This window comes from Candidatus Pantoea soli (genome assembly GCF_007833795.1).
GTDB classification, from domain to species: Bacteria; Pseudomonadota; Gammaproteobacteria; order Enterobacterales; family Enterobacteriaceae; genus Pantoea; species Pantoea soli.
Genome location: NZ_CP032702.1, coordinates 2,356,966 through 2,472,308, shown reverse-complemented (window position 1 = coordinate 2,472,308; position 115,343 = coordinate 2,356,966). Strand labels below are relative to the sequence as shown.

Annotated in this window: 96 protein-coding genes, 2 tRNA genes and 1 riboswitch (2 of these 99 only partly in view); of the genes, 54 read left to right on the top strand and 44 right to left on the bottom strand. The window is 56.9% G+C overall.

Annotated features, from left to right (window positions below):
* The 5 genes in view from D8B20_RS11500 to D8B20_RS11485 are tightly spaced (at most 39 nt apart) and all read left to right on the top strand, a layout consistent with a single transcriptional unit that may run on beyond the window.
* Positions 1 to 411, top strand: partial view of a hypothetical protein gene (locus D8B20_RS11500; protein WP_145889005.1) — the 3' portion only. Its footprint begins 48 nt before the window's first position; only the last 411 of its 459 coding nucleotides appear in the window; the start codon falls outside the window, past its left edge; it ends in the stop codon at positions 409 to 411.
* An 18-nt stretch (positions 412 to 429) separates the two neighbouring features.
* Complete coding sequence (locus tag D8B20_RS11495; protein ID WP_145889004.1) at positions 430 to 636, top strand: recombinase family protein; 207 nt, start codon at positions 430 to 432, stop codon at positions 634 to 636.
* 39 nt (positions 637 to 675) lie between these two features.
* Entirely contained in the window at positions 676 to 849 is a 174-nt protein-coding gene (locus tag D8B20_RS21630; RefSeq protein ID WP_186454367.1) for a hypothetical protein, read from the top strand.
* A gap of 11 nt (positions 850 to 860) precedes the next feature.
* Complete coding sequence (locus D8B20_RS11490; protein ID WP_145889003.1) at positions 861 to 1,292, top strand: hypothetical protein; 432 nt, start codon at positions 861 to 863, stop codon at positions 1,290 to 1,292.
* 16 nt (positions 1,293 to 1,308) lie between these two features.
* Complete coding sequence (locus tag D8B20_RS11485) at positions 1,309 to 1,830, top strand: hypothetical protein (protein ID WP_145889002.1); 522 nt, start codon at positions 1,309 to 1,311, stop codon at positions 1,828 to 1,830.
* A 637-nt stretch (positions 1,831 to 2,467) separates the two neighbouring features.
* On the opposite strand, the gene D8B20_RS11480 is transcribed toward D8B20_RS11485, so the two are convergent.
* From D8B20_RS11480 to D8B20_RS11470, 3 genes are all read right to left on the bottom strand, one after another.
* Positions 2,468 to 2,544: transfer RNA gene (locus tag D8B20_RS11480), tRNA-Pro, on the bottom strand.
* A gap of 72 nt (positions 2,545 to 2,616) precedes the next feature.
* Positions 2,617 to 4,368, bottom strand: a complete 1,752-nt coding sequence (gene yejM, locus D8B20_RS11475; RefSeq protein ID WP_145889001.1) for an LPS biosynthesis-modulating metalloenzyme YejM — start codon at positions 4,366 to 4,368, stop codon at positions 2,617 to 2,619.
* Positions 4,369 to 4,391: 23 nt separating this feature from the next.
* On the bottom strand, positions 4,392 to 4,619 hold the full coding sequence (locus D8B20_RS11470) for a YejL family protein (RefSeq protein WP_145889000.1): 228 nt from the start codon (positions 4,617 to 4,619) through the stop codon (positions 4,392 to 4,394).
* Positions 4,620 to 4,777: 158 nt separating this feature from the next.
* Between D8B20_RS11470 and yejK the strand changes: the two genes are divergently transcribed.
* Positions 4,778 to 5,782, top strand: a complete 1,005-nt coding sequence (yejK, locus tag D8B20_RS11465) for a nucleoid-associated protein YejK (RefSeq protein WP_145888999.1) — start codon at positions 4,778 to 4,780, stop codon at positions 5,780 to 5,782.
* Between the two features lie 62 nt (positions 5,783 to 5,844).
* Here the strand turns inward: yejK and rplY are convergent, their stop codons facing one another.
* Together rplY and radD are read right to left on the bottom strand one after the other, a co-directional pair.
* Entirely contained in the window at positions 5,845 to 6,129 is a 285-nt protein-coding gene (gene rplY / locus D8B20_RS11460) for a 50S ribosomal protein L25 (protein WP_128601631.1), read from the bottom strand.
* A gap of 130 nt (positions 6,130 to 6,259) precedes the next feature.
* A complete protein-coding gene (gene radD, locus D8B20_RS11455) occupies positions 6,260 to 8,014 on the bottom strand; it encodes a DNA repair helicase RadD (RefSeq protein WP_145888998.1) in 1,755 nt (584 codons plus the stop codon).
* A 166-nt stretch (positions 8,015 to 8,180) separates the two neighbouring features.
* Here radD and rsuA point away from each other — a divergent pair, with 166 nt between their 5' ends.
* From rsuA to D8B20_RS11440, 3 genes are all read left to right on the top strand, one after another.
* On the top strand, positions 8,181 to 8,903 hold the full coding sequence (rsuA, locus tag D8B20_RS11450) for a 16S rRNA pseudouridine(516) synthase RsuA (protein WP_145888997.1): 723 nt from the start codon (positions 8,181 to 8,183) through the stop codon (positions 8,901 to 8,903).
* Between the two features lie 12 nt (positions 8,904 to 8,915).
* Positions 8,916 to 10,106: a Bcr/CflA family multidrug efflux MFS transporter gene (locus D8B20_RS11445; RefSeq protein WP_145888996.1), complete on the top strand. Its 1,191-nt coding sequence runs from the start codon at positions 8,916 to 8,918 to the stop codon at positions 10,104 to 10,106.
* A 365-nt stretch (positions 10,107 to 10,471) separates the two neighbouring features.
* Complete coding sequence (locus tag D8B20_RS11440; RefSeq protein ID WP_145888995.1) at positions 10,472 to 10,798, top strand: YejG family protein; 327 nt, start codon at positions 10,472 to 10,474, stop codon at positions 10,796 to 10,798.
* On the opposite strand, the gene yejF is transcribed toward D8B20_RS11440, so the two are convergent.
* The 9 genes from yejF to yeiP form a co-directional block, all read right to left on the bottom strand.
* Positions 10,799 to 12,379: a microcin C ABC transporter ATP-binding protein YejF gene (gene yejF, locus D8B20_RS11435; RefSeq protein WP_145888994.1), complete on the bottom strand. Its 1,581-nt coding sequence runs from the start codon at positions 12,377 to 12,379 to the stop codon at positions 10,799 to 10,801. It lies immediately after the preceding gene.
* Positions 12,380 to 13,402, bottom strand: coding sequence for an ABC transporter permease (locus D8B20_RS11430; RefSeq protein WP_145888993.1), 1,023 nt, complete (start codon positions 13,400 to 13,402; stop codon positions 12,380 to 12,382). It abuts the gene before it with no gap.
* Positions 13,402 to 14,493 carry a microcin C ABC transporter permease YejB gene (locus D8B20_RS11425; RefSeq protein WP_145888992.1) on the bottom strand — a complete coding sequence of 364 codons (1,092 nt, stop codon included), beginning with the start codon at positions 14,491 to 14,493 and terminating at the stop codon, positions 13,402 to 13,404. Before D8B20_RS11425 ends, D8B20_RS11430 begins: the two co-directional genes overlap by 1 nt.
* Before the next feature lie 10 nt (positions 14,494 to 14,503).
* Positions 14,504 to 16,312, bottom strand: a complete 1,809-nt coding sequence (locus D8B20_RS11420; protein ID WP_145888991.1) for an extracellular solute-binding protein — start codon at positions 16,310 to 16,312, stop codon at positions 14,504 to 14,506.
* 63 nt (positions 16,313 to 16,375) lie between these two features.
* The gene (pdeN, locus tag D8B20_RS11415; RefSeq protein WP_145888990.1) at positions 16,376 to 17,941 is read right to left on the bottom strand and encodes a cyclic di-3',5'-guanosine monophosphate phosphodiesterase PdeN; all 1,566 of its coding nucleotides are present in this window, start codon (positions 17,939 to 17,941) and stop codon (positions 16,376 to 16,378) included.
* A gap of 225 nt (positions 17,942 to 18,166) precedes the next feature.
* Entirely contained in the window at positions 18,167 to 18,745 is a 579-nt protein-coding gene (gene mepS, locus D8B20_RS11410; protein ID WP_145888989.1) for a bifunctional murein DD-endopeptidase/murein LD-carboxypeptidase, read from the bottom strand.
* Between the two features lie 514 nt (positions 18,746 to 19,259).
* On the bottom strand, positions 19,260 to 19,967 hold the full coding sequence (locus tag D8B20_RS11405; protein WP_145888988.1) for a phosphatase PAP2 family protein: 708 nt from the start codon (positions 19,965 to 19,967) through the stop codon (positions 19,260 to 19,262).
* 46 nt (positions 19,968 to 20,013) lie between these two features.
* On the bottom strand, positions 20,014 to 20,988 hold the full coding sequence (locus tag D8B20_RS11400) for a CobW family GTP-binding protein (protein WP_145888987.1): 975 nt from the start codon (positions 20,986 to 20,988) through the stop codon (positions 20,014 to 20,016).
* Between the two features lie 96 nt (positions 20,989 to 21,084).
* Complete coding sequence (yeiP, locus tag D8B20_RS11395; RefSeq protein WP_145888986.1) at positions 21,085 to 21,657, bottom strand: elongation factor P-like protein YeiP; 573 nt, start codon at positions 21,655 to 21,657, stop codon at positions 21,085 to 21,087.
* A 150-nt stretch (positions 21,658 to 21,807) separates the two neighbouring features.
* On the opposite strand from yeiP, the gene D8B20_RS11390 reads away from it, so the two are divergent.
* From D8B20_RS11390 to fruA, 4 genes are all read left to right on the top strand, one after another.
* On the top strand, positions 21,808 to 22,062 hold the full coding sequence (locus D8B20_RS11390) for a YkgJ family cysteine cluster protein (RefSeq protein ID WP_145888985.1): 255 nt from the start codon (positions 21,808 to 21,810) through the stop codon (positions 22,060 to 22,062).
* Between the two features lie 277 nt (positions 22,063 to 22,339).
* Complete coding sequence (gene fruB, locus D8B20_RS11385; RefSeq protein WP_145888984.1) at positions 22,340 to 23,470, top strand: fused PTS fructose transporter subunit IIA/HPr protein; 1,131 nt, start codon at positions 22,340 to 22,342, stop codon at positions 23,468 to 23,470.
* Entirely contained in the window at positions 23,467 to 24,405 is a 939-nt protein-coding gene (gene fruK / locus D8B20_RS11380) for a 1-phosphofructokinase (protein WP_145888983.1), read from the top strand. Before fruB ends, fruK begins: the two co-directional genes overlap by 4 nt.
* A gap of 16 nt (positions 24,406 to 24,421) precedes the next feature.
* Complete coding sequence (fruA, locus tag D8B20_RS11375) at positions 24,422 to 26,119, top strand: PTS fructose transporter subunit IIBC (RefSeq protein ID WP_145888982.1); 1,698 nt, start codon at positions 24,422 to 24,424, stop codon at positions 26,117 to 26,119.
* Between the two features lie 82 nt (positions 26,120 to 26,201).
* Here fruA and nfo read toward each other — a convergent pair whose 3' ends face one another.
* Positions 26,202 to 27,047, bottom strand: a complete 846-nt coding sequence (nfo, locus tag D8B20_RS11370; protein ID WP_145888981.1) for a deoxyribonuclease IV — start codon at positions 27,045 to 27,047, stop codon at positions 26,202 to 26,204.
* Between the two features lie 164 nt (positions 27,048 to 27,211).
* Here nfo and D8B20_RS11365 point away from each other — a divergent pair, with 164 nt between their 5' ends.
* From D8B20_RS11365 to D8B20_RS11345, 5 genes are all read left to right on the top strand, one after another.
* Positions 27,212 to 27,589 carry a YkvA family protein gene (locus D8B20_RS11365; RefSeq protein WP_145888980.1) on the top strand — a complete coding sequence of 126 codons (378 nt, stop codon included), beginning with the start codon at positions 27,212 to 27,214 and terminating at the stop codon, positions 27,587 to 27,589.
* A 9-nt stretch (positions 27,590 to 27,598) separates the two neighbouring features.
* Positions 27,599 to 28,465 (top strand): DNA-binding transcriptional regulator YeiE, encoded by an 867-nt coding sequence (gene yieE / locus D8B20_RS11360; protein WP_145888979.1) that lies wholly within the window; start codon positions 27,599 to 27,601, stop codon positions 28,463 to 28,465.
* 136 nt (positions 28,466 to 28,601) lie between these two features.
* Positions 28,602 to 30,068 (top strand): amino acid permease, encoded by a 1,467-nt coding sequence (locus D8B20_RS11355; RefSeq protein ID WP_145888978.1) that lies wholly within the window; start codon positions 28,602 to 28,604, stop codon positions 30,066 to 30,068.
* Between the two features lie 247 nt (positions 30,069 to 30,315).
* Entirely contained in the window at positions 30,316 to 31,395 is a 1,080-nt protein-coding gene (locus tag D8B20_RS11350) for a FecCD family ABC transporter permease (protein WP_145888977.1), read from the top strand.
* Positions 31,395 to 32,183 carry an ABC transporter ATP-binding protein gene (locus D8B20_RS11345; protein ID WP_145888976.1) on the top strand — a complete coding sequence of 263 codons (789 nt, stop codon included), beginning with the start codon at positions 31,395 to 31,397 and terminating at the stop codon, positions 32,181 to 32,183. Before D8B20_RS11350 ends, D8B20_RS11345 begins: the two co-directional genes overlap by 1 nt.
* A 37-nt stretch (positions 32,184 to 32,220) precedes the next feature.
* On the opposite strand, the gene fghA is transcribed toward D8B20_RS11345, so the two are convergent.
* From fghA to ptrR, 3 genes are read right to left on the bottom strand one after another with little or no spacing between them, the layout of a single operon-like run.
* Positions 32,221 to 33,063, bottom strand: a complete 843-nt coding sequence (fghA, locus tag D8B20_RS11340; RefSeq protein ID WP_145888975.1) for an S-formylglutathione hydrolase — start codon at positions 33,061 to 33,063, stop codon at positions 32,221 to 32,223.
* 13 nt (positions 33,064 to 33,076) lie between these two features.
* A complete protein-coding gene (locus tag D8B20_RS11335; protein WP_145888974.1) occupies positions 33,077 to 34,201 on the bottom strand; it encodes an S-(hydroxymethyl)glutathione dehydrogenase/class III alcohol dehydrogenase in 1,125 nt (374 codons plus the stop codon).
* A 43-nt stretch (positions 34,202 to 34,244) separates the two neighbouring features.
* On the bottom strand, positions 34,245 to 35,156 hold the full coding sequence (gene ptrR, locus D8B20_RS11330) for a putrescine utilization regulator PtrR (RefSeq protein ID WP_145888973.1): 912 nt from the start codon (positions 35,154 to 35,156) through the stop codon (positions 34,245 to 34,247).
* A 103-nt stretch (positions 35,157 to 35,259) separates the two neighbouring features.
* Between ptrR and D8B20_RS11325 the strand changes: the two genes are divergently transcribed.
* The 7 genes from D8B20_RS11325 to mglC all read left to right on the top strand — a co-directional run bounded on the left by D8B20_RS11325 (position 35,260) and on the right by mglC (position 43,501).
* A complete protein-coding gene (locus tag D8B20_RS11325) occupies positions 35,260 to 36,390 on the top strand; it encodes a YbfB/YjiJ family MFS transporter (RefSeq protein WP_145888972.1) in 1,131 nt (376 codons plus the stop codon).
* 125 nt (positions 36,391 to 36,515) lie between these two features.
* Positions 36,516 to 37,181, top strand: a complete 666-nt coding sequence (gene folE / locus D8B20_RS11320) for a GTP cyclohydrolase I FolE (protein ID WP_145888971.1) — start codon at positions 36,516 to 36,518, stop codon at positions 37,179 to 37,181.
* A gap of 54 nt (positions 37,182 to 37,235) precedes the next feature.
* Complete coding sequence (gene yeiB, locus D8B20_RS11315) at positions 37,236 to 38,396, top strand: DUF418 domain-containing protein YeiB (protein WP_145888970.1); 1,161 nt, start codon at positions 37,236 to 37,238, stop codon at positions 38,394 to 38,396.
* A 142-nt stretch (positions 38,397 to 38,538) separates the two neighbouring features.
* A complete protein-coding gene (gene galS / locus D8B20_RS11310) occupies positions 38,539 to 39,579 on the top strand; it encodes an HTH-type transcriptional regulator GalS (protein ID WP_145888969.1) in 1,041 nt (346 codons plus the stop codon).
* A 305-nt stretch (positions 39,580 to 39,884) separates the two neighbouring features.
* Entirely contained in the window at positions 39,885 to 40,880 is a 996-nt protein-coding gene (mglB, locus tag D8B20_RS11305) for a galactose/glucose ABC transporter substrate-binding protein MglB (RefSeq protein ID WP_145888968.1), read from the top strand.
* Between the two features lie 71 nt (positions 40,881 to 40,951).
* A complete protein-coding gene (gene mglA / locus D8B20_RS11300) occupies positions 40,952 to 42,472 on the top strand; it encodes a galactose/methyl galactoside ABC transporter ATP-binding protein MglA (RefSeq protein WP_145888967.1) in 1,521 nt (506 codons plus the stop codon).
* A gap of 18 nt (positions 42,473 to 42,490) precedes the next feature.
* A complete protein-coding gene (gene mglC, locus D8B20_RS11295) occupies positions 42,491 to 43,501 on the top strand; it encodes a galactose/methyl galactoside ABC transporter permease MglC (protein WP_145888966.1) in 1,011 nt (336 codons plus the stop codon).
* A gap of 67 nt (positions 43,502 to 43,568) precedes the next feature.
* Here the strand turns inward: mglC and sanA are convergent, their stop codons facing one another.
* The 6 genes from sanA to metG form a co-directional block, all read right to left on the bottom strand.
* The gene (gene sanA, locus D8B20_RS11290; RefSeq protein WP_145888965.1) at positions 43,569 to 44,288 is read right to left on the bottom strand and encodes an outer membrane permeability protein SanA; all 720 of its coding nucleotides are present in this window, start codon (positions 44,286 to 44,288) and stop codon (positions 43,569 to 43,571) included.
* A 180-nt stretch (positions 44,289 to 44,468) separates the two neighbouring features.
* A complete protein-coding gene (locus tag D8B20_RS11285; RefSeq protein ID WP_145888964.1) occupies positions 44,469 to 46,166 on the bottom strand; it encodes an NAD-dependent malic enzyme in 1,698 nt (565 codons plus the stop codon).
* 157 nt (positions 46,167 to 46,323) lie between these two features.
* The gene (gene cdd / locus D8B20_RS11280; protein WP_145888963.1) at positions 46,324 to 47,220 is read right to left on the bottom strand and encodes a cytidine deaminase; all 897 of its coding nucleotides are present in this window, start codon (positions 47,218 to 47,220) and stop codon (positions 46,324 to 46,326) included.
* 124 nt (positions 47,221 to 47,344) lie between these two features.
* Complete coding sequence (locus D8B20_RS11275; RefSeq protein ID WP_145888962.1) at positions 47,345 to 48,037, bottom strand: CidB/LrgB family autolysis modulator; 693 nt, start codon at positions 48,035 to 48,037, stop codon at positions 47,345 to 47,347.
* Positions 48,030 to 48,413, bottom strand: a complete 384-nt coding sequence (locus tag D8B20_RS11270) for a CidA/LrgA family protein (RefSeq protein ID WP_145888961.1) — start codon at positions 48,411 to 48,413, stop codon at positions 48,030 to 48,032. Before D8B20_RS11270 ends, D8B20_RS11275 begins: the two co-directional genes overlap by 8 nt.
* Before the next feature lie 352 nt (positions 48,414 to 48,765).
* Positions 48,766 to 50,799, bottom strand: a complete 2,034-nt coding sequence (gene metG, locus D8B20_RS11265; protein WP_145888960.1) for a methionine--tRNA ligase — start codon at positions 50,797 to 50,799, stop codon at positions 48,766 to 48,768.
* Between the two features lie 162 nt (positions 50,800 to 50,961).
* On the opposite strand from metG, the gene apbC reads away from it, so the two are divergent.
* Positions 50,962 to 52,074 carry an iron-sulfur cluster carrier protein ApbC gene (gene apbC, locus D8B20_RS11260; RefSeq protein ID WP_145888959.1) on the top strand — a complete coding sequence of 371 codons (1,113 nt, stop codon included), beginning with the start codon at positions 50,962 to 50,964 and terminating at the stop codon, positions 52,072 to 52,074.
* A gap of 4 nt (positions 52,075 to 52,078) precedes the next feature.
* On the opposite strand, the gene D8B20_RS11255 is transcribed toward apbC, so the two are convergent.
* A complete protein-coding gene (locus D8B20_RS11255; protein ID WP_145888958.1) occupies positions 52,079 to 52,522 on the bottom strand; it encodes a GNAT family N-acetyltransferase in 444 nt (147 codons plus the stop codon).
* Positions 52,523 to 52,856: 334 nt separating this feature from the next.
* On the opposite strand from D8B20_RS11255, the gene ahpC reads away from it, so the two are divergent.
* The gene (gene ahpC / locus D8B20_RS11250; RefSeq protein WP_120453217.1) at positions 52,857 to 53,420 is read left to right on the top strand and encodes an alkyl hydroperoxide reductase subunit C; all 564 of its coding nucleotides are present in this window, start codon (positions 52,857 to 52,859) and stop codon (positions 53,418 to 53,420) included.
* A gap of 71 nt (positions 53,421 to 53,491) precedes the next feature.
* Positions 53,492 to 55,060, top strand: a complete 1,569-nt coding sequence (gene ahpF, locus D8B20_RS11245) for an alkyl hydroperoxide reductase subunit F (RefSeq protein WP_145888957.1) — start codon at positions 53,492 to 53,494, stop codon at positions 55,058 to 55,060.
* 53 nt (positions 55,061 to 55,113) lie between these two features.
* On the opposite strand, the gene D8B20_RS11240 is transcribed toward ahpF, so the two are convergent.
* Positions 55,114 to 55,317, bottom strand: a complete 204-nt coding sequence (locus D8B20_RS11240; RefSeq protein ID WP_145888956.1) for a hypothetical protein — start codon at positions 55,315 to 55,317, stop codon at positions 55,114 to 55,116.
* 306 nt (positions 55,318 to 55,623) lie between these two features.
* A riboswitch (TPP riboswitch) is annotated at positions 55,624 to 55,720 on the top strand.
* A 33-nt stretch (positions 55,721 to 55,753) separates the two neighbouring features.
* On the opposite strand from D8B20_RS11240, the gene thiM reads away from it, so the two are divergent.
* Together thiM and thiD are read left to right on the top strand one after the other, a co-directional pair.
* A complete protein-coding gene (gene thiM / locus D8B20_RS11235; RefSeq protein ID WP_145888955.1) occupies positions 55,754 to 56,539 on the top strand; it encodes a hydroxyethylthiazole kinase in 786 nt (261 codons plus the stop codon).
* A complete protein-coding gene (gene thiD, locus D8B20_RS11230) occupies positions 56,536 to 57,336 on the top strand; it encodes a bifunctional hydroxymethylpyrimidine kinase/phosphomethylpyrimidine kinase (protein ID WP_145888954.1) in 801 nt (266 codons plus the stop codon). The genes thiM and thiD overlap by 4 nt, the downstream gene beginning before the upstream one ends.
* 120 nt (positions 57,337 to 57,456) lie before the next feature.
* Here thiD and D8B20_RS11225 read toward each other — a convergent pair whose 3' ends face one another.
* The 6 genes from D8B20_RS11225 to D8B20_RS11200 form a co-directional block, all read right to left on the bottom strand.
* Positions 57,457 to 58,143, bottom strand: a complete 687-nt coding sequence (locus D8B20_RS11225; protein ID WP_145888953.1) for a GntR family transcriptional regulator — start codon at positions 58,141 to 58,143, stop codon at positions 57,457 to 57,459.
* A gap of 78 nt (positions 58,144 to 58,221) precedes the next feature.
* The gene (locus D8B20_RS11220) at positions 58,222 to 59,703 is read right to left on the bottom strand and encodes a mannitol dehydrogenase family protein (protein ID WP_145888952.1); all 1,482 of its coding nucleotides are present in this window, start codon (positions 59,701 to 59,703) and stop codon (positions 58,222 to 58,224) included.
* Between the two features lie 50 nt (positions 59,704 to 59,753).
* Positions 59,754 to 61,037: an MFS transporter gene (locus D8B20_RS11215; protein WP_145888951.1), complete on the bottom strand. Its 1,284-nt coding sequence runs from the start codon at positions 61,035 to 61,037 to the stop codon at positions 59,754 to 59,756.
* Between the two features lie 100 nt (positions 61,038 to 61,137).
* Positions 61,138 to 62,148 carry a Zn-dependent oxidoreductase gene (locus D8B20_RS11210; protein ID WP_145890540.1) on the bottom strand — a complete coding sequence of 337 codons (1,011 nt, stop codon included), beginning with the start codon at positions 62,146 to 62,148 and terminating at the stop codon, positions 61,138 to 61,140.
* Positions 62,149 to 62,365: 217 nt separating this feature from the next.
* Positions 62,366 to 62,914, bottom strand: coding sequence for a chorismate mutase (locus D8B20_RS11205; RefSeq protein WP_145888950.1), 549 nt, complete (start codon positions 62,912 to 62,914; stop codon positions 62,366 to 62,368).
* Between the two features lie 235 nt (positions 62,915 to 63,149).
* Positions 63,150 to 63,225: transfer RNA gene (locus D8B20_RS11200), tRNA-Asn, on the bottom strand.
* Positions 63,226 to 63,522: 297 nt separating this feature from the next.
* On the opposite strand from D8B20_RS11200, the gene D8B20_RS11195 reads away from it, so the two are divergent.
* On the top strand, positions 63,523 to 64,644 hold the full coding sequence (locus D8B20_RS11195; protein ID WP_145888949.1) for a Gfo/Idh/MocA family protein: 1,122 nt from the start codon (positions 63,523 to 63,525) through the stop codon (positions 64,642 to 64,644).
* 54 nt (positions 64,645 to 64,698) lie between these two features.
* On the opposite strand, the gene yegS is transcribed toward D8B20_RS11195, so the two are convergent.
* The 8 genes from yegS to D8B20_RS11155 form a co-directional block, all read right to left on the bottom strand.
* Entirely contained in the window at positions 64,699 to 65,598 is a 900-nt protein-coding gene (gene yegS / locus D8B20_RS11190) for a lipid kinase YegS (protein WP_145888948.1), read from the bottom strand.
* A gap of 228 nt (positions 65,599 to 65,826) precedes the next feature.
* Positions 65,827 to 67,197: a prephenate-dependent tRNA uridine(34) hydroxylase TrhP gene (trhP, locus tag D8B20_RS11185; RefSeq protein ID WP_145888947.1), complete on the bottom strand. Its 1,371-nt coding sequence runs from the start codon at positions 67,195 to 67,197 to the stop codon at positions 65,827 to 65,829.
* 136 nt (positions 67,198 to 67,333) lie between these two features.
* The gene (baeR, locus tag D8B20_RS11180) at positions 67,334 to 68,041 is read right to left on the bottom strand and encodes an envelope stress response regulator BaeR (protein ID WP_145888946.1); all 708 of its coding nucleotides are present in this window, start codon (positions 68,039 to 68,041) and stop codon (positions 67,334 to 67,336) included.
* The gene (gene baeS / locus D8B20_RS11175; RefSeq protein WP_145888945.1) at positions 68,038 to 69,435 is read right to left on the bottom strand and encodes an envelope stress sensor histidine kinase BaeS; all 1,398 of its coding nucleotides are present in this window, start codon (positions 69,433 to 69,435) and stop codon (positions 68,038 to 68,040) included. The genes baeR and baeS overlap by 4 nt, the downstream gene beginning before the upstream one ends.
* Positions 69,432 to 70,835, bottom strand: a complete 1,404-nt coding sequence (gene mdtD, locus D8B20_RS11170; RefSeq protein ID WP_145888944.1) for a multidrug transporter subunit MdtD — start codon at positions 70,833 to 70,835, stop codon at positions 69,432 to 69,434. The genes baeS and mdtD overlap by 4 nt, the downstream gene beginning before the upstream one ends.
* Before the next feature lie 84 nt (positions 70,836 to 70,919).
* Positions 70,920 to 73,994 carry a multidrug efflux RND transporter permease subunit MdtC gene (gene mdtC, locus D8B20_RS11165; RefSeq protein WP_145888943.1) on the bottom strand — a complete coding sequence of 1,025 codons (3,075 nt, stop codon included), beginning with the start codon at positions 73,992 to 73,994 and terminating at the stop codon, positions 70,920 to 70,922.
* Positions 73,991 to 77,113, bottom strand: a complete 3,123-nt coding sequence (locus D8B20_RS11160) for an MdtB/MuxB family multidrug efflux RND transporter permease subunit (protein ID WP_145888942.1) — start codon at positions 77,111 to 77,113, stop codon at positions 73,991 to 73,993. The genes mdtC and D8B20_RS11160 overlap by 4 nt, the downstream gene beginning before the upstream one ends.
* The gene (locus D8B20_RS11155; protein WP_145888941.1) at positions 77,113 to 78,333 is read right to left on the bottom strand and encodes an MdtA/MuxA family multidrug efflux RND transporter periplasmic adaptor subunit; all 1,221 of its coding nucleotides are present in this window, start codon (positions 78,331 to 78,333) and stop codon (positions 77,113 to 77,115) included. Before D8B20_RS11155 ends, D8B20_RS11160 begins: the two co-directional genes overlap by 1 nt.
* A gap of 241 nt (positions 78,334 to 78,574) precedes the next feature.
* On the opposite strand from D8B20_RS11155, the gene D8B20_RS11150 reads away from it, so the two are divergent.
* Both D8B20_RS11150 and D8B20_RS11145 read left to right on the top strand, forming a co-directional pair.
* On the top strand, positions 78,575 to 79,537 hold the full coding sequence (locus D8B20_RS11150) for an aldo/keto reductase (protein WP_145888940.1): 963 nt from the start codon (positions 78,575 to 78,577) through the stop codon (positions 79,535 to 79,537).
* 220 nt (positions 79,538 to 79,757) lie between these two features.
* Entirely contained in the window at positions 79,758 to 81,092 is a 1,335-nt protein-coding gene (locus tag D8B20_RS11145; RefSeq protein WP_186454366.1) for a carbohydrate porin, read from the top strand.
* Between the two features lie 66 nt (positions 81,093 to 81,158).
* Here the strand turns inward: D8B20_RS11145 and yegD are convergent, their stop codons facing one another.
* From yegD to D8B20_RS11130, 3 genes are all read right to left on the bottom strand, one after another.
* A complete protein-coding gene (gene yegD / locus D8B20_RS11140) occupies positions 81,159 to 82,511 on the bottom strand; it encodes a molecular chaperone (protein WP_145888939.1) in 1,353 nt (450 codons plus the stop codon).
* 76 nt (positions 82,512 to 82,587) lie between these two features.
* A complete protein-coding gene (locus tag D8B20_RS11135) occupies positions 82,588 to 85,152 on the bottom strand; it encodes a diguanylate cyclase (RefSeq protein WP_145888938.1) in 2,565 nt (854 codons plus the stop codon).
* A 136-nt stretch (positions 85,153 to 85,288) separates the two neighbouring features.
* A complete protein-coding gene (locus tag D8B20_RS11130) occupies positions 85,289 to 85,900 on the bottom strand; it encodes a phosphatase PAP2 family protein (RefSeq protein ID WP_145888937.1) in 612 nt (203 codons plus the stop codon).
* Positions 85,901 to 86,132: 232 nt separating this feature from the next.
* Here D8B20_RS11130 and udk point away from each other — a divergent pair, with 232 nt between their 5' ends.
* The 3 genes from udk (at position 86,133) to asmA (ending at position 89,367) form a co-directional block, all read left to right on the top strand.
* Positions 86,133 to 86,771 (top strand): uridine kinase, encoded by a 639-nt coding sequence (gene udk, locus D8B20_RS11125; protein WP_145888936.1) that lies wholly within the window; start codon positions 86,133 to 86,135, stop codon positions 86,769 to 86,771.
* An 87-nt stretch (positions 86,772 to 86,858) separates the two neighbouring features.
* Positions 86,859 to 87,440, top strand: coding sequence for a dCTP deaminase (dcd, locus tag D8B20_RS11120; RefSeq protein WP_145888935.1), 582 nt, complete (start codon positions 86,859 to 86,861; stop codon positions 87,438 to 87,440).
* A gap of 124 nt (positions 87,441 to 87,564) precedes the next feature.
* Positions 87,565 to 89,367, top strand: a complete 1,803-nt coding sequence (asmA, locus tag D8B20_RS11115) for an outer membrane assembly protein AsmA (RefSeq protein ID WP_145890536.1) — start codon at positions 87,565 to 87,567, stop codon at positions 89,365 to 89,367.
* 15 nt (positions 89,368 to 89,382) lie between these two features.
* Here the strand turns inward: asmA and D8B20_RS11110 are convergent, their stop codons facing one another.
* Positions 89,383 to 90,951: a TerC family protein gene (locus tag D8B20_RS11110; protein ID WP_145888934.1), complete on the bottom strand. Its 1,569-nt coding sequence runs from the start codon at positions 90,949 to 90,951 to the stop codon at positions 89,383 to 89,385.
* Positions 90,952 to 91,736: 785 nt separating this feature from the next.
* Between D8B20_RS11110 and wbaP the strand changes: the two genes are divergently transcribed.
* The 18 genes from wbaP to D8B20_RS11020 form a co-directional block, all read left to right on the top strand.
* A complete protein-coding gene (gene wbaP, locus D8B20_RS11105; protein WP_145888933.1) occupies positions 91,737 to 93,170 on the top strand; it encodes an undecaprenyl-phosphate galactose phosphotransferase WbaP in 1,434 nt (477 codons plus the stop codon).
* Between the two features lie 302 nt (positions 93,171 to 93,472).
* Entirely contained in the window at positions 93,473 to 94,597 is a 1,125-nt protein-coding gene (locus D8B20_RS11100) for a polysaccharide export protein (protein WP_145888932.1), read from the top strand.
* A gap of 15 nt (positions 94,598 to 94,612) precedes the next feature.
* Positions 94,613 to 95,047 (top strand): arsenate reductase/protein-tyrosine-phosphatase family protein, encoded by a 435-nt coding sequence (locus D8B20_RS11095; RefSeq protein ID WP_145888931.1) that lies wholly within the window; start codon positions 94,613 to 94,615, stop codon positions 95,045 to 95,047.
* Positions 95,048 to 95,059: 12 nt separating this feature from the next.
* Complete coding sequence (wzc, locus tag D8B20_RS11090) at positions 95,060 to 97,237, top strand: tyrosine-protein kinase Wzc (RefSeq protein ID WP_145888930.1); 2,178 nt, start codon at positions 95,060 to 95,062, stop codon at positions 97,235 to 97,237.
* Positions 97,238 to 97,583: 346 nt separating this feature from the next.
* Entirely contained in the window at positions 97,584 to 98,501 is a 918-nt protein-coding gene (locus D8B20_RS11085) for a glycosyltransferase family 2 protein (RefSeq protein ID WP_145888929.1), read from the top strand.
* 69 nt (positions 98,502 to 98,570) lie between these two features.
* On the top strand, positions 98,571 to 99,323 hold the full coding sequence (locus D8B20_RS11080; protein WP_145888928.1) for a glycosyltransferase family 2 protein: 753 nt from the start codon (positions 98,571 to 98,573) through the stop codon (positions 99,321 to 99,323).
* 150 nt (positions 99,324 to 99,473) lie between these two features.
* Positions 99,474 to 100,508, top strand: a complete 1,035-nt coding sequence (locus D8B20_RS11075; RefSeq protein ID WP_145888927.1) for a glycosyltransferase — start codon at positions 99,474 to 99,476, stop codon at positions 100,506 to 100,508.
* Positions 100,509 to 100,678: 170 nt separating this feature from the next.
* Positions 100,679 to 102,889 (top strand): phage tailspike protein, encoded by a 2,211-nt coding sequence (locus D8B20_RS11070; RefSeq protein WP_145888926.1) that lies wholly within the window; start codon positions 100,679 to 100,681, stop codon positions 102,887 to 102,889.
* Between the two features lie 238 nt (positions 102,890 to 103,127).
* Positions 103,128 to 104,390, top strand: coding sequence for a colanic acid biosynthesis pyruvyl transferase WcaK (gene wcaK / locus D8B20_RS11065; RefSeq protein ID WP_145888925.1), 1,263 nt, complete (start codon positions 103,128 to 103,130; stop codon positions 104,388 to 104,390).
* A 3-nt stretch (positions 104,391 to 104,393) separates the two neighbouring features.
* Positions 104,394 to 105,617: a glycosyltransferase gene (locus D8B20_RS11060; protein ID WP_145888924.1), complete on the top strand. Its 1,224-nt coding sequence runs from the start codon at positions 104,394 to 104,396 to the stop codon at positions 105,615 to 105,617.
* Positions 105,614 to 106,954 carry an MOP flippase family protein gene (locus D8B20_RS11055; RefSeq protein WP_145888923.1) on the top strand — a complete coding sequence of 447 codons (1,341 nt, stop codon included), beginning with the start codon at positions 105,614 to 105,616 and terminating at the stop codon, positions 106,952 to 106,954. The genes D8B20_RS11060 and D8B20_RS11055 overlap by 4 nt, the downstream gene beginning before the upstream one ends.
* Before the next feature lie 343 nt (positions 106,955 to 107,297).
* A complete protein-coding gene (gene galF / locus D8B20_RS11050; protein ID WP_145888922.1) occupies positions 107,298 to 108,194 on the top strand; it encodes a UTP--glucose-1-phosphate uridylyltransferase GalF in 897 nt (298 codons plus the stop codon).
* A 44-nt stretch (positions 108,195 to 108,238) separates the two neighbouring features.
* Positions 108,239 to 109,252 (top strand): UDP-glucose 4-epimerase GalE, encoded by a 1,014-nt coding sequence (gene galE / locus D8B20_RS11045; protein ID WP_145888921.1) that lies wholly within the window; start codon positions 108,239 to 108,241, stop codon positions 109,250 to 109,252.
* Between the two features lie 274 nt (positions 109,253 to 109,526).
* Positions 109,527 to 110,660 carry a glycosyltransferase family 4 protein gene (locus tag D8B20_RS11040; RefSeq protein WP_145888920.1) on the top strand — a complete coding sequence of 378 codons (1,134 nt, stop codon included), beginning with the start codon at positions 109,527 to 109,529 and terminating at the stop codon, positions 110,658 to 110,660.
* Between the two features lie 12 nt (positions 110,661 to 110,672).
* Positions 110,673 to 111,485 carry an ABC transporter permease gene (locus D8B20_RS11035; protein ID WP_145888919.1) on the top strand — a complete coding sequence of 271 codons (813 nt, stop codon included), beginning with the start codon at positions 110,673 to 110,675 and terminating at the stop codon, positions 111,483 to 111,485.
* Positions 111,475 to 112,872 carry an ABC transporter ATP-binding protein gene (locus D8B20_RS11030; RefSeq protein WP_145888918.1) on the top strand — a complete coding sequence of 466 codons (1,398 nt, stop codon included), beginning with the start codon at positions 111,475 to 111,477 and terminating at the stop codon, positions 112,870 to 112,872. Before D8B20_RS11035 ends, D8B20_RS11030 begins: the two co-directional genes overlap by 11 nt.
* A gap of 4 nt (positions 112,873 to 112,876) precedes the next feature.
* On the top strand, positions 112,877 to 114,775 hold the full coding sequence (locus tag D8B20_RS11025) for a hypothetical protein (protein WP_145888917.1): 1,899 nt from the start codon (positions 112,877 to 112,879) through the stop codon (positions 114,773 to 114,775).
* A 32-nt stretch (positions 114,776 to 114,807) separates the two neighbouring features.
* Positions 114,808 to 115,343 carry the beginning of a rhamnosyltransferase WsaF family glycosyltransferase gene (locus tag D8B20_RS11020; RefSeq protein ID WP_145888916.1) on the top strand. 658 nt of this gene lie beyond the right edge of the window, so the window shows 536 of its 1,194 coding nt (coding positions 1-536); its start codon is at positions 114,808 to 114,810; its stop codon lies beyond the right edge, outside the window.

The window sequence follows — 115,343 nt, the reverse complement described above, 5'->3', positions numbered from 1 at the left end:
ACGGGCAAGAACCACAGGGCATGGGCTGATGCAGCCGCAGCATATTACCGTTTGATTGGTGGGACGAATAAGAAATCAGCATTTGAGGCTATGGCTGCCTATTACGCTAAGGTTAATTCCGGGGCTATCCCGGCTCCTGTAATGCTCAATTCAAGTCAGGCGGTAGTAACAAGCTCTGGCACCTCTCCTGTTCAAAACTCAGCTGGGGCGGCTGTAGGCACAGGCACTTACACTGTGGCGTCTAACGCAGTGAGTAACATCCGTCTCCCGGCAACTGTGGGGGCTGTATCCAACTCAGGTACAGTTACCTGCACCGTCACTACTACCACAGCTCGTACAGCTGGGCAGAGTGACTCTAAAACAGTGACCTTCACCGTGGCTAACGGTGTTATCACTTCTATTTCTATTTAAATATAAAGGAAGGGTCTTATGTACGAAGAAATCCGCAAGAACAAAACAGCCATTTTCGATGAGAAAGTGAAGCCAGTGATTGAAGAGCTAATTGAATATGGTTATGGCTATACAGCACTTGCTAACGCGTTAAACACCCGTGGTGTGCTTAGTCGCTGGGGAACACCGTGGACAATTGATTCAGTAAAGAAAACCCTCAAGCGTTTAGAAATGAAAACGCTGTAAGCATTACGCCAATAACAATAAAAACAAAGAGGCAATAATATGGCTAAATATTCTAAAGCAGCTCGCGAAGCGTTTAACGAACATAAAGCAAGACAGGCTGCCTATTGGCTAGAACACTTAGAAGATAGTTTCCGCTCTCCGTTCAGCTGGACTAACAACATTAAAGGGAGCAAATACCGCCGCTCTCCCAAGCCTGCCAACGTACAACAATAAGGAAAATAAATATGACCCAGCTCTTCGAAAATGAACCATCAGCTCTGTTCCCTTCCACTTCTCCTGTTCCTCCTGAAACTTCTTCCAGTTACAACATCGAGCAGATGATTGAGCAGCTTGTAGCAGAAGGTTATAGCCCGGAAGAATCAGCGGCGGCTGTAGTGCGTTACATTGAGGGACAGAAGGCTGCTCAACATAGTGCTAACGGCTCTGCCATGAAGCTTCGCACTGACAAAGAGAAGGGGGAATATATGCGCCAGATTCGCTCTCAGGTAGCTCCTAACGTGTGGATTCCTCCACAGATGCAAGAACAGCACGCATCAGAACAGCGTGTTATTGACGCTCAGGAAGAGTTTAAACAGCGTATGAAAGAGCGGGCTACATCAGGGGGTATGATGCGCAGCACTCAGGCTGCTATTGATTTCTTCAAGCAGAAGCCTTGAGAGGTAGGGGGAGCATGTGAATAAGAATTTCAATCTGGCTTCACGCCAAAGAAAGCACAACGCTTCTCATTTTGACAGCAAGCAGAAGCGTGCAGATAGCCTACAGCCTTCCCCTTATTTCTCTACGCTAAACGGATTCTGTAAGTTCTCATACAGAGGCGTAGTTATTGAGCGGGGACAAGGAACCTACCAGATAGGGCGCAGGATAGTTATCTCCGGCTTTCCTGTAGACTCAGTTAGCGGGATATGGACTGACGCAAGGATGCTAAAGCTGGCTATTGATTTAGCGATTGAACAGGCTTGCCCTGAGAGGCACAAGGCAGTGATGGAGCAATACCGTAACTGGAAATGTCCCGCATGTGGCTCTGTTGCTCTAGTGGATTCAAAGGATATTCATACTAAGTGGAAGTACGTAACGGATAGCTGGGGGAATGAAGAAAGGATTGATACTGGCGTTAAGCTGCTTACATGCAACTATTGTTCAGAAGAGGTGGATTCTTCTGACATCTCCTATGTTTCCTCTGATGTGTTCCTCTGATACAGCTATTTTTCTGAGATAAATTTTAGGTGCATTATCCCCTCTAGCCCCTTTCCCCGACATTCCCTCACATAGCCCCCATACATCCCCGTATGCCTTCTATTACGCATACACTGGTGCGTTATCTACTGGATGCCCTGTTGCTGGGGCATCTGTTCATCCCCTCGTATACCCCTTTATCCATCCCCTCAGAACATCATAATTTTTGCTAGAAATTTTCGAGGTGCAGTTCGTATAGCAGCAAACCCCCGGTAGCCCCCCTTATAGCCCCCAAGCCTTTCCTCTCCAGAAAAGCAGCCAGCTTCCCTTTGCTCCCGTCTCACCAACAATTATTCCCTGTCCCTTGTCTTAGATAGACAGGGGGATAACTATCCCAATCAATCAGTTAGTTCTCAGCGTACACACTGCGTAATGTGTAGGGCGTCATAGCGTGCAGCTTGCTGCGTCAATAGAAGGCACGTAGCGCACCTGGGAGCAGCGTAGTAATGGAGCACAGCGACATTACGTCCTGTCATGGAAAGGAAAAGGCAGAAAGAGGATAGGGAGTGTGTGCAGTGGGGGATTGCACATGTGCAGAAAAGTACATAAAGTAAAAGGGCTAACCTTTCGATTAACCCTTTGACCTATTGGAGTAATTTGGTCGGCACGAGAGGATTTGAACCTCCGACCCCTGACACCCCATGACAGTGCGCTACCAGGCTGCGCTACGTGCCGAACGTGGAGGCTTATACTACTGGTTCCGTCGCCGATTGCAAGATGTGTCAGCGTTAACTGACTCATAATTAATCAGTTTGCCGTAAAGCGCTTCTCTTCGGTCAGTACCTGCAGCAGCAGCGCCAGCTGCGGTTTATGATCTTTCAGCGGATGGCCCTGCGCGTCCCAGGCGTTATAGCTGCCGTTGGTATTCAGCACCAGCGTCACGGTTGGCGTTGTGACCACCAGTTTGCCCTCTTCGCTGCTGGCAACCCAGTTATGGCTGCGCCGGGCAGCAAACAGATCTTCCCCCTGCGAATAGCTGGCCGGACTGGTCCGCACGTGCAGCAGACGCTGCATCAGCGTGGTCATCACATCCTGCTGATCGGTCAGCCGGTCAATGGTTTGCGCCGGTGTGTCCGGCCAGTGCAGCACCAGCGGCACCTGCAGCGTTGCGCGGTTGCCCGGATTATCACTGGCGTCAAAGGTCACCGCACGCTGCGCGGTGATCACCACCACGGTATTTTTCAGCAAATCGCGCTGCTGCAGCGTCTGCAATACTGCTGCAATCTGCTCATCCACGCTGCCCGCCTGACGCAGATAGTTGCGCTGGCGCGTTTTAACCGTGTCGCCGTTCGCCGCAACGCCGTTCAGCGCAATCCATGAGAACCACGGTGCACCGTCGCTTTTCTGGCCGTTCAGCCAGTTCTGCCATTGGCTCACGGTAGTGCTGTTGGGCTGCGGATCGGCATCCGGCAGGCTGTAGTCGGCCAGCAATGCCTGACGATAGAGCGGCTGACTGAAGCCATCCGAGGAGAACAGCCCGAACTGATAACCCTGTGCGTTCAGCGCGCTGAGCAGCGCCGAAGGCATGCGCGCCGCCAGCACGCCATCCATATAGCTGGAGGAGATGCCATAGAACAGGCCAAATAAGCCTTTTTCCGGCTGCAGTCCGGCACTGTAATGCTGCGTGAAGCGCACGTTATCGCGCGCAAACTGATCGAGTGACGGCAGCGCTTTGCTCACCGTGGCGTTGTTCAGGCCATCGACTGTCAACACCAGCAGATTGTGACGCGAACCGCCGTCGCGGAACGTGATATCGCTGAGCGGATACTGCACTGACAGCGCTTCCGGATCGCCCTGCTGCACCAGGCGGCGCTGATACTCCTGCGCATCCAGCAGGCCGTGACGCTCCAGAAAGCGGCGCGCCGTCATCGGATAGGAGAGCGGCAGATTGGCGCGCTGCATGGTAATCGGGCGATAGAAGTTAGCATCGGCCCAGATATACAGCAGATGGCTGGCAAAGAAGGCGCTGATAAACAGCGCGGCCAGCGGCTTGCCGAATGAACGGCGGTTGAGGCTGCGCAGCTTCTGCCAGCTCCAGGTGGCGAACAGCATCTCCACCAGGAAGATCACCGGCACGCTGATAAACATCAGCTGCCAGTCGCGCGCCATCTCGCTCTGATCCGGGTTGATTACCAGCTCCCACACCACCGGGTTGAGGTGCAGATGGAAGCGGTTGAACACCGCGCTGTCAACCATGATCAGCGTCAGCCCGGCGGTGGCCACAATGGCGGACAGCACGCGGAGCAGGCGTTGTGACATAGCGACAAACGTCAGCGGGAAGATGATCAGCAGATAAGCGGCGAAGACAATAAAGCTGAAATGGCCAATCCAGCTGGTGTACGCATAAATGCGGCCCGCAAGTGAGGCGGGCCAGTCGGCGACCAACAGGTAGCGGCTGCCTAAAATCAGCGCAAACAGAATATTAAACAGGGCAAACCAGTGCCCCCAGCTAATCATCTGGGAGACTTTTTCACGGTAGCGCTGCCGGTTGGTTACCATATTTATGACGTCAGATCTGCAAATTAATGGGCATTGTCATCGCGCACGGAAGACTGCAGGGCTTCCGCAAAGGAGCGGGCCAGGCTGCGGCGCTGGGCCGGCGCGACGTCCGTATTAATCAAATTGGTCACCATGTTCCCCAGTACCATCAGGGAAAGATCGGTGGGCGCTTTGTCTTTTTCGAGAACCTGCGCCAGCTGCGCAAGAAGCTGTTCAACGCGGGCGTCGCTGTAACGGGATGATTGTGGCATATCGTCGACTAATCAAGTGTGAAAAGGCGGTATAGTACCGTAACAAAGCACGTTTTTCCGCACTTTTATCGCAAGCAGAACGATCAGTTTGTGCGCGCAGTTGAAAGCGGCTGCGGGCGGTGTTTGAATACGCGCCTGAGCCAAAAGGAGAGTCTATCATGAGTCTGGATATCAACCAGATTGCCCTGCATCAGTTAGTCAAACGTGATGAAAACCAGCTGGAGCTGGTGCTGCGCGATACCCTGCTGCCCGCCACCCAGGCGGTGGAAGCGATGGCGGAAGAGCTGCACCGGGTTTACAGCGCAAAAAACAAAGCCTATGGCCTGTTTAATGCCGACAGCGAACTGGCAGACGCGCTGCGCAACTGCCGTAAAGGACAGGATGACTTTCTGGCGTTCAGCCGGGCGGCGACCGGTCGCCTGCGCGATGAACTGAGTAAATACCCGTTTGCCGAAGGCGGCGTGGTGCTGTTCCTGCACTATCGCTATCTGGCGGTGGAGTATCTGCTGGTGGCCGTTCTGAACAGTCAGGCGAGCATGCGCGTGAACGAGCAGCTGGATATCAGCAGCACGCAGTATCTGGACATCAATCACGCCGATATCGTGGCGCGTATCGATCTGACCGAATGGGAAACCAATCCGGAATCCACCCGCTATCTGACCTTTCTGCGCGGACGCGTAGGGCGCAAGGTGGCTGATTTCTTCATGGATTTCCTCGGTGCCAGCGTCGGTCTGGATACCAAAGCGCAAAACCGCGGCCTGCTGCAGGCGGTGGATGACTACTGCGCGGAGTCAGGGCTGGATAAACAGGAGCGGCAGACTTACCGTCAGCAGGTTTACACCTACTGTAACGATCAGCTGCAGGCGGGAGAGGAGATTGCGCTGGACGATCTCTCCAGTGAACTGCCGCCGCTGGGTGAAAAGACCTTTCAGGCGTTTACCCAGGAGCAGGGATACGAACTGGAAGACCACTTCCCGGCCGATCGCAGTACGCTGCGCCAGCTGACCAAATTTGCCGGCAGCGGTGGCGGACTGACGCTGAATTTTGATGCGATGCTGCTCGGGGAACGGATTTTCTGGGATCCGGCTACCGATACGCTGACGATTAAAGGCACGCCGCCGAATCTGCGCGACCAGCTGCAGCGCCGCACCGGCGGCAACTGAGCCGGCAGCGCGCCATAAAAAAACGCCGCATAAGCGGCGTTTTTTCCTCAACTCGTCAGCACTTATGCGCGAACGAAGTCGATGTGGTGCAGTTTTGGCTTGAACGGGTGACGCTGAACAGCCTGAACTTTTACTTTGGTTTCTTTACCGTCAACAACCAGAGTCAGCACTTCGCTGTAGAACTCAGGCTTAACCTGCATGTTCATCACAGAGTCGTGGTCCAGTTCGATAGCAACCGGTGCTTCGTTACCGCCATAGATGATGGCCGGGAATTTGTTTGCTGCACGCAGGCGGCGGCTCGCACCCTTACCCTGCTCTTTACGTACTTCGGTGTTAATAGTAAACATTTGGTATCTCTTCGATAGTTCCTGCTACAGGCGACCCAGCAGCAGGACGGTTATTCAACAGGCTTTTACGGATGCAAAAGCGGGCAGCATTATAGCCGGATTGGGGCAGCGGGGCAAATCATTCCGCCGCTTAGCGCAACTCGTTCGCACGGCGATAACGTCCCTGATAATCGAACATTTTTTCCCGCACCTGCCAGAAGTGGCCTTTGGCACGCGCCACGACAAAATCGGGGTGGCGCAGCAGGGGGTGCAGGGCGACCACATCGGCGGCGGTTTGCCAGCCCAGCTCCACGCCTGGTGCCCGCTGGTGCGGACGCATAAACAGCTGTTCAAACGCTTTACGCTGCGCCGGCGTTTGCAGCCGGAAGCGCTCGCTGACGCTGGTGCCATCTTCGTCGAAATAGCTGGCTTTCAGCCATTCCCCCTTATCATCGCGGCCGTGCGCCAGCGTCATACCGCTGCAGCGCAGCACGCGCGCATCTTTTAGCTTCAGCGCCGCTTTCAGCATGTCATCCGGATCCACCAGCACGCGGTCACACTGGTGGCAGCGGCGGGCGGCGATATCGTTCTCTGCCCCGCAGTCCGGGCAGCTTTTAAAGCGGAAGCGATAATCGCACTGCGCGCGCTGGCCTTCATCATCTTCCAGGACGCCCTGACAGCGACGACCAAAATGCTCAATCACCTGACCCTCTTCAGTGGCTTTGCCCCAGAAGGTGTTGGCAAAGCCGCAGGCGGGGCAAAACACCTGCACCGGCTGGTTATCGCTGGCCCCTTTGGGCGCGCCCACTTCCGGCGTGAAGAGATCGTGAGGATTGCCGGCGTAATCGAGGATCAGGCAGTCGGTTTTACCCGGTGCCAGACGCAGGCCGCGTCCGACAATCTGCTGGTACAGGCTGACCGATTCGGTCGGGCGCAGAATGGCAATCAAATCCACATGCGGAGCATCAAAACCGGTGGTCAGCACCGCTACGTTCACCAGAAACTTAAGCTGCTGCGCTTTAAACTGCTGAATCAGACGATCGCGCTCCTTTACCGGCGTTTCCGCGGACACCAGCGCGCTGGTGTCCGGCAGCAGGCTGAGGATCTCCCGCGCGTGCTCCACCGTGGCGGCAAACACCATTACGCCGCGGCGATCCTGCGCGAACTCCACAATCTGCCGGATAATATGCGGGGTAACGCGGTTTTGCTGTTTCAGCTCGCGGTTCAGATCGGCCTCGCTGAACAGCCCGTTGTTTTGCGGCACCAGGCGACTGAAATCATACTGCACCACCGGCATATCGAGCCGTTCAGGCGGCACCAGAAAGCCGTGTTTAATCATGTAGCGCAGCGGCAGCTCATAGATACAGTCGCGGAACAGCGCCCGATCATCGCCGCGCACCATGCCGTGATAGTGATACTGATAAATCCAGCCTTTACCCAGCCGGAAGGGCGTGGCGGTTAATCCCAGCAGGCGTAACTGCGGATTGTGCTGGCGCAGATGGGCGAACAGCTGCTGATACTGGCTTTCATCGTTATCACTGATGCGGTGGCACTCATCCACAATCACCAGCGAAAAGGCGCTGTCAAAGCGATCCAGATTACGCGCTACCGACTGCACGCTGCCAAACACCACCTTGCCGGTGCTCTGTTTGCGCTGCAGACCGGCCGCAAAGATATCGGCCTCCAGACCATACGCCTGATATTTGCTGTGGTTCTGCTCCACCAGCTCTTTGACATGCGCCAGCACCAGGACGCGGCCGCGTGCCAGGCGCGCCAGTTCAGCAATCACCAGGCTTTTGCCGGCACCGGTAGGCAGCACGATCACCGCAGGCGTGGCGTGGCGACGAAAATGGGCAACGGTGGCATCCACCGCCTCCTGTTGATACGGGCGCAGAGTAAAAGACATGACACACATTTTTTTCCGGAACGGACGCGCATTATGCCATGAAAGTGGCGGAAACGCAGGATCGCCACTATTAGCAGGCGAAGGATCAGGCTATACTGCCCGCACTTTTTCAGCGGTTAAACAGCCGTTTTCAGTTCCCCCCGCAGTAACAGGCAAAAGCGAATTCATGCGACTCGACAAATTCATATCTCAGCAACTGGAAGTTAGCCGTGCAATTGCCGGCCGCGAAATCCGCGCCAGAAAAATCACCATTAATGGCGAAGTGGTACGTGACACCGCCTGCAAAGTGTTGCCGGAAGACCAGGTCGAATACGACGGTCATCCGCTGGCAGTACAGCAGGGCCCGCGCTACTTTATGCTGAACAAACCGCAGGGCTATGTCTGCTCCACGGACGATCCGGATCACCCGACCGTGCTCTACTTTATTGATGAACCGGCAGCGTTCAAACTGCACGCCGCAGGCCGCCTGGATATTGATACCACCGGTCTGGTGCTGCTGACCGATGACGGCCAGTGGTCGCACCGCATTACCTCTCCGCGTCATCATCTGGAAAAAACCTATCTGGTTGAGGTGGAATCGCCGCTCGACCCGGCACTGGTGGAGAAGTTTGCCGCCGGTATTCAGCTGCACAATGAAAAAGATCTGACCAAACCGGCGCTGCTGGAGATCCTGGATGAAAAAGCCGCACGCCTCACCATCAGCGAAGGGCGTTACCATCAGGTCAAACGCATGTTTGCCGCACTGGGGAACCACGTCAGCGCGCTGCATCGTGAAAGTATCGGCAGCATTGTGCTGGACGAAGACCTGGAAGAGGGGCAATACCGTCCGCTGACTGACGCCGAAATCGACAGTATCGGTTTGCCAGACGAACTCAAACAGCGCAGGTAGCGGGAGACGGCGGTGCGAAAGGAGAAAAATTCACCGGCCGGGCTGGTGGTCATCCTGGGATTGCTGGCTATGCTGATGCCGCTCTCTATCGACATGTACCTGCCGGCAATGCCGCAAATCGCCCATGAATTCGCGGTGTCGGCCGGCAGCGTGCAGATGACCCTCAATCTCTACATTCTGGGCTTTGCGCTGGGGCAGCTGGTGTATGGTCCGCTGGCGGACAGCTATGGCCGCAAGCCGGTGATCGTGCTGGGCACGCTGATTTTTGCCTGCGCGGCCGCCGCCTGTGCAATGTCGCAGTCGATCGACCAGCTGATTTTGATGCGCTTCCTGCACGGGCTGTCCGCCGCCGCGGCCAGCGTGGTGATCAATGCCCTGATGCGCGATAGCTACTCGAAAGAGGATTTTTCCCGCATGATGTCATTTGTCATGCTGATTACCACCATCGCACCGCTGCTGGCACCGGTGATCGGCGGCTGGTTGCTGCTGCTGTGGAACTGGCACGCCATCTTCTGGACGCTGGCCATAGCGTCGCTGATCACCACCGTGCTGGTGGTGACGCAGGTGCGGGAAACCCTGCAACCGGCGCAGCGGCAGCGCTTTCATCTGCGCACCACGCTCAGTAACTTTGTCGCGCTGGTGCGCCACAAACGCGCCTTCAGCTATATGCTGGCCAGCGGCTTCTCCTTTGCCGGACTCTTCACCTTCCTCAATGCCGGGCCGTTTGTATACATTGAAGTTAATCACGTCTCGCCGCAGAATTTTGGCTACTACTTTGGCCTCAACGTGGTGTTTCTGTTTGTCATGACGCTGATTAACAGCCGCGCGGTGCGCCGTTTCGGACCGCTGGCGATGTTTCGCTTCGGCCTGCTGATTCAGTTTTTCATGGGGGTGTGGTTACTGGCGGTAAGCGCGCTGAACCTCGGCTTTCTGCCGCTGGTGCTGGGCGTGGCGATGTTTATCGGCTGCGTATCCACCGTTTCGTCAAACGCGATGGCCGTGATCCTGGATGAATTTCCGCACATGGCTGGCACCGCCTCCTCGCTGGCCGGCACGCTGCGTTTTGGCGTTGGGGCGCTGGTTGGTGCGCTGCTGTCGCGGGTCAGCATCAGCAGCGCCTGGCCGATGGTGACCACCATTGCGCTGTGTGCGACCCTTTCCATTCTGCTTTTTCGCTACGCTTCCCGCCCGCGCCGCGCCTGATGTGACGGCGCGCCTGGCCTGCCGCGCGCGCCGTCATTCTCTGTCCGTCAGCGCTTTATGCTGAAATTCCCCGCGCAGACTCGCCATTCTCCGGACAGTCGCTATGATTAATGTTTCCATAATGTGAAAATTAAGCGATAAAAAAGTAACGGTAATGCGTCTGAAATGATTGTTAACGCGCGTGTAACGCGGTACACATAGGCGTAAATGCGAGCCCGCTCGCAAAGCGAATCTTTACTGATGCTTTGTACTGAAAACGAGAAGGCCATCCTTGACGTCCGTCTTCTGCGTTTGCCAGGTGGGGATTCACTGCGCTGAGGCTGTCCGTTGTGAATGAAGTTAACGTCTCCGGGGATCAAAACACTATGCTGCAACTTTCGGTGGTGCATCGTTTGCCACAACACTACCGCTGGTCTGTTGATCACGTGGGAGAAATTGAACGTCAGGAAACGGTGAACGGGGGACACGATGAAGACCTCGTCGCCTTGCGCCTGCTTAGCCATGACGGGCATCTGGCGCTGGAGATTCTGCTGCAGCTGCAGGAGACGCTGACGCAGATTCAGGTCGACAGCAAAATTGCCCAGTGTGAAGGGCAACCTTGTCTGCTGATCCCGCGCGTCGATGAAAGCGCCGCCAGCTGCTGCCTGAAAAATCAGGGCGTGGCCATTGCCGAGACGTTTGAGGGCAAATAGCTACAGCGCACCCTGTGCGGACGCCAGCAGCTGCCGCGTATAATCTGACTTCGGCGCGTTAAACAGCGTTTCCGCCGCACCCTGTTCAACCACTTCTCCCTGCCGCAGCACAATCAGCTGATGGCACAGCGCCCGCACCACCTGCAAATCGTGGCTGATAAACAGATACGCCAGCTGATGCTGCTGCTGCAGACGGCGCAGCAGCGTGAGGATCTGTTTCTGCACTGAGCGATCCAGCGAAGAGGTCGGTTCGTCGAGGATGATCAGCTGTGGCTGCAGGATCAGCGCGCGCGCAATCGCAATGCGCTGACGCTGACCGCCGGAAAATTCGGCCGGATAGCGCGTCCGTGACGCGGCGTCCAGCCCCACCTCCTGCATAACCGCAATCACTCTCTCTTCCTGTTCGCGCGCGCTCAGCTGCGGAAAATGCACCTTCAGCCCTTCAGCAATCACCTGCTGCACCGTCATGCGCGGATTCAGCGAGGAGTTCGGATCCTGAAAAACCACCTGAATGCGCTGGCGCAGCGGCAGCAGCTGCTGGCGCGTCAGCTGATGCAGTGGCTGATCCCCGAACCAAATCTCACCGCGTGCGGCGATCAGCCGCAGCAGCGCCAGCCCGGTGGTGCTTTTCCCGGAACCGGATTCGCCTACCAGACCCAGGCTCTCTCCGCGGTGCAGGGTAAAACTGAGGTCATGCAGCGCCGTTTTCTCCCCTACCACGCGCTTCAGCAGCCCGCGACGCAGGGGAAAGCCCACCTGCAGGTGCTGCACCCGCAGCAGCGGTGCGGCATCAGTGAGCGGCACCGGGACACCGTCCGGTTCGGCAGCCAGCAACTCGCGCGTATAAGGCTGCTGCGGCTGGCTGAACAGCAGGCTGCAGCGCTGGCTCTCTACGGCGCGTCCCTGACGCATCACCGTGACGCGATGCGCCAGCTGCTGCACGATATTCAGGTTATGCGTAATAAACAGCATGCCCATGTTCAGCTCCTGCTGCAGTTCGCGCAGCAGCCGCAGAATCTGCGCCTGTACCGTGACATCCAGCGCGGTGGTGGGCTCATCAGCAATCAGCAGCCGCGGTCGGGTCAGCAGCGCCATGGCGATCATCACGCGCTGGCGTTCGCCGCCGGAGAGCTGATGCGGATAATCCTGCAAGCGCGTGGCTGCCTGACGAATGCCCACGCGATCGAGACAGCTGAGGATTTCGCCGCGTGCCGCTTCCTGCCGCATACCGCGATGCAGCGACAGCACCTCATACAGCTGTTTTTCCACCGTATGCAGCGGGTTCAGCGATACCATGGGCTCCTGAAATATCATGGCCATCTGATTGCCGCGCAGGCCGCGCAGCGTGCGTTCGCTGGCCTGCAGGATGTTGTGTCCGTCAAACAGAATCTCACCCTGCGGATACTGCACCAGCGGCTGCGGCAGCAGGCGCATAACAGAAAGCGCGGTAACGCTTTTGCCGGAACCGGATTCGCCCACCAGCGCCAGCGTTTCACCGGCGTCGACCTGCAGCGAAATGTCTTCCACCACGCGACGTTGCTGAAACGCCACCGCCAGATTGTTTACCGTTAACAGACTCATTCAGACTCCCCGGGCGGGATCAAAGGCATCACGTACCGCTTCGCCAATAAAAATCAGCAGCGACAGCAGCAGGGCGAGGGCGAAAAAGCCGGACAGTCCCAGCCATGGCGCCTGCAGATTGTTTTTCCCCTGCAGCAGCAGCTCTCCCAGCGAGGGTGACCCCACCGGCAGACCAAAACCCAGAAAATCCAGTGACGTCAGCGTGGTAATCGAACCACACAAAATAAACGGCAGAAACGTCAGCGTGGCGACCATGGCGTTGGGCAGCATGTGGCGCAGCATAATGTGACGGTCGCTGACGCCCAGCGCGCGGGCGGCGCGAATGTAATCAAAGTTGCGCGCGCGCAGGAATTCCGCCCGCACGATGCCCACCAGACTCATCCAGCCAAACAGCACCGTCAGCAGCAGCAGCCACCAGAAGTTGGGCTGAATCACGCTGGAGAGCAAAATCAGCATGAACAGCGTCGGCAGACCAGACCACACTTCAATCAGGCGCTGCCCCACCAGGTCGAGACGGCCGCCGAAATAGCCCTGCAGCGCGCCCATGACAATGCCAATGACGCTGGAAAACAGCGTCAGCAGCAGACCAAACAGCAGGGAGATACGCGTGCCGTACAGCAGGCGTGCCAGCACGTCACCGCCGTTGGCGTCAGTGCCCAGCCAGTTCTGGCGCGAAGGTGGCGACGGAAACGGCACCGCGGTGGCAAAGTTGATGGTGCTGTCGCTGAAGCGAATCGGGGCCCACAGCGCCCAGCCCTGCTGCGCGATGCGCTGCTTCAGCCACGGATCCTGATAGTCTGCCGGGGTCGGGAACGCACCGCCAAAATCACTTTCGCTGTAATCTACCAGCAGCGGCACGTACCAGCGCTGCTGATAGTGCACCAGCAGCGGCTTCTCATTGGCCAGCAGCTCCGCACCCAGTGAAAGCACAAAAATGACCAGAAAAATCCACAGCGACCAGTAGCCGCGGCGGTTGTGACGAAAGCGCTGCCAGCGCTGCTGATTAACCGGAGACAGACGCATCAGCGGCCCTCAAAATCAATGCGCGGATCGACCAGCGTATAGGTCAAATCGCTGAGGATATTCATCAGCAGGCCAATCAGCGTGAAAATATACAGGGTGCCAAACATCACCGGATAGTCGCGCTGAACGGTGGCATCATAGCCCAGCAGGCCAAGACCGTTTAGCGAGAACATCACCTCAATCAGCACGGAACCGGTAAAGAACATGCTGATAAAGGTGGCCGGAAAGCTGGCAATCACCAGCAGCATGGCGTTACGGAAGACGTGGCCATACAGAATGCGTTTCTCATCCACGCCTTTGGCGCGGGCGGTCACGACATACTGTTTGCGGATCTCATCAAGGAACGCGTTCTTGGTCAGCATGGTCAGCGTGGCAAAGCCGCCAATGACTGTCGCCAGCACCGGCAGGGCGATATGCCAGAAGTAATCGCCAATTTTGCCGTACCACGGCAGCGCGGCAAACTGCGGTGAGGTCAGGCCGCGCAGCGGGAACCAGTCGAGATAGCTGCCACCGGCAAACAGCACAATCAGCATGATGGCGAACAGAAAGGCCGGAATGGAGTAGCCGATGATAATAAAGATGCTGCTCCAGACATCAAACACGCTGCCGTTGCGCACCGCCTTTTTGATACCCAGCGGAATGGACACCAGATAGATAATCAGCGTGCTCCAGAGCCCGAGGCTCACTGACACCGGCAAACTCTCTTTAATCAGCTGCAGCACAGAGGCGTTACGAAACAGGCTGTCGCCAAAATCAAAGCGCAGATAGTTCCACAGCATTTCGCCATAACGCTGCAGCAGCGGCTTATCAAAGCCGTAGCGATGTTTGATTTCAGCAATCACTTCCGGATCCAATCCGCGCGCACCGCGGTACTGGCTGTCTCCCGGATTGTCGCGCACCAGCGCACCGCGCGCGCCCTCGTCGCTGGCCGCGCTGCCGGGCAGACCGGTGCTGCGGCCAAACTGAATGTTGGCCAGTGCCTGATCCACCGGCCCGCCCGGCGCGATCTGCACAATAAAGAAATTCAGGGTGATGATGGCCCACAGCGTGGGAATAATCAGCAGCAGCCTGCGCAGGAAATAAGCACTCAAACCGCTCTCCTCAGCGTCGGTCGGCCGGCAGGCGGCCGGCTTTATTGACATCGTACCACCAGTTCTCCAGCCCGGTGGCATAGGCGGGTTTTATGGCCGGATGGGAGAATTTATCCCAGAAGGCCAGCCGCTGCTCGCCGTTGTACCACATCGGGATCATATACGCATTCCACAGCAGAATGCGGTCCAGCGCCTGACCCAGCGGTTGCAGCGCGTTCTCATCACCCTGATGCGCAACAATCTCTTTGACGAAATGATCAACCAGCGGATCTTTCACCCGCGCAGAGTTCCACGAGGAATCGATGTAGTCGGACTGCCAGACAAACTGCAGATCGGCGGAGGGCCACGGCATCGCCAGATAGAGCGTTGGGATCATGTCATAGTCACCCGCGCGTAACCGGCGCAGGAACTGGGAGCTGTCCACCTGACGCAGCGTCATCTGAATGCCCAGCCGTGCCAGACTGTGCTGAAACGGCAGCGCCCAGTCGTTCTGCGAGCCGCTGCGCATCAGCAGCTCAAAGCGGAATGGCTGACCAGTGTTGACATTAACCAGCTGCTGATGGCGGATCTCCCAGCCCGCCTCCTTCAGTAATGCCATTGCTTTCAGCAGGTTGTCACGATCAAATCCGCTGCCGTCAGATTCAGGCGGCGCGTACGCCTGGTTAAACACTTCCGGCGGCAGCTGGGCTTTCCACGGCGCCAGCAGCACCAGCTGATCGGCCAGCGGATAGCCGGTTGCCGCATAGGCGGTATTCTGGAAATAGCTGCGGGTGCGCTTGAAGGCATGGTAGAACAGCGCCTTGTTCATCCAGCGGAAGTCAAACGCCAGCGTCAGCGCCTGACGGACCCGGCGGTCAGTAAACAGGGCTTTTTCATTATTGAAGGCCAGCCAGCGCGTGTCGGTTGCCGCGGTCGTGGGCGTGGTGAATTTGACGATCGCCTGATTGTCAAAATTGCGTCCGCGATACTGCGTTGCCCACTTTTTCGCGGAGCTTTCCTCGCGCAAATCGTAAGCGCCGGCTTTAAAGGCTTCAAACGCCACGTTGTCGTCCAGATAGTAGTCGTAGCGCAGGGTATCGAAATTGAAACGCCCGCGGTTTACCGGCAGGTTCGCCGCCCAGTAATCTTTTACCCGGCTGTACTGAATGAACTGGCCGGATTTATAGGCAGTAATGCGGTAGGGGCCGCTGGCGAGCGGCGGATAGCCAAGCGGTTCGCTGAATTTTTTGTTCTGCCAGAATTTTTCTGGCAGCACCGGCAGCGTCAGCCAGCTCAGCAGGCGATCTTTGTCCGGGCGGGGCAGGTCAATGCGCACCGTCAGACGGTTCAGTGCCTTCACCGTCACGCCGCGATAGGCGACACGAAACTGCGGCACGCCCTCGGTCATAAACTTCTGAAAGGTAAACGCCACATCTCCAGCGGTGACGGGCGTACCATCCTGAAAACGCGCGTGCGGATTCAGGGCGACTTCCATCCAGTGAAAGTCATCGGGATAACGCGCGGATTCAGCAATCAGCGGGTAGTAACTGCCAGGTTCGTCGTCAGAGGTGGTGAACAGCCCGTCATACAGCGTATCCGTGCCGACACCGGGATTGCCGCGTGAGGCATAGCGGTTGAAGTTATCAAACGTGCCGACCACCGCCAGCGTGATTTTACCGCCTTTGGGCGCGGCAGGATTGGCGTAGTCATAGTGGGTAAAATTTACCGCGTATTTCGGCATGCCCAGTTTGGCAAACGCATAGCTTTCGTTGATGGTGGCGGCGTGTAGCGGTGCAAGCAGGCTGCAGGCCAGCAGCGCGATACTAAGACGAAGCAGCATAAATGGGCCCTCCCTGACAAATCTGCACGGTGGGTTAACCGCTAATCCGGCACCCGCATGACGTTAACCTAAACGCGCCTGGTTTTGATAGTAGCTCAGCAGCTTTTCCGGCCGCAACGGGCGGCTGAACAGGTAACCCTGCAGATGCGTCACGCCGCGTTTGACCAGCCACGCGGCCTGATCGCGGGTCTCGACGCCTTCGGCCACGGTCTTCAGGTTCAGCTTTTTCGCCAGCAGCAGCACGGCGTCCAGCACCGGTGAGGTAAGGGTCTCGGTGCCAATACTCTGCACAAAGCCGCGATCGATTTTCAGGTAATCAAAGGGATACTTTTCGAGGTAGATAAGCGCACTGTGGCCGGTGCCAAAGTCATCAATGGCAATTTTGACGTTATTTTCGTGCAGCCAGGCGAAGATCTCACCGGCATTTTTTTCGCGTACCATGCTGCGTTCAGTGATTTCAAACACGTAACTGAAATGGTCGGCGGGCATGTCGGCAATCCACGCCTGGACGTGCTGGCGGAATTCGCTGCAGGCCAGATGCAGCGGCGACAGATTCAGGCTCAGGCGCGTGCCGCGGGGCAGTTGCTGGCACAGGGCCTGCGCATCGCGTGCCACCAGGGTAAACAGGTGGCGCGTCAGCGGGATAATCAGGTTTTGCGCTTCGGCGTAGCTGATAAAGGCGTCCGGAGGAATCATGCCCTCAACCGGATGCGTCCAGCGCAGCAGCGCTTCAATGCCGTAAGGCCTGCCCTCGGGCGCGGTCACCAGCGGCTGATATTCAACGTGAAACTCGCCGCGCCGGATGCCCTGCAGAATTTCACGCCCGGGGTGCCGCCGCAGCTGGAGTATCAGCCAGCTGGCGGCGCTAATCAGCAGCGAAAACAGCAAGCCGGTAAGCAGGGCCAGATGGTAGTCGCGCGGGGCCAGCGTGCTGCCATAGAGCCGGAACTGCAGCGTGTGGCCGGGCAGCTGCAGCGCGGCCAGTGCCGGGGGCAGATCGCGCACGTGAACCACCTGCTGCGTGCCGCTCAGCAGCGCATTGTCACCGATCACCAGCGCCATACCGGTGATTTCAGGATGATAGGACGCCAGCAGCTGATAGGGCGTCAGGCTGATATTTATTGTCGCCAGGATGCCGCTTTCCTGCGCGCCCGGATTTTTCAGCCATAGCGCCACCGCGGGTCGGGTGGGCAGCAGCGGCGTGCCCGGCAGCAGCTGAATATCGCGATCGCGACCCAGTTCCGAAGCCGGGGTGATGTTACGTGCCGGCAGCAGAAAAGCGCCGGTGGCGGATGAGCAATAGGCGTTGCCATCCCGCACCAGCAGGATGGCGCGGATATTGTCGGCAAAGGCGGCGCGTGAGGTGAGTTCCCGGCTGACGCTGCTGCAGCTTAGCTGGGTGTATTGCTGCAGCGGAAAGAGCGTCTCCTCCAGCGTGGCGATCACCTGTTGTAAATCCTCGCTGCTGCGTAACAGCAGCTGCTCATGTTGCCGGACGCGTTTCTGCCAGGTGAGCATAAGCAGCACAAGGACAAATAAGACAAAAAACACGACCCCAATTATCGCGCTACTCCAGGCGATGCGTCGCGAGTAGCTGGCATGACGTTTTAACGTCCCCGACAGTGGCATGGAGTTTGTTCCCCTGATCTCGCCATTTTTATTATTAAAACTGCATACAACTGTACTGGTGCAAGGCAACGAGAATATAACGAGGCCAGGCGAAAAGTCTCGTTATATTTCTGATTCGCAATTGCATTTTGACGCGCGCCGCCGGCGGGACAAAACGCAGGCAAAAAAAAACGCTGCGAGTGCAGCGTTTTCTGATTCTCTGGCTGAGAGGATCATCGGAGCAGGTTACGCGCCCGGGTGTTTTGCTAATACCCGACGCGCTTCACGGTAGCGTGATTTCCAGTAGCTGTCGTTCAGACTGGAGATCATGACGCCACTGCTGGTGGACGCATGAACAAAGTTGTCGTTACCAAGATAAATGCCGACGTGACGCCCGGTGGAACCGGCGCGGAACAGCACTAAATCTCCCGGACGCAGTTTACTGCGTGAAATTTCTCTGCCGGTATCCTGCTGCTCAGAAGTGGAGCGGGGCAGTTCTAAACCAAACTGTTCACGAAAGGTGCGCTGAACAAAAGCAGAACAATCAATGCCGCGTTTGGTGTCACCGCCTAAGCGATAACGGACACCTTTCCAGTCACTGTACTGTTCCATGATGCGGGACTTAACGTCCACGTTCTGCACCATTTGTTCAAATTCATCCTGAGACGCCTGAAGTAAAAAACCATTCTGGTTGTTAACTTCATGATTCTCGTTATTCGCGTTTTGTCCGTTATGGGTACTGCTGCATGCTGATAAAAGCGTTGCTAATGCTACTGCGGGAATTATCCGCCTGAGGTATCTCAGAATTGGTTGAGACTTGACCATTATACGTGTGTTCCTTCGATGTCCTTACGACAGAATGTCGCCAGCCAGATGACAAAACGGGTTGAGATTAATAAGTACGACGGACTAAGACAATTCCTTAATTACTAAAATGTGTTAATGCACACAATTTTGCTGCTTAAGGCACCGCATATTATGCTGCACTTTGTTAACCGGAGTTGAGGTTAACCGATTACAGACCGCGTGGCGAGTGCTTTTCTCTAAATTTTTATAGGTTTTTTTGATATGAAATCAATCTTTAACAGAGTGGTTACTTTATCAACAACTGGCAGTGATTTAAACGTCAAATAGCGGGGCGATCAGGGGCTAATTCTGGCGCTAAGGCAGATTTTAAGAGGGTTCTGGCTGGACAGCCCTGAAAACAGGCCCGTGTTAATGCTTTTTTGTCATTATGTTTTCTTTTTACAGAAAACGATTAGGCGGCTAATAATTAATTTAAGGATTAAATAAGCGCGGGCAAGTCAATTCAGGTTTTATAATCACCCGCGCTAAATAATTACGCCTGCGGCTTATATTTGCCAGGCAGCGAGCGGTATAGCCAGTTAACCAGCGCATCGCTGGCCGGCGTTAATAACCACCAGCTGAGTCCCACCAGCACCACGGAAAGGGAGCCGACAGCGATATCGGTAAACCAGTGGGCACCCGCCATCACGCGCGGTAAAGCAAACAGCACCACGATCACCAGCCCTGCCAGAAACGGACGCAAGCCAAAATAGCGCCACATGAAGCAGGCAAAGATGATCAGCATCATGCCGTGGTCACCCGGGAAGCTATCTTTGGACGCATCTTTGGCCGGAATACCGGTCAGTTCGCTGACGCGGTGTACGTTGTCAAAGAACAGCGTCGGGCTGGCGTGCTTAACGGGCAGCAGGTGGCCCAGCTGGTTGAGGACCACCGCCGTCAGCAGCATGGTAATGCCAATCGCCAGCATGCGGCGGCGGCCCGGCGGCGTTTCGCGGCGCCAGAACCACAGATACAGCAGCCCCATCGCCAGCAGGGAAACGGCGTCAAAGCCGCGAAAGTTGGTCACAGCCACCAGCAGAGCGAAAGCGTGGTGGTCCACCATCTGGTCGTTAAAACCAAAGAAAATGCTTTTATCAATGGCAAACCAGAACCCGTGATCGGGTGGCAGATACCATGACAAAAACAGCATCACACCCAGCGCGTTAAGCAGCAGGATGGTGATCAGTCGGAAAGCGTGCATAAGAAAAAGACTCAAAAAGAAAAAATAACGGGCAAACTTAACGCAGCTATTTTAAACGAACCTTCAACAACGCCGTCTGCAAAAGGTTCCAGTCAGCCGCCTGATGATGGATTAATTCAATGCGGCTGTCCGGCGGTGTGACAGGCCGCGTTTCAATAAACAGGTCTTCACCCTGACGGTTAATGCTGACCAATCCATCCGGCGTACGCAGCACCCCCTTCACCCGATCAACCGGCGCAAGCCGCGCCCACTCTAAGGCGGGGATGGTATCGAATACGGTATCGCCATCGAAAATCCAGCCACAGGAAGCATAGCCCTGACCTTCATTCAACGCACGCCGCCAGCGCACGGCGCCTTCCAGTTTCAGCGCCGCCAGCCCCTGCGGACGGGAAGGGTGATGATGATGGGCAGCCTGCGGCACCGCACGATCGGCTAATGCCGGCTGGCTGAGCAGCGCCGGATCGATATTGCCCCAGGCGGCTTCAATCAGCTGACGATCGCCAAGGTGCTGCTGTTGCCATTCCAGCAGGCGCTGGCGATCCTGCGCATGCCAGGTATCGCTTTTGCTGGCAATGATGATGTCGGCTGCCGTGAGCTGGTCGCGGAAATTTTCATTTTGCATGATGCGCGTATCGGCCAGCTGGCGTGGATCGAGCAGCGTCAGCGTGGCATCCAGCTGGATCCATGGCTGATACACCGCCGCGCGCAGCATATTGAGCAACTGGGCGGGATGGCCAAGGCCGGTGGGTTCAATGATCAGACGATCGGGTCTGGCCTGCTTTAGCAGCATATTCAGCCCGACCTGCAACGGCAGGCCGTTGACGCAGCACATGCAGCCGCCAGGGATCTCTTTCAGCGTGGCACCGCGATCGGCAAGCAGGGCACCGTCGATACCCACTTCACCAAACTCATTCACCAGAATGGCCCAGTTCTCACCGGCGGGTTTGTGGGCTAACAGATGCAGCAGGGTGGTGGTTTTGCCGCTGCCGAGAAAGCCGGTGATGATATTTACGCGCGTCATTGTCTGCTCCTTGAAATAAGCGCGCCGGACAACAACAGCCGGCGCACGCCGTTGTTATACTATAACAATCAGCGGCGGCCGGATAAAATCGTGCGATCAGTCAGCGCGTCCCATATAGCGACGTTCAGCGATATGAATGCGGATGCGATCGCCGTTGCTGAGATATTCAGGCACCTGAATCGACAGGCCGGTGCTCATGCCGGCGGGTTTGGTGCGCGCGCTGGCGGACGCGCCTTTGATGCCGGGCGAAGTATCAACAATCTCCATATCCACCGTCTGCGGCAGCTCCAGCGCCAGCACCTGACCTTCCATCGTCAACACCTGAATACCCGGAATGCCGCCTTCAGGAATAAACAGCAGCTCGTCTTCAATCTGATCTTTTCTGAAGGTATACGGCGTGTAATCCTCGTCATCCATAAAGACATACTCGTCACCGTCTATATAGGAAAAGGTCACCGGGCGGCGGCTTAGCTGGATGGCATCAATAATGTCATCTCCCTTGAAGCGCTCTTCCACCTTCATGCCGGTGCGCACATCGGTAAAGCGCATTTTATAAAGCGTGGCGGCACCGCGCGCGCTCGGGCTTTGCACGTCAATATCTTTCACCAGCAGCAGCTTGCCGTTCCAGGTGACGGCCATCCCTTTTTTGATTTCGTTTGCCTTTGGCATCTGTGTGTCTCGCTCAGAGAGGATTGATGCGCGCCACGTTACCCGCGCGCTGAAAAACAGGCAAGTGAGGCAGTGTAAAATTGTCGGCCGGGCATGGCATTCGCGTCAGCCTGCTGCTATTGTCGCGCGATAATTCTGCAGGAGCGCATAATGTTATGTCGTGAACAGTGCGGTGCCTGTTGCACAGCCCCCTCTATTTCTTCCCCGATTCCCGGTATGCCGCATGGTAAACCGGCCAATACCCGCTGCGTGCAGCTGGATGATCAGCAGCGCTGCCGCCTCTTTGGTTCGCCGCTGCGCCCGGCGGTGTGCGCAGGCCTGCAGCCGGACGCTGAAATGTGCGGACGCAGCCGGGAAGAGGCAATGATCTTTCTGCTGCAGCTGGAAGCGGACACCGCGCCCTGAGCGACGCTGACGCAAAGCTGAACCTGGCGGCTCTGTTCAGCGTTGCATACAGCAACGATGTCAGCGCCGCGCCAGCGAAAAATCCGAAATCCAGCCTGAAGTGTGCGGGACATCAAAAATCTGCTACATCGTTCGCGCATTTACTTGCCTGCGCAGGCTGGCTGTACCATATTCCCTGAAACGTTTCAGCGTTGTACTTGCGGCTAAGTCCGTGACGCGCAGCGTATTTTTTCGCCATTAAGCTGAAACGATTCACTTTCAGCAAGCGAGGAGAGATATGTTCCAGCTCGAAGTTCAGGCCATTCATACAGGTGCCCACGCACAAAATAAAGAAGAGGCCATCCGACAGGTTGCCGCTGCGCTGACCGCAGCCGGAAACGTCGCAGAAGGCTACGTCAACGGTATGCTGGCGCGCGAGCAGCAAACCACCACCTTCCTTGGCAACGGCATTGCCATTCCGCACGGCACCACCGATACCCGCGACCTGGTTCAGAAAACCGGCGTGCAGGTGTTCCAGTTCCCGCAGGGCGTGGACTGGGGCGACGGTCAGATTGCCTGGGTGGCCATCGGCATTGCGGCGAAATCGGATGAACATCTCGCGCTGCTGCGCCAGCTGACGCATGTGTTAAGCGACGACAGCGTGGAACAACAGCTGAAAAGCGCTTCTGCAGAAGAGCTGCGTGCGCTGCTGATGGGTGAAAAACAGGCAGCAGAATTCAAATTTGATACCTCGCTGATTGCCACAGACGTGGCGGCCAGCGATCTGATGACGCTGCAGGCGCTGAATGCCGGCCGGCTGCAGGCTGCCGGTGCCGCAGACGCCAGCTTTGTGGCGAACGTTGTCTCTGCGCCGCCGCTCAGCCTCGGGCAGGGCATCTGGCTGAACGACAGCGCCAGCGGCAACCTCGGCAGCGCCATCGCCGTCAGCCGGAGCGCCACGCCGTTTATCCATCAGGGCGAGCAGGTTGCGCTGCTGATTACCGTAGCGGCGGTTGATGATCGCCCGCTTGAAGCGCTTGGCTACCTGAGCAACCTGCTGCTGGCAAACAAAGCTGACCGCCTGCTGAAAGCCGATGCGGCGGGCGTGCTGGCGCTGCTGACCAGCGAAGTGGATGAAGCCGCTGAGGTGCTGACCGCCGAATTCACCATCCGTAACGAACACGGCCTGCACGCGCGTCCGGGCACGGCGCTGGTCAGCGTCATCAAACAGTTCAACAGCGATATCACCGTAACCAATCTCGACGGCAGCGGAAAACCGGCCAATGGCCGCAGCCTGATGAAGGTTGTGGCGCTGGGCGTGAAGAAGGGCCATCGCCTGCGCTTTACTGCCAGCGGCGAAGATGCACAGCAGGCGCTGAACGCCATTGAAGAAGCCATCAACAGCGGTCTGGGCGAGGGGGTAGCATGAGCCGTCGCGTTGCCACCATTACGCTGAATCCCGCCTACGATCTGGTGGGATACACGCCGGAAATTGAGCGCGGTGAAGTCAACCTGGTGAAAACCACCGGGCTGCACGCGGCCGGTAAAGGCATCAATGTGGCCAAAGTGCTGAAAGATCTGGGGATTGATGTCACCGTGGGTGGCTTCCTCGGCAAAGAGAATCAGGATGGTTTTCAGCAGCTGTTCAGCGAGCTGGGCATAGCTAACCGCTTTCAGGTGGTGCAGGGCCGGACCCGCATCAACGTCAAACTGACGGAAAAAGATGGCGATGTGACCGATCTGAATTTCTCCGGCTTCGAGGTGACACCGCAGGACTGGGAGCGCTTTACGGCGGATTCACTGACCTGGCTGGGACAGTTTGACATGGTTTGCGTCAGCGGCAGCCTGCCGTCGGGTGTTGCGCCCGAAGCGTTCACCAAATGGATGAGCGACCTGCGCACGCTCTGCCCGTGCATCATCTTCGACAGCAGCCGCGAAGCCCTGGTTGCCGGACTGAAAGCCGCGCCGTGGCTGGTCAAACCCAACCGCCGTGAGCTGGAAATCTGGGCTGGTCGCCGGCTGCCGGAACTGGAGGATGTGATTAATGCAGCGCATGAACTGCGTGAGCAGGGCATTGCGCACGTGGTGATCTCTCTTGGCGCAGAAGGCGCGCTGTGGGTGAACGCCTCTGGCGAATGGATCGCCAAACCACCCGCCTGTGAGGTGGTCAGCACCGTAGGTGCTGGCGATTCCATGGTAGGTGGCCTGATTTACGGCCTGCTGATGCGTGAATCCAGTGAACATACGCTGCGTCTGGCAACGGCAGTGGCGGCCATGGCCGTCAGCCAGAGCAACGTTGGCGTAACCGATCGTACCCAGTTGGCCGCGATGATGGCGCGCGTCGACTTACACCCCGTTAACTAACAGCAGGAGAGCGATAATGAAAACGCTGCTGATACAAGACTCTTCACTCGGCCTGGCTTCCGGGCATTTAGCCATGGAACGTCTGCGCGCTGCGGCGGCGCAGTCCGGGCTGGAACTGGTCAGCTCCGCCGCCGAAGCGGAACTGGTGCTGGTGGTAGGACACACGGTACCGGAGCAGGCCGCTCTGGCCGGAAAATCGGTCGCGCAGGTGGATGTGCAGCAGGCGCTGCGCGATCCGCAGGCAACGATCGCCCTGGCGAAAGACGCCGCCCGCACCTGGCAGCCTGCCAGCGCGCCGGTGGCTGCACCGGCTGCCGCAACCGGCGGCGGGCAGAAGCGCATTGTCGCGGTGACCGCCTGTCCAACCGGCGTGGCGCACACCTTTATGGCGGCAGAAGCGATTGAAGCCGAAGCCACCAAACGTGGCTGGTGGGTGAAAGTGGAAACCCGTGGCTCTGTGGGGGCCGGCAATCCGATTACGCCTGAAGAAGTGGCCGCGGCCGATCTGGTGATTGTCGCTGCGGATATTGACGTGGACCTGGCGAAATTTGCCGGTAAGCCGATGTACCGCACCTCCACCAGCCTGGCGCTGAAAAAAACCGCGCAGGAGCTGGATAAAGCGCAGGCAGAAGCCAAAACCTATCAGCCGGCCGGTAACGGATCGGTGGCCAGCCAGAGCGACAGCAAAGAGAAAGCCGGTGCCTATCGTCATCTGCTGACCGGCGTGTCTTATATGCTGCCAATGGTGGTCGCGGGCGGTCTGAGCATCGCGCTCTCCTTTGCTTTTGGCATCACCGCGTTTAAAGAGCCGGGCACCTTAGCCGCGGCGCTGATGCAGATCGGGGGCGGCAGCGCCTTTGCACTGATGGTACCGGTGCTGGCAGGCTTTATTGCTTTCTCCATTGCCGACCGTCCAGGCTTAACGCCGGGTCTGATTGGCGGCATGATCGCCACCAGCATTAACGCAGGTTTCCTCGGCGGCATCATTGCCGGTTTTATCGCCGGTTATGCAGCCAAACTGCTGAGCAGCAAAGTGAAGCTGCCGCAAAGTATGGAAGCGCTGAAGCCGATCCTGATCATTCCGCTGGTCGCCAGCCTGATCACCGGCCTGCTGATGATTTATGTCGTGGGTAAACCGGTGGCTGGCATCATGAGCGGCCTGACCAGCTGGCTGTCGAATATGGGTACCGCCAACGCAGTTCTGCTGGGTGCGATCCTCGGCGGCATGATGTGTACCGATATGGGCGGTCCGGTGAACAAAGTGGCGTACGCGTTTGGTGTTGGCCTGCTGAGTTCACAAACCTATGCGCCGATGGCGGCTATCATGGCGGCCGGTATGGTGCCTCCGCTGGCGATGGGTGTGGCGACTCTGGTGGCGCGCCGTAAATTCAATAAAGGTCAGCAGGAAGGCGGCAAAGCGGCGCTGGTGCTGGGTCTGTGCTTTATCTCTGAAGGCGCAATTCCGTTTGCCGCACGCGATCCGATGCGTGTTCTGCCTTGCTGTATCGTCGGCGGTGCCATCACCGGTGCCATCTCGATGTCGATTGGCGCGAAGCTGATGGCGCCGCACGGTGGCCTGTTCGTGCTGCTGATTCCGGGAGCCATCACGCCTGTGCTGGGTTATCTGCTGGCGATTGTCATCGGTACGGCGGTGGCCGGCCTCGGTTATGCCATTCTGAAACGTCCGGAAGAAGAGCTGGCCAAAGCGGCATAAGTACGCGCAGCCAGAAAAAAAGAAAGGGAGCCGCGGCTCCCTTTTTTACGTTACGTTCCGGGCGTAACGCCGTGCAGCGCCGTTACGCCTGCTGTTCCGACTTGAGCCACGCAATTTCATCGCGCCAGATATCCGGATTGATGGTCTCCAGAATCATCGGGATGCCATCAAAACGCGCATCCTTCATCAGCCAGCTGAACGCGGTTTTACCGATATTGCCTTCGCCAAGACTGTGGTGCCGGTCAACCCGGCTGCCGAGCGTGCTTTTGGCATCGTTCAGATGCATACCACGCAGGTAACGGAAACCGACGATGCGCTCAAATTCAGCAAACGTCGCCGCGCAGGCTTCCTCAGTGCGTAAATCATATCCACCGGCAAAAGCATGGCAGGTATCAATACACACGCCAACGCGTGATTTATCTTCCACGTGCGCAATGATGGTCGCCAGGTGCTCAAAGCGGAAGCCGAGGTTGCTGCCCTGACCAGCGGTATTTTCAATGACGGCCACCACATTGCGGGTTTTATCCAGCGCGATATTGATGGATTCCGCGATGCGCTTCAGGCAGGCTTCTTCATCAATCTGCTGCAGATGACTGCCGGGGTGAAAATTCAGCAGCGTCAGACCAAGCTGATCGGCGCGCTGCATTTCATCAATAAACGCCTCACGCGATTTCTCCAGTGCGTCCATCACCGGATGGCCCAGGTTTATCAGATAGCTGTCGTGCGGCAGAATCTGTGCCGGTGTGAAGCGATACTGTTCACAGGCGGTTTTAAACGCATCAATCACCTGACCTGACAGCGGCGCGGCTTTCCACTGACGCTGATTTTTAGTGAACAGCGCAAAGGCTGTGGCTTCCAGTTCATGGGCCCGGATAACTGCCTGGTCTACGCCGCCAGAGGCACTGACGTGTGCGCCGATATATTTCATGCCGCTCTCCTGAATGGGCGGGGGTAATAGCGAAGCGCACATAATAGCGGATGCGCCCGCAGCAGGAAATGTTGTGGCCGGACAATCGCGGCGTCAGCTTGGTTAAAACTCAGATTGCTAATATATTAGTTATCAACCGGAATAAGTAATAAAAGAGGGAAACCATGTTCATGCGCCTGCGCCGCTGGGCACGGCTTATCAAACGCGATGTGCTGACGCTGTGGTTCGCCTGTCGCGACCCGCGCACGCCCGGGTGGTTTAAAGTGCTGGCGTTCGGCATTGTCGCCTATGCGCTCAGTCCGATCGATCTGATTCCGGATTTTATCCCCATTCTCGGCCTGCTGGATGATGCCATTATTGTGCCGCTGGGCGTGATTATCCTGCTGCGGCTGCTGCCGCGTGAAATCCGTATCAGCAGCGCAGAGCGCGCCGAGGTACAACGCGCGCGCGGCAGGAAGATCGTCAGCTGGACCGGCTTTGGCCTGACACTGCTGATCTGGCTGGCGGTGGTGATCTATCTCGTGCACCGTTACGCACTGTAAGGAGGGCGCATGCATATCACTCTGCGTCAGATTGAAGTCTTTACCGAAGTGCTGAAAAGCGGCTCAACCACCCAGGCGTCACAGGTGCTGGCGCTGTCGCAGTCAGCGGTCAGCGCCGCGCTGGCGGATCTGGAGAGCCAGCTTGGCGTGCAGCTGTTTGATCGCGTCGGTAAGCGGCTGGTGCTGAATGAACACGGTCGCCTGCTGTATCCGCGCGCCGTCGGCCTGCTGGAGCAGGCGGGAGAAATTGAGCAGCTGTTTAAAGAAGAGAACGGTGCCATCCGCCTGTTCGCCAGCAGCACCATCGGCAACTATATGCTGCCGGGCATGATCGCGGCGTATCGCCGGGACTTTCCCGCGCTGCCGCTGGAGCTGAGCGTGGGTAACAGCCAGGACGCCATTCATGCCGTCGCCGATTTCCGGGTGGATATCGGGCTGATCGAAGGGCCGTGCCATGAACCGGAGATTGTCAGCGAGCCGTGGCTGGAAGATGAGCTGGTGGTGTTTGCCGCCCCGGATGCCGCGCTGCTGCAACAGCCCGTCACGCTAAGCAGCCTGGCCGCCGCGCCGTGGATTTTGCGCGAGCGCGGTTCCGGCACGCGTGAAATTGTCGATTATCTGCTGCTGTCGCATCTGCCGCAGTTTCAGCTGGGCATGGAGCTGGGCAACTCTGAGGCGATCAAACACGCGGTGCGCCACGGCATGGGCATCAGCTGCCTGTCACGCCGGGTCATTAGCGATCTGCTGGATGCCGGTACGCTGGTGGAAGTGGCGGTCCCGCTGCCGCGTCTGACGCGAACGCTGTATCGCATCCATCATCGGCAGAAGCACATTTCCCGGGCGCTGAGCCGCTTTCTGACTTACTGCCGCGAATGATCGTCGCCGTGCGTGCGCTGTGGCTAATAATCGCTGGCCGATTATGAAGGTAACTTATAACCCGTGGTGAATGCTATACAGCGCAGGCTTTGCTGCTACAATCGCGCCTTATTTTTATCCGGCATAGCGTTTACACATGCATAATGACTCAAAAACAACACAACAACCTGGGCTGCGCCGTGAATTAAAAGCGCGCCATCTCACCATGATCGCCATTGGCGGTTCCATCGGCACCGGCCTGTTTGTCGCCTCCGGTGCCACCATCTCTCAGGCCGGCCCCGGCGGAGCATTACTCTCCTACGCGCTGATTGGCCTGATGGTCTATTTCCTGATGACCAGCCTCGGCGAGCTGGCGGCTTTCATGCCGGTTTCCGGTTCCTTTGCCACCTACGGCGCAAAATATGTGGAAGAGGGCTTTGGCTTCGCGCTGGGCTGGAACTACTGGTACAACTGGGCGGTAACCATCGCCGTTGACCTTGTCGCCTCACAGCTGGTCATGAATTACTGGTTTCCGGATACGCCGGGCTGGATCTGGAGCGCGCTGTTCCTTGGCCTGATGTTCCTGCTGAATGTCATTTCGGTAAAAGGCTTTGGTGAAGCCGAGTACTGGTTCTCGCTGATTAAAGTCGCCACAGTGATCATCTTTATCGTGGTGGGCGTCCTGATGATCGTCGGCATTATGCGCGGTGCAGAGCACGCCGGCTGGCATAACTGGACCGTTGGCGACGCGCCGTTTGCCGGGGGCTTTGCCGCCATGATAGGCGTGGCGATGATCGTGGGCTTCTCGTTCCAGGGCACTGAGCTGATCGGCATTGCCGCCGGCGAGTCGGAAGACCCGGCTAAAAATATTCCACGCGCCGTGCGTCAGGTGTTCTGGCGTATCCTGCTGTTTTACGTCTTTGCCATCCTGATTATCAGCCTGATTCTGCCGTATACCGATCCGCAGCTGCTGCACAACGATGTCACGGATATCAGCGTCAGCCCGTTCACGCTGGTGTTCCAGAATGCCGGACTGCTGTCAGCGGCGGCAGTGATGAATGCGGTTATCCTGACCTCCGTGCTCTCTGCCGGCAACTCCGGGATGTATGCCTCCACGCGCATGCTGTTTAACCTGGCACAGGAAGGCAAAGCGCCGCGCATTTTTGCCCGGCTGTCGAAAGGCGGCGTGCCGCGCAACGCGCTGCTGGCGACGACCGTGGTTGCCGGGCTCTGTTTCCTGACCTCAAAGTTTGGCAATCAGGAAGTGTATCTGTGGCTGCTGAACACCTCAGGCATGACCGGCTTCATCGCCTGGCTGGGCATTGCCATCAGCCATTACCGCTTCCGTCGCGGCTATGTGGCGCAGGGGCGTAACCTGGCCGATCTGCCCTACCGGTCAGGCTTCTTCCCGCTGGGACCGATTTTTGCGTTTGTGCTGTGCCTGGTGATTACGCTGGGGCAGAACTATCAGGCCTTCCTCGCCGACCGCATTGACTGGTACGGTGTGGCCGCAACCTATATTGGTCTTCCGCTGTTCCTGATTATCTGGTTCGGTTATCGCCTGGTGCGCGGCAGCCGCGTGGTGAAATACAGCGAGATGGAGTTCCCGACGTTCCGCCAGTAAGCCTTACCGGACACGATACCCCGCGCCGCTATCATGGTGTACTGACCGATAGCGGCGCCCTTTATTGCGCCTTGCGCATGACACCCATCCCGCCGTACAGCTCCTTAGTCACCGCCGCGCCATGCCCGTCCCGCCTGATGCCGGGAGATTTCATTCGGGCTTTGTTACAGAGATAAAATTGATAATTATTATCACCTGCTCTATTGTGGCAACCGTTATGGTTGCAATTAGAAAAACAGGTTGAAACATGCGTATCACGGACTCCGCGCTGGTGGCGGAAAACGGCACCGAAGCCGATACCCTGACGCGTTATCGTCAGGTACTACGCCAGCGCCTCATGCTGATTGCGGGACTGGTGCTGGCGATCGTCGCATCAGTCATACTCGATTTTACGCTCGGTCCGGCCGGGCTCTCGCTGGAAACCCTGTGGCAGACCCTGACCCATCCGGCGTTAATGGATGCGGGCACACGCGTCATTGTCTGGGACATTCGCTTACCCTATGCGCTGATGGCGGTGGTGGTCGGGTGTTCCCTCGGTCTGGCCGGCGCCGAAATGCAGACCATCCTCAATAACCCGCTGGCCAGCCCGTTTACGCTCGGCGTCTCGTCCGCGGCGGCGTTTGGTGCCGCGCTGGCGATCATTGTCGGCATCGGCATCCCCGGTATACCCGACCAGTGGTTCATCTCCGCTAACGCCTTTATTTTTGCGCTGCTTGCCGCGCTGATGCTGGATGGCATTACCCGCTGGTCAAATGTCTCTACCTCCGGCGTGGTGCTGTTTGGTATTGCGCTGGTATTCACCTTTAACGCGCTGGTCTCGATGATGCAGTTTATTGCCAGCGAAGACACGCTGCAGGGGCTGGTCTTCTGGACCATGGGCAGCCTGGCGCGCGCCTCGTGGGAAAAGCTCGGCGTGCTCACCGCCGCTTTCGCGCTGCTGATTCCGTTTTCCATGCTCAGCAGCTGGAAGCTGACCGCGCTGCGCCTCGGTGAAGATCGTGCCGTCAGCTTCGGCATTGACGTGCGCCGCCTGCGGCTGGCCACGCTGCTGCGCATCAGTATTCTTTCCGCGCTGGCGGTGGCTTTTGTCGGGCCGATTGGCTTTATCGGTCTGGTGGCGCCCCATATCGCGCGCATGATGTTTGGTGAAGATCACCGCTATTACCTGCCGGCCAGTGCGCTGACCGGCGCGCTGGTGCTGTCACTGGCCTCGGTCGCCTCCAAGAACCTGATTCCCGGCGTCATTATTCCGGTAGGCATTGTGACCTCGCTGGTCGGCGTGCCTTTCTTCCTCAGCATTATTCTGCGTCATCGGGGGACGGTGTAATGGAACAGGGATTACAACTTAAGCATTTTTCGGCCGGCTATCCAAAGCGACAGGTGATCAGCGACCTCAACGTACCTCAGCTGCCGCGCGGCAAAATTACCGTGCTGCTTGGGCCCAACGGCTGTGGCAAATCCACGCTGCTGCGTGCGCTGGCCGGTCTGAATAAAGGGCAGGGTGAGCTGTGGCTGAACGGCGACGAGCTGATGACCCAGCCGTTTGCACGTCGCGCACAGCGCGTGGTCTATCTGCCGCAGACGTTACCGGCAGGGGTTCATCTGCACGTGCTGGAGTCGATTATCGTCGCCCAGCGCGCCTCTGGCGGGCTGCACAGCGCTGCCGGCGAGGCGGAGATCATGCATCTGCTGCAACAGCTGGGTATCGGTCATCTGGCGATGCGTTATCTGGACCAGCTTTCCGGCGGGCAGAAGCAGCTGGTCGGGCTGGCGCAGTCGCTGATTCGCCGTCCGGAACTGCTGCTGCTGGACGAGCCGCTCAGCGCGCTGGATTTGAACTACCAGTTCCACGTGATGGATCTGGTACGGCGTGAGACGCGCCTGCGCAACATGGTGACGGTGGTGGTGGTACACGATATCAACATTGCGCTGCGTCACGCCGACCATGCGCTGATGTTGAAAGAGGGCAGGCTGCTGGCCGATGGCGCACCGTCCAGCGTAATCACCCCGGCAACGCTGGCGCAGGTTTATGGCGTGCGTGGCCGCATAGAGCACTGCTCGCAGGGCATGCCGCAGGTGATGATTGACGGGCTGGTCGCGGAGTCGCTGACCTGAAGGAGAGCCCGGTGCACGGTGGTGCACCGGGAAAGGATTACACCAGCAGATGTTTTGCGTGGAAGCGCAGATGATCTTCCACAAAGCTGGCGATAAAGAAGTAGCTGTGGTCGTAACCTGGCTGAATTCGCAGCTCGAGCGGGAAGCCCTGCGCCTGCGCCACGGCTTCCAGCTGCTCAGGACGCAGCTGGTCGGCGAGGAACTGATCGCTATCGCCCTGATCGATTAGCACCGGCAGACGCTGTTCAGCCTCAGCCATCAGCAGGCAGCTGTCCCACTCGCGCCATGCCTGACGATCGTCACCCAGATAGGCCGTAAACGCCTTCTGCCCCCACGGCACCTGTGTTGGATTCACAATCGGCGCAAAAGCGGAGACCGAAGCAAAGCGGCCGCCAGGCCGCAGTGCCAGCAGCAGCGCGCCATGACCACCCATCGAATGCCCCATGATTGACTGCCGATCGCTCAGCTTGAAATTGTCGGCCAGCAGCGCCGGCAGCTCCTGGCTGAGATAATCAAACATGCGATAGTGCGCCGCCCACGGCTGCTGCGTGGCATTGAGGTAAAACCCGGCACCCTGGCCAAGATCGTAGCTGCTGTCATCCGCCACTGCTTCACCGCGCGGGCTGGTGTCCGGCATAATCAGCACCAGCCCCAGCTGGGCGGCTATCCGCTGCGCGCCGGCCTTGGTGGTGAAGTTCTCATCGGTACAGGTTAGTCCGGCCAGAAACCACACCGCCGGCGGCGGGGTATCATCCTGCGGCGGCGGCAGGAAAATGCTGAACGTCATCGGACAGTTCAGCACCGATGAAAAATGACGCCAGCGCTGCTGCCAGCCGCCAAAGATGCGGTGCTCTTCCAGCAACTCCAGAGTGGATGCCATAACGCCTCCTTGCTTATCGGGTAAAGTGCACCACAGAACGGATCGATTTACCGTCGTGCATCAGGTCAAACGCCTCGTTGATCTGCTCCAGCGGCATGGTGTGCGTGATGAAATCATTCAGCGCAAATTTGCCGTCGAGATAATCCTGCACAATGCCTGGCAGCTGGCTGCGGCCTTTCACGCCGCCGAACGCAGAGCCGCGCCAGACGCGCCCGGTCACCAGCTGGAACGGACGGGTCGCGATCTCTTCACCGGCACCGGCAACCCCGATAATCACCGACTCGCCCCAGCCTTTATGGCAGCACTCCAGCGCAGAACGCATGACATTGACGTTGCCGATGCACTCAAAGGAGAAATCGACGCCGCCATCGGTCAGTTCCACAATCACATCCTGAATAGGCTTGTCGTAATCTTTGGGATTGATCAGATCGGTGGCACCGAGCTTACGCGCCAGATCAAATTTGCTGGTGTTGATATCAATACCGATAATGCGGCCCGCTTTCGCCATTTTGGCACCAATGATGGCCGACAGGCCGATGCCGCCAAGACCGAAGATGGCCACGGTATCGCCTTCTTTCACTTTGGCCGTATTCATCACCGCACCCATGCCGGTGGTCACGCCGCAGCCCAGCAGGCACACTTCTTCCAGCGGCGCTTCTTTGCTGATTTTTGCCAGTGAAATTTCTGGTACCACGGTGTATTCGGAGAAGGTCGAAGTGCCCATGTAATGGAAAATGGGTTTACCGTCTTTGAAGAAACGGGTGGTGCCGTCCGGCATCAGCCCTTTGCCCTGGGTGGCGCGAATCGCCTGACACAGATTGGTTTTGCCGGACAGGCAGAATTTACACTTGCCGCATTCCGGGGTGTAAAGCGGAATCACGTGATCGCCGACTGCGACGCTGGTCACGCCTTCACCCACGGCTTCGACCACGCCACCGCCTTCATGGCCCAGAATCGCCGGGAAGACGCCTTCCGGATCTTTGCCGGAGAGGGTATAGGCATCGGTATGGCACACGCCCGTGGCGACAATGCGTACCAGCACTTCGCCTTTCTGCGGTGGCATCAAATCCACTTCTTCAATCTTCAGTGGTTCGCCAGCGGCCCAGGCAACAGCGGCGCGGGTTTTAATCATGTTCATGTCGTTCCTCTTCCTTCGGGTGTGGTGATGTAAATAAAGACCATTATTCGGCGGCCTGCAGCGGATGCAGCAGCTCGTCGTTAAGCGGACGGTCGTCAAACATGTCAATAATCAGGTATTTCAGCGCTTCGACGTTGGGGGTAAAGGCATCCCGTCGCCACATCAGCCAGGTAGCGGTATTGCGCCAGGCCGGGGGAAGCGTGTGTTCCTGTACGCGCGCGCGTGCCGGCATCTGCGCCAGCACCGAAGCCGGAATCATCGCCACGCCGGCACCGCCAGCCACGCAGGCCACCATGGCGTGGTATGACTGAATCTCCATCACGTTATGCGGTGCGCACTGGCTTTCGCGATACCAGGATTCCAGCCGGGTGCGATACGAGCAGCTGTGACCAAAGGCAAACAGTGTGTCGCCCTGGGTATCACGCGCGCTGTGGATCGGCGCGTGTTCAAGGCTGGTGATCAGCACCATCTCTTCACGAAAAGCGATGCAGCCGTTGAGATCATCATGGCTGGCCGGGCCGTCGACCAGCGCCGCCGCCAGTGTACCGGCGCGCACTTTTTCGATAATGTCGCCGGAGGTACCGGTAATCAGCGACAGGGCGACCGTCGGATAGCGCTGGTGATAAGCCGCCAGCAGGCCGGGCAGGCGGGTGGCGGCGGTGCTCTCCATCGAACCAAAGGCAAAATTGCCGCCCGGCTCGCCCGCGCGGGCCATGTTCAGCGCTTCGTCGCTGAGGGCCAGAATGCGCTGCGCATAATTGAGGAAATTGTGGCCCATTGGCGACAGGCGAATGCGCTGCTTCTCACGAATAAACAGATCAACGCCAATTTCTTCTTCCAGCTGGCGCAACCGCGTGGTGAGATTTGACGGCACGCGATGCAGCACTTCGGCAGCACGTGCCAGCGAGCCGGTTTCGGCCACGGAACAGAACATGCGGAGCTGTACTAAATCCATATTCTCTTCTCGTAAACAACTTGGTTAATAATATTCACTTTTCGTGAGTGTAAACCTCATGCATGCTGCTGACAAGTGATAATCGGTGAGCTCTGGAGTCAGGATGGCATTACGTGTCGCGCTGAGCGCATTTTTAAGTTTAGTGGTTGCGATGGGAATTGGCCGGTTTGCGTTTACCCCGCAGGTGCCGCTGATGATTCAGGATCATCAGCTGTCGCTGACCAGCGCCAGCCTGGTGGCAGCGCTCAACTATCTGGGGTATTTGTGCGGATCGTTTGACGCGATGCGCGCGCACCGCCGCGTGGAGTGGCGCCTGCAGTCCGGCGTCTGGGGCGCGGTGGCGCTGACGCTGCTGTCAGCCTGCATCAGCGGCCCGTGGCTGCATGGTCTGGTGCGCTTTCTGATTGGTGCGGCCAGCGGCTGGGCCATGGTGCTGGTGGCGGCCTGGAGCAATGAGCAGCTGCTGCACCATGGCCGTCCCGGCTTATCTGCCGCGGTGTTTGCCGGCCCCGGTACCGGTATCTTTATCAGCGGCATGCTGGCCGTCGCGCTGCATGCCAGCGGGGCCAGCGCGGCGGCGGCCTGGGCCGTATACGGCAGCGTGGCGCTGATCTTTATCGCGGCGATTGCGCGTTTTCTGCCGCGCAGCGGCCAGCTGCACCGGCCGGACCAGGCACCGCCGGCGCTGGTGCTGAACGGCACGCTGAAGCGGCTGGTGCTGAGCTACAGCCTCGCCGGATTTGGCTACATATTACCGGCGACCTTCCTGTCACAGATGGCGGCGGCCCGCTTTCCCCACAGCGCCTTTGCGCAGTTTGTCTGGCCGGTGTTTGGCGGGGCGGCGGTCGCCGGGATTGCATTGGGCATTGTGACACGGCACTGGGGCAGCACGCCGCTGCGCCTGGCGCTGGTGCTGTGGGCGCAGGCGCTGGGCGTTATCGCGGCGCTGATTTTACCTGGCCTCAGCGGTCTGCTGCTGGCCGCGCTGCTGATTGGCGGTGGCTTTCTGTGCGTGGTGCAGCTCTCGCTGCAGTACAGCCGCGAACTGGCACCGCAGCACGCACGCTATCTGGCCGGCCTGCTGACCACCGGGTACGCCATCGGTCAGCTTGGCGGCCCGCTGCTGTCGTGGCTCGCCAGCCTGATCTGGCAGCGGCTGGATCCGGCGCTGTGGGTCGCAGGCGTAGGGTTAGTGCTGGCGGGCGCGCTGGTGCTGCGTCGCCCGGCGGCATGAAACGCTTTCATCTTCTATCGGATTGATTGCTGGATTAAGCGCGCGTTGTGTTTCACAATACGCGCTCAGAATTTCCCCCGCAGGCGCAGATCTGCGGGCGCACCACCTGCCGGAGAATGAGTACGATGAGCACCCTAAGTCAGGAAGCCGCCCTGGTTCACGAAGCGCTGCTGGCGCGTGGCCTGGAAACGCCATTACGCGCCCCGGTGCGCGATATGGACGACGAAACGCGTAAGCGCGAGATCGCCGGTCACATGACGCAAATCATGCAGTTGCTGAATCTGGATCTGGAAGATGACAGCCTGATGGAAACGCCACACCGCATCGCCAAAATGTATGTGGATGAGATTTTCTCTGGCCTCGATTACGCCAACTTCCCGAAAATCACCGTCATTGAAAACAAGATGAAAGTAGATGAGATGGTGACGGTACGCGATATCACCCTGACCAGCACCTGCGAACACCATTTTGTGATCATCGATGGCAAGGCCACGGTGGCCTATATTCCAAAAGACAAGGTGATAGGCCTGTCGAAAATCAACCGCATTGTACAGTTCTTTGCGCAGCGTCCGCAGGTGCAGGAGCGCCTGACCCAGCAGGTGCTGGTGGCGCTGCAGACACTGCTGGGCACCAATAACGTGGCGGTTTCCATTGACGCAGTGCACTACTGCGTTAAAGCGCGCGGAGTGAAGGATGCCACCAGCGCCACCACCACCACCTCGCTGGGCGGCTTGTTTAAATCCAGCCAGAACACGCGTCAGGAGTTCCTGCGCGCGGTGCGTCACAGCTAATCCCGCAGGCGGCTTCCCGGCCGCCTGTGCTTTTTCCCGCTTAAGGCCTGCTCAATGCAACGCTATCCTGCGCTGGATTTCATTCGTGGTTGCGCCATTCTCGGCATCCTGCTGCTGAACATTACCGGCTTCGCATTACCCTCTGCAGCCTATCTTAACCCGGCGTGGCAGGGCTCAATCGCGCCTGCGGACGCCTGGACGTGGGCGATTCTGGATGCCTTCGCCCAGCTGAAGTTTCTGACCCTTTTCGCGCTGCTGTTTGGTGCCGGACTGTACCTGCAGGCGCCGCGTGGCAGCCGCTGGATCGCTTCCCGCCTGACGCTGCTGGTGTTCATGGGGTTTATTCACGGCGTGTTTTTCTGGGAAGGCGATATCCTGCTGGATTACGGGCTGATTGGGCTGATTGTCTGGCGCATGCTGCGCGACGCGCCCGCAGAACGGGCGCTGTTGCACACCGGCATCCTGCTCTATCTGGTGGGCTGTGCCGTACTGCTGATATTTGGTTTGCTCGCCGGAACGCAGACGACGCGCTCATGGCTGCCGGGCGCGGCCGATCTGGAATACGAACGTTACTGGAAACTTACCGGCGGCTGGGAAGCGATTCAGAATCGCCTTGACCATCTCTCATCCGGCCTGATGGCGCTGGCGTCGCAGTATGGCTGGCAACTGGCCGGGCTGATGCTGATCGGCGGTGCGCTGATGCGCAACGGCTGGCTGCGCGGCCAGTTCAGCCTGCCGCACTACCGCCGTGCGGCACTGCTGCTGCTGGGCACCGGCTGGTTGCTCGCCATTCCGGGTATCGTCGCCCAGTGGCAGCTGGGATGGGATTTCCGCTGGACCGCCTTTTACCTGCAGATACCGCGCGATCTCGCCAGTCCGTTTATCAGCCTGGGGTACGCCGCGCTCTGTCTGGGCTTCTGGCCTGCCATTGCCGCCACGCGTATCAGTCATGCCCTTCAGTGCGTCGGTCGCATGGCGCTGAGTAACTATCTGCTGCAGACGCTGATCTGCACCACGCTGTTTTACCACATGGGCTTGTTTATGAGTTTCAGCCGCCTGCAGCTGCTGGCATGGGTACCTGCTATCTGGCTGGTCAATATCCTGTTCTCGGTACTCTGGCTGCAGCGCTTTCCCCAGGGGCCGCTGGAGTGGCTGTGGCGCAGGCTGACCCGGCTGGCGGCAGGTAAACCCGGTAATTCCTCCGTCATCAGATAATGATGTTCATCACAAAGGCGACAGAAAGCGATGTAACCGTTTTCATCCCTGTGACGTAATTCACGCAGCGCAGGGCAGCGCCCTGCCAGAATAGCGCCGTTACGCGCCAGGCGCGCCTATTCTTCCTCTGTGGAACAGCTGCATGATAACGATCCGTGATGTCGCCCGTCAGGCCGGTGTGTCCGTTGCCACCGTCTCACGTGTGCTCAATAACAGCAGTGCAGTGACCTCTGAAACCCGCGACGCTGTGCTGCAGGCGGTTGAATCGCTGGGCTATCGTCCTAACGCCAACGCCCAGGCGCTTGCCACTCAGGTCAGCGATACGATTGGCGTGGTAGTCATGGATGTCTCCGATCCCTTCTTCGGCGCGCTGGTCAAAGCGGTGGATACCGTGGCGCAGCGCGTGCAGAAGCATGTGCTAATCAGCAACTCCTGGCATCAGGAGGAGAAGGAACGTCATGCGATTGAAGTACTGATCCGCCAGCGCTGCAACGCGCTGGTGGTGCACGCGAAAACGCTTTCAGACGCTGAGCTCACGCAATTTATGGATCAGGTGCCCGGTATGATCCTGATAAACCGGGTAATTGCCGGTTACGCGCACCGCTGCGTCTGTCTGGATAACGTCACCGGCGCACAGGTGGCCACCCGCATGCTGTTACAGCAGGGCCATCAGCGCATCGGCTATCTCAGCTCCTGCCATCCGATAGAGGATGTCACGCAGCGCCGCGACGGCTGGCTGCAGGCGCTGGCAGAGCAGGGTATTCGTCCGCCAGAAGCCTGGATCGCCCATGCTGAACCGGATATGCAGGGCGGGGAAGCCGCAATGGTGGAACTGCTGGGGCGCAATCTGCATCTTACGGCAGTCTTCTCCTATAACGACGGCATGGCGGCCGGGGCGCTGACAGCGCTGAAAGACAACGGCATTCAGGTACCGCAGCATTTCTCCGTCATCGGCTTTGATGACATTCCTATTTCGCGTTACACCGATCCGCAGCTGACTACGGTGCGCTATCCCATTGTTTCAATGGCAAAACTGGCCACTGAGCTGGCGCTGCGCGGCGCGGCGGGAGAGCTGGATCCGCACGCTTCACACTGCTTCATGCCCACCCTGGTGCGGCGTCATTCCGTGGCGCAGCGGCAAATTGTGGAGTCGGTCACTAATTCAGGCGATGGCGCCATGTAACCGTTTCCAATCTGTGATTGTATTCACAGTTAATTAACAGGGCGCTCACTATGATGGCAGCGTCTTACCGGACTGAAACATTATGTAACGCCGGCATCTCCTCTTCCGGTCAGGTTTCAGTAGCCGATTGAAATGGTTCATAACACTCTTCAGGAAGCGTTTACGTACAGGGAAGTCAGGATAGCCATGGTGGTCCGGCTTTGCGTTAGCGCCAGCCCCATACAATAGCGTTTCAACCGACTGCGCTGTCTGCCCGCAGGCAAGATGGTGCGATGAAATACCCTGCATAAAAAACCGGAGATACCATGAATAAGAAGGTTTTCACGCTCACAGCACTGGTTGCCAGCATGATGTTTGGTGCAACCGCGCACGCCGCTGATACCCGCATTGGCGTGACCATTTACAAATATGACGACAACTTTATGTCGATGGTGCGCAAGGACATTGAGAAAGAAGCGAAAGCCATCGGCGGCATTCAGCTGCTGATGAATGACTCGCAGAACGACCAGTCCAAACAAAACGACCAGATTGACGTGCTGATGGCTAAGGGCGTGAAAGCGCTGGCCATCAACCTGGTAGACCCGGCCGCCGCTGCGGTCGTGATCGACAAAGCCAAAGCCAACGACGTACCGGTTGTGTTCTTCAACAAAGAGCCTAACGCACGCGTCCTGGCCAGCTATCCGAAAGCCTACTATGTCGGTACTGACTCGAAAGAGTCCGGCATCAAACAGGGCGAGCTGATTGAGAAGCACTGGAAAGCCACCCCGGCTTGGGATCTGAACAAAGATGGTCAGATTCAGTTCGTGCTGCTGAAAGGGGAGCCGGGCCATCCGGACGCTGAAGCCCGTACCAAATACGTGATTGATACCCTGAACAAAGACGGCATCAAAACCCAGCAGCTGGCTATGGATACCGCCATGTGGGATACCGCACAGGCAAAAGATAAAGTTGATGCCTGGCTCTCTGGCCCGAACGCCAACAAAATTGAAGTGATCATCGCGAACAACGACGCCATGGCGATGGGTGCGGTTGAAGCCCTGAAAGCCCACAACAAAACCAGCATTCCGGTGTTCGGTGTCGATGCCCTGCCAGAAGCGCTGGTGCTGGTGAAATCCGGTGCGATGGCCGGTACCGTGCTGAACGATGCGGAAAACCAGGCGAAAGCCACGCTGGATATTGCTAACAACCTGGCAAACGGCAAAGAACCTACCGCTGGCACCAACTTCAAGATGGAAGATAAAGTCGTACGCGTACCTTACGTACCGGTTGATAAAGATAATCTGTCTCAGTTTGTGAAGTAATTCGCAGCAGGCGCGGCCTTTTTGCCGCGCCTTATTGCATCTGACCAACGCAATTTTTAGCCAGGTAAATTATGGCCAGTGAGAATCCGACCACACAGCGTGAATATCTGCTGGAGATGACGAATGTCTCGAAATCATTTCCAGGGGTGAAAGCCTTAGATAATGTGAATTTAAAAGTGCGGCCGCACTCCGTCCATGCCTTAATGGGTGAAAACGGCGCCGGGAAATCCACGTTATTAAAATGCCTGTTTGGAATTTATAAGAAGGATGCGGGGAGCATTCTTTTTCAGGGTAAAGAAATCGATTTTACCAGTTCGAAAGAAGCGCTGGAAAATGGCGTATCGATGGTGCATCAGGAATTAAACCTGGTGCTGCAGCGCAGCGTCATGGATAACATGTGGCTTGGCCGTTATCCACGCAAAGGCGTATTTGTCGATCAGGATAAAATGTATCGCGATACCAAAGCGATTTTTGAAGAATTAGATATTGATATCGATCCGCGCGATAAAGTGGCCAATCTGTCTGTTTCTCAGATGCAGATGATTGAGATTGCCAAAGCATTCTCCTATGACGCAAAAATCGTCATTATGGATGAGCCCACTTCCTCGCTGACCGAAAAAGAAGTTAATCATCTGTTCACCATTATCCGTAAGCTGAAAGATCGCGGCTGCGGCATCGTGTATATCTCACACAAGATGGAAGAGATTTTCCAGCTGTGCGACGAAATCACCATTTTACGTGACGGACAGTGGATCGCCACCCAGCCGCTGGACGGGCTGGACATGGATAAGATCATCGCCATGATGGTCGGCCGTTCGCTGAACCAGCGTTTCCCGGACAAGTCCAACGTGCCGGGCGAAGTGATTCTGGAAGTGCGCAACCTGACGTCGCTGCGGCAGCCGTCAATCCGCGATGTTTCGTTTGACCTGCACAAAGGGGAGATTCTCGGCATTGCCGGGCTGGTAGGGGCAAAACGTACCGATATCGTGGAAACGCTGTTTGGCATTCGTGAAAAATCGGGCGGCACCATTAAGCTGCACGGTAAAGCGATCAATAACCACAGCGCCAACGAAGCCATTAACCACGGTTTCGCGCTGGTGACGGAAGAGCGTCGTTCGACCGGCATTTATGCCTATCTGGATATTGGTTTCAACTCGCTGATCTCCAATATCAAGAAATATCGATCCAGTATCGGCCTGCTGGATAATAAACGCATGAAAAGTGATACCCAGTGGGTCATTGATTCGATGCGCGTGAAAACGCCGGGACATCACACCCAGATTGGATCGCTTTCTGGCGGAAACCAGCAGAAAGTGATTATCGGACGCTGGTTATTAACGCAGCCGGAAATATTAATGCTGGATGAACCGACGCGCGGAATTGATGTGGGTGCGAAATTCGAAATTTACCAGCTGATTGCTGAGCTGGCAAAAAAAGAAAAGGGCATCATCATTATCTCTTCTGAAATGCCAGAACTGCTGGGCATTACCGATCGTATTCTGGTAATGAGTAACGGCCAGGTAGCGGGCATTGTTGATACTAAAACGACCTCGCAGAATGAAATCCTGCGTTTAGCGTCATTACACCTTTAATGAAGCAAGGGCTTTAACATGAAAGCGACTACTAAAAAGAATGCGCTAACCTGGTTAAAAGAGGGCGGTATTTACGTCGTCCTGTTTGTACTGCTGGCAATTATTATTTTCCAGGATCCAACCTTCCTCAGCCTGATGAACCTGAGTAACATCCTGACGCAGTCTTCCGTGCGTATTATCATTGCGCTCGGCGTGGCCGGTCTGATTGTTACGCAAGGTACTGACCTGTCAGCAGGGCGTCAGGTGGGGCTGGCGGCGGTGGTGGCGGCCACGCTGTTACAGTCAATGGATAATGCCAACAAGGTGTTCCCGCACCTGGAAACCGTACCGATTCCGCTGGTTATTCTGACCGTGTGCATCATTGGTGGCGTGATTGGTCTGGTTAACGGGGTGATTATCGCTTATCTCAAAGTGACGCCGTTTATCACCACGCTTGGCACCATGATCATCGTGTATGGTATCAACTCACTCTACTACGATTTCGTGGGTGCTTCGCCGATTGCCGGTTTTGATGCAGGCTTCTCTACCTTTACCCAGGGCTTCCTGCGCTTCGGTGATTTCAAGCTGTCGTTCATCACCTTCTACGCCATCATCGCGATTCTGTTTGTCTGGATTCTGTGGAACAAAACCCGCTTCGGCAAAAACATTTTTGCCATTGGCGGCAACCCGGAAGCGGCGAAAGTCTCTGGCGTAAACGTGCCGCTGAACCTGATTCTGGTCTATGCGCTGTCCGGCGTGTTCTATGCCTTCGGCGGTATGCTGGAAGCCGGACGTATCGGCAGTGCCACCAACAACCTCGGCTTTATGTATGAGCTGGATGCGATCGCCGCCTGCGTGGTGGGCGGTGTCTCCTTCGCCGGGGGCGTGGGTACCGTGGCAGGTGTGGTCACCGGTGTTATCATCTTTACCGTTATCAACTACGGTCTGACTTACATCGGGGTTAACCCCTACTGGCAGTACATTATCAAAGGCGGCATCATCATCTTCGCCGTGGCGCTGGACTCGCTGAAGTACGCGCGCAAGAAGTAACGCAGTCTGCATCTGCTCCAGCAAAGCCGCGGCAACGCGGCTTTGCTGTTTCTGTGCCTCTCCGTGCTTATTTCTGCAGCTTCTCTTCCAGTTCCAGCAGCTGTTCCGGCGTCACCGCCGGGTAACTCTGCGCATCCTCCGGTACTTCATGCACCGCCGGAATCGGCACCAGCGGGCCGAGAAAGCGGGGTTCGCGCTTCATCAGATAGAGATCCGCCAGCGCCCCGAGCCGCGCACCTACCTCGCGGAAGCGCACGGACAGCATGTTTTTTGGTGACGGCACTGCATAACACTGCGCCTGAATGCCCAGATGCTGAGCAATATACAGCGCACGCTCACAGTGGAAGCGCTGGGTAATGATGATGAAATCATTGGTATCAAACACTTTGCGCGTGCGCACAATTGAGTCAAGCGTGCGGAAGCCGGCATAGTCCAGCACGATGTCAGCCGGATCAACGCCCGCTTTAATCAAATCACGGCGCATGGTCATGGGCTCGTTGTAGCTTTGCTGCGCATTGTCGCCGCTCAGCAGCAGGTAATTGACTTTGCCGCTGTTATAGGCGTTCAGCGCGCCCTGAATACGGTAAAGGTAATACTGGTTATACACACCGGTGCGGTAGTACTTGGCGGTGCCCAGCACCACGCCAACCTGACGATGCGGCAGCGAGGCCACATCATCATAAATAAACGGAGCGGTTTTCCAGCTGATCCAGCGATCCAGGCCGAGCGCCGTCGCCATCATCAGTAAAATGATGATAAACAGAGCAAAGAAGACGCGTTTAATCATGCGCGCAGGCACTCGGTTGGCGAAAAAAAGAATGGATCAAGGCTACTTGAGGCGGGGCGGCTAAGCAAGTTTACCCCGGCTGGCTGGTGCATATTTAACCACCGGCAAATCGCTCATCCGTGGCGCTGCCAGCCAGCGCAAAAATCGCGTGGCTGACAGCGTCGCGCAGCGGGCTGACAATCAGATCGATGTGCGGCGATAGTGACGGTACTGCGGCAGCCAGAAGTTATTATTGACTGACTTCGACAGCACATCTTCCGAGGTCACAACGGCCACGCCGGCCAGCTGGGCCGCTTTACCTACTTCCATAGCGATCACTTTGGAAACGCCCTGAATATCTTTGATCTCCGGCAGTACCGGGCCTTCACCGTCATTGACCAGCGGCGAGCAGTCGGCCAGCGCACGGCTTGCTGTCATCAGCATCGAATCCGTCACGCGGGTGGCACCGGCGGCAATTACCCCCAGACCAATGCCCGGGAAGATATAGGAGTTGTTGCACTGGGCGATCGGATAGGTTTTGCCTTTCCAGGTAACAGGCGCAAACGGGCTGCCGGTGGCCACCAGCGCGGCACCGTCTGTCCAGGCGATGATATCGGCCGGCGTTGCTTCTACGCGTGAGGTTGGGTTAGACAGCGGCATCACAATCGGACGCGCGCAGTGCTTGTGCATCTCACGGATGATCTCTTCGGTGAACAGGCCAGGCTGGCCAGAGACCCCGATCAGAATATCCGGCTTCGCGTTGCGCACCACATCCAGCAGCGAAATGGAATCGCTGGTGGTATCCCAGCTTTTCAGGTTTTCACTTTTCTGCACCAGCTTGCTCTGGAAATCGAGCAGGTTTGGCAGTTTGTCGGTCAGCAGGCCAAAGCGATCCACCATCATCACGCGGGCGCGCGCTTCATCGTCGCTCAGCCCCTCGGATTTCATCTGGGCAATGATCTGTTCGGCAATGCCGCAACCGGCAGAGCCGGCACCAAGGAACACCACTTTCTGTTCACACAGGCGGCTGCCGGCGGCGCGGCTGGCGGCAATCAGCGTGCCGACGGTGACGGCGGCGGTGCCCTGAATGTCATCGTTAAAGCAGCAGATTTCATCACGATAGCGTTCCAGCAGCGGCATGGCATTTTTCTGCGCAAAGTCTTCAAACTGCAGCAGGACGTTCGGCCAGCGGCGCTTGACGGCCTGAATAAAATCATTAACGAAGGATTCGTACTCTTCACCGGTAATACGCGGATGACGCCAGCCCATGTAGAGCGGATCGTTCAGCAGCTGCTGGTTATTGGTGCCGACATCCAGCACCACGGGCAGGGTATACGCCGGGCTGATGCCGCCGCAGGCGGTGTAGAGTGACAGTTTACCAATCGGGATGCCCATGCCGCCGATACCCAGATCGCCCAGGCCGAGAATACGCTCACCGTCAGTGACCACAATCACCTTCACGTTTTGCTTGGTGGCGTTCTGCAGCATGTCTTCAATGCGGTCGCGGTTGTTATATGAGATAAACACGCCGCGGGCGCGACGGTAAATTTCGGAGAAGTGTTCGCAGGCGGCGCCGACCGTCGGGGTATAGATGATGGGCATCATCTCTTCCAGATGGTTGTCCAGCAGGCGGTAAAACAGGGTTTCGTTGGTGTCCTGGATATTGCGCAGATAGACATGCTTGTCGTTGTTGTTTTTGAAATCCAGGAACTGGCGCCAGGCGCGTTCGGCCTGCTCTTCGATAGTCTCAACGGCATCAGGCAGCAGGCCGTTGAGGTTAAATTCGTTGCGTTCTTCCAGGGTAAAGGCGCTGCCTTTGTTCAACAGCGGAAATTCCAGCAGGATCGGACCCGCGTAAGGAATATACAGCGGACGTTTACTTTCGTACTCGAGTTCCATGCAGTGTTTGCTCCGGTTGCAGTGATTTCTGGCGCAGCGCCGGCAAGCGGGGACGCCAGAGCCGATTATCGTGAGGTTCTGGCGACCGATCCTATGAAAATTCCTGCGGATGTACAGCTTTTGTTAATAGAAGGTCACAAAAGCGGTAAAAGGATCACTAAACTGTTGGTTTCGAAACTAAAGTAACTGAAAAGTCTGTGCAGCCCAGCGCCGCCAGCGTGGCGCGCGTGGCGTCAGCCTGGCTGAGCATGGCCTGCTCAGTTTCTGCCAGCACGCCGCGCTGAATATCCTCCGGCGCAAGATTGTGCATATTCAGTAAAATCAGCGCCGCCTGCAGCGGGGGCAGGCCTGGGTTAAAGGCGGCGTTTTCTGCGTAGCGTCCACTGACGATCTGGCCGCTGCGGCTCTGCAGCGCTACGCCGCTGTAGCTCTGGCTGTAAGGCGCATGGCTGCAGTTTGCCGCCGCGATGGCCGCCTGCTGCAGCGCATCTCCCTCAAGCGTGAAGCCGTGATCCACCGGCGTCATCAGGCGCTCGGCGATGTTGAGATCGGCCGGGCCAAACGCATCCGGCAGATAATCCCCTAATGTCTGCACCGCACGGCCGGGCAGGCTGATACGGATCGCCGTGCCGCTGTTCAGTTCATTCATAAATTGCCGGCAGTGGCCGCACGGCGTGTAGTTAACGGTGATGGCAGCCAGCTGCGTTTCTCCGCGCAGCCACGCGTGGGTGATGGCGCTCTGCTCGGCGTGCACGGTCTGCTGCATCGGTACCCGTAAGAACTCCATATTGGCACCAAAATACCAGTGGCCGCTGACGCCGCGCGCAATTGCCCCGACGTTAAAACGTGAAACGGGTGCGACGGCGCAGCAGGCGGCAACCGGCAGCAGCGCGAGCGCCAGCGCATCATCATCCAGCCCGCTGGCCTGCTTCAGTTGCGCCACATCCTGCGGGCGCAAGACGCCATGAAAATCGCTGGTATCCAGTAAAGGCTGTAATGCGGTTTGCAGCGTGGCAGGCAGGGCAGAAAACGCGGATGTGAATCGTGCATGCATGATGTGATGGCCTCATAAACTCGTGAGCGGCGAAGCGCCGCCTCAGGGTTTATATGTGATCCATGTCGCTATGACAATGCAAGCTGATTGCCTTGTTTCAACTTTGCGAGATCTCTCGCAAGTTTCAGCCCAGCCAGTGCAGCAGCACAGGAAAAATAAACGGCGCCAGCAGGGAGGTAATGATGCCGCAGATCACCAGCGCCAGCGAGCTGAAGGCGCCTTCCTGGTAATCGATCTCCGCCGCACGTGCGGTGCCGAGCGCGTGCGAAGCATTCCCAATCGCCAGGCCGCGCGCGGCTTTACTGCGTACGTGAAACAGGTTAAGCAACAGGTGGCCAAACACCGCGCCGAGCACGCCGGCAATCAGCACGCAGATGGCGCTGATGGCCGGGATACCCTGCAGCGAGCCGGAAACCGCCATCGCAATGGGTGTTGTCACCGATTTGGGCAGAATGGTGGCGGCGATTTGCGGCGTCGCTCCCATCCACAGGGCAATCGCCGTGCCGGAGATCATCGCCGTCAGGCTGCCGATAAAGCAGACGCTGATGATGGTTTTCCAGCGTGCCCGTATCTGATGCATCTGCTCATACAGCGGCAGCGCCAGCGCCACCACTGCCGGTTGCAGCAGCTGGTTCAGCAGCGCGCTGCCGGCGAAATAGCGGCTGTAGGGCAGGTGTGTCAGCAGCAGAATGGGAATGATGATCGCCATCGCTACCAGCAGCGGATTGATAATCGACAGTTTTACGCGCGCGGCGAATGCGCGCGCCAGCAGATAGGCCAGCACGGTAAGCGGCAGAGACCACCAGATATCACTCATCGTGCGGCTCCTCCGGGCGCTGCAGGTGCTCGGCGCTGAGCCCGACAATCAGCAAAACCAGAAAAGTACTGACCACACAGGAGATCACGATTGGGCCAAACTGCGCGGTAAGCACATCGGTATAGCTCATCACGCCAACGCTTATCGGCACAAACAGCAGCGCCATGTAGCGAATCAGCAGATGACAGCCCGGTTTCACCCAGGCCACCGGCAGGATTTGCAGCGCCAGCAGCGTAAACAGCAGCAGCATGCCGATGATGCTGCCCGGTAGGGTAAACGGCAGCAGCGCAGCAAGGCCGATACCGGCATAGAGCGCGGCGTAAATAATCGCAAAGGCGCGCAGATAGCGCCCGCAGGCAGATAACACGGTGGGCATGTCAGGCTCCTGTTTTCACCGGGCTTTATCATACGCATTCAGCGCAAAGCGTGCCAGCGATCACATTCAGACGCAGCGCGTCGCGCAGGGTCGCGCGGAGAATAAAGCGATGTGCGCGACCGCCGGTGGCAGGAACGGCGCGGGCGCATCAGGCCAGGCAGTGAACAGGACGAAAAAAAACCCGCGATGTGCGGGTTAAATCAATCAGGGGAAACCATTTTTAGACTCCGCACACAACGCATTTCGTTGCGTGTGGCGGCATAATGCCTGTTGCGGCTTAGGTTAACCTTAACAAGCCGGTTTCACAGTGACATCCGGCCTGCGGCAGAAGCGCACCGCAGGCGCGGCAGCATTATTTCACCGGCATCCCGGGCTGGGCGCCGCTGTCTGCCGAAAGCACAAACAGATCTTTGCCACCCGGGCCGGCAGACAGCACCATCCCTTCGGAGAGGCCAAAGCGCATCTTACGCGGCGCCAGGTTGGCCACGATGATGGTCATTCTGCCGACCAGCACCGACGGATCCGGATAGGCCGCGCGAATACCGGAGAAGATCTGACGCTTCTCGCCGCCCAGATCCAGCTGCAGACGCAGCAGCTTGTCGGAGCCTTCCACCAGTTCCGCCTGCTCAATCAGCGCCACACGCATGTCGACTTTGGCAAAATCATCAATGGTAATGGTGTCACCAATCGGCGCATCGGCCAGCGGACCGCTTACCGCTGGCGCACTAGCCGCGGCGGCATCCTCTTTCGACGCCGCAATCAGCGCTTCAACTTTGCTCATCTCAATACGGCCATACAGCGCTTTGAACGGTGCCACGCTGTGATCAAGCAGCGGCCGGGCGATGCCATCCCAGCTCAGTTCACACTGCAGGAAGGCTTCAGCGCGCTCGCTCAGCGAAGGCAGTACCGGCTTCAGCCAGGTCATCAGCACGCGGAACAGGTTAATCCCCATCGAGCAGATGGCCTGCAGATCGGCATCGCGGCCTTCCTGCTTCGCCACCACCCACGGAGCCTGCTCATCCACATAGCGGTTGGCAAGGTCGGCCAGCGCCATGATTTCCCGGATCGCGCGGTTATATTCGCGGCTTGCCCAGGCTTCACCGATCTTCTCCGAGGCATCAACAAAGGTCTGGTACAGCGCCGGATCGGCCAGCTCGCTGGCCAGTCTGCCGTTGAAGCGTTTGGTAATAAAACCGGCGTTGCGGGAAGCCAGGTTGACCACTTTGTTCACGATATCTGCGTTCACACGCTGCACAAAATCTTCCAGATTCAGGTCGATATCGTCGATACGCGATGAGAGCTTGGCCGCATAGTAATAGCGCAGGCTGTCGGCATCGAGGTGCTGCAGCCAGGTGCTGGCTTTGATAAAGGTGCCGCGCGATTTCGACATCTTCGCGCCATTCACCGTCACATAGCCGTGCACGAACAGATTGGTCGGCTTACGGAAGCCGCTGCCTTCCAGCATGGCCGGCCAGAACAGGCTGTGGAAGTAGACGATATCTTTACCGATAAAGTGATACAGCTCGGTGGTGGACGCCTGGTGCCAGAATTCGTCGAAATCAATGTCGCCGCGCTTGTCGCACAGGTTTTTGAACGAGCCCATATAGCCGATAGGCGCATCCAGCCAGACATAAAAATATTTGCCAGGCGCACCGGGGATCTCAAAGCCGAAGTACGGCGCATCGCGGGAGATATCCCACTGCTGCAGGCCAGCTTCGAACCACTCCTGCATCTTATTGGCCACCTGCTCCTGCAGCGCACCGGAGCGGGTCCACGCCTGCAGCATCTCGCTGAACGAAGGCAGATCAAAGAAGAAGTGTTCGGAATCACGCATCTCCGGCGTCGCACCGGACACCACGGATTTAGGCTCAATCAACTCGGTCGGGCTGTACGTTGCGCCGCACACTTCACAGTTATCACCGTACTGATCCGGAGATTTGCATTTCGGGCAGGTGCCTTTAACAAAGCGATCCGGCAGGAACATGCCTTTTTCCGGATCGTAGAGCTGCGAAATGGTACGGTTTTTAATGAAGCCGTTCTCTTTCAGACGGGTATAGATCACCCCGGCCAGTTCGCGGTTTTCATCACCGTGCGTCGAATGGTAGTTGTCGTAGCTGATGTTGAAACCGGCAAAATCCGTTTCATGCTCCTGCTTCATCTCTGCAATCATCTGCTCCGGCGCGATGCCCAGCTGCTGGGCTTTCAGCATAATCGGCGTGCCGTGAGCATCATCCGCGCAGATAAAGTAAACCTGGTTGCCACGCATTCGCTGGTAACGCACCCACACGTCAGCCTGAATGTGTTCAAGCATGTGACCGAGATGGATAGAGCCGTTTGCGTACGGCAGGGCGCAGGTTACCAGTAATTTTTTAGCGACTTGAGTCATAATTTGCGTAGCTTTCCGTAAATGAAAAATCGGGCTTAGATGTTAACCGAAGGACCTCCTGGCGTAAACACAGCAGGACAGTCGCGTCACTTTTCACGCCGGTCTGATATGATTGACAGCACACCGCCGTAATCCGGCGTCATGACAAAATAAGGAGTAGGGATGACCGCACAATCCCGCGAACAGCATTCACCTGAAGCGTTGCGCGCCGTGGTTATCGGCGTGCTGAGTGGCTTTGAACATCCGACACTGCATCACAATCTGACCACCCTGAAAGCGCTGCGCCACGTCGCGCTGCTGGATGAGACGCTGCATATTGAACTGGAGATGCCTTTTGCCTGGGCCAGCGCCTTTGAAGCGCTGAAAGCGCAGACCAGCGCCGAACTGCTGCGCCTGACCGGCGCGCGGGCTATCGACTGGCGGCTGCGCCACGACATCGCCACGCTGAAGCGCGTGAAAAACCACCCCGGCGCCAGCGGCGTGAAAAACATCATTGCGGTTAGTTCCGGCAAAGGCGGCGTGGGCAAGTCCAGCACGGCGGTCAATATGGCGCTGGCGCTGGTGGCTGAGGGTGCCCGCGTTGGCATTCTGGATGCCGACATATACGGGCCGTCGATCCCTAACATGCTGGGCACGGAAAAACAGCGCCCGACCTCACCGGACGGCACGCACATGGCGCCGATCATGGCGCATGGCCTGGCGACTAACTCGATCGGCTATCTGGTCACCGATGACAATGCGATGGTGTGGCGCGGCCCGATGGCCAGCAAGGCGCTGATGCAGCTGCTGAATGAAACCCTGTGGCCGGAACTGGACTACCTGATTCTGGATATGCCGCCGGGCACCGGCGACATTCAGCTGACGCTGGCGCAGAACGTGCCGGTCACCGGTGCGCTGGTCGTGACCACGCCGCAGGACATTGCGCTGATTGATGCGCGTAAAGGCATCGTGATGTTTGAAAAAGTCGAGGTGCCGGTGCTGGGCGTGGTGGAGAATATGAGCGTGCACATCTGCAGCGAATGCGGCCATCATGAGCCGATTTTCGGCACCGGCGGCGCGCAGCAGCTGGCGCAGGATTACCATACGCGGCTGCTGGCTCAGCTGCCGCTGCATATCCATTTGCGTGAAGATCTGGATGACGGCGAGCCAACGGTTATCCGCCGTCCGGATAGCGAATTTACCGCACTGTATCGCCAGCTGGCTGGCCGCGTGGCCGCGCAGCTTTACTGGCAGGGCGAAGTGATCCCGGGCGACATCGCTTTCCGCGCGCTGTAAGCCGCTATTTCCCGCTGGCGCGCGCCGTCAGCGGGAAGTGCATCAGCACATATTTTCCCTGTTCGCTTTCACCCAGCGCTTCCCGCTGCCAGCCCTGGTTTTCATAAAAGGCCAGGGCGGCTTCATTGTTCAGCAGGCATTTCAGCGCACCGGTAGAGGTAAAACGCTGCTGTACCGCTGCCAGCAGCGCACGACCGACGCCCTGACCCTGAAACGCCGGGTCGACATACAGGCTGTGCAGAAAATTATCGTTTTCCAGCAGGCCGGCAAAGCCCGCACGATGGCCGTTCAGCTCGGCCACCAGCACCGTCTCGCCGAGAATGACCGCATCCAGATCCTCCAGCTGCCACGCATCGCCATCCAGCCATGTCCAGCTGTGGCGGCGCGCAGCCAGGAACAGCGTGCGCAGAAAAGGGCGATCGGCTTCCTCAAAGGGACGAATTTTCACGACCAGACTCCATTGTAAAAAGCGGGACGATGACGCAGCGCGGTGATATCACGCCGCGCCTGACAGGCCGGGCACGAGAAAGGCGTGCGCCAGGCTGTTGTCTCACCCTTCGTCCGGCAAAGGTGAATGAATGTTTATAAAAGTAGCAGCGGCGCGGCGAAAAGATAAAGCCTGTCACAGGCATGGGTTTTATGTGTAGAATGCCGCGGCAAGCCGCATGATATCTGGCCTCAGGCTTTTGATAGCTTTTGATTATCTGATTGATAACGTCTGCATATTAGAAGTTGGCCCGGAAATTATGTAGCCTTCATCACATCTTTTAACGGAGGTCACCATGTCTATCATTAATACCAAAATCAAACCGTTTAAAAACGCAGCATTCAAAAACGGCGAATTTATCGACGTAACCGAGAAAGACGTTGAAGGTAAATGGAGTGTTTTCTTCTTCTACCCGGCTGACTTCACCTTCGTTTGCCCGACTGAACTGGGTGACGTAGCAGACCACTACGAAGAGTTCCAGAAACTGGGCGTAGACATCTACTCCGTTTCCACTGACACGCACTTTACCCACAAAGCCTGGCACGGTTCTTCTGAAACCATCGCGAAAATCAAATACGCGATGATCGGCGACCCGACTGGCGCACTGACCCGTAACTTCGAAATCATGCGTGAAGCAGAAGGTCTGGCTGACCGCGGTACTTTCATCGTTGACCCGGAAGGTATCATCCAGGCCATCGAGATCACCGCAGAAGGCATTGGCCGTGACGCATCCGATCTGCTGCGCAAAGTGAAAGCGGCTCAGTACGTGGCGTCTCACCCAGGTGAAGTCTGCCCGGCTAAATGGAAAGAAGGCGACGCAACGCTGGCACCTTCTCTGGACCTGGTTGGCAAAATCTAAGTCTGTTCAGGCCCTTCGATCTTTCTTCTATCGGGTGCTGCGGCACCCGATTTTCTTCACAGGAACTCACTATGCTCGACACTAACTTAAAAACCCAGCTCAGGGCTTACCTTGAGAAATTAACAAAACCGGTTGAGTTGATTGCCACGCTGGATGATGGTGCGAAATCCGCAGAGATCCGTTCGCTGCTGACGGATATCGCCAGCCTGTCTGATAAAGTCAGCTTCCGTGAAGAGAACGATCGCCCGGTCCGTAAACCCTCTTTCCTGATCACCAACCCAGGCAGCCACAGCGGCCCGCGTTTTGCAGGTTCGCCGATGGGCCACGAATTTACCTCACTGGTACTGGCACTGCTGCAGACCGGTGGGCATCCGTCGAAAGAAGCGCAGAGCCTGCTGGATCAGGTGGCGGCGCTGGATACCGACCTGCATTTTGAAACCTATTATTCGCTCTCCTGCCACAACTGCCCGGACGTGGTGCAGGCGCTGAACCTGATGGCGATTCTGAACCCGCGCATCAGCCACACGGCAATTGACGGCGGTATGTTCCAGAATGAAATCACCGAGCGCAATGTTATGGGCGTGCCGGCGGTGTACCTGAATGGCAACGAGTTTGGTCAGGGCCGCATGAGCCTGGCAGAAATTGTCGGCAAGGTTGACACCAATGCGGATAAGCGCGCCGCGGAAGAGCTGAACAAGCGTGCCGCTTACGACGTGCTGATTGTCGGCAGCGGCCCGGCAGGTGCAGCGGCAGCCATTTATTCTGCGCGTAAAGGCATCCGTACCGGCCTGATGGGCGAACGCTTCGGCGGCCAGGTGCTGGATACCGTAGACATTGAAAACTACATTTCGGTGCCGAAAACCGAAGGGGCGAAACTGGCAGGTTCACTGCGCGCACACGTCGACGACTACGATGTGGACGTGATTGATACCCAGAGCGCCATCAAGCTGATTCCTGCGGCGAAAGAGGGCGGCCTGCACGCCATTGAAACCGCCTCTGGCGCGGTGCTGAAATCACGCAGCATCATCATTGCCACCGGAGCACGCTGGCGCAACATGGGCGTACCGGGTGAGGAGCAGTATCGCACCAAAGGCGTAACCTACTGCCCGCACTGCGATGGCCCGCTGTTTAAAGGCAAGCGCACCGCTGTCATCGGCGGCGGTAACTCCGGCGTTGAAGCTGCTATCGACCTGGCCGGGATTGTCGAGCACGTTACGCTGCTGGAGTTCGCAGGTGAAATGCGCGCCGACAAAGTGCTGCAGGATAAGCTGCGCAGCCTGAAAAACGTAGATGTGATTCTGAATGCGCAGACCACGGAAGTAAAAGGCGACGGCAGCAAAGTCACCGGCCTGAGCTATATTGATCGCACCACGCAGACCAGCCACGACCTTGCCCTCAGCGGCATTTTCGTGCAGATTGGTCTGCTGCCGAATACCGGCTTCCTTGAAGGGGCAGTGGAGCGCAACCGCATGGGTGAGATCATCATCGATGCAAAATGCGAAACCAGCCTGAAAGGGGTGTTCGCGGCCGGTGACTGCACCACCGTGCCGTACAAGCAGATCATCATTGCCAGCGGTGAAGGAGCGAAAGCGTCACTCAGCGCCTTTGATTACCTGATCCGCACGCAACCGGCTGAATAAGATTTTGCGATAGCCACGCAACCGCCCCGCAACCTGTGTTGCGGGGCTTTTTTTTATCCCAGCCAGCGCCGCGCCTGCGCATCACTGATATCGCGATAATAGATTTTCTCTATCCGCGCCCCGCAACGCTGGCAGCGTGCGGTGATGTGCGTGGCAAGGCCGGCGCGGCTGCCGGGACGCAGGGCGCCTTTGCGGGAAATCCTGATGCGATGCCAGCGGTGGCCATGGGGAATCAGACTAAACAGTTTTGACAACATGCAGATATCCGGAGCAGTGAGGCCAGTGAAGAATGTCCGGAGAGGGATTAGGCCGTTTTCTGCCGCGCCGCAGTTTGACGCGCATCAAACCGAGAGCAGGTGAGGAAAAAATAGCCGGTTTTGCCCCTGTTCAATCACAATAGCGCTGCGGAGACCCCTCTGCGCAGACAGGCTTTTTTGATCGGCACCGCGGTTTACGCATTTCCGGCGCACGCTTCAACCTGATCTGCGCCCGCTTTCTGGCCAGCACCCACATGATTTACAAGCCGATTCGCTGCGATTATGCTGGTGACGCGCGCGCATTGCGTGCATGACTCGGGGTGCCCTTCTTTGTGAAGGCTGAGAAAAACCCGTATTACCTGATCTGGATAATGCCAGCGTAGGGAAGTCAGATGCCTGACCGCATTCGCCTTCTTGATCGCCGGTTAGGAGCGTTATGACACAGCCTGACCTTCTCTCCTCCGCGCAGCTTGCGCACTCACTGCTGCTGCTGCGTCAGCAGGCACCGCTGGTGCACTGCATGACCAACGATGTGGTACAAACCTTTACCGCGAATGTGCTGCTGGCGCTGCGCGCCTCACCCGCAATGGTGATTGATGCGCAGGAAGCGGCGCAATTTGCCGGCTTTGCCGATGCGCTGGTGATCAATGTCGGCACCCTGACGCGGGAGCGCAGCGCAGCGATGCTGACCGCCGTAAAGGCGGCGCAGCAGGCCGGCAAGCCGTGGACACTGGACCCGGTCGCCGTGGGCGCGCTGACATTGCGCACGGAATTCTGCCAGCAGCTGCTGCCGCTGCAGCCCGCCGCCATTCGCGGTAACGCCTCAGAGATTCTGGCGCTGGCACAGCAGTCGGCTGGCGGGCGCGGGGTGGACAGCGTGCACCAGGCGGATGCCGCACTCGATGCCGCCGCGGCGCTGGCGCAGCGTTACCGCACCCTTGTCGCGGTAACCGGTGAAGTGGATTACGTCACCGACGGCAGCCGGATGCTGGCTATTCCAGGCGGCAGTCCGCTGATGACGCGCGTGGTGGGCACCGGCTGTGCGCTATCGGCTGTGGTCGCCGCCTTTGCCAGCCTGCCGGGCGACAGGCTGCAGCATATCGCCGCCGCCTGTGGCGTGATGGCGCTGGCCGGCGAACAGGCGGCTCGCAGCGTGGCCGGGCCGGGCAGCTTTGTTGCGGCCTTTATCGACGCGCTGTGGACGCTGGAGGTAGCAGTATGAAACGGATCAACGCGCTGACCATTGCCGGCACCGATCCCAGCGGCGGTGCCGGGATCCAGGCCGATCTCAAAGCCTTCTCCGCGCTGGGTGCGTACGGCACCAGCGTCATCACCGCGCTGGTGGCGCAAAACACCTGCGGCGTGCAGTCGGTGTATCGCATTGCGCCGGAATTTGTCGGGGCTCAGCTGGATTCCGTGCTGGACGACGTGCGCATTGATGCGGCGAAAATTGGCATGCTGGCGGAAACGGCGGTGGTGGAGGTGGTGGCGGAGAAGCTGAATCGCGCCCGTTTGCCGTTTGTGGTGCTGGATACGGTCATGATTGCTAAAAGCGGCGATGCGCTGCTGGCACCGGAGGCGGTTGCCGCTATCCGCGAACGGCTGCTGCCGCAGGTGTCGCTGATCACGCCGAATCTGCCGGAAGCCGCCGCGCTGCTGGGGTGTGCCGTGGCGCAGGATGAAAAGAGCATGCTGCAGCAGGGCGCTGCATTGCTGGATCTGGGCTGCGAGGCGGTGCTGATGAAAGGCGGCCATCTGCAGCACAGTGAGAGCCCGGACTGGCTGATCACCCGCGCCGGCCGCCAGCGCTTCACCGCGCCGCGCGTCAATACCCGGCACACGCACGGCACCGGCTGCTCGCTGTCGGCGGCGCTGGCTGCGCTGCGACCGCGCCACAGCGACTGGGCCGCCACGGTGGAAGAGGCCAAAGCCTGGCTGCAGGGCGCGCTGCTGCAGGCGGATTCGCTGGAGGTCGGGAAAGGTATCGGACCGGTGCACCACTTTCACCGCTGGTGGTAGCGCTGCTGCCGCAAGGCGGACAGGGCTGTGGCGCGGGCGGAGGTCAAAACGCGTAACGCGCCCGCTGCGCTGCAGGCCGGGCAGCGTTCGCAGCTGTCCGGCAGAGCAGGGCGCGGCGCGTTACAGCCCCTCAAACCAGGCGCTGTTGCGCTCAGCAATCGGCGTGATGGTCAGGATCATCTCCTGCAGATGTCGCCGCATCGCCGCTTCCGCACCGTCGGCATCCTGCGCTTTCAGCGCCTGATAAATCTCTTCATGCTGCTGGATCAGGTTTTCCGGGGGTGACACTTCGCTCAGCGTCAGAAAGCGCACGCGATCCAGTGTCGCTTTGATGTTTTCTACCGTCTCCCACGCCAGCAGGCAGTCGATGCCTTCGGCGATCAGGCGGTGAAACTCATCATCCAGCGCCAGAAAGGCCTGGCTGTCATGGCGTTCGGCGGCCAGACGCTGCAACTGCAGATTGTGCTCCAGCGCCATTAAACCCGCGGGCCCGATCTCCAGCGCGGCGCGGCGCACTACGGCAATCTCCACCGCTTCGCGGATAAAGCGTCCGTCAGCCACGCGCTGCGCTGAGATTTTGCGCACAAACGTGCCCCGCTGTGGCAATACCTGCACCAGACCGGCTTCCGCCAGCTTAATAAACGCCTCGCGTACCGGCTGACGCGAAACGTTGAAGCGCGCAGACACTTCTTTCTCTGAAAGCAGTGAGCCCGGATGGATGACGCAGGTCACGATGTCCTTGCGCAGGTAGCGGTAAATCTGCTGATTCACCGGTTCGCTGGTGGTGATGGTATAGGCAATCGACATGCAGCAATATCCGTATTACGGCTGGCGCTGACCAGCCCGATGAGAAAGGCTCAGTCTAATCAGCACGCTGCGTCCGCGCTACACATTTGTGCAACCGCCTGACCCTTCTGTGACAAGGGCCTGGACCGTGGCGCGCGCGCCGGCGGTGCGCAGTTGCTGATAGAGTTCGGTCAGCCGCGAGACAAAGGCGGTGTGATAGCGCAGGTCGTCGCCGAACACCGTCTGCAGTCGCAGCAGTGCGGCAACGCGCTGTGCGCCATCCTCGCTGTTCGCGACAATGCCTGCCAGCTGCGCGCTCAGCGGATCGCGCACGGTAATCGGCGCGCCCTGTTCATCCACACCGCTGATAAAGCGCATCCAGCCTGCCACACCCAGCAGCAGAAAATCGCACGGCGTGCCGTTGCGCAGATGCCAGCGCACGCTGTCCAGCAGACGCTGCGGCAGCTTTTGCGTGCCGTCCATGGCGATTTGAGCGATGCGGTGTTGAATGGCGCGGTTCTGATAACGTGCCAGCAGCGCATCGGCATAAGCTACCCGATCGACACCCTGGATACGCAGGGTGGGCGCCTGATCCTGCAGCATCAGCCGGCGGGCGGCGGCCCGAAAATGGGCGTCAGCCATGCAGTCGCTGATATGTGTATAACCGGCCAGATAGCCCAGATACGCCAGAAACGAGTGACTGCCGTTCAGCATGCGCAGTTTCATCTCTTCAAACGGCAGCACGTCGCTGACCAGCTCCGCGCCCGCGTTTTCCCAGGCCGGGCGACCCTTCACAAAGTTGTCTTCAATCACCCACTGGAAAAACGGCTCCGCTTCAACCGCAACCGGATCGTGGCTGCCGAGGCGCGCCGCCAGGCGGGTAAACGCCTCGTCGGTCATGGCCGGCACAATGCGATCCACCATGGTTGAAGGGAAGGTCAGGTGCGTCTGAATGTACTCCGCCAGCGCCGGGTTGCTGCGCTGTGCCAGCTGCGTCACTACGTTGCGCGTGACCTGGCCATTCTCCGGCATGTTATCGCATGACATCACGCTGAACGGCGGCAGCTGGCGCTCGCGACGACGCGCAATCGCGGCCAGAATCAGGCCGGGCAGCGAGCGTGGCGTCTGCGGATGCGCCAGGTCGTGCACGATATCCGGATGGTCCCAATCCAGCTGCCCGCTCGACGGCAGCGCGCAGTAGCCTTTTTCCGTTACCGTCAGCGAAACAATGGCTACGTCTGGCTGACACATGGCCTCTGTCACTGCCGCGCTGCCGTCGCTGCGCGCATGCAGCGCCTGAGTAATCACGCCAATCACGCGCGTTTGCAGGTGGTCGTCGGCCATTTCCGTCAGGGTATAGAGATGGTCCTGCTGGCGCAGCGCGCTGATCAGCGCGCCGCTGTTAAGGTTGACCTCACAGTAGCCCCAGTCGCTGCCCTGTGCGGCCAGGCGATCGGCCGCCAGCGCCTGATGGGCGCGATGAAAAGCACCAAAGCCGATATGCACCATGCGGGTAGTCAGGCTGCGGCGGTCATAAGCGGGCTGCTGCACGTCGGCCGGCAGGCGATCGGGTTCTAACATGGCTATTCCTTTCAGCAGACCGGGCGGCGTACGCCCGGTCGGTCAGTGGATTAAACAGAAACCGGGGTATCGCCCGACTTCGGACTGCGAATCACAAACAGCACCAGCAGCGCGCCCAGTGCGGCGACGCCACCCGCCAGCACGAACGCGCTGTCAAATTTGCCGGTGTGCTGCACGATAAAGCCAGTGACAATCGGGCCGATGATGCCCGACAGGCTACCCGTCAGGTGGATGAATCCGCTGATACTGCCGACGCGGCTCGGATGCACCACATCCTGAATAATTGCCCAGTAAATTGCGCCGGTGATATAGAGGAAGAAGATAGAGATCGACATCATGATGACCGCCGAATTGACCTCTTTAATGGTGCCCGCCAGCGCCACGCACACCGCCGCCGCCAGCAGCGAAACCACCAGCACAATCTTGCGCGACAGCAGCAGTCTGCCGGTAACCTGAAAAATTTTGTCTGAAATCCAGCCGCCCAGCGCCAGGCCGATAAAGCCGACGATCCACGGGATCATGGTGGTGATGCTCATGGCTTTGATATCCAGGCCGTGCGCCTGCACCAGATAAGCCGGGAACCAGCTCAGGAAAAAGAACAGAATATAGTTGTAACAGAAGAAGGCGAATGCCGTGACGAGGATTATCGGCTGACGCAGATAGCTCCCCATGCCGTGCGCGTGCGTGCGGGTATTACTCACCTCAGCCGGCTCTTCCGCTTTCAGCGCCTGCACCTGCGCCCGCTCCTGCGGCGATATGCGTTTGCTTTTAGCCGGGTTATCCGCCGCAAAGAAGAACCAGAGGCCCATCCACACCAGTCCAATCAGGCAGATCACCACAAACGCCGGACGCCAGCCGAATGACAGCGCCAGATAACCTACAATCGGTCCGGCAACCGCGCCACCCAGCGGTGACCCGGCGCTGAGCAGACCCATAGCGGTGGCGGCCTGTTTTTTCGGGAACCAGCCGTTAATCGCTTTGTTGGCGGAGGCGCAGATCGGGCCTTCCGCCATGCCAAATAATACGCGCAGGATCATCATTGACCAGAAGCCGGTGGCCAGCGCGGTCATGCCACAGAACAGGGACCACAGGCCCACCGCCGTGCCCAGCACGAGGGTCGGGCCGAATTTGTCGGTGGCAAGGCCGCCAATAAAGTTAAACACCGCATAGCCAAAGAAAAAGCTGCCGAAAATCATGCCGAACTGCTCGGCATTGATCATCAGGTCTTTTTCCACCAGCGGCACGGTGAGCGAGAGGGCAATACGATCGAGGTAGTTGATCATATAAACCAGGAACAACAGCAGTACGAGGGTCCAGCGCAGGTTCTTCAACATAGCAACTCCGACTCCGTTTTCCCTGTCATGCTGCAGGGAATTATTGTCATGGCCGGCGGGTACGTACCGGTCGGGGGAAACACCTGGTGTGGCAAAGCGGTTACGCCATCTGCAGCATCACTTTGCAGCAGGTGCGCGGATCCTGTTCAAACAGCGTCATGGCGCGCGCCGTTTCCGCCAGCGGGAAAAAGTGCGTCACCAGTTTCTGCGGCTGAATCAGCCCCTGTTCCATCCACGCGATCACCTGCGGGAATCGATGACTGTTCAGGCGTGAGGTAAACAGCGACAGCTCTTTACTGGTCAGCGCCTGCTGCGTGATGCTGCAGGGCTCGCCGGAAAAGCCGAGCAGACCAATGCGGGCAGCCGGAGAGGCAAGCGCCGCTGCCTCGGCGAGAATGGCCGGATGGCAGGCGGCGTCAATGATAAGCGTTGGCTGTACGCCTTCCAGCTGGGCGGCCAGCGCGATCTCACTGTTATTAAAGACGCGATCGGCCCCGTTTTCCTGCGCCAGCGTCAGTCGCTCCGGCAGCCGATCCACCACCAGCACCTGCTGCACGCCGTAAACGCCTTTCAGCACCTGGATCGCGGTCAGCCCCATCGGGCCGGCACCGTAAATCAGCGCCACATCCTGCGGCTGCGGCTGCAGAAACGCGGTGATGTTTGCCGCAATGGTGAAGGGCTCCACCAGGCTGGCGAGTTTATCCGGTACCGAAGGCGGCAGTGGATGCGCATTGGCCGCCGGCGCAAGCGCGTATTCGCTGAAGCCGCCGTCGCGGTGCACGCCAATCACCTGCAGCGTCTGGCAGACGTTCGGACGGCCCACGCGGCAGGGATAGCAGTGGCCGCAGCTGACCACCGGATCAACCGCGACGCGCTGGCCAAGCCGGCGGGCATCCGTATCCGGCCCGACGGCATCAATGACGCCAAAAAACTCATGACCAATGACGCGCGGATAGCGGGCAAACGGATTGTGGCCCCGCCAGATATGCACATCGGAACCGCAGATGCTGGCGTAATGTACCTTAATCCGCACCTCACCCGCTGCCGGCTGCGGAAGCGGACGGTCGGCCAGCACCAGCTCACCCGGTTGTTCAATCACCACACTTTTCATCATCAGCTCCTGAAGGCTGGCGGCGGTTTGCGCCGCATATCAGCGAAAATCATGGTGAAAAACTACGCGCAATAATACTACCATACAAGTCTGCATGCAGGAGTTGTGAAGGCAATCACAGAGGCGTGCGCGACGGGTTGCGCTGGCGGCAGGTCAGAGGCGGGCAGGATGTTTCCGGCCGCAGCCGCCGGAGTGGCTGCCACGGCCGGCAGTGCTTTCACGGGCGCGTCAGAGTGATCGCGCTGAGTGTGTGCCACAGTAACGCCTTGTCCTGCGGGGTGACGTGCGGTTGCTGGATCGCCTGCATAAAGGCCGCTTCTTCCCGCTGGCTGACAGGCGTACCCTGTTTCAGCCGCAGCGAAACGCTGCGCAGAATCGCGTCGCTGTAAGCCCCAATCTGTTGCCTGACCACCTCCAGCGGGCGCGGCTGCCAATCTTTTTCCGGCACGGCCAGCCAGTCGGCCCGGTAGCGATACTGCACGGCTTTTGCCACGTCCATCTGCGCCTGAATAAACGGCTGCACCGTGCGGCTGTCCAGCCCCAGCTGGCGCGCCTCCCCAAGCGCTTTTTCCAGCACCTTGTGTTCCTGACTGAGATCCTCAATCGGCTGATGATGCTGCGCTTTATAGCCCGCGACATCTTTCATCCAGCCGAGACGCAGATTGATCAACTCGCCTGGCGTGGCGTCAGCCGGTATCTCAGCGGCGGTGGCGGAAAAGCTGCCGATAGCCAGCGCCAGCGTGGCGCTGCGGAGTGACATTTTCATGGTGATATCCCCGGTGCAGATGAAAACAGAACACGATACAGGATGATAAATACGGAAAAATGAACGCCTGGCTAAAACAGGGCCAGTGTTTCGTGAGTGACTGTACGCAACTGCCTGGCGGATTTCCACTTTCCGCGCCGGGCGGGGCAGCGCAAAGCATCAGGCTGAAAGAGGGAACGCAGCGCAGAAAAGCAAAAAGCCCGCTCGGTTTTCCCTGAGCGGGCTTTTCTGAATCTGGCTCCTCTGACTGGACTCGAACCAGTGACATACGGATTAACAGTCCGCCGTTCTACCGACTGAACTACAGAGGAATTGTTTGGAACGGGGCGCATATTATCGGGGTGGCCGGGGCTTGTCAAAGCCCTTTTTCACAAATTTTTCTGACTGCTGAATAATGCAGCGATTTCACTGCAGCGCGCACTGCGTGCCGCATTTCCCGCACTCAGTTGTGATGGTTATCACCAACGCTATGCAAAATTACATTCTGATTTGTCGGTTTTGTCAGATACCTCGCATGTATGATCACAGATATTTCATTTCACCGTTGTCGCCGCAAAAAACGAAACATATATTTCGCCAAAACCCCTCCCATGAATTTCAGGTGCAGCATGAACAAAGTCAGAATCGGTATGATTGGCAGTGGATATATTGGGCGTTGTCACGCGATTGCTTACGCACAGGCACCGACGGTGTTTGCGCTGAAGGGCGAGATCGTGCGCGAAATGCTGGCAGAGGTGAACCCGGCGCTGGCGGCGAAGCAGGCTGCCGCCTTCGGCTTTGCCCGCGCGACCGGCGACTGGCGCGAACTGGTGCGCGACCCGAATATTGACGTGGTGGATATCTGCGCGCCTAACTTTCTGCACAAGGAGATGGCGCTGGAAGCGATTCGCCACGGTAAACACGTCTACTCGGAGAAGCCGCTGTCGCTGTCGGTTGCCGATGCGGAAGAGATGGTGCAGGCTGCAAAGCAGGCGGGCGTAAAAACGCTGGTCGGATTCAACTACATGAAAAACCCGACCAGCCAGCTGGCGCGGGAGATCATTGCGCGCGGCGAGATTGGCGACGTGGTGCATTTTTATGGCACCCACAACGAAGATTACCTGGCCCGGCCGGAGACCCCGCTTGACTGGCACTGTCAGAAAGCGTTGGCCGGACTGGGCGCGCTCGGTGATCTCGCCGCGCATATTGTCAATATGGCGCACTATCTGGTCGGCGATATTGAGGAGGTCAGCGGCGATATGATGACGGTGATTAAGCAGCGTCCCGATCCGCACGACGCCACGCGCATGTTGCCGGTGGAAAACGAGGACCAGGCCAGCGCACTGCTGCGTTTTAAAAACGGCGCGCACGGCGTGTTTGAAACCTCACGCATCGCCTGCGGCAGTAAGATGGGGCTGACCTACGTGGTAACCGGCACCAAAGGAACACTGCGCTATACCCAGGAGCGCATGGCGGAACTGGCGCTCTACCTGCACGACGATCCCGCCGGACGTCAGGGGTTTAAAACCATCCTTACCGGCCCGGCGCATCCGGACTATGCCAGTTTTTGCGTCTCCGCCGGGCATGGCATCGGCTTTAACGACCAGAAAACCGTCGAAGTGCGCGATTTGATTAACGGTATTGCGGCAGGCGATCGCATGTGGCCCGATTTTGCCGAAGGGTTGCAGGTGCAGAAGGTGCTGGAAGCCGTGGCGATCTCTGCGGCGGAGCGCCGCTGGATGAAAGTATAAGCTGCGCCAGCCGTGCAGACATTCACCGGGTGCAGCTGCACCCGGTAACCGCGATTACGCCAGCAGCGCACACTGCGGCGGCAGGCGGCAATTCAGTGCGCCTGGCATCACTTCAATGGTGAATTCACTGCCGGTCAGCGGCTCGCCGTCCAGATTAAAGGTCATCTCGTTAGGGGAACGGATCGCCAGCGAGGTCAGCTGCGCGGAGACAATATTGGGATTCTCATCGTCACGCGTCAGCGAATGCAGCAGGGTAGGTAACAGCTCCTGTGCCGTAACGATGCTCAGGTTCAGCTGGCCGTCATTGATCAGCGCCTCCGGGCACAGCTTCTGCCCGCCGCCTGCCTGACGACCATTGCCGATACCGATTACCAGCGCATCGCCCTGCCAGTGAAAATCCGGTCCGCTGATTTCACAGCTGTCCGGCTTCAGGGCATCCACACGCATCAAACCGTGAATGAAATAAGAGACGCCGCCAAGGGCAGACTTCAGCTTCTCCGGCGTTTCTGTGGTAATGCGTGTCCCGAAGCCGCCGGTCGCCATATTGATGAAATAGCGATCGCCGTTCACGCAGGCGAGATCGATAGCGGTCTGCTTGCCGACAATGGCGAGCCGCAGCGCCGGCTCCATCTCCGCCGGGATACCGACGCTGGTGGCAAAATCATTGGCGGTGCCCAGCGGCAAAATGCCCAGCACCGGACGCTGCCCGGCCGGCAGCGCGGCCAGCGCGGTGGCAATCTCATTGATAGTGCCGTCACCGCCACCGGCCACCACCGTGGTGGCCTGCAGGGCAACCGCTTCCTGCACGTAGCGTTCGCCGTCGCCTTTCTCCCAGGTCACACGTACTGCCACGTCAAAGCCTTCTTCGCGCAGTGTGGTCACCGCTGCACGCAACTCTTCATTGCCTGCGCCTTTCCCGTTCAGGATCAGTAAGGTGAGGGGGGTGTTTTGCATTATCCGTTCCTTGATCAATGAGAGACTGCTGAGGTTATAGCATAGCTGCGGCGGGAACTTTATCGGCGGGCGATGAAAAAAGAAAACCCGCACGGGGGAGCCGGGCGGGTGAATGAGGTGGTTCCTGGTACGACCTGCCGTTTGTTGTTACTCATTAGCAGCAGGCGCGATTCTAAGGCGCGGCGCGGCGGCGGTCTGTGATCCTGTTCTAACTTCGCCGTTTTCTTTTCATTCTGTGCGATTTTTGCCGTGTGGATCGCAGGTAGTGTGACCCTCCGGGAAGTTACGCAGCAGCAGGGCAAAAGCCAGATCGACGTTCTGTGGCACGGCGATCCACACGTGATGCCCGTCGCCGGGTGCCACCGTCACTGCGGCACCCTGATCGTTCTGCATCGCTTCTAGCGTGCAGTGCAGATTGCCCTGCGGCGTCATGATCTCCACCGAGTCGCCGGTGATAAACTTATTTTTAACCGCCACCCGCGCCTGGTCGCCACGCCGCTCACCGGTGAACTCGCCGACAAACTGCTGGCGATCCGAGACCGAGAAACCCTGCTCGTAGTTCTGGTAGCTGTCATGGGTATGGCGGCGCAGAAAGCCTTCGGTATAACCGCGGTGCGCCAGGCCTTCCAGCGTTGCCAGCAGGCTGGTATCAAAGGGTTTGCCGGCGGCTGCATCGTCAATGGCGCGGCGATAAACCTGAGCAGTACGCGCGCAATAGTAGAAGGATTTGGTGCGGCCTTCGATCTTCAGCGAATGCACGCCCATCTGGCTCAGCCGTTCGACATGCGCCACCGCGCGCAGATCCTTAGAGTTCATGATGTAGGTGCCGTGCTCGTCTTCAAACGCGCTCATCACTTCACCCGGTTTCATCTTTTCTTCCAGCAGGAAGACGCGGTCAGTGGGGGCGCCAGCGCCCAGCGTCGCGGGCTGTACTGCAACCGGCTCATGGAAGCCGGTGATATTACCGATCTCATCCTGACGGCCTTCCTGCACCTTGTATTCCCAGCGGCAGGCGTTGGTGCAGGTGCCCTGATTGGGATCGCGTTTGTTCAGGTAGCCCGAGAGCAGGCAGCGTCCGGAGTAAGCCATGCACAGCGCACCGTGCACGAAAATTTCCAGCTCCATCGCCGGCACCTGCGCGCGAATCTCTGCAATCTCTTCCAGTGACAATTCGCGTGACAGGATCACCCGCGTCAGCCCCTGCTGCTGCCAGAACTTCACCGTTGCCCAGTTAACGGCATTGGCCTGCACGGAAAGGTGGATCGGCATGGCAGGAAACGCCTCGCGTACCAGCATAATCAGACCCGGATCGGACATGATGAGCGCATCCGGCTGCATGGCCACCACCGGGGTCAAATCGCGAATAAAGGTTTTCAGCTTGGCGTTATGCGGCGCAATGTTCACCACCACGTAGAATTTTTTACCCAGTGCATGGGCTTCCGCGATGCCCTTCGCCAGGTTTTCATGGGTAAATTCGTTATTACGCACGCGCAGGCTGTAGCGCGGCTGGCCGGCGTAAACCGCATCGGCGCCGTAGGCAAAGGCGTAACGCATATTTTTCAGCGTTCCCGCCGGAGAGAGCAGCTCGGGTTTGAACATAGAGATCTCACTGATATCAGGTCAGCAGGCCATCGGCGATGGCCGGAGCAGCGGCCGCGCGCGCGGCCCTGCAAAAGGTGGGGAATTGTAGGCAGGCTGGCTGGCGAAGTAAATTGATCGGGATCAATGCCGGCGGCTACAACAGGCGGCAGAGATCCGCTTCCCAGCGATAGCCCATGCCATAGACGGCGCGGATAAACGGCTGATCGGCATCCAGCGCCTCCAGTTTGCGCCGCAGATTTTTGATGTGGCTGTCGATGGTACGATCGGTCACGACGCGGTAATCGTCATAGAGATGGTTCAGCAGCTGCTCGCGTGAAAACACCTTACCCGGCTCCAGCGCCAGCGTTTTCAGCAGCCGGAATTCTGCCGGCGTCAGCTCCAGCGGCTGATCGCGCCAGCTGGCGTGGAAACGCCCCTCATCAATCAGCAGCGGCGAGCTCTGCTGCACCTCCTCTGGTGATTTTTTCACCCGGCGCAGAATGGTTTTCACCCGCGCCACCACCTCGCGCGGGCTGAACGGTTTACAGATGTAATCATCGGCACCGATCTCCAGCCCCAGCAGGCGATCGATCTCTTCGGTGCGCGCGGTGACCATAATGATCGGCAGCTCAGAGACGCGGCGAATCTCGCGGCACAGGGTTAAGCCGTCGCGGCCGGGCAGCATCAGATCCAGCAGCATTAAATCGGGCGGCGTATGCTGAATGTATTCCAGCACCGCGTTGCCGTCGGCAATGTGGTGCGTACGATAGTTGGAAGCCTGCAGATAGTCGATCATCAGCTGGGCCAGTTTGGGTTCGTCTTCAACCACAAGAATCAGGGGATCGCTTTTTTCCGTATTCATAGAGATGTCTGGTGAGGAACATACGGCAAGTTTAGCGTGATTTGCAGACCACCTAAATCAGAGTGCGCCGCAGAAATCGTGCCGCCGTGCGCTTCGACAATATTTTTGCAGATCGCCAGTCCCAGACCGGAGCCGCCGCTGGCGCGGTTACGCGAGCTTTCTGCGCGGAAAAAACGCTCAAACAGCCGGGCCTGCTGTTCACCCTCCACCCCGGGCGCACTGTCGGCAAAATGCAGCTGCCACTGTTCGCCCGACTGCTGCATGCTGACGCGCACCGTGCCACCGGCATCGGTGTAGCGCAGGCTATTCTCCAGCAGATTGGTAAACAGCTGCATCAGCCGGTCCGGATCGCCAAAGCTGCTGGCCGCCGCCGGCAGCGCCAGGCTGAGCGTCAGATCGCGGCTGCGATAGCGCGCGCCGAAGCTGCCGGCCACCACTTCCAGCAGGTTCACCAGATCGAGCGGCTGCTTGCGGTAGGCGAGGGCACCGGCATCGGAGAGCGACAGCTGATGTAAATCCTCAACCAGTTTGGTCAGCACCACGACTTCACTCTGCAGGGACGTAATGGCTTCCGGCGTCAGCCGGCGGACGCCATCCTGCATCGCTTCCAGCTCGCCGCGCAGGATCGCCAGTGGCGTACGCAGCTCGTGGGAGATATCCGCCATAAAGGCGCGACGGTTGCTTTCGTTTTTTTCCAGCGATCGGGCAAGCTGGTTGAAGTCGCGCGCCAGCTGGCCGATCTCATCGCTGCTGCCCACCTCCACCCGCGTGGCAAATTTGCCCGCCGCCAGCTGGTGGGTGCCGTCTACCAGTCGTTTGACCGGGGCCAGCAGCCCGCGCGCCAGCAGCCAGGTGACCAGCGCCGCCAGCAGCGTGGTGAGGCCGACGATCATCCAGTTGGTTTGCCGCTGCTGGCGATCAAAGTTGATATCGGTGCTGCGCGTCAGCCGCTCGGCCGGGGAGGCGATGACCCAGCCCACCACCTTGCCGTTGCTGGTGGTGATGCTGCGCCGCGATCCCTCCGGCGGCACCGGCGCGCGCGGCCCGGACAGCACCTTGTACTGCTGATCGATAATCCAGAACTGGGTGCGCCAGCCGTGCGGCGGGAGCTGATTGTTGCTGCCGGGATTTTGCTCCAGCGAGCGCAGAATGGTGAAAATCAGACGGTCGTTGTGGCGCAAAAAATCCCAGCTGCCGTGCTGTTCATACTGATCGGCCAGCGCATCGCTCAGCAGTGTCAGCCGCTGTTCGTTGCCTTTTTTAATGTAATCCACAAAGCCGTGTTCAAAGCTCAGACGCACGCCCCAGTGCATGGTGATGATCACCAGCATGCAGGTTGAAAAGATTGCCATAAACAGTTTGGCACTGATGCCGAGTCGGAGCGGCTGCTTCATGATTTTTTCCTGCTTCTGAGATCGACATTTTTACTGACGTCGCCGGGCACGCGCCAGAACACCAGGGCGGGCAGCGCGATGACCAGCGCCATGCATAGGTAGGTGTACATAAAGATTTGCCGGGTATCGGTGCCATCGGTGAGGGCGCCGTGTCCGAAGGCCCCGAGCAGCAGGCCGGCAACCGTGACCCCTATACTCATGGAGAGCTGCATGATCATAGACAGCAGGCTGTTGCCGCTGGAGGCCAGCTCATCCGGCAGCGCCTTGAGCGTCAGGGTATTCATGGAGGAGAAACGGATGGCGTTAATCATTCCCTGCAGCAGCAGTACCGCCGGCAGCAGCCAGAGGCCGCCGAGCAGCGCGACCGCCGGAAACAGCAGCACCACCAGCGCCAGCGCCAGCGTGCTGCCCGTCAGCGCGTTACGGTAGCCAAACAGATTGACGATACGCACCACGATGCGCTTGATCCCCATATTGCCCAGCACCATGGGGATCATCATCAGCCCGGCGTGAAACGGGCTAAAGCCCAGCCCGACCTGCAGGAAAATCGGCGTCATAAACGGCAGCATGCCGCTGCCGATGCGGCCGGTAAAACTGCCCAGCAGGCCCAGCGCGTACAGACGGTTATCAAACAGTTTCAGGCTGAACAGCGCGTTGTCGTTGTTGCGCCCATGCAGCAGATAAAACAGCAGCGCCAGCACGCCGGTGAGCACCAGCAGGGCGGGCAGCCAGGCCGGGCTGCCGCTGCGCGAACCATCCAGCGCCAGCGTGAGCGTCGCCATGCCCGCCGCCAGCAGCAGAAAGCCTGTGAAATCAAAGCGTCGCGTTTGCAGGGTGTAGTTGGGCATCAGCAACAGCGTGGCGATCGCGCCGATAATGCCAACCGGGATGTTGATCAGAAAGATCCAGTGCCAGCTGGCATACTCCACCAGCACGCCACCCAGCGCCGGGCCCAGCAGCGGCCCAATCTGGCCGGGCAGGGTGACAAAGGTCATGGCCGACATGTACTGCTCCCGCGGCACGATTTTCATCACCGTAAGCCGGCCCACCGGCACCATCATCGCCCCGCCGATGCCCTGTACCACGCGCGCCAGCACCAGCTGATCAAGGGAGGCAGAGAGGGCGCACAGCAGCGAGCCGAGACTGAACAGCACAATGGCACTGAAGAAGATGTTGCGCACGCCAAAGCGGTCCGCCAGCCAGCCGCTGAGCGGCAGCATCACCGCCACGGTGAGCACATACGACACAATCACCGAGTGCATATGCAGCGGACTGACGTGCAGATCCTGTGCCATAGACGGGATGGCGGTATTGACGATGGTGGTATCCAGCGTCTGCATAAAAAAGCCGAAGGCAACAATCCAGAGCTGCCAGCGGACCGTGGCGGTTTGCGGGTTCATGGGCAATCCTGTATTAACGCGGTCATACCGGCTGCCGCCGGCGCTGGCGCAGGGCAACCTGCGCGGCACCGGGCAACGGCGACGTTATGACTCAGTGAGTAACCCCGGTTGCTTTTTACGCCGGCGCAGCTTATCCATCATCAGATAAACCACCGGCGTGGTGTAGAGCGTCAGCAACTGACTCATCACCAGCCCGCCGGCAATCGTTATACCCAGCGGCTGACGCAGCTCGGCGCCGTCGCCGCGGGTCAGCACCAGCGGCAGTGCGCCAAACAGCGCCGCCAGCGTGGTCATCAGAATCGGGCGGAAGCGCAGCTGGCAGGCCTGGAAAATCGCTTCACGTGGCGTCAGGTTAGCGTTGCGCTCGGCCTCCAGTGCAAAATCCACCATCATGATGGCGTTCTTTTTCACGATGCCAATCAGCAGCAGAATCCCAATCAGCGCAATCAGGCTGAACGGCGTGCTGAACAGTTCCAGCGCCAGCAGCGCACCTACGCCGGCGGAGGGCAGGGTAGAGAGAATGGTCAGCGGGTGCACATAGCTTTCATACAGAATACCCAGCACGATATACACTGCCGCAATGGCCGCCAGCATCAGGTAGAGCTGGTTGGATTGCGAATCCTGAAACACCTGCGCCGTACCGGCGAAGCTGCCGCGCACGCTGGATGGCACGCCAATCGCGGTAATGGTGCGGTCGATTGCCTCAGACGCCTGCGACAGCGAGACCCCTTCCGGCAGGTTAAACGAAATCGTTGAGGCGGCGGATAACCCCTGATGGTTCACTGCCAGCGGCGCATTGGCCGGCTGCCAGCGGGCAAACCAGCTCAGCGGAATGGCTTTGCCCGCGCTGTTAATGACGAACATCTGGTCCAGCGCGCTGATATCCTGGGTATAGCGCGGATCGACTTCCATCACCACTTTGTACTGGTTAAGCGGCTGATAAATTGTGGAGATCTGGCGCTGACCAAAGGCATTGTTGAGCAGCGCATTGGCGGCAGACACATCAATGCCGAGACGCGCCATGCTTTCCCGGTCATAGGTCAGCGCCATTTCACTGCCGTTATCCTGCTGATCGGAGTTAACGTCAGTCAGCTGCGGCAGGGCGGAAAAGGCCTGGCGGATTTTGGGTTCCCATTCGCGCAGATCGGCCAGGTTATCAGACAGCAGGCTGTACTGGTAGCTGGCGTTAGATTCCCGACCGCCGACGCGAATGTCCTGTACGGCGTTGAGATAGAGATTCGCTCCCGGCTCGTTTGCCAGCCTGGTGCGCAGCCGGGCAATCACCTGCTGTGCGCTCTCATGACGCTCTGACAGCGGTTTCAGCGACACAAACATCATGCCACTGTTGGTGCGCGAGCCGCCGGTAAAGCCGGTTACATTCTCTACTGCCGGGTCGGCCTTGATGATGTTCATGAAATCTTCCAGCTTGCCGCGCATCGCCTGAAACGAAATGCTCTGGTCGGCAGAGATAAAGCCGCTAAGCCGGCCGGTATCCTGCTCCGGCAGAAAGGTTTTCGGGATGGTGATAAACAGCCAGATGGTCAGCCCCACGGTGCCGAGCAGCAGCAGCAGCACCCAGCGGGCGTGCTGCAGCACCCAGCCGAGCGAACGGGCATAGCCATTTTGCAGCGCCAGCAGCAGGCGGCTGAACCCGCGTGGCGGCGGCGGGGTGTGCGCGGGCTGCGATTTCAGCAGGTAAGCACACATCATCGGCGTCAGGGTAATGGAGATAAACAGCGAGATCAGAATGGCAACGGAGAGCGTAATGGCGAACTCTGAGAAGAAACGCCCAATCAGGCCGCCAATCATCAGCAGCGGCAGAAAGACGGCAATCAGCGACAGGCTCATCGACAACACGGTAAAGCCCACTTCGCGCACGCCGGTCAGCGCCGCCTGCAGGGGTTTCATGCCGGCTTCCACGTGACGGGCGATGTTTTCCAGTACCACAATGGCGTCATCTACCACGAAACCGGTGGCGATGGTCAGCGCCATCAGCGACAAATTGTTCAGACTGAAGCCGCACAGATACATGGCGGCGAAGGTGCCGATCAGCGACACCGGCACCGCGGCGGCGGGGATCAGCGTAGCCCGTCCGTCGCGCAGAAACAGGAACACCACCAGAATCACCAGCCCGACGGCAATCACCAGCGACTGCTCAACTTCCTGCAGCGAGGCGCGAATGGTGGGGGAGCGATCCTGGGCAATCTGCAGGTCGATGGCAGCCGGAATAACGTCATGCAGCAGCGGCATTTCTGCGCGAATACGATCAACCGTATCAATGATGTTGGCTTCCGGCGATTTACGCACCACCAGCAGCACCGCCGGCTTGCCGTTGGTCATCCCGGCGTTACGCACGTCCTGCACCGAATCCTGCACGGTGGCGACATCGCTCAGCCGCACTGCCGCGCCGTTGTTGTAGTGCACAATCAGCGGCTGATAGACCGCCGCGCTCTGCAGTTCGTCGTTGGTACGCACCTGCCAGCGCTGGCTGACATCATCAATTGCCCCCTGCGGGCGGCGCTGATTGGCGTTACTGATGGCGGTGCGCACCGCATCCAGCGACACCCCCTGATTAAACAGCGCCTGCGGATTGAGGTCCACACGCACCGCCGGCAGCGAACTGCCGCCGACCGTCACATCGCCGACGCCGTCAATCTGCGACAGCTTCTGCGCCAGCTGCGTCGAGGCGTAGTCATACAGCTGACCGGGATTATAAATATCCGAGGTCAGGGTAAGGATCATGATCGGCGCATCGGACGGGTTGGCCTTGCGGTAGGTCGGGCGGCTCGGCATGCCGCTCGGCAACAGGCTCTGCGCGGCGTTAATGGCCGCCTGGACGTCGCGCGCGGCGCCGTTGATATCGCGGTCAAAATCAAACACCAGAATGATGCGCGTGCTGCCAAGCGAACTGGTGGAGGTCATTTCACTGACGCCGGCAATGCGCCCCAGCGAGCGCTCCAGCGGCGTGGCGACCGAGGAAGCCATGGTTTCCGGCGACGCACCCGGCAGCGAGGCGGAGATCATGATCACCGGAAAATCGAGCTGCGGCAGCGGCGCCACCGGCAGCAGGCGGAAGCCAAGTATTCCCGCCAGCGCAATCGCCAGCGTCAGCAGGGTGGTTGCGACCGGCCGGTGAATAAACAGGGCGAAGAATTTCACGGTTGCGCCTCCGGCCGCTTGACGCGACGGCGGGTTGCCGCGGCCAGGCGATCAAACAGCAGATAGATCACCGGCGTGGTAAACAGCGTCAGGATCTGGCTGAGAATCAGGCCGCCAACCATCGCGATACCCAGCGGGCGGCGCAGTTCGGCACCCACGCCGGTACTGAGCATCAGCGGCAGCGCGCCCAGCAGCGCCGCCAGCGTGGTCATCAGTATCGGGCGGAAGCGCAGCAGGCACGCCTGATAGATGGCGTCACGCGGGGCCATGCCCTGTTCCCGTTCGGCTGCCAGCGCAAAGTCGATCATCATGATGGCGTTTTTCTTCACGATACCAATCAGCAGAATGATGCCGATGATGGCGATAATATCCAGCTCGTTACCGCTCAGCATCAGCGCCAGCAGCGCGCCTACGCCAGCGGTCGGCAGCGTGGAGAGGATAGTGATGGGATGAATAAAGCTCTCATAGAGCACGCCAAGCACGATATACATCGCCACCACCGCCGCGACAATCAGCCAGACGGTGCTGCTCAGCGCAGCCTCAAAGGCCAGCGTGCTGCCCTGGAACTGCGTCATCATTTCGGCAGGCATGCCAACCTGCTCTTCAGCGCTGCTGATGGCCTGCACCGCATCGCCCAGCGAGTAGCCGTCGGCGACGTCAAACGAGAAGGTCGCGGACGGGAACTGGTCGAGGTGGTTGATACTGAGCGCGGCATGCCGCTCCTCTACCTGCGCAATGGCGCTCAGCGGGACGCTGCCGCCGTCGCTGCTGCTGAGGCGGATGCCTTCCAGGCTCGCCAGTCCGGGGGTGTGCTGATTATCCTGCTCCAGCACCACGCGATACTGATTCGCCTGGGTGTAGATGGTTGAAATCAGGCGCTGACCAAAGGCGTTGTACAACGCATTGTCGATATCCGCCATGCTTATACCGAGCCGGCTGGCGCTGTCGCGATCCACCCGCACAAAGGCTTCCAGTCCCTGATCCTGCCAGTCGCTGCTGACGTTTTTCAGCGACGGTGAGGTGGCCAGCTGGTTCAGCAGTTTGGGCACCCAGGTGCTGAGCGCGTCCAGCGAGCCGGACTGCAGCGTAAACTGATACGGCGTGCGGCTGGCCTGGGTTTCAATGGTCAGATCCTGCACCGGCTGCAGCCACAGCGATACGCCCGGCACCTGTTGCAGCGCCTGCTGCAGACGCTGCTGCACCACCGGTATACGATCGGCCCGCTCATCCAGCGGTTTCAGGTTGATCTGCAGCCGCGCGCTATTCAGGGCGGCATTGGTGCCATCCACGCCCACAAAAGAGGAGAGGCTTTGTACGGCCGGGTCCTTCATGATGATGGAGGCGACATCGCGCGTGCGCTGAGCCATGCTGGCGTAAGAGACCGACTGCGGTGCCTGCAGCGTGCCCTGAATGATGCCGTTATCCTGCTGCGGGAAAAAGCCTTTTGGAATGGCAATCCACAACAGAATGGTCAGCAGCAGGGCACCCAGCGCAACCGAAAGCGTCAGCCACGGATGGCGCAGCACGCGCGTCAGCCAGCGGCCATAGCCGGCAATAATGCGGTCAAACAGCGCTTCGCTGGCGCGCGAAAAGCGGTTCTGCTTACGCAGCGATTCGGCGCTGAGCATGCGGGCACACATCATGGGCGTCAGCGTCAGGGAAACCACGGCGGAGATCAGGATCGCCACCGCCAGCGTAACCGCAAATTCGCGGAACAGGCGGCCAATCACATCGCCCATGAACAGCAGCGGAATCAGCACCGCAATCAGCGAGAAGGTCAGGGAGATAATGGTAAAGCCAATTTCGCCAGCGCCTTTCAGCGCGGCGGTCAGCGGCTTTTCGCCTTTTTCGATGTAGCGCGAGATATTCTCGATCACCACTATCGCATCATCCACCACGAAGCCGGTGGCAATGGTCAGCGCCATCAGCGTCAGATTGTTGATCGAGAAACCAAGAAAATACATGGCAGCAAAGGTGCCGATCAGCGACAGCGGCACCGCCACGGCCGGGATAATCGTTGCCGGCACATTGCGCAGGAACAGGTAGATGATCATCACCACCAGCCCCATTGCCAGCATCAGCTCATGCTGGGTATCGGTCACCGAGGCGCGGATGTTGGTGGTGCGATCGGTCAGCAGTTTCACCTCCACCGATTTCGGCAGGGTCGCGGTGAGCGACGGCAGCAGGGCACGGATGCTGTCGGCGGTGGCGATAATATTGGCACCCGGCTGGCGCTGCACGTTCAGCACAATCGCCTGCTGTCGGTTGGCCCAGGCACCCAGCCAGCTGTTCTCTGCGCCCTGTTCAATAGTGGCGACATCGCCCAGCCGCACCGGTGCGCCGTTGCTGTAGCTGATGATCAGCCGGCGATAATCCTCTGCCGAGGTCATCTGATCGTTGGCGGATAGCGTAATCGAACGCGTCGGGCCATCCAGGCTGCCTTTCGCGGAATTAACGTTGGCGTTACTGATGGCCGTGCGCACCGTTTCGCTGGTGAGCCCCAGCGCCGCCAGCGCCTGCGCGTTCATTTTTACCCGTACAGCCGGGCGCTGACCGCCGGAAAGGGTCACCAGTCCGACGCCGGAGACCTGGGAGATTTTCTGCGCCACGCGCGTCTCCACCATATCCTGCACCTGCGTCAGCGGCATGCTGGTGGTAGTGACGGCCAGCGTCATGATGGGCGGGTCCGCCGGGTTCACTTTGCTGTATACCGGCGGATTGGGCAGATCGCCGGGCAGCAGATTGCTGGCCGAGTTAATGGCGGCCTGCACCTCCTGCTCGGCGACATCCAGCGGCAGCGTCAGCTGAAACTGCAGCGTAATCACCGACGCGCCGCCGGAGCTTTGTGACGCCATCTGCTTCAGGCCGGACATCTGGCCAAACTGGCGTTCCAGCGGGGCGGTAATCGAGGAGGTCACCACGTCGGGGCTGGCGCCGGGATAGAGCGTGACCACCTGAATGGTCGGATAATCCACTTCCGGCAGCGCCGAGACCGGGAGAAAGCGATAACCCAGAATGCCCGCCAGCAGAATGGCGATCATCAGCAGCGTGGTCGCCACCGGGCGCAGGATAAACAGGCGCGACGGACCGCCGCTGGCGTCGGGAGGCATCACCTGCATTATGGACGTTCTCCGTGCGCTGGCTGCGCGGCGCGACTATTGGCTGGCGCGGTGCTTTGCGGCGCGACGACGTCTACCGTTGCCCCTTCGGTCAGGCGATCCAGCCCGTCGGTCACCACGCGCTCACCGGCGGCAAGGCCAGCGGTGATCACTACTTTCTGGCTGTCCTGCAACCCGGCGGTCACCTGTTTTTTACTCACTTTGTTGTCGCTGTTCACGACCCAGACAAAGTGGCCATCGTTGCTCATCTGCAGCGCGGCGGTCGGGATCACCACCGCATCCTGCAGCGTATCGACTTTCAGCCGCGCGTTCACAAACTGATTCGGGAACAGGGTGTCGTCCTGATTGCTGAAGCGGGCTTTGAGTTTGATGGTGCCGGTTGTGGCATCAATCTGGTTATCCAGGCTGAGCAGCGTTCCCTGCGTCAGCAGGGTCTTATTGCTGCGATCCCAGGCTTCCACCTGCAGCGGCTGGCCGCTTTTCTGCGCCCGGAGAATGTCGCCGATGTGGTTTTCCGCCACGCTGAAGACCACATCGATGGGATGGGTCTGGGTGATCACCACCAGGCCCGTGGTATCGCCGGTGGTGACGTAGTTGCCGACATCGACCTGTTTCAGCCCCACGCGGCCAGCAATCGGCGCGGTGATGCGGCTATAGGTGAGGTTAAGCTGCGCGCTGGCAACGTTACCTTCATCCGCCTTAAGGGTGCCAAGCGTCTCGCTGACCAGCGAGCGCTGCGTATCCAGCTCCTGCTGTGAAACCAGCGAGGTTTTCGCCAGTTTTTCATAGCGGCTGAGGTCGCGGCGGGCGTTCGCCAGCGTGGCCTGATCTTTGGCCAGTTGCCCCTGCGCCTGGGTCAGCGCCACCTGGTAGGGGCGCGGATCGATCTCGGCCAGCAGCGCACCGGCCTCGACCTGCTGGCCTTCGGTAAAGTGCAGCGCCATCAGCTGGCCTTCCACGCGGCTGCGCACCGTCACGGTACTGGCAGCGGTCACGGTGCCCAGACCGCTCAGGTAATAAGGCACGCTCTCGGTGGTGGCAGTGGCGGCCTGCACCGGGGCCGGCGGACGATGCCCGGCGGCGCGATTTGCGCTATGTGGCTGGCCGTCGGTCTGCGACGGGCGATCCGGCTGTGCCGGATGCTGCCACAGGTAAACGCCAGCCGCGAGGGCCGCGAGGATGACCATGCCGGTCAGGCTGAGTGTTAATCGACGATTCATTGCTCTGTGTGCTCTCCGGCGGTTTCGTTTTCCTCAGATGCGAAAACAAAAGGGGGCGTTTCGCAAACGAAATGATTGTAGACGCCCGTACCGGGCAGAAATTGAAGGAAATAAGAATATCGCCCCGGCGAGGCTAAGTATTCATATTCAGTAAATATTTTGGCAGGAATACGCATAAGCGTGTTTTTTTCCTTTGCTAAGCTGAAAGACAGACCTGTCTCGTGCAAATAAGGAGAGCTAAATGAGTCAACATAAAACCCGCCAGCTGGGCGACAGCGGTATCACCGTGCCGTTACTGACGTTTGGCGGCAACGTCTTCGGCTGGACAGTGGATGAGAAAACCTCGTTTTCGCTGCTGGATGCGCTGGTGGAGAAGGGCTTGTTCTTTATTGATACAGCGGATGTTTACTCGCGCTGGGCACCCGGTAATCAGGGTGGCGAATCAGAAACCATCATCGGTAAATGGCTGAAGCAGAGCGGCAAGCGCGACCGGATCGTGCTGGCAACCAAAGTGGGTATGGAGCTGTCACCGGAAAAAACCGGCCTTAAACCGGCCTATATTCGCCAGGCCGTAGAGGATTCCCTGCGCCGGCTGCAAACCGACGTGATCGATCTGTATCAGGCGCACCGCGACGACGCGCAGACGCCGCTGCATGAGACGCTGCAGGCGTTTGATTCGCTGATCAAAGAGGGCAAAGTGCGCGCTATCGGCGCATCCAACTACAGCGCAGCGCGTCTGCAGGAGGCGCTGGATATCAGCAAGCAGCACGGGATTGCCCGTTACGAAACGCTGCAGCCGGAATACAACCTTTACGATCGGGCTGAGTATGAAGGCGGACTGGAACAGGTGGCGGTGAAAAACGGGCTTGGCGTGATTAACTACTATTCGCTGGCCAGCGGCTTCCTCAGCGGGAAGTACAAAAAACCGGAAGATGCCAGCAAGAGCGCCCGCGGCCAGGGGATCGTCGAGAAATACCTCAATGCGCGCGGTAAACGCATCATTGAAGCGCTGGAGGATATCGCCGCCTCGCATGACGCTTCGGCGACGCAGGTTGCGCTGGCGTGGCAGATTGCCCGCCCCAGCATCACCGCGCCAATTGTCAGCGCCACCTCGCTGCAGCAGCTGGATGAGCTGGTCAAAGCCACCGAACTGCAGCTGAGCAAGCAGGAAATTGAAGAGCTGGCCCGCGCCAGCCAGCCGTAACCCTAAGCGGGGCGCGACAGCGTCCCGCAGCCAATCCTGATTTTTTGCCTCGCAAAAAATGCCTTTCTGGCAAAAACAGATTCATTCATCGATCCGCGTCACAATTGCGTTAAGTCACTGTCACCTTTACCTTCCCAGCGCACAGATTTGCAAAAACTGACACAACCCCAGCACTATCCTCTGCCTGTTTCTTCCGATCACTTACAAAAGAATAACGATCATGAACAGAAAAAAAGCAGTGCAGTCTGTCCCCCGTCTGGCAGCGGGTACCCTGATGTTCGCCATGCTGAGTGCCTCTGCGGTGGCAGCCGATGCGTTCAGCTATGACTCCCCTTATATGTTTGGTGACTGGGGCGGATACCGAACGCAGCTGGAGAATGACGGCATCAAATTTGATGTGAACTACACCATGGAAAGCGCCGCGAACCTCGGTGGCGGCGCGGATACCAATACCTCCATGCGCTATAGCGATCAGTGGGCGTTTGGCGCAAATTTCGACCTGCAAAAGCTGCTCGACTGGCAGGATGCGCAGTTCCAGATGACGATCACTAACCGCGATGGCCGCAATATTTCCGATCAGGTCGCAGACCGCCGCAGCGGTATGCTGTCCTCGGTGCAGGAGGTGTACGGCCGCGGTCAGACCTGGCGTCTGACGCAGTTCTGGCTGAGTAAAGGGCTGTTCGATAACACCGTTAACCTGAAAGCCGGCCGCGTAACGGTAGGCGAAGATTTTGATAATTTTGACAGCAAGTTCCAGAACCTGGCATTTGGCAGCGGCCAGGCCGGTAACTGGCGCGGCGATCGCTGGTTCAACTGGCCGGTATCGCAATGGGGCGGTCGCGTGCGGGTGAATTTCACGCCGGAGGTGTTCTTCCAGGTGGGCTTCTATAACCAGAACCGCGCCAACTACGACCGCGGCGACGGCTTCCGTCTCGACACCAGCCATTCCGAAGGCAACCTGGTACCGGTCGAGCTGGGCTGGAAACCGACGCTGGGGCCGGATAACCTGCCAGGTAATTACCGCATTGGTTATTACTACTCCTCGGTGAATGGGGATAACTACGGCAGCTGGCGCGACGGCGCGTACCAGAGCAAAGATCACGCCTATGGCGGCTATGTGCTGTTACAGCAGCAGCTGACGGCACAGGGCGGCGATGCCAGCCGCGGCCTTGGCGTGATGGTGCAGGCGGTGATGAATGACCATAAAACGTCAAAAACGGACAATTATCAGTCGATCAGTTTCACGTGGAAAGGGCCGTTTGACGCACGTCCGCAGGATGAAATTGGCGTAGGTGCCGCGCGTATCCACGTTAACAGCGCCTATACCCGCGCGCTGCGTGAGCAAAACGCCGCCAGCGGCGAAACCGATTTCAACAGCCCGACCTATCTGCCGATTCAGGATGGCTCAGAGTACAACTATGAGATCTATTACAACGCTCAGCTGACTAAATGGCTGCAGCTGCGTCCTAACCTGCAGTATGTGGTGGCACCGGGCGCGGTCAGCGAAGTGAAAGATGCTTTTGTGGGCGGGATCTCCGCAAACATCAACTTCTGATCGGCGCCAGCAGCAAAAAGGCGGCCACCGGGCCGCCTTTTTTATTTCTGCACGCTGCGCGCCTGCTCAGCGGAACATCACTTCAGCCCAGCGCGCCAGCCCGGCCGTCACCGAGCCGAAATCGTCACCGCCGGCAATCGGGGTGCCCGGCAGCGCCTGCTGCAGCGCCGCGCGCAGCACCGGCGAACGGGCGCTACCGCCGGTAAGGTAAATGACATCCGGTGCGGTGTCGCTACTGGCCAGCGCCAGCTGCACCTGCTCCAGCATGCGTTCCAGCGGCTGGGAAATGGCTTCTTCCAGTTCGGCAGCCGCAATCTCCGCTTCAAGCAGTGGCGCGATGAACGCCAGCGACGCGGCGGTGGTTGGCCGATCGGACAGCGCAATCTTGCTCTCTTCCGCTGCACGCACCACGCGATAGCTGAGCTTCTGCTGCCATACCTTCAGCAGATGCGCCACTTTGTCGCTCTGTTCGGCATCACGCACCAGATCGCGCAGCAGTTTTCCGCTGGCCGCCGAGTAGAAGTCGCTCTGCGCCGGCACGTCGTTAATGGCGACGGCGTTCCACCACGGCAGCGCAGGCAGGGCGGTCCCTTTTAAGGTATTGCCACCCAGGCCAAGCAGCGGCATCAGGGTTTTAAACGCGAGCATGATGTCGAGATCGTTCCCGCCGACGCGGCAGCCGCTGTGACCCAGCAGGCTGGCATGGCGGTCGGCCTTGTTACGCCACGTCGGGCCCATTAACAGCATGGAGCAGTCAGTGGTACCGCCGCCGATATCCACCACCAGCACGCGCGTCTCTTTCTCCAGCGTGGCTTCAAAATCCAGCCCGGCAGCCACCGGTTCAAACTGGAATTCCACGTCGCGGAAACCGGCGCGGTGAGCGGCGCGCAGCAAAATACCCTGCGCCTGCTGGTTGGCGTCTTCGCCGCCCAGCCCCTGGAAGTTAACCGGCCGGCCAATCACGGCCTGGTCAATCGGGCTGTCCAGCTGGCTTTCGCCCTGCTGGCGGATATGCAGCATCATGGCGCAGACCAGATCTTCAAAAAAGGCGATCTGCTGCGGCTTCAGGCCGCTGGCGCCAAGGAACGATTTTGGCGATTTAACGAACCAGACGTCTTCCGGATCGACCATGTACTGCTGCAGTGCGGTAAGGCCGAACTGCACGCTGCCTGGCGTGACCTCAATATCTTCTTCGCGGTTAAAGCGCAGCGCGCGCTGCAGCAGCGCGGTGCTTTCGTGATCCGGCGTGGCGACCTGATGATGGCGATGCAGCCATTCGCTGATCGCTTCACGCGTTGGTGCACAAATCATGGAGGGAAGCAGGCGCTGACCCTTCTCCAGTGTCAGCATGCGCGGCGTGCCGTTGTCGCTTACCGCAATGGAACAGTTAGCCGTGCCGTAGTCGAATCCGATAAACATGTTGATCCCCCATGCCAGAAAAAAGGGGGCGACTTTAGCGCAGCCAGGGCGGGCTGGCAATGGGTAAGGCGGGCGATTACATCTGCACTTCCTGATAAACGCGATACTGACCGCGTCCGGCATGTTTGGCGCTGTAACAGGCCACATCCGCCTGTGACATCACCACGTTGCTGTGGCAGTTATGCGCATCAATCTGCGTGATACCGGCGCTGGCGCCGACGTGGTATGGCTCGCCGTGCCAGTAAAAGGTGTATTCATTCACCGCGCTGACGATACGCTGCACGCCATCGCGCACCTGATCCACCTCGCTATCCGGCAGCAGCAGGCCAAACTCATCGCCGCCAAGCCGCGCCAGCATATCGTTGCTGCGCAGATGCTGCTGCATCAGCCCGGCCAGTTCGCGCAGCAGCGCATCGCCGGCAGCATGTCCGGCGGTGTCGTTAACCGCTTTGAATTTATCCATATCAAGGAACACCAGCACGTGCTGGCTCTGCCCGGTTGCCGCCTCACTGACCCGCTGCCTGAGCTGCTGTTCAAAACTGTGCCGGTTGGGCAGGCCTGTCAGCATGTCATGTGACGCGCTGTAGCTCAGCCGCTTCATCATTTTGCGCGACTCGCTGACGTCCTGAATAACCATCACCGCCCCGATGCTGTGACCGGCAAGGGTTTTCAGCGGCGTGATGCTGTAGTGGATTTCCACGCGACCGCCCTCCGGCGTGTGCAGCACCAGCTCCTCTTCCAGATCCGGCGTGGTTTTTTCCGACGGCAGCTGACACAGCAGCAGGTTTTCCACCCGCGGTCCGCTGGCACCGCGGGTGATGTTGAGCAGTTCGCTCAGCGCCATCCCGGCCGCTTTCTCCTGTGACCAGCCGCTCAGCGTCTCGGCCACCGGGTTCATAAAGGTGACGCGCATTTCATCATCGGTACTGATCACCGCTTCGCCAATTGAATCCAGCGTGATCGCCATACGCTCTTTTTCCTGAAACAGCGCGTCGTTCAGCGCGCGCAGCGGCGTCATGTCCTGGCAGATGCCCAGCATACGTTCGATCTGGCCATCCTGGCTGAGAATGCGATTGGCTTCGCTGCGCAGAAAGCGTGTGCCCTGCGGCAGGTTAACCCGATACTCCAGATGAAACGCGCTGCGGCGCTCAATCGCCTGCTGAATAATCAGCGCCACGGTTTCGCGCTCGGCGGGATCGACCAGATGCAGCCAGACGTCATAGGTGGGCGTGACGTGTGGATCCAGCCCAAGCAGCGCATACATGCGCTTATCCCACAGCATTTCGCCGGTCAGCAGGTTCCACTCCCAGACGCCAATGCCACCGGCTTCATTGGCCAGCGTGATGCGCTCCATCAGGCGACGGTTTACCTGCTCGCTCTGTTTGAGCTCAGAGATGTCAATGATCTGCGAAATAAAGTAGAGCGGCTGGCGCTCTGCGTCGCGCACGGCGGACACCGTCAGCCGCGCCCAGACGATTTCGCCGTCTTTGCGGAAATAGCGCTTCTCCAGGGTATACGTCAGGATGTCACCCGCCACCAGCCGCTGCAGCTGCTGCAGATCGCTGTGCAGATCGTCCGGATGCGTGATCTGCTGGAAGGTGAGCTTTTTCAGTGCTTCCGCCGGGTAACCCAGCGTGTTACACAGCGACTGATTCACCTGCAGCCAGTTGCCCTGCGGCGACACCAGCGCCATGCCAATCGCTGAATACTCCATGGCGTTACGAAAGCGGGTTTCACTTTCACTGATATGCTGTTTCTCACGCAGGAAAGCGTCCATGACCAGCGACATTGCATGACCTGGCAGCAGCACCAGCAGAAACGGCAGCCAGCCGCTGATCTGGCCAAACAGCATCTCATAGCGCGCCAGCTGCACCCAGTTCAGCGCCAGCAGCAGCGACATAAAACTGGCATTGAGAAAGAACAGCAGAAACGCCTCGAACTTCGGCAGGCGCACGGCGCACCAGAACAGGATGACCACGATGAAGGTAAACGGCCACGGCATAAAGCGCAGCACCAGATAGCTGGCAAGCAGGGTGCCTGCCAGCGTCAGCGCCGTCTCCAGCTGTCTGCCGGGGGTAATCAGCTGGCGCAGCGGTCGCCGCGGCCACAGCAGCAGCACCGGCCCAAGCGCCAGCACGCCAATCACCTCGGAAATAACCCAGGTAAAAAAGAAAGGCAGGGCGGCGCCGCTGCCGACATGCAGCATCCACAGCGCGACCACGCCGCCAGTCAGCGGGGCGATGAGCCCGGCGCAGAGGGCAAACCGCGCCCAGTCGGCCAGCGAATCCAGCGGCGCGTGGCGGTCGAGCAGCGCCCGCAGCATCAGGCCGGCGATCACCGCCTGGACCATATTAAGAATGGCAAACTTCACGTTGCTGAGCGCCGGGCCAATCACCAGCAGGTTAGCCAGCGTGGTGCCCAGCACGCAGCCGGCCAGCAGCAGCGGCACCTGTTTTGCCGGCGCGCGGAACACCACCACCGTCATCAGGGCGGTGGCGTACCAGAGCGGCGAAATCCGCCCGCTGACAACAATCAGTTCCAGACAGAATAAGGTCAGCAGGAAAGCCAGCCCACCCAGCAGCAGAGCATGCTGCCACGGCCGGGGCGACGTATCCTGAGGGGTTAACATCTCAACGGTCATGCACGAATCCAGCAGCGCGCACTCGATACACGACGAAAAATGCGCCAGTCAATTTCTGACTGGCATGCTAGCACATCTGGCGGGCGCGCTGCGCGGAAATAACCTTTAACAAAGATGACAGGGCGGCGGTGTGGGGTCAGCGGAACAGATCGGCGCGGGTAAACGGCTTTTCCAGCCCGGCGAGGTCGGCGGAAAAGCGTTCAAGGAACTGCTGCGTGGTGGCCACGCGCCCGTGGCTCAGCAGCAGCACCGGGACCAGAAAAGCAATCGCCACCTGAATAGCGCTGAAGCCTTTTAACGCGGTGTCACGCTGGCTCAGCAGGAAGGCGCTGCTGAGAGTAAAGCCCAGCAGCAGCCCCGCCAGCACTTCGCTGACCGAATGGGCGTGAATCACCAGGCGGGAAAATCCCACCATCAGCGGAATCGCATAGCCGATACCGATAGTCAGCATCCGCCAGCGGCGCGGCCAGCGGCCAGAGATCAGCCACATCATGACCGGCCAGAGCGTGGCAGACATCGCGCTGTGCCCGCTGAAGCCGGTGAAATTAAAACGGGCGCTGCCGATGCCAAAGCCAAGAAACAGAATTTTCGACAGGCTGACGATCAGCCCAGCCAGACCAAACGCCAGCAGCCAGTACCAGACGGTACGGCGGTTGTCGCTTTTCCACGGCAGCACCAGGGCGATAATCACCGCTGTGGGGATCAGCAACATACTGTCGCCAAAATAGGTCAGGGTTCTCCAGCTCATAGGTTTCCTTGCAGCAGCTATCCGGGACCCGCATTTAACGTAACGCGGGCAGACGCACAGTGTATCGGTTCAGCGGCAGGCTGCAAAACGGGATAGTCTGAAAAGGCCGCGTTCCGCATTTCTCTGGCATCAAACCGGTGAAATCCCTATAATTGCCGCCAACAAACCCTCTCATTCGGCCCGTGACTGCTCAGGCAGAAACCGGCTCCAGTTATCAGGTCTTGAAAAAAGTATGACTGACAAGTCCCATCAGTGCGTGATCGTTGGCATTGCAGGTGCATCTGCATCCGGAAAAAGTCTTATTGCCAGCACGCTCTATCGTGAAATCCGTGACCAGGTCGGTGACGAGCATATCGGTGTGATCCCCGAAGATGCCTACTATAAAGACCAAAGCCACCTCACCATGGAAGAGAGGGTCAAAACCAACTACGACCATCCCAGCGCAATGGACCACGATCTGCTGCTGCAGCATCTGCGTGCGCTGAAGGCGGGCGAGGATATCGATCTGCCGGTGTACAGCTATGTGGAACACACGCGTACCGATGAGTCTATTCACCTGAAGCCGAAGAAGGTGATCATCCTGGAAGGCATCCTGCTGCTGACCGATGCGCGTCTGCGTCAGGAGCTGAACTTCTCTATCTTTGTGGATACGCCGCTGGATATCTGCCTGATGCGCCGTATGAAGCGTGACGTGAATGAGCGCGGCCGCTCCATGGATTCGGTCATGAGCCAGTATCAGAAAACCGTCCGTCCGATGTTCCTGCAGTTCATCGAACCTTCCAAGCAGTACGCCGACATCATCGTGCCGCGCGGCGGTAAAAACCGCATCGCAATTGATATCCTCAAGGCGAAAATTAACCAGTATCTTTGATTCCGCGTCAGAGGGACGTGGACGTGACGGGCTGCGGTGGTCACCACGACGGCAGCCTTTCGCTACACTTAAATCATGGAGTTTGCGATGAGATTATGCGATCGCGATATTGAAATCTGGCTGGACAGCGGCAGACTGGCGATTGAACCCCGTCCGCCGGTGGAGCGTATTAACGGCGCGACCGTGGATGTGCGCCTCGGCAATCAGTTCCGGACCTTTAGCGGCCACACCGCGCCGTTTATCGATTTGAGTGGTCCCAAGCACGAAGTGAGCGCGGCGCTGGATCGCGTAATGAGTGATGAGATTGTGCTGCCGGAAGGGGAGGCGTTCTTTCTGCATCCCGGCGAGCTGGCGCTGGCGGTTACGCTGGAGTCGGTGACGATTCCGGACGATCTGGTCGGCTGGCTGGACGGTCGCTCGTCGCTGGCGCGTCTGGGTCTGATGGTGCACGTCACGGCGCACCGTATCGATCCCGGCTGGCAGGGCCGTATCGTGCTGGAGTTCTATAATTCAGGCAAACTGCCGCTGGCGCTGCGCCCGGGCATGCTGATTGGCGCCCTGAGCTTTGAGCCACTGTCCGGTCCGGCGGCACGTCCCTATAACCGCCGCGAAGATGCCAAATATCGCGGCCAGCAGGGGGCTGACGCCAGCCGTATTGATAAAGATTAACGTGTTTGCCTGAACGCATCAGGACGCGGCAGGGCGGCAGCGGGAACGGCCTGGCAGACGCATGCCGGGTGAATACGCGCAGCCGATGCTGCTGCACTTCAGGGTTGACGGTGAAGAGGATGCAATGAGAAGAGTGATAACGACGCTGGCCATCCTGTTGGTGGTGGTGGTCGCGGGCATGACCGCGCTGGTGTTGCTGGTTAATCCCAACGACTTTCGTACCTATATGGTCCGGCAGGTAGAGCAGCGCAGCGGTTATCAGCTTGAGGTAAGCGGCGACCTGCGCTGGCACGTCTGGCCGCAGCTCAGCATTCTCGCCGGGCGTATGAGCCTCACCGCACCCGGCGCCCGTCAGCCGCTGGTGACGGCGGAAAATATGCGGCTGGATGTCAACTTATGGCCGCTGCTGTCGCACCAGCTCAGCGTCAGCCAGGTGATGCTGAAAAACGCCATCATCCGCGTGACGCCCGACAGTGACGCACAGAAACCCCAGGGCGCACCGGTCGGCCCCGGCGACAGCGAACCCACTCTTACCCGCAACAACGGCTGGACCTTCGACATCAGCAAACTGCGCATTGCCGATAGCCTGCTGATCTGGCAGCAGCCGGGCGGTGATGAATACAATTTCCGCGATCTGAACCTCAGCATGAATCAGGACGCCAGCCGCGAGGCGCGCATTGAGCTCAGCACGCGCGTTTCGCGCAATCAGCGTAATGCCAGCGTGCAGCTGGCGGGGCAGATGAATGTGGCGCAGTATCCGCACCGGCTTACCGGCAAACTGGAAACGCTGAACTACACGCTGGATGGCGCCAATCTGCCGCCACAGGGCATCAAAGGCTCGCTGACCGGGCAGGCCGAGTGGAATGACGATAAGCAGCAGTTTTCATTATCGGACATGCAGCTGACCGCTAACGACAGCACGCTGGATGGCAGCGCACAGGGCCGGCTGGCACAGCCGCAGCAGCTTACGCTGGCGCTGCATGCCGCCTCGCTGGATCTTGATAATCTGATGGCCAGCGCGCCCGCTGACGCCAGCGCCCCGGCACAGCGCGCTAACGTGGTGCGCACGCCGGTGATTGCCGAGCCGCGCAGCCATGACAACGCGGATTCGCCGCTGAATGCGCTGGATTTGCAGCTCAGTCTGAAGGCGGACAGCAGCGTCTGGCGCGGTCTGACGCTGGCCAATCTGCAAATTGATGCCCGCAATCAGCAGGGGCTGATGACGCTGGACAAGCTGCAGGGCAAACTCGGCGACGGCCACTTTTCTATCCCCGGTTCGGTGGATATCCGCCAGCCGGTGACCGCCGTGGCGTTTCAGCCAGAGCTGGAGAACATTGCACTGGCGCCGCTGCTGAAAGCGCTGGAACTGCCGGAAACGCTGCAGGGCACGCTGTCGCTCAAGGGCGACGTCAGCGGGGCCGGACTGAGCGTGGCGGAAGCCAAACAGAACTGGCAGGGAACAGCGGATATCGAGGCCACCAACCTGCAGCTGGCTCAGCTGAATCTGCAGCAGATGGTGCGCCGCGCGGTGGCGCGTGTCAGCAACCGCGTCAGCAACGATCAGCCTGACGATCAGGGCATTCAGCAGCTGAGCGGCCATCTCAGTCTGAAGCAGGGCGTGTTACAGCTGCCGGATCTGCAGGGCGGCAGCAGCCGGCTGGCGGTACAAACCCGCGGCACGATTGACGTGGTGAAACAGCAGATGGATGTCACCATCAATATGCTGCTGCGCGGCTGGCAGGGCGATGACCGCCTGGCGGCGGTGCTGAACGATCAGACCATTCCGCTGCGAATGTACGGTGGCTGGGATAATCTGCAGTACTCACTGCCGGTTGACGATGTGGTCCGGCAGCAGCTGCAGAGCGAAGCCAAATCACGACTCAATCAGTGGCTGGATCGCCAGCAGCCGGCAAAAGCGGCGCAGTAACCGGCGCCGCCGCCGCTAGCGCAGATCGCGCTGCGCCAGCGGCAGAATCTCCACTTTCTGCACCCGATGATGCTCAACCTGCAGCGTGCGCAGCAGATAATCACCGACCTGCAGGGTTTCGCCCTCGGCCGGCACATGCTGCAGGCTATCCATCAGCAAACCGGCAAGGGTGTGGTAGCTGCGTTTATCCTCCAGCGGCAGCGGGACATACGCCGCCAGATCTTCCAGCGGCATATGACCATTGGCAATCCAGCCGCCGTTGTCGGTGGGCTGGATATCGTAGCGCGCATCAACCTCTTCTCCTTCATTTGGCAGATTGCCGGCAATGGTTTCCATCACATCACTCAGCGTCACCACGCCTTCGACTGAACCAAACTCATCCACGACGAAAGCAAAGTGGGTCCGCGCCGTGCGAAACTGCTCCAGCGCCTGCAGCAGGGTCAGCCGCTCAGGGAATATCAGCGGCTGGCGGATCAGCGAACGTAAATCCAGCGCCGCGCTGTGCAGCGACTGGTGCAGCAGGTCAATGACGTGCACCACGCCCAGCGGGTCACGACCCTGATCGGTGATCAGAATGCGCGTGTGCTGATTACGGTCGAGCTGCGCCATAATGGTTGCCGGGTCTTCGCTCAGATCGATGTGCTCCACATCATGGCGCGAGGTCATGATGCTGCTGATCTGCCGCTGGCCAAGCCCGAGCACGCGGGCGATCATGCGCCGTTCCTGAGGATTAAACAGCGGGCCGCCTTCATGATCGCTCAGCAGCGAGGCGGTTTCTGCATCCAGTTCCGCGCGCTGCGCTTCGCCACGCAGTAAACGCAGCACGGCTTCCGCCGTTCGCTGACGCAGCGGCCGGCCGGCAGAGAGAAAGCGGCGGCGGTTAAACATCGCCAGCTGATTAAACATCTCAATCACAATCGAGAAGCCGATAGCCGCATACAGATAGCCTTTGGGAATAGTAAAGCCCAGCCCTTCGGCCACCAGGCTGAAGCCAATCATGAGCAGGAAGCTGAGGCAGAGAATCACAATCGTGGGATGACTGTTAACGAAGCGGGTCAGCGGTTTACTCGCCAGCAGCATCAGCAGAATGGCCACGGTGACGGCGGCCATCATTACCGGCAGATCGTTGACCATGCCGACGGCGGTAATAACGGCATCCAGCGAGAAGATGGCGTCCAGCACCACGATTTGTGCCACCACTGGCCAGAATTTAGCGCCGCTTTTATTTTGACCAACCTCTTCATCGCGACCTTCCAGCCGGGTGTTCAGCTCCGTTGTGGCTTTAAACAGCAGAAAAATTCCGCCGCATAAAAGAAGCAGATCGCGCGCGCTGAAGCTGTGCTGCCATAGCGTAACAAGGGGTTGCGTGAGCGTAACCAGCCAGGAAAGTGAGGCCAGCAGCGCCAGACGCGACGCCAGCGCCAGCAGCAGGCCAAAAATGCGGGCGCGATCGCGCAGCGCGGGCGGCAGTTTTTCTACCAGAATGGCAATGAAAACCAGGTTATCAATACCCAGCACCAGCTCCAGAACGATTAGCGTGACTAATCCTGCCCAGAGCGACGGATCGGCGATCCCCTCCCACATACTTTCATCACCATAATGTCTGAAAATGAGCTAAGTCTGATGATAGTTAATCGCCAGAGCGTGTACAAATAACCCTCGTGCCGCGCCGATATTAGCGCGGACAGCCCGGTTAGGATTAATCTCAGGAACGGCATTGCCCGCTAAGAAAAAAGTATGGATAAACATCCTGCATAAGTGATGATCACGCTTAATTCTTATCACCGGCTGAAAACGACTGTTTTTAAGACGCCATAATCTGACGCTGGATATGGAATAATTCTGAATTTGAGGTGGCGTATGCCGGGCGGGCGTGGCTTCAATACTAATGGCTGGTAGTCTTTTTCCTAAAATAGTGCAGGGAACACGGGGCCTACTTGTAAACAAGCCAGTAATAACTAGTATAGCAACGTGTTAGTAAATGTCTGCGCCAAAGTTGTATATTGCGCGCTGTTTAGCTTCTTAATGTTGTGAATTGTGATCGTGAACGAGTTAAGCCAGGAATTTTCCGCTGACTGCCGTTTCACTGACAGAAAAAGGTGATGAAGCGGTATTGGCAGCGACAGCCAAGGGCGGTAGCGTGCCTGAAATGCTTTTCACTGAAAGAGAATTGTCTGGCTTTGCGGCAGGGATAGTCAGACTAATCTGTTGGTATTTATCACAATTTTCTTGCTTTACTGGCAAGTGAATTGGCCTAAATGCCGGAGAGTTCGCCGCAGTTTGCCTTCCAGGGTCCGGTTGAAATATCGCTCATTTATTACACAGGCTCAAGGCGTAGGGATTAGGGAAATAAAATAAAAGAGTTAAATATGCGCGATAACGAATTTACATATAAAAGTCTTCTCACAAAAATCTTACTGGCGTGTTCGGATTTAATTTGTTTTAACGCAGCACTGTTTATTGCGCTTGCGTTGATTAATTCGTTCACGAATTCTCCACTGGCAGATATTTCTGAAAAAGATCTCAATTTAAAAATAGCCACACATGTATGCCTGTCACTAATTTGTACTGGCTGGTTCTGGGTGCGCCTGCGGCATTATACCTATCGCAAGCCATTCTGGTTTGAGCTGAAAGAGGTCTTTCGTACCATTCTTATTTTCTCGGTCATCGATCTCTCAATTTCCGCACTGTCACAGTGGCAGATGTCGCGTTTTGTCTGGGTATTAACCTGGCTGCTGGCGCTGATATTGATTCCCCTGGCGCGCGCAATTTCTAAACGCGTCCTGAATCATTTCGGACTGTGGAAAAAGCAAACCATCATTATCGGCAGCAGCCGTAATGCGCAGGAAGCCTGGCAGGCGCTGCAGAGCGAAGAGGTGATGGGTTTTGATGTTATCGCCTTCTTTGATGTTGACGGTACCTGTCCGCAGGCCAGCATCTCCGGTGTGCCGGTGCTGCACAACGAGCAGGAGCTGTGGCAGCTGACTAACAGCGAAACCCAGTTTATCGTGGCGGTGGAGTTCGAGCAGAGCCAGTATCGCGACCACTGGCTGAAAACGCTGGCGATGCACAACTGCCGCTCGGTCTCGGTCATTCCAACGCTGCGTGGCGTGCCGCTCTACGGTACCGACATGGCTTACATCTTCAGCCACGAAGTGATGATTCTGCGCGTGAATAACAACCTGGCGAAACGCACGTCGCGCTTCCTCAAACGCGCATTTGATATCGTCGGCGCACTCAGCATTATTATTGCGCTGTCGCCTGCGCTGCTGGTGCTGGGCTTTATGGTTGGACGCGATGGCGGCCCGCCGATTTATGGCCACGAACGTGTGGGTCTGAACGGCCGCAAATTCAAATGCCTCAAATTCCGCTCGATGGTGATCAACTCGAAAGAGGTGCTGGAAGAGGTGCTGCGCACTGACCCGGTCGCCCGCGCCGAGTGGGATAAAGATTTCAAACTGAAAAACGATCCACGTATCACCAAAGTTGGTCACTTCATCCGTAAAACCAGTCTGGATGAGCTGCCGCAGCTGTGGAACGTTGTCCGGGGGGATATGAGCCTGGTTGGCCCGCGCCCGGTCATTGAAGATGAACTCTGTCGTTATGCCGGTGATGTTGATTATTACCTGATGGCAAAGCCAGGCATGACGGGATTGTGGCAGGTCAGCGGTCGTAACGACGTTGACTACGAAACGCGCGTCTATTTCGATTCGTGGTATGTCAAAAACTGGTCGCTGTGGAATGACATCGCGATTCTGTTTAAGACAGTCGGCGTAGTGCTTAAGCGCGACGGCGCTTATTGATAGACAGCGAGGGCAGGGAACGGAATAAGGTTCCCGCCTGATAACTGCCGGTGCTGGGAGTGTCTTTACCTGATAACTGCCATTATCGAGCCTGACCAAAGTGGTTTATTTAGCAATTTTTAAATATTCCACTTTAATTGATGTCGTCTTAGAGCACGGTGACAACATAAAAACCAAGGGAGCATAAGATAATGACCCACAGTTTCAGTGTTTAATCCGTCATATTAATTTTTGTAAGACGCTTACACAGCGGCGTTTTCGCCTCTATCAATCATTAACTGATAGCGAAGAACCAGATGATAATGAAAACTAAATTGATACCGTTACTGGTATCCGCGACTTTTCTCTCCGGGTGCACCATCGAACCAGGTTCGCACCTTTCCACCAGTGGAAAAGATGTCATTGAGCAACAGGATAGCAACTTTGACATCGACAAATACGTCAACGTTTTCCCGCTGACGCCGCGTCTGGTTGAACAGATGCGTCCGAAGCCGCTGGTCGCGCAGGCGAACCCGCTGCTGCAGAACGAGATTCAGAGCTACGAATACCGTATCGGTATTGGCGACGTGCTGAACGTGACCGTCTGGGATCACCCTGAGTTAACCACGCCGGCCGGTCAGTACCGTAGCGCCAGCGACACCGGTAACTGGGTACAGGCAGATGGCACCATCTTCTATCCGTATATCGGAAAAGTGCGCGTTGCCGGCCGTACCGTCACCGAAATTCGCAGCGAGATTGCCCGCCGTCTGGCGCAGTTCATCGAAAGCCCGCAGGTTGACGTTAATGTGGCGGCGTTCCGTTCACAGAAAGCCTACATCACCGGTTCGGTGACCACCTCCGGTCAGCAGCCGATCACCAACGTCCCGCTTACCGTGCTGGATGCGATTAACGCCGCAGGCGGCCTGGCGGCAGATGCCGACTGGCGCAATGTGGTGCTGACGCACAACGGCCGCGAACAGCGTATTTCGCTGCAGGCGCTGATGCAAAACGGCGACCTGAGCCAGAACCACCTGCTCTATCCGGGCGATATTCTGTTTGTGCCGCGTAACGATGACCTCAAAGTCTTCGTGATGGGCGAAGTGAAACAGCAGTCAACGCTGAAGATGGACCGCAGCGGCATGACGCTGGCGGAAGCACTGGGCAACGCTCAGGGTATGGATCAGACCACTGCGGATGCCACCGGCGTGTTCGTGATTCGTCCGATTCGCAGTGCAAACCGCACCAAGATTGCCAACGTTTATCAGCTGAATACCAAAGATGCGGCATCCATGGTGATGGGTACCGAATTCCAGCTGGAACCTTACGACATCGTCTATGTCACCTCCACGCCGATCACGCGCTGGAACCGTGTGATTTCAGGACTGCTGCCAACCATCGTCGGTATCGATAACGCAACGTCGGCGGCGCAGCGTATCCATAACTGGTAGAAGTAGGGTTTCACCATGATTAAGTCCGTGTTAGTCGTCTGCGTCGGCAATATCTGCCGCTCCCCCACCGGGGAGCGCCTGTTTAAACGCGCACTTCCGCACACCCGCGTCGCCTCTGCCGGTTTAGCTGCCCTGGAAGGGCATCCGGCGGATAAGACAGCCAGCGCAGTCGCCGCCGAACATGGCGTGTCACTCGAAGGTCATGAAGCTCAGCAGTTAACGGCCAGCCTGTGCCGTGACTTTGATCTGATTCTGGTGATGGAGAAGCGCCACGTTGAGCAGGTGAACCGCATCGACCCGGCAGCCCGTGGCAAGACCATGCTGCTGGGGCACTGGCTTAATCAACAGGAAATTGCGGACCCGTACAGAAAAAGCCGTGAGGCATTTGAAGAAGTGTACGGGTTACTGGAAAACGCTACCCAGAAATGGGTCAACGTATTAAGCCGATAGTTGGGATTATCCATGAATATCAAAAACAAGGTTATGACCGCGCCAAAAGAAGATTCGAATGGATGGGATCTGGCGCATCTTGTGGGACAGCTGATTGATCACCGCTGGATCATTGTGGCCGTTACCGCTTTCTTTATGCTGATGGCAACGCTCTACACGCTGTTCGCGACGCCGATTTACAGCGCCGATGCGATGGTGCAGGTTGAGCAGAAAAACACCGCTTCCGTCCTGAACGAACTGCAGGACGTGCTGCCACAGACGCCAGCGTCAGATACGGAAATTCAGATCATCGAATCCCGTATGGTGATCGGTAAAACCGTGGACGACCTCGGTCTCGACACCGTGGTGCAGCAGAAGTACTTCCCGGTTATCGGTAAAGGCCTGTCGCGTCTGATGGGTAACAAGCCGGCGCAGATCGCCATTTCGCGTCTGGAAATTCCACGCACCATTGATAAGCGTACCGTTGAGCTGGAAGTGACCGGTCCGCAGACCTACACCGTCAGCAAAGATGGTGATGAGCTGTTTAAAGGCCGCGTGGGCCAGCTGGAGCAGCACGGTGATGTCACCATGCTGGTCAGCGGTATTCAGGCGGACGAAGGCACCAGCTTCAGCGTGACCAAGCTGACCGATCTGCAGGCCATCAAAAACGTGCTGGGCGCGCTGACGGTAGCGGATAAAGGCAAAACCACCGGCGTGCTGGGTCTGGAATATCAGGATGAAGATCAGGAGCAGGCGAGCCGCGTACTGAACCAGATCGTCAACAACTATCTGCTGCAGAACGTCGAGCGTAAGTCAGAGCAGGCAGAGAAGAGCCTGCAGTTCCTGCGCACGCAGCTGCCGCAGGTGCGCAGCAACCTGGATGAAGCCGAAGACAAGCTGAACACCTTCCGCCGTCAGAACGAATCGGTTGATATGTCGCTGGAAGCGAAATCTGCGCTGGATTCCTCTGTCAGCGTGCAGAGCCAGCTGAACGAGCTGACCTTCCGTGAAGCCGAAGTGTCGCAGCTGTTCACCAAAGACCACCCGACTTACCGCGCGCTGCTGGAAAAACGCAAAACGCTGGAAGCAGAGCAGGCTCAGCTGAACAAGAAAATCTCTGGCATGCCACAAACCCAGCAGGAAATTCTGCGTCTGACCCGTGATGTGCAGGCTGGCCAGGAAATCTACATGCAGCTGCTGAACCGTCAGCAGGAGCTGGGCATTAGCAAAGCCAGCACCGTCGGTGATGTGCGTATCATTGATAAAGCCGAAACCGGTGCCAGCCCGGTAGCACCGAAGAAGGCGCTGATCATCGCGGCCGGTCTGATTCTGGGTCTGCTGCTGTCAGTGGGTCTGGTGCTGCTGAAAGCGCTGTTCCACCACGGTATCGACAACCCGGAGCAGCTGGAAGAGCTGGGCATGAACGTCTATGCCAGCGTACCGCTTTCCGAGTGGCAGCGTAAGAAAGACACCGAAGCCCTGGCGCGTCGTGGTCATAAAGAGAAGGCTGACCCGCACAACACGCTGCTGGCGCTGGGTAATCCGACTGACCTCTCCATCGAAGCGATTCGTAGCCTGCGTACCAGCCTGCACTTCGCCATGATGGAAGCGAAAAACAACATTCTGATGATCACCGGTGCCAGCCCGGGAATCGGTAAGACCTTTATCTGTGCCAACCTGGCCACACTGGTGGCGAAAGCCGGCCAGCGCGTGCTGTTCATCGACGGCGACATGCGCCGCGGTTATACCCACGAGCTGCTGGGTGCAGATAACAAAGTTGGTCTGTCCAACGTGCTGTCCGGCAAGAGCGAGTTCTCGCCTGCGATGATTCAGAAGGGCGTGTACGGTTTCGACTTCCTGCCACGCGGTCAGGTACCACCAAACCCGTCTGAGCTGCTGATGCACCGTCGCATGAGCGAGCTGCTGGACTGGGCAAGCAAAAACTATGACCTGGTGCTGATCGATACGCCGCCAATCCTGGCCGTCACCGATGCCTCGATTATCGGTAAGCTGGCCGGCACCTCCCTGATGGTGGCGCGCTTCGAAACCAACACCACCAAAGAACTGGATGTCAGCTACAAGCGCTTCGCGCAGAACGGCATCGAAATCAAAGGCGTCATCCTCAACGCCGTGGTACGTAAAGCGTCAAATGCCTACGGTTATGGCTATGACTACTACAACTACGAGTACGGCAAAGAAGTGAAAAGCTAAGCAACACCTTAACGGGGCGGTCTAACCGCCCCGTTTTCATGATGAAAGCCTGCAGCGGCACCGGTGATGGCGCAACAGCCGATCTCTCGTGCGCTGCCAGCAGGCGTGCAGACATTTTCTGTGTTGCCCGGGCGCAGCCCGTGACCGACGGCAACCGAATTTTTCCGGTGCGTTTTGCACCACAAAACATACACACAGCACAATCTTGGGTATTTCCGTGACGGTAAGAAAAGCCTTTATGAGAAAAGAAGCTAACGGCATGATTTTTCGGAACAAAGCCGATTCCTTTCCTGTAGCTGCTCGCGTTACCGTTGAATCTGGAACAGCTGTTTAAGAGGTGCTGGCAATGCAGGACATCCGCTTCTCAATTGTAATTCCCGCTTACAATGCGTCGAAATCAATTGTCTCGACGCTGGATTGCGTCAGAGCGCAAACCTATCGCAATTTTGAAGTCATCATCGTGGATGACAAATCAGCCGATGCGGCTGAGCTGGCGCAGGTGGTGCGCAGCGAGCGCTATCAGGAGCTGGACATTACGCTTGAGCTGTCTGAGGTCAAACTCAACGGCGCAGGCGCGCGCAACAAGGGCATTGCGCTGGCCACCGGGGACTTCATCAGCTTCCTGGATGCGGACGATGAGTGGCATCCGGATAAGCTGCTGGAAGTGCGCGATACCATCGCCAGACTGGAGGCGCAGGGCAAATCACGTTACGTGATTTTCAGCCAGGTGAACATCCATCAGGATGGCAGTTTCCTGAAAGTGATGCCGATGCAGCCGCCGGGCAAAAATGAGACGGTGGCAGAGTATCTGTTTGGCTGTTATGGCTTTATTCAGACCAGCACCATTGTGCTGAAGCGTGAAGATGCCGCCAGAATCCAGTTTGATGCGCGCTATATTCGCCATCAGGATTACGACTTCTGCATCCGCGCCGATCGCATGGGCTATGAGTTTGTCATGATTGCCAAACCGCTGGCGACCTACCATCTGGTCACCAAATTCGGTTCGAAACATAAAGGGGAGTCGGTCAAGTATTCGTACTTCTGGCTGGACACCATGAAGCCGCATCTGACGGCACGCGATATCCATACCTATAAAGCGTTCAAGCTGCCGCTGCGCTACAAAATGGATGGGAATTCGCTGATGGCCAGCGTCAGTTTTGCGCGCTACTTCTTCCTGACCAACCGCGATAACCGGGCGTACTTCATGAATCGTCTGTTCGATAAGGTGAAGTCGCGCTTCAGCGGAAAACGGGCGGTCTCCTGACCGTCACTCTCTTTCACTTGCTCCCGCACCGGGAGCAATTTTTTGCTATCTGAACTTCCGGGTAAATAAATGACAAATCATATTGGCACCATCGGTATCGTGATGCCGATGTACAACGCGCGCAAAACGGTGATGCGCGCGGTCGAGTCGATCCTCAACCAGACTTACAGCGACTGGCACCTCTACCTGGTCAACGATAAATCCACCGACGATTCGCTGGCCTTTGTGCGCGAGCACTGTCAGGACCCGCGTATCACCATCCTCAGCAATGACGTCAATCAGGGCGCGGCTGAAACCCGTAACGTCGGGCTGCGGGCCGCGCAGGAAGAGATCATCGCGTTTCTCGACAGCGACGACGAATGGCATCCGGAAAAGCTGGCCGAACAGGCTGCGGCGATCGCGGCAGGCGATGACTTTGTTATCACCCACTATCACTACAAAACCAAAACTGCCGATCACGACATTACCTACAGCAAACCCTGGCTGCAGCAGGAAAACTTTGTGAAGAAGCAGTATCGCGTCTGCTTCTCATCGGTCTGCTTCCGCCGTCCTCCTCAGGGCATCTTCTTCCAGCGTAAAGGTCACGAAGATTTCCTGTTCCTCTATGAACTGTTCCTTCGCTACAAACAGGCCCGGGTGATCCAGAAGACGCTGGTGAACTATTACGAGCTGGGCGATTCGCTTTCACGTAACAAGAACAAAGCGGCGAAGTGGCACCTCGAATTATTAAGAATTATCTATAAAAACAATCCTTTAAAAATCTATTACTATTACGGCTGGTATATGGTGAATGGGGTTCTTTTCACCCTTAAGCATCGTTAATAACCGTGATCGCTTGCGCTGCAGCGGCGCTGGCTGCGCGTGCCCGTTACTGACGCAGATAAGCGTCTGACGCGGGCCGCTTGCCGGCAGGCTGCAACGCAAACACGCAGGTTATTGAAATCGCCATTTGTTTGAGGTGGAAAGCGTTTCATGAAAAAGATCGTTTTGGTCATTAAGGATGCCTACTCGTACGCGGGCACAGAGAATATCTGCAATTTTATGTCGGAGTGCCTCGGCGAGCAGCACGCCGTCACCATCTATTCGCTGGAAGGCCACGGCAAAACCTTCTATCCGTTTGAACGGGTCAAAGAGATTGTCAGCTTTGAAGGCCACAGCAACCCGATTAAAAGCGCCGTGGCGCGCATCCATCAGGAAGGCTTCGACAGCGTATTCCTGATCAGCATGGGCCGTCTGAGCGTCATGTTCGCCTTCTGGAACCTGATGGCCATGAAGAAAAAAACCTTCAAAGCCTACGCCTGCGAGCACATCGCGATTAACTCGTTCAGTAAACCCATTCGCCTGCTGAAGTGGCTACTGCTGCGCTATTACGATCGCGTCATTGTGCTGACGGATAAAGATCATCAGGTGTTCAGCCGCTGGCATATCCCCAGTCAGCAGATCCCGAATCCGGTGGTGTACAAATCCTGGCAGCGGCAAACACGCAGCCGTCAGGCGCTGGCGGTCGGCCGTCTGGATAACCAGAAAGGCTTCGATCTGCTGCTGGATATCTGGGCGGATTTCAGTAAAACCCATCCCGAGTGGCAGCTGGTGATTGCCGGTGACGGCGAGCTGCGCCAGCAGCTGCACGATCAGGCGGCTGCGCTGGGCATCACCCACAGCGTTAACTTCGTGGGCAAAGTCAGCAACATTAACGATTACTACCGCGACAGCGACATGGCGCTGATGACCTCCCGCTATGAAGGGCTGCCGCTGGTGCTGCTGGAAGCGAAATCCTGGTCGCTGCCAGTGATTGCCTACGACTGTCCGACCGGCCCGCAGGAGATCATCAACGACGGTCAGGATGGTTTCCTTGTGCCAATGAATGATAAAGCCACCTTCCTGGCGCGAATGTCGCAGCTGGCCAGTGATGATGCGCTGTTCTACGCCATGAGTGAAAAAACAAAAGAGACTGCGCTGAAGTTTGACGGCAATCAGATCAAACAAAGCTGGCTGGCCCTGGTTTAACAACCTGATTCATGCCGCAGGATGCGGCATCGCCTGCGCTCTGCCGCGCCATCCGCGCGCAGGGCGAACAGGCCGGCAGTGCCCCTGCGTGATGACGTATCACGGCTGAATACCTCCGGGATCACACGTATAGCTGTCAGATGGCTCAAATTGACCACGGGAATAGATGCATGAAAAGAAGAGAAGTCTTGCAAACCGCAGCCTCCTCCATTGTTGCCGCGCTTTCAGTCAGCGCGTTTTCCAGCTACGCCGCCAGAAATGGCCAGCCGGCGCTGAAAAGCGTGGACCCGTCCAGCGTGCCTCAGAGCGATGTACCGATCCTGACGCCGGAAAATGTCTACACCATGCCGCCACAGTTCTGGCAGAACTTTGAAGGCAAGCTGTGGATCGGCCAGCCGGGCAGGGACGCCAGCCAGCCGGGCAATCAGATCCCGGTTTATCTGCGTGACGCCAGCGGTAAGGTCTCCCAGATCAGTCAGCCGATCGCCCTGAACAAGGGTAACTTCGCCCAGTTTATCCACGATAACGCCGCGCTGATTGCCAATCCTTCGCACTCCATGGTGGTTGAGGATAATCAGGGCAACACGCTGTTCTCCATCAGTGACGTCTCCCGCCCCAACCAGACCAACTTCAGTCAGCGTCTGGCACAGCCCAATGGCTACCAGCTGATTGGTGAAATTCCCTCTGTTGATGAACTGCGCAAAACCCGCCCGCTGTTTGCCGGAGCCAAAATCAAGCTGAAAAGCTGGCATGAAGGGCTGGAAGTCGGCGGCGGGGAATTTGTCGGTGCCTACGGCGAAGGCAAAGACGATGGCGGGGTGATCATCAGTGGCAACGGCTTTTACTGGCGGCGCGTGGTGGAAGATTATAACCGCCTGACGCTGTTTGATTTCGGCGCCATCGCCGACGGCAAAACCGACGCCGCGCCGGCGATCAAAGCGATGTATCAGTGGTCGCTGGATGCCAATCAGCAAATCTGCGTGCAGTTCCCGGCAGGCACCTTTTTCGTCACCGGCTGTGATTTCGGCGACGCGCAGCAGCGCTTCTTCCGCATTTCCGGCGCGATGGTGAACTTCGGCTACTTCCCGGCCACTACGCTGGTCTCTGATGGCCGTTCTGAATTCCTCTTCCAGGTGAATGCGCGCTGGACGGAGATCTCCAATCTGATCTTCAACGGCCAGAACGACAAGCATCCGAACAAGCAGGGACTGTTCCGCAACAGCTGTCCTGGCGGCCAGTTCTTCCGCGGCGCCTGCCTGCGCTTTAACCGCGTGGGCGGCACCTGCATCAGCCTGCTGGATACGCTGGATTGTAAAATCGACCAGTGGTACGCCGACACCTGTACCGGCGATGTGATTAAAGCCGGCTGGTCCGGGCAGAAGCAGGGCGTCTGGGATCACAGCACCGCCATTGAGCTGTCGAACTTTAATGCTCAGCGCTGTACCGGCGGTATGGTGCTGAACCTGCCGCGCTGCAGTCAGTCGATTATCCATAATGGCTGGATTGAGCACAGCGAGCATCCGGGGGATATCTCCAACGGTCAGTGGATCATTGATGCGCTCAGCCTGGAGGATTGCAAAAATCCACTGATTGCCCATAACTCGCGCCTTAATATGCGCCAGACCAATCTGCAGTCCGGCAGCTGGATTGATAACTCCCTGCAGGGTGACCGCTGGCTGAGCATCTGGGAAATGGGCTCGACCCGGGTGGAATCTTATGGCGTCGCGATCGACGGCAGCCTGAAGTACAACTACATCACCTCGCGCTATCGTCTGACCAACAACACCAACCAGGCGACCTGGTTTGAGCTGGGCAATTTCTATTCGCCGGATGTGGGTGACAGCTGGGAGATCGAGCTGTTTGGTCAGTCGCAGTTCAACAACGGCACGGATAATCAGCCGCTGATGGACGTTGCGGGCGGCAGGCAGACCGGCGGGCGGGCCGTAATCCATCTGCAGCGTAAGACGCACAAAGCGGAAGCCAGCTGGTCAGCCGAGGGCAGTTCGCCGGTGCTGGAGGTGCGCGTGGAACCGCGTTCCGACACCGACAGCAAAGTGTTCGTCAGGCTGGCAGGCTGGACGCCGGCCATCGCAGTGCTGATTAAAAGCACCGCGAAAGACCGTTTCCTTACCGGGCGCTGCGCACGCGTAGACGCCACGATGGTAGCGGGACAGCCATCCGGCAGCAGCCAGCAGGCACCGCAGCGCTTCAGTCTGCACAACGGCAAAGCCGGCGTGGGCGGCAACGAGCAGGGCGATCTGCTGCTGGCCTCCCGCGCGCTGAAGCCGGAGCAGGTTGATACGCGTGCGCCCAAAGGCTTTGTCTCTGTGGTCATCAACGGTGAGCAGGTGGCGTTGCCCTATTTCGCGCTGAAAGGGTAAGGGCGGCAACGCTGCGGGATATCGGGTGGCGCGCGGTTTCGCGCCACCCACAGCTGCATCCTGCCCGACTGACAGGGTGCAGCTGTGGGTGGTTTCCCCGGTTTTAGGTCAGATAACAGGTGGTAGCAGTCCTTTTCGGGCCACTGGCCCCTTATGCTGTTTTTTTTATTACAGAGTTCACTTAGCCAGTCTGGACCTGGCAGCTTGTAAAAATTAAAAAAATTTTTCTGGAGTAGTTATGAAGATTTTATTGGTGGGTAACCATACCTGTGGGAATCGTGGTGATGGCGCGATTTTACGTGGACTGATTGATTCGCTGCAGTCCGCGCGTGGGGATTTGGATATCGATGTCATCAGTCGTTATCCGACAAGCTCCGGATACTTACTCCAGCAGGACATTCAGCAGGACTCACTGTTTCTGCATAACAGCAAAGGCGGTAAAGGACTGGTCGGCAGCTTAAAACGCAAAGTGGCGAATCGCCTGATGCCGGACATCATGATGGCGCACCTGGGCAAGGGCGGCCTGTATAAATCCTTTTCTGTGCCTCCGCATCTGGCCGCATTCACCCGCAGTCTGGAAAAATACGATGCCATTATTCAGGTTGGCGGCTCGTTCTTTGTTGACCTGTACGGCGTGACGCAGTTTGATCATGCGCTCTGCGCCCTGATGGCAAAGAAGCCCCTGCACATGATCGGCCACTCCGTCGGGCCGTTCGAAAACCCGCGCGTCAACGCGCTGGCCAATTTTGTCTTTGACCGCGTGGATAGCCTGGTGCTGCGCGAAGAGGTGAGTCTGGAGCGCCTGAAACAGGATGGCGTCACCACCCGTCGGGTTAAACAGGGCGTGGATACCGCTTTCCTGGTCAAAGCCCGCAATATTGATAATCCGGGCCATAACCTGCTGCACTGGCAGAAGGTGATTGGCGCGCGCAAAACCATCGCCATCACCGTGCGCGAACTGGCGCCGTTCGATAAACGGCTCGGTGTCACCCAGAAAGAGTATGAAGCGGCCTTTGGTCGCGTGATTAACGCCATGATTGCTGCAGGCTATCAGGTGGTGGCGTTTTCCACCTGCACCGGCATCGACAGCTACGGCAAAGATGACCGCATGGTGGCGCTGACGCTGCGCGATCACGTTGCGCAGCCGGACCATTACCACGTCATCATGGATGAGTTTAATGACCTTGAGCTGGGGATCCTGCTCAGCCACTGCCATCTCACCATTGGTACCCGTCTGCACTCGGCGATCATTTCCATGAACTTTGGCACGCCCGCAGTGGCGATTAACTATGAGCACAAATCGCTGGGCGTGATGAAGCAGCTGGGGCTGCCGCAGATGGCCAGTGACGTGCAAAGCCTGATGGACGGCTCGCTGATCGACAAGGTACAAACCGTGCTGGCAGATTACGACAACGTGAAACAGAAAGTGGATACCGCGGTGGCGCAGGAGCGCGAAATCGGCAACCGCATTACCGAAGAAATTCTTAACGTGCTGGGGTAAGTGATGAAGTTAACCTTTTTCACCATGCGTTTTCCGGTTGCCTCTGAGACGTTTGTCCTCAATCAGGTAACGCATTTTATTGATGCCGGCTATGACGTCGAGATTATATCGGTGTTTCCGGGCGACATGATTAACCGTCATGCGGCATTCGATGAGTACAATCTGGCGGCAAAAACGCACTATCTGCTGCCGGAAGAGAAGGTCTCGAACCTCGACAAACTCACCCAGCGTATCGGGCTGATGCTGCCGAAGATCGCCAAACCGGCGCTGCTGAAGTCGCTCAATGTTGGCCGCTATGGCGCGCAGTCGAAAAAACTGCTGCTGCCGGCGATTGTCGCCAACGCAAAGCAGACGTTCACCGCCGATGTGTTCCTGGTGCATTTCGGCTATGCCGGCGCGCTGGCGAACAAGCTGCGTGAACTGGGCATCCTGAAAGGCAAGCAGGCGACGGTGTTTCATGGGGCCGACATTTCACGCCGCCATATTCTGGAAGAGCACAAGCAGGATTATGTGAATCTGTTCCGCCAGAGCGAACTGATGCTGCCGATCAGCCACCTGTGGGAGAACAAGCTGATTGAAATGGGATGCCCGCGCGAGAAAATTCGCGTGACGCGCATGGGCATCGAGCCGGAGAAATTTAACTTCCGTCCGCGGGAAGCCTTTCATCAGCCGCTGCGGATTGTCTCTGTGGCGCGCCTGACAGAGAAAAAAGGGCTGGACGTGGCGGTTAAAGCCAGCGAGATCCTGCGCGATAACGGCGGCCAGTTCCGCTTTACCATCATTGGTAACGGTGAGCAGGACGGCATGATGCGCGAACACATTGCGCGCGCCGGGCTGGAAGAGTTTGTCACCATGCCGGGCTTTAAGCCGCAGGAGGAGATTCGTCAGGCGCTGAATGAGGCTGATATCTTCCTGCTGCCGTCAAAAACCGCGGCCGACGGCGACATGGAGGGCATTCCGGTGGCGCTGATGGAAGCGATGGCGGTGGGGCTGCCGGTGGTCTCTACCTACCACAGCGGCATACCCGAGCTGATTCAGAACAACGTCAGCGGCTGGCTGGTGTCGGAAAACAACGCCGATGAGCTGGCCGAAACGCTATTGCGCCTGTCACGCGGTGATGTGGATGTCGCGCCGGTCGTGGCGGCTGCCCGCCAGAAAGTGGAAACCGAGTTTAATCAGCACATCGCCTACGGTGAGCTGGCGAAGATTCTGGAGCGGATGGCGTGAGTGGATTGAAAAAACAGGCCGTCTGGCTGTTTGGCAGCACCTGTTTTGCGGCACTGTTACAGGTGCTGCAGCTGGCGGTACTGGCCCGCAAACTGGAAACCCATGAGCTGGGGTTACTGGCGATCATCAACGCCATTCTGGCGGTCGCCACCGTGCTGCAGGATATGGGCATGAGCAGCTACATTGTGCATCGTCAGGACATCACGCGCCGTGAGCAGAGCACCATCTACTGGGTAAACGTTTCGCTCAGTTTCTGCACCGGTTTGATCATGCTGGCCATCGCCTGGCCGGTGGCGTGGTTTTACCATCTGCCGGAGCTGACGGCGCTGATCATGCTGACCAGCCTGAACTTCCTGGTGCTGGGGCATCTGTCGCAGTATCAGGCGCACTATGTGAAAACCAAACGCATGGTGACGCTGGCGAAGATCGAGATGGGTACCAAGCTGTTTGCCTTCCTGTGTACCGTGGCGATGCTTTACTTCACGCCGCTGACGGTTGCTGCGGCGATCCTCGGGCTGTTTATCAACGCCTTCACGCGGATTCTCTGCATGATCTACTTTGGCGAGAAAGCCTGGCGGCCCACCTGGGAGTTTGACGGCAAAACCTTTGTCAGCGCGGTACGTTACGGGATTTATCAGCTGGGGTCGCAGACCATTAATCAGCTGCGCACCCAGGCCGATGCGCTGATTGTTGGCAAAGTGATGGGCGCGGAGATGCTGGGCATCTACTCGCTGGCGAAAGAGCTGATCCTGCAGCCGCTGAAACTGGTCTCGCCGGTGATTAACCGCCTGGCGCTGCCGCGTTTCGCGGAGAAACAGCACGATCCGGAGCAGCTGAAAAAACTGTTCCTGAAGGGCACCTTTGTCATCATGCTGTTCAGCAGTGCGATGTATCTGGCGATTGGCATTCTCTCGCCGGTGATTGTACGCCTGCTGTATGGCGCGTCGCATGAGCAGGTGTATCAGCTGATCCCGCTGATGCTGCTGTTTGGCATGCTGCGCCCGATGGGCGGCCTGACCGGCGCCATTTCCCAGGCCAACGGACGCACCAACGTGGAATTCTACTGGAACATCGTTGCCAGCCTGGTGGTGCTGGTGGTGCTGGCGACAACCTGGATCTGGCCGAATGTGATTTACGTTGCGCTGACCCTGTCGATTTCACAGGTGCTGATCTCGGCGTTTGCGCATCCGTTCTTCATCAAACCGGTGATTGGCATCCGCTTTCTGCCCTATGCGCGCCAGTGGGTATCGGTCTCGGTGGTGTTTGTCGGTTTAATGCTGCTGGTGAATCACTTTAATCTGTTTGTGATGCCTGAGTGGTTTGCCGGCTGGTTGTAAGCATGCCCCCCCGGTAACGCGCCAGCCTCCCGCACGGCCGTTACCGCAGCGGCGCTGTTTTACCCGGCAAAGTAGCGCCGCCCGCTCTTCCGTTGCCGCTTTTTCTGCCCTGAAAAACCCTGGCCTTATACGCCAGGGTTTTTGCCTGCGCCTTGCGCTGTTTTTCAGCCAGTTAGCCGCAGTCAGCGGCCGATTTATGCCCGGGATTCAGCGGGGCATTTTGACGATTTTTGATGTTATGACAGAGAGTTAGTGTCGGTTTTTCAGATAAAGATTATACTTGCCCAACCGGCCGATCCTGCATAATCGACCCCACGTATTCACTTCATGAAATGGAATAAATATGACCAAGCTTAAAGCAGTAATCCCGGTTGCGGGTCTCGGTATGCATATGCTCCCTGCAACGAAAGCCATTCCGAAAGAGATGCTGCCAATCGTTGATAAGCCGATGATTCAGTACATCGTTGACGAGTGCGTGGCGGCGGGTATCAAGGAGATTGTGCTGGTCACCCATGCTTCCAAAAATGCAGTGGAAAACCACTTCGATACCACTTATGAACTGGAAGCGCTGCTTGAAGCGCGTGTTAAGCGCCAGCTGCTGAGCGAAGTGCAGTCAATCTGCCCGCCAGGCGTAACCATCATGAACGTACGTCAGGCCAACCCGCTGGGTCTGGGCCACTCTGTGCTTTGCGCACGTCCAATGATTGGCGATAACCCGTTTGTGGTGGTGCTGCCGGACGTCCTGCTGGATGACTCTACCGCTGACCACCTGCGTTATAACCTGGCGGCGATGGTCGCGCGCTTTGAAGAGACCGGCCGCAGCCAGGTCCTGGCAAAACATATGCCGGGCGAAGACCTGTCTGAATACGGCGTGCTGACCACCGAGCAGCCGCTGGAAAACCCGGGTGACATGAGCACCATCACCAACTTCGTGGAAAAACCCGAGCATCCGTCAGAACTGAACTCCGATCTGACCGCCGTAGGCCGCTACGTGCTTTCGGCTGATATCTGGGAAGAACTGGAACGCACTGAGCCAGGCGCGTGGGGCCGTATCCAGCTGACCGATGCCATCGCTTCACTGAGCCAGAAAAAACCGGTTGATGCGCAGCTGCTGACTGGCACCAGCTACGACTGCGGGCGTAAACTGGGCTACATGCAGGCCTTTGTTTCTTACGGCTTGCGTAACAACACCCAGGGTCGCGATTTCCGCGAAGCAATCCAGAAAATCCTGGCGAAATAACCTTTCTCACGCCGCGCGGCGTGCGCGGTTTTAAAGGAGCACACATGGCTATTTTGGTAACGGGCGGCGCTGGCTATATCGGCTCCCATACGGTGCTGGCGCTGTTAGAGCGCGGCGACGACGTTGTAGTCCTGGATAACCTTTGCAATGCCTCACGCGAATCCATCAATCGCGTAGAGAAGCTGGCGGGAAAAAAAGCCGTATTCGTGGAAGGGGATATCCGCGATCGCGCCTGCCTGCGTGACCTGTTCGCCGCAAACAACATCACGGCGGTCATTCACTTTGCTGCGCTGAAAGCAGTGGGTGAATCAACGCGTATGCCGCTGGAATATTATGAAAATAACGTAGCCGGCACCGTAGTCCTGCTGGAAGAGATGCGTGAAGCGGGCGTGTGGAACTTTATCTTCAGCTCATCGGCGACCGTCTACGGTGCTGATGCGCCGGTTCCTTATGTGGAAACCACGCCAATTGGTGGCACCACCAGCCCGTACGGTACTTCCAAGCTGATGATCGAATTCGTGATGCGCGACTTCGCCAAAGCTGAGCCGAACTTCAAAGCCATCGCGCTGCGCTACTTTAACCCGGTTGGCGCCCATGAATCTGGCGAGATCGGTGAAGACCCGACCGGCATCCCGAACAACCTGCTGCCGTACATTGCACAGGTGGCGATTGGCCGTCTGGAAAAGCTGGGCGTGTTTGGCAACGATTATGATACGCCGGACGGCACAGCGCAGCGTGACTACATCCATGTGGTGGACCTGGCAGAAGGGCACCTGAAAGCGCTGGATCACCTGCCGAAAGTGGAAGGCTACAAAGCCTATAACCTCGGCGGCGGGGTCGGTTTCTCTGTGCTGGAGATGATCAAGGCATTTGAGAAAGCCTCTGGCAAGCCGATTCCGTTCGAGTTCAAACCGCGTCGTGACGGCGACCTGCCGGCGTTCTGGGCCGATGCCAGCCTGGCGAATGAAGAGCTGGACTGGCGCGTGACGCGCGGCATCGATGCGATGATGCGCGACACCTGGAACTGGCAGTCGAAGAACCCGAATGGGTTCGAATAAAAAAACATCGCTAAATCATAAGCCTGTCAATGGACAGGCTTTTTTGCTTTTTAGAGACGAGCAACAGAGATAATCATCTGATGCTCTTCTTCCACATAGATTTGTTAGGTGCTAGGATTTCATCAAAAAAAATTGCACTAACAAGCATGTTTTAGAAGTGTAAATTGTAAGCATTAAATCAAGAGCATATGCTTGCAGAGAGGGAAAATGAGCATTTTGGTTGCTAAAGCCAAGGGCGGTAGCGTGTTCATTAGGTTAAAAAATTGAGGGTTTGATGAGGATAATTTTCTTTGTTAACACTGCATGGTATTTCAATCTTCACTGGATTGAGCGTGTTAATAAATTAGTGGATGATGGGCATGAGGTACACCTTGTCACAAGTTTAAATGATGAGAAAACCCGAAACGCGATTGAGCAGCAAGGGATTAAATGCTGGCATTTAGACATTGATAGATTTTCTTTAAACTTATTATCGAATTTAAAAGTACTTTTTGGATTCTATGCTCTCATCAGCCAAATAAAGCCGGATCTAATACATACAATAACTATCAAGCCAAACATCATTGGTGGAATGATTTCCCGTTTAAAAGGGGTTCCTCAAATAATAAGTATTGTAGGACTTGGCAGAGCATTCCAGGATGATGGGAAACTAAAGAAAATAGGCGCCATTTTATACAAGGCTGTGCTTTATAAGAACGAAAAGGTGAGGATGATATTTGAACATAATGCTGATAAAGAATTTTTTCAACGTTTATCATCTATCAAAAATAATGATCTTTATGTGATAAACGGCGCAGGTGTAAATACAGACAAGTTTTTTTATAAACCAGAAGTGGTAGGAAAAGAAACAAAAATACTGTTTGCAAGCAGATTACTAAAATCGAAAGGGCTTGAAATTGTTGTAGACAGTATAAGAGAGCTGAAAAAAGAAGGTGTTAATGTGGAATTAATGGTGGCGGGCATTGTTGATAATGACGATCCTGATCACATACCGCTAAATCAGCTTTATGAATGGCAGAGAGAAAAATTAATAAATTGGTTGGGCACGCGGGATGATATTAATCTTTTATTGCAGGAATGTAATATAATGATCCTGCCGACCAAATATGCCGAAGGAATACCCAGAATTATTCTTGAAGCATGCTCTGTAGGCAGAGCTTGCATAGTTGGAAATATGCCTGGTTGTCAAAGTATTATAACTAATGGAGTAAATGGGATGATTTTAGAGTCTCATAACACTGATGATTTATGTATGAAAATAAAATACTTGCATGACAATCCAGAAGTAAGAAGAGAGTTTGGTATCAACTCTGCAAAGAAAATAAGAGAATTTTTTTCTACGGAAATAGTCGTCAATGAAACGCTGAAAGTTTATCAGAGTGTAATTCTTGATAAGAAATATAATTGAATAGGTAAAAAAATGCTACTTTCAAGTAAAAATATGCTGGCTAGCTTTCTAAAAAATAGAGGGCTTATTTGGCAAATGACTAAGCGTGAAGTGACGGGCAGGTATAAGGGATCTTTTCTGGGCTTAGCATGGTCTTTATTTAACCCGCTGATGATGTTAACGGTTTATACTTTTGTTTTTTCGGTGGTTTTTAAGACAAGATGGGGAGGAGATCCTAATGCTGGTAAAGCTGATTTCGCAATAGTGTTATTTACAGGGCTGATCGTATTCAATCTATTTTCGGAATGTGTCGGGCGCGCTCCAGGTTTAATCACTTCAAACGTAAACTATGTTAAAAAAGTAGTTTTCCCATTAGAAATATTATCTTTTGTAAATTTCTTCGCCGCTTTGTTCCATGCACTAATTAGTTTTGTCGTGTTATTAATAGCCATTGTTGTTTTTAAGCATCAAGTTCATATTACGATTCTACTATTACCTCTTATTGTTCTTCCATTGATGCTGGCAATCTTAGGCGTGAGCTGGTTCCTGTCGGCCTTAGGGGTTTTTGTAAGGGATGTGGCTCAGACAATTGGCATAATAGTAAGTGTATTGATGTTTATGTCACCTGTATTTTACCCGGTTGCAGCTTTACCAGCTTCTTTTCAAAAAATAATTTTACTTAATCCACTAGCATTTATGATTGAGGAAGCCCGCAAAGTTGTATTTTGGGGAGTTGAGCCTAATTGGGCTATGCTAGGTGTGAATATCATTATAGGGCTATGTATATGTGTACTTGGATTTGCATTTTTCCAGAAAGTAAGAAAAGGGTTTGCTGATGTCTTATAATGATAAAGTGATTTGCGTCGAAAATATCAGTAAATGCTACCAAATTTATAACAACCCTCGTGATAGGCTAAAGCAATTCATTATCCCCAGAATAGAGAGCGTGTTTAAAAAAGAGCGTACCCAATTTTTTAATGAGTTCTGGGCTTTGCAAGATATTAACTTTGAGATAAAAAAAGGTGAAGCTGCAGGTATTATTGGTCGTAACGGATCCGGAAAGAGCACGCTCTTACAAATTATAACTGGAACTTTAACACCTACAAGTGGAACGGTTACTACCAATGGCCGTATCGCTGCCTTGTTAGAATTAGGATCTGGATTTAACCCGGAGTTTACAGGAAGAGAGAATATTTATCTTAATGGCGCTGTGCTTGGATTAACCAAGTCAGAGATTGATAATAAATTTGATGCAATAGCAGGGTTCGCAGATATTGGTTCGCATCTGGAACAGCCGGTTAAAACGTATTCTAGCGGTATGATGGTCAGGTTAGCATTCGCCGTTCAGGTACAACTTGAACCAGACATTTTGATTGTCGATGAGGCTCTGGCAGTTGGAGATGCCTTATTTCAAAAGCGGTGCTTCAGGCAAATCGAAAAGTTAACCAGCAACGGTGTAACACTGCTTTTCGTTTCACATGATCAAGAGTCTGTGCGTACTTTGACCAATAAATCCATACTGCTTGATCGTGGCAAGCAGATTATGACTGGATTATCTTCGGAAGTATTATTGGAATATCGCAGGTTGCTGCATGATGAAGAGAATAAGTTTTACGCCAATTTAACTGATGAAATAAGCGCAAGAACGCAACACGAACATAAAACAGATCTGGTGGCAAACAAAGAAGAGCATCAGGATGAAATTAAAAATGAGGATGAAATAAAGGAAACGCTACGTTCAGATAAACTGTCTTTTGGTGAAGGCGAAGCTACCATAGACGGCGTTGAGTTATTCAACGAGCAAAATGAAAAAGTGAATGTTTTTAATCCGGGTGAGAAGATAAAGATTAGAGTACATTTCACTGTTCATAAAGAAACAGATAAGCTTAATGTTGGCGTTAGAATAAGAAATAAAGAGGGCGTAAAAATATATTCCTGGGGCACTTTAAATCAAGATATGTTTAAAAGAAGCAAAAATATCCGCCAAGATATTTTCTGGGCTAAAAAATTCAGCCGAGGCGATAAGCAATTTGTTGATTTAGAGTTCGAGTGCACATTGGGAAGTAATTTATATGAAATTCAGGCGTCTGTTTCTTATGAAGAAACTCCTGATTATTTTTCACAAAAAATATTGCATTGGCGGGATGAAGCGGCATTTTTCCATGTGCATGTCTTACGTGATATTTATTTCTTTGGTGGCTTAACAGATTTGAAAATGATAGCCAAGTGGTGATTGAATGATAAATGCGTTTGCTATTGAAAAATCATTTGGGATTGGCAACTACATCTTGGTTGATAGTACAGATGATTTCAAAAGCCATTTTTTAATGACAGGATATCAGATCCTGCTCATTAGTAAGCAGCAGTTAGAAAAAAATTGTAGTATTGCTGATGAATATGATTTTATTTTTATCAATGTGAGCCAGCCATGGCTTGAGTCAGACTGCTATTACCTCAGTGAAGTACTAAAGAAAAATATAACAATTAAAAAAGTCGCACTTTATACCGGGCTGGGTGACGCAGAAGAAAATAAAGCAGAAAATGTATTGAAGGTTTTAAATGAAACCTTTTTTATAAAGGATGAATTCTCTATTGGTGAGTTAAAAGTATCTGATCTGTTTTTCTTCAAACGGATAATGAAAAAAAACAAACATAAATCAGAACGTGCTTTGCAAAGTGTATTGGTTAATGAATTAAATAAATATATAAGATCAAACGAAAATGTTGCGATTATTGGAGAAGGTTTATCTTGCCTGAGTGATTTTTTAATAAAAAGCTCAGAGGCTCAAAATATCAAAACATTCCCCTCTTTGAATGATTACATTAAGCATTTTGAGCTGCTGAATCACGATAACCTTATAAATTATGAGAAAATAGATGACTATTATGATTGCATCATTCTTTTAGACGAGTTTTATCCGGTAAAAGACTTTTCTTCGCTGCGGCATGTAGGGAAAAGTTTATGTCCGGGAGGAAGAATTATATTCACATCTGATGATTTTTACAGTGAAGAATTAGATGAATGCTTTGAGATAGAAGTTACATATCATTCAAAGGAAAATAATTATTTTGCATCAAAATTTGGCAGTGTGCAGAATATTGGCGAACTTGATAATTATTATGTAGTTATGAAGAGCCCTTTAGAAGATACTCACTTATTCAAATTTAAAGAAAAAACGTACTTATATAGTTCCCCCCCTCGCCATTTATTATCATTCGAAAACGATTATCATAATCCCTGGTTGATTAAAGCCATGGTTGAGTTCCCGACCAGGAATAAGAATAAATTTTCTTTAGAACGATATGCAAATAAGATCATTGAATACTACCAGGATGATACTCCTGATTATGGCTCGGCTTTGGCAATAATTGGCTATCAAAAATTAACATATGGTAATAGATATCAGATTTTAAACTTAATTGATGGTTACGTCTCCAGAGTAGATGCCTTAGAAAATAAAACGCCCCATCAAATAAGATGGTTAATATCACTTTCTGTCTTAGGTGGGGAGTTATTAAAAATGGAAAATAAGAGCCAGGAGGCCCTGATTAAGTATTCTAAAGCTGTGTCTTATGATTATAAAAAATTCAGCCCTACAATTGGAACTAAGGTGCTGCAAGCTTATTATAATATTGCCATTATAAATTTTTGCAGAAAAGAAAAAAACTTATCACTTATAGCCATAGATAAAGGGTTAGAAGTAGGTATTAATCTTTTAAATATTGAAGAAACTGAGTTGATTGGCGATAAAAATTCGCCTTTAATTTTTACAATGTATATTTATCATGATATTTTAGATTGGGCAATAAAATTAGCCAATCTTAAAAATCATTTAGGTAAAAAGAACAAGTTGTTACCTAAACTTAATGGTTTAACCTGGTCTGGCATGTTGAGAGAGCGCATGGATGCGATCAATAACATGGAAAGCATGATCAAATCCAGAGATGACGTAATTTTAAGTCAGGGAGAAGTGCTTGAGGAAAGATGGGATGCTATAAATAAGATGAACAGGGAAATCGAAGCTCAAAAGTTATTAATCGAAGAAAGATGGAATGCAATGCAGGAAATGGAACAAATGATTATTGAAAGAGATAATGAAATTTTAAATCTCAAAAAGATATTAGCATTGCAATAAAATGAATTTCATTATTTAGGTTAAAAATAATTATGTCTAATATATCATGGTTTATCCCAAGTTTGATTAAAGGTTCTGGCGGTCACAGAACGATTCTACAGCATGCACATTATTTAGAAAGTAAAGGCCATAATTGCCACATATATCTTGAAGATGAACATGGGATTGGAAGCGCATCAGATAAAATTAGTGCATTATTTAATTTGAATTTTAAAAATGTGTTTTATGGTTGGAGAAATGCTACTTCCTGCGATGTTGCCATTGCAACCATCTGGTATTCATCTCCATTTGTTGCTTCTCTTCCTTTTAGTTGTAAAAAAGTTTACTTCGTGCAGGATTATGAAGCATGGTTTAACCCGATGGGTGACGCCTATATTATGGCCGAAAACTCTTACCAGTATGGTTTGACGCCGATAACTATCGGCCGTTGGTTAAGGCATACGCTTAAAAATAAATTTGACGTCAACGGATACCATTTTGAATTCGGTGCTAATCTGGACGTCTATCGTAAGCTGCCAAAAGTAAAGAAAGAAAACTCAATTTGTTTTATTTATCAACCAGATAAGCC

Coding starts and splice junctions, on each gene's coding strand:
- D8B20_RS11495 (WP_145889004.1), top strand. CDS start 430: ATGTACGAAGAAATCCGCAAGAACAAAACAGCCATTTTCGATGAGAAA.
- D8B20_RS21630 (WP_186454367.1), top strand. CDS start 676: ATGGCTAAATATTCTAAAGCAGCTCGCGAAGCGTTTAACGAACATAAA.
- D8B20_RS11490 (WP_145889003.1), top strand. CDS start 861: ATGACCCAGCTCTTCGAAAATGAACCATCAGCTCTGTTCCCTTCCACT.
- yejM (WP_145889001.1), bottom strand. CDS start 4,368: ATGGTAACCAACCGGCAGCGCTACCGTGAAAAAGTCTCCCAGATGATT.
- D8B20_RS11470 (WP_145889000.1), bottom strand. CDS start 4,619: ATGCCACAATCATCCCGTTACAGCGACGCCCGCGTTGAACAGCTTCTT.
- yejK (WP_145888999.1), top strand. CDS start 4,778: ATGAGTCTGGATATCAACCAGATTGCCCTGCATCAGTTAGTCAAACGT.
- rplY (WP_128601631.1), bottom strand. CDS start 6,129: ATGTTTACTATTAACACCGAAGTACGTAAAGAGCAGGGTAAGGGTGCG.
- radD (WP_145888998.1), bottom strand. CDS start 8,014: ATGTCTTTTACTCTGCGCCCGTATCAACAGGAGGCGGTGGATGCCACC.
- rsuA (WP_145888997.1), top strand. CDS start 8,181: ATGCGACTCGACAAATTCATATCTCAGCAACTGGAAGTTAGCCGTGCA.
- D8B20_RS11440 (WP_145888995.1), top strand. CDS start 10,472: ATGCTGCAACTTTCGGTGGTGCATCGTTTGCCACAACACTACCGCTGG.
- yejF (WP_145888994.1), bottom strand. CDS start 12,379: ATGAGTCTGTTAACGGTAAACAATCTGGCGGTGGCGTTTCAGCAACGT.
- D8B20_RS11430 (WP_145888993.1), bottom strand. CDS start 13,402: ATGCGTCTGTCTCCGGTTAATCAGCAGCGCTGGCAGCGCTTTCGTCAC.
- D8B20_RS11420 (WP_145888991.1), bottom strand. CDS start 16,312: ATGCTGCTTCGTCTTAGTATCGCGCTGCTGGCCTGCAGCCTGCTTGCA.
- pdeN (WP_145888990.1), bottom strand. CDS start 17,941: ATGCCACTGTCGGGGACGTTAAAACGTCATGCCAGCTACTCGCGACGC.
- mepS (WP_145888989.1), bottom strand. CDS start 18,745: ATGGTCAAGTCTCAACCAATTCTGAGATACCTCAGGCGGATAATTCCC.
- D8B20_RS11405 (WP_145888988.1), bottom strand. CDS start 19,967: ATGCACGCTTTCCGACTGATCACCATCCTGCTGCTTAACGCGCTGGGT.
- D8B20_RS11400 (WP_145888987.1), bottom strand. CDS start 20,988: ATGACGCGCGTAAATATCATCACCGGCTTTCTCGGCAGCGGCAAAACC.
- yeiP (WP_145888986.1), bottom strand. CDS start 21,657: ATGCCAAAGGCAAACGAAATCAAAAAAGGGATGGCCGTCACCTGGAAC.
- D8B20_RS11390 (WP_145888985.1), top strand. CDS start 21,808: ATGTTATGTCGTGAACAGTGCGGTGCCTGTTGCACAGCCCCCTCTATT.
- fruB (WP_145888984.1), top strand. CDS start 22,340: ATGTTCCAGCTCGAAGTTCAGGCCATTCATACAGGTGCCCACGCACAA.
- fruK (WP_145888983.1), top strand. CDS start 23,467: ATGAGCCGTCGCGTTGCCACCATTACGCTGAATCCCGCCTACGATCTG.
- fruA (WP_145888982.1), top strand. CDS start 24,422: ATGAAAACGCTGCTGATACAAGACTCTTCACTCGGCCTGGCTTCCGGG.
- nfo (WP_145888981.1), bottom strand. CDS start 27,047: ATGAAATATATCGGCGCACACGTCAGTGCCTCTGGCGGCGTAGACCAG.
- D8B20_RS11365 (WP_145888980.1), top strand. CDS start 27,212: ATGTTCATGCGCCTGCGCCGCTGGGCACGGCTTATCAAACGCGATGTG.
- yieE (WP_145888979.1), top strand. CDS start 27,599: ATGCATATCACTCTGCGTCAGATTGAAGTCTTTACCGAAGTGCTGAAA.
- D8B20_RS11355 (WP_145888978.1), top strand. CDS start 28,602: ATGCATAATGACTCAAAAACAACACAACAACCTGGGCTGCGCCGTGAA.
- D8B20_RS11350 (WP_145888977.1), top strand. CDS start 30,316: ATGCGTATCACGGACTCCGCGCTGGTGGCGGAAAACGGCACCGAAGCC.
- D8B20_RS11345 (WP_145888976.1), top strand. CDS start 31,395: ATGGAACAGGGATTACAACTTAAGCATTTTTCGGCCGGCTATCCAAAG.
- fghA (WP_145888975.1), bottom strand. CDS start 33,063: ATGGCATCCACTCTGGAGTTGCTGGAAGAGCACCGCATCTTTGGCGGC.
- D8B20_RS11335 (WP_145888974.1), bottom strand. CDS start 34,201: ATGAACATGATTAAAACCCGCGCCGCTGTTGCCTGGGCCGCTGGCGAA.
- ptrR (WP_145888973.1), bottom strand. CDS start 35,156: ATGGATTTAGTACAGCTCCGCATGTTCTGTTCCGTGGCCGAAACCGGC.
- D8B20_RS11325 (WP_145888972.1), top strand. CDS start 35,260: ATGGCATTACGTGTCGCGCTGAGCGCATTTTTAAGTTTAGTGGTTGCG.
- folE (WP_145888971.1), top strand. CDS start 36,516: ATGAGCACCCTAAGTCAGGAAGCCGCCCTGGTTCACGAAGCGCTGCTG.
- yeiB (WP_145888970.1), top strand. CDS start 37,236: ATGCAACGCTATCCTGCGCTGGATTTCATTCGTGGTTGCGCCATTCTC.
- galS (WP_145888969.1), top strand. CDS start 38,539: ATGATAACGATCCGTGATGTCGCCCGTCAGGCCGGTGTGTCCGTTGCC.
- mglB (WP_145888968.1), top strand. CDS start 39,885: ATGAATAAGAAGGTTTTCACGCTCACAGCACTGGTTGCCAGCATGATG.
- mglA (WP_145888967.1), top strand. CDS start 40,952: ATGGCCAGTGAGAATCCGACCACACAGCGTGAATATCTGCTGGAGATG.
- mglC (WP_145888966.1), top strand. CDS start 42,491: ATGAAAGCGACTACTAAAAAGAATGCGCTAACCTGGTTAAAAGAGGGC.
- sanA (WP_145888965.1), bottom strand. CDS start 44,288: ATGATTAAACGCGTCTTCTTTGCTCTGTTTATCATCATTTTACTGATG.
- D8B20_RS11285 (WP_145888964.1), bottom strand. CDS start 46,166: ATGGAACTCGAGTACGAAAGTAAACGTCCGCTGTATATTCCTTACGCG.
- cdd (WP_145888963.1), bottom strand. CDS start 47,220: ATGCATGCACGATTCACATCCGCGTTTTCTGCCCTGCCTGCCACGCTG.
- D8B20_RS11275 (WP_145888962.1), bottom strand. CDS start 48,037: ATGAGTGATATCTGGTGGTCTCTGCCGCTTACCGTGCTGGCCTATCTG.
- D8B20_RS11270 (WP_145888961.1), bottom strand. CDS start 48,413: ATGCCCACCGTGTTATCTGCCTGCGGGCGCTATCTGCGCGCCTTTGCG.
- metG (WP_145888960.1), bottom strand. CDS start 50,799: ATGACTCAAGTCGCTAAAAAATTACTGGTAACCTGCGCCCTGCCGTAC.
- apbC (WP_145888959.1), top strand. CDS start 50,962: ATGACCGCACAATCCCGCGAACAGCATTCACCTGAAGCGTTGCGCGCC.
- ahpC (WP_120453217.1), top strand. CDS start 52,857: ATGTCTATCATTAATACCAAAATCAAACCGTTTAAAAACGCAGCATTC.
- ahpF (WP_145888957.1), top strand. CDS start 53,492: ATGCTCGACACTAACTTAAAAACCCAGCTCAGGGCTTACCTTGAGAAA.
- D8B20_RS11240 (WP_145888956.1), bottom strand. CDS start 55,317: ATGTTGTCAAAACTGTTTAGTCTGATTCCCCATGGCCACCGCTGGCAT.
- thiM (WP_145888955.1), top strand. CDS start 55,754: ATGACACAGCCTGACCTTCTCTCCTCCGCGCAGCTTGCGCACTCACTG.
- thiD (WP_145888954.1), top strand. CDS start 56,536: ATGAAACGGATCAACGCGCTGACCATTGCCGGCACCGATCCCAGCGGC.
- D8B20_RS11225 (WP_145888953.1), bottom strand. CDS start 58,143: ATGTCGATTGCCTATACCATCACCACCAGCGAACCGGTGAATCAGCAG.
- D8B20_RS11220 (WP_145888952.1), bottom strand. CDS start 59,703: ATGTTAGAACCCGATCGCCTGCCGGCCGACGTGCAGCAGCCCGCTTAT.
- D8B20_RS11215 (WP_145888951.1), bottom strand. CDS start 61,037: ATGTTGAAGAACCTGCGCTGGACCCTCGTACTGCTGTTGTTCCTGGTT.
- D8B20_RS11210 (WP_145890540.1), bottom strand. CDS start 62,148: ATGAAAAGTGTGGTGATTGAACAACCGGGTGAGCTGGTGCTGGCCGAC.
- D8B20_RS11205 (WP_145888950.1), bottom strand. CDS start 62,914: ATGAAAATGTCACTCCGCAGCGCCACGCTGGCGCTGGCTATCGGCAGC.
- D8B20_RS11195 (WP_145888949.1), top strand. CDS start 63,523: ATGAACAAAGTCAGAATCGGTATGATTGGCAGTGGATATATTGGGCGT.
- yegS (WP_145888948.1), bottom strand. CDS start 65,598: ATGCAAAACACCCCCCTCACCTTACTGATCCTGAACGGGAAAGGCGCA.
- trhP (WP_145888947.1), bottom strand. CDS start 67,197: ATGTTCAAACCCGAGCTGCTCTCTCCGGCGGGAACGCTGAAAAATATG.
- baeR (WP_145888946.1), bottom strand. CDS start 68,041: ATGAATACGGAAAAAAGCGATCCCCTGATTCTTGTGGTTGAAGACGAA.
- baeS (WP_145888945.1), bottom strand. CDS start 69,435: ATGAAGCAGCCGCTCCGACTCGGCATCAGTGCCAAACTGTTTATGGCA.
- mdtD (WP_145888944.1), bottom strand. CDS start 70,835: ATGAACCCGCAAACCGCCACGGTCCGCTGGCAGCTCTGGATTGTTGCC.
- D8B20_RS11160 (WP_145888942.1), bottom strand. CDS start 77,113: ATGCAGGTGATGCCTCCCGACGCCAGCGGCGGTCCGTCGCGCCTGTTT.
- D8B20_RS11155 (WP_145888941.1), bottom strand. CDS start 78,333: ATGAATCGTCGATTAACACTCAGCCTGACCGGCATGGTCATCCTCGCG.
- D8B20_RS11150 (WP_145888940.1), top strand. CDS start 78,575: ATGAGTCAACATAAAACCCGCCAGCTGGGCGACAGCGGTATCACCGTG.
- D8B20_RS11145 (WP_186454366.1), top strand. CDS start 79,758: ATGAACAGAAAAAAAGCAGTGCAGTCTGTCCCCCGTCTGGCAGCGGGT.
- yegD (WP_145888939.1), bottom strand. CDS start 82,511: ATGTTTATCGGATTCGACTACGGCACGGCTAACTGTTCCATTGCGGTA.
- D8B20_RS11135 (WP_145888938.1), bottom strand. CDS start 85,152: ATGACCGTTGAGATGTTAACCCCTCAGGATACGTCGCCCCGGCCGTGG.
- D8B20_RS11130 (WP_145888937.1), bottom strand. CDS start 85,900: ATGAGCTGGAGAACCCTGACCTATTTTGGCGACAGTATGTTGCTGATC.
- udk (WP_145888936.1), top strand. CDS start 86,133: ATGACTGACAAGTCCCATCAGTGCGTGATCGTTGGCATTGCAGGTGCA.
- dcd (WP_145888935.1), top strand. CDS start 86,859: ATGAGATTATGCGATCGCGATATTGAAATCTGGCTGGACAGCGGCAGA.
- asmA (WP_145890536.1), top strand. CDS start 87,565: ATGAGAAGAGTGATAACGACGCTGGCCATCCTGTTGGTGGTGGTGGTC.
- D8B20_RS11110 (WP_145888934.1), bottom strand. CDS start 90,951: ATGTGGGAGGGGATCGCCGATCCGTCGCTCTGGGCAGGATTAGTCACG.
- wbaP (WP_145888933.1), top strand. CDS start 91,737: ATGCGCGATAACGAATTTACATATAAAAGTCTTCTCACAAAAATCTTA.
- D8B20_RS11100 (WP_145888932.1), top strand. CDS start 93,473: ATGAAAACTAAATTGATACCGTTACTGGTATCCGCGACTTTTCTCTCC.
- D8B20_RS11095 (WP_145888931.1), top strand. CDS start 94,613: ATGATTAAGTCCGTGTTAGTCGTCTGCGTCGGCAATATCTGCCGCTCC.
- wzc (WP_145888930.1), top strand. CDS start 95,060: ATGAATATCAAAAACAAGGTTATGACCGCGCCAAAAGAAGATTCGAAT.
- D8B20_RS11085 (WP_145888929.1), top strand. CDS start 97,584: ATGCAGGACATCCGCTTCTCAATTGTAATTCCCGCTTACAATGCGTCG.
- D8B20_RS11080 (WP_145888928.1), top strand. CDS start 98,571: ATGACAAATCATATTGGCACCATCGGTATCGTGATGCCGATGTACAAC.
- D8B20_RS11075 (WP_145888927.1), top strand. CDS start 99,474: ATGAAAAAGATCGTTTTGGTCATTAAGGATGCCTACTCGTACGCGGGC.
- D8B20_RS11070 (WP_145888926.1), top strand. CDS start 100,679: ATGAAAAGAAGAGAAGTCTTGCAAACCGCAGCCTCCTCCATTGTTGCC.
- wcaK (WP_145888925.1), top strand. CDS start 103,128: ATGAAGATTTTATTGGTGGGTAACCATACCTGTGGGAATCGTGGTGAT.
- D8B20_RS11060 (WP_145888924.1), top strand. CDS start 104,394: ATGAAGTTAACCTTTTTCACCATGCGTTTTCCGGTTGCCTCTGAGACG.
- galF (WP_145888922.1), top strand. CDS start 107,298: ATGACCAAGCTTAAAGCAGTAATCCCGGTTGCGGGTCTCGGTATGCAT.
- galE (WP_145888921.1), top strand. CDS start 108,239: ATGGCTATTTTGGTAACGGGCGGCGCTGGCTATATCGGCTCCCATACG.
- D8B20_RS11040 (WP_145888920.1), top strand. CDS start 109,527: ATGAGGATAATTTTCTTTGTTAACACTGCATGGTATTTCAATCTTCAC.
- D8B20_RS11035 (WP_145888919.1), top strand. CDS start 110,673: ATGCTACTTTCAAGTAAAAATATGCTGGCTAGCTTTCTAAAAAATAGA.
- D8B20_RS11030 (WP_145888918.1), top strand. CDS start 111,475: ATGTCTTATAATGATAAAGTGATTTGCGTCGAAAATATCAGTAAATGC.
- D8B20_RS11025 (WP_145888917.1), top strand. CDS start 112,877: ATGATAAATGCGTTTGCTATTGAAAAATCATTTGGGATTGGCAACTAC.